This is a genomic window from Chromohalobacter sarecensis, from assembly GCF_023061135.1.
GTDB lineage: Bacteria > Pseudomonadota > Gammaproteobacteria > Pseudomonadales > Halomonadaceae > Chromohalobacter > Chromohalobacter sarecensis.
Genome location: NZ_JAKGAN010000006.1, coordinates 114155 through 226858, shown reverse-complemented (window position 1 = coordinate 226858; position 112704 = coordinate 114155). Strand labels below are relative to the sequence as shown.

Below are 112704 nucleotides of genomic sequence, written 5' to 3'. Positions count from 1 at the left end.
GTTGTCTTCCTGGATCAGGTTGTGGTCGACGTACTGGGCGGAGACCTCCGTCTTGACCCGGTCGAGTGCCATGGCTTCCAGTTCCAGCATCACCATGGTGCCGGTGGCATCCTGGGTGAGGGTCTGGTCGATTTTCAGGCCGATAGCTGCCCCCGGCGTCATGTCGCCGCTGATGAGGTGCGAGGCGATCAGTTTCTGGGTAACGTTACGGGGTGTGTGATTCATGCTTGGCTTCCGTGTTGGCGAAGTTTGCTTCCCTCAGTGTAGGACAGACATCGTCTGCTTCACGGACTGCGCATGCTATCTTTGCCAGTGACGAGAAGATCATCGCAAGACAAGGTCCACTCCAAAAGATTGGGATGAGCCTCGAAATAGGCGGTACGTGGGTTCAGGCGGCAAGTTGCCAAGCCTGAGCCGCATCGTCCATCATTAGCCATTGCTCGATGTCGTACCATAATGTGTCCAGTAGCAGCTCGAGACTCTCTTCCGAGCAACACATAATGTCTCTCCCGGTAACGTGGCAGGGTGAGTGAAGGCCAACTTTCAGTATGGCGCTCGTAGGTCAAATCGCCGAGATTTTTGGTGACGCTTTGTCACTGCGCGTACCGGCGGGCATCATCGCGTCATCCTGGGATTGACGCCCGGGGTGCCAGGAGTAGAAGGGATTCAGGCATGACCGACAAGATCAACGTGGGATTGGTAGGTTACGGTTTCGCCAGCAAGACGTTTCATGCGCCACTGTTGATGGCGGATGACGGCATGACCTTGCGGGCGATTTCCAGCAGCGATGCCGCCAAGGTGACGGCCGACTGGCCGCAGGCCGAGGTCGAAGCCAGTGCGGCCGCGCTCTTCGCGCGCGACGATATCGATCTAGTAGTGATCCCCACCCCCAACGATACGCATTACGATCTGGCGAGTGCCGCCCTGGCTGCCGGCAAGCATGTAGTGATCGACAAGCCCTTCACCGTCACCCTCGACGAGGCTGAGTCGCTGGCCGACAAAGCCTCGCGGGCAGGCAAGCTGCTCTCCGTCTTCCACAATCGGCGCTGGGATGCGGATTTTCTGACCGTACGGGACCTGCTTGATAGTGGCGATCTGGGACGTATCGCGCATTTCGAATCGCACTTCGACCGTTACCGTCCCGAGGTCAAGACGCGCTGGCGTGAGTCCGACACTCCGGGTGGCGGTATCTGGTACGACCTGGGGCCGCACCTCATCGACCAGGCATTGGTGCTGTTCGGCATGCCCGAGGCGATATTCCTCGATCAGGCTTCTCAGCGCGATGGTGCGCAGGTCGACGATTACTTCCATGCCGTGCTCCGCTATGGTCAGCAACGCGTCATCCTGCATGCTGGCAGCCTGATGGCGGCTCCCGCGCCACGTTTCTCCGTGCATGGCACGCAGGGTAGTTACGTCAAGCATGGGCTCGACCCACAAGAGGACATGCTCAAGCGCGGCGAGCATTTACCCACGCCGGAGTGGGGCGAGGATCATCAGCATGGGCTGCATACCGTTGCCGATGTGCACGACGCCAGTGCGCGTCCTGAGCTGCGCGAAGTGCCCACACGGGCGGGCAATTACCCGGCCTATTATGCGGGCATTCGCGAGGCGATACGCGGCCAGGGGACGAACCCCGTGCCCGTTGAGGAAGCCTTGGCAGTGATGCGAGTGCTCGAGGCGGGACGCCGCAGTGCGCAAAACGGAGGCTTCGAGCAGCTTGCGGCGCATTGAGGCTTCACTGAAGGTTCTCGAAAGTCGCTAGATAGCCGGTTTCTCCTTGCATCATGCCAATACCTTGTCTAGGGTTTGTATAGGTCAAGCGATGGCCTCTTGCCACGCGACCCATGCACTTCACCTGAATGTGAAGGCGTAGAGGATTAAGGAGGATTCGTATGAAACAGCAACTTACCGCACTGACCTTCGCCGCGCTTCTGGCACTGCCCACGGCAGGTGCTTTGGCGCAAGACGATTCGGCGCAGGATGTCAGCAGTGAGACAGGTTCGGCCAATACCGAAGAAGGTTCGATGAAGGCCGAAGGTGGCACCGCCAGTGGTGAAACCGCAGGACATGTCGACGGAGAAGACAGCATCCCCGGTGGTGATCAGGAAGGCCTGAGCACTGAAACCGGCTCGGCCAACACCGAGCAGGGTGATACCGCAGCTCAAGGTGGTACTGCCGCTGCCCCCTCAGCCGATGATGGTCCGGTACCGGAAAGCATGGATGATCCGGAAGACAATCATGGCGTCGATTCCGCGCAGGATGTCGATCCCGAAGAATGACCATTTGAAAGGCTCACGGAGCGAGTCGCTGCCACGCTAGGAAGCGATACGACGAGGCCCCGCCATTGCGGGGCCTCGTCGCGTTGGGGCGCGGCTCACCACCATGGTTCGCTGGTTTGCTCGTTGCGTAGACGGTCGCGTGCGATAAACAGGGCGGCGATGGCGCGTCCTTCGTGGAAGTCCTCCCGCGCCAACAGGGAGGCGATGTCCTCAAGAGGATGACGCTCGACGATCAAGGGCTCGGGTTCATCGCCGGGTAAGCGTTTCTCATACAGGTCGGTGGCGAGCATGACGTGAATGCGGTGGCTCATGTAGTTCGGCGCTAGGGAGAGTTCCACCAGTGGCTCGATGCGTTGCGCACCCATGCCGCATTCTTCCATCAATTCGCGATTGGCGGCACTGACGATGTCCTCGCCGGGGTCGACGAGCCCCTTGGGCAAGGTCAGGGCATAATCATCGAAACCCGCAGCATATTCATGAATCAGTAGTACATGTTCCGGGTCCGGCATGGCGACGATCATCACGGCACCGCCGCCATGGCCATTGCCGCTGCCCGTCAATCGCTCGAAGGTACGTTCGGCGCCGTTGGCGAAGCGCAACTCGAGTTCTTCGATGGCAAAGAGGCGGCTGCGGGCGACTTCACGGCGGTTCAAGAGGCGTGGCTTGGCATGCCCCACACCGGTATCGTTGGGCGGCTTGCCGCCAGTGTGGTGGGAAGAAAAGGCCATGGTGTCTCCGTGCGGGTGGCTGTCATGCAGCGTACAATAAGAGAACCCTTGGTTCGATATCCACTCTGGCGGGAGCCCCTCATGGTTGACTGGAACGCCATCGACACTGTGTTGCTCGACATGGATGGCACACTGCTGGACTTGCACTTCGACAGCCACTTCTGGCTGGAACACTTGCCGCAGCGCTACGTGGAATTGCACAAGCTGGATGCCCATCACGCCGATACGCTGCGTTCGCGTATCATCGGCGAGCAGGGCACGCTCAACTGGTACAGCCTGGCTTATTGGAGTCGTGAGTTGGGTGTCGACGTGGTCGCGCTCAAGCGTGAGGTGCAGCACTTGATCGGCTTGCGTGGCGATGCGCTGGATTTCCTCAAATGGCTCAAGAAAGCGCATCCGCGTGTCGTGCTGGCGACCAACGCCGACCGTGAAAGCCTGGCGCTCAAGCTGCCGTTGACCGGGCTTGAAGAGTATCTCGATGTCATCGTCTCGTCGGCGGACGTGGGCATCGCCAAGGAGGCGCCGGAGTTCTGGTTCGCGTTGCAGGATATCGAACCCTTCGAGCCCGCGCGTACCTTGTTCATCGATGACAATCCTTCAGTGCTGGAAAGCGCGCGTGAATACGGCATTCGCTATCTGCTGGGTATCAAGCAGCCCGATAGCCAACGCCCCGAACGCGAGCTGGAAGACTTCATTGCCCTCGAGCGTTTTGGCACGCTCTTGCCGCAGGATATGCCGGGTGTATCGCGCCGCTGATCACACCTCAATGCGCCTTGAAAAGTCGCCTACCGGCGCCCACTTTATTTGTCGCGTTCGTGGGATGTTCCCGCGTATGGAGCAGGCGATCCAGGAAAAAACATGAGCGACACGATCCGCATCGACAAGTGGCTATGGGCGGCGCGCTTCTTCAAGACGCGTGGTCTGGCCAAGAAAGCCATTGAAGGCGGTAAGGTCCACTACAATGGTGGGCGTGTGAAAACCAGCAAGGTGGTCGAGCTAGGCGCCTTGATCAAGGTGCCGCAAGGCTGGGACACGCTCGAAGTCGAAGTGACGGGGCTCTCCGGTCAGCGCCGCGGCGCCGCCGAGGCCCGCGCGCTCTACCGCGAAACGTCGGCCAGCCAGGCGCGGCGTGAGCGCGAAGCCCAGAATCGGCGCCTGGCCAACCAAAGCATGCAAGGGCCACATGGCCGCCCCGACAAGAAGCAACGCCGTGCGATTCAGGACTTCCAGCGCCATGGCTTCGACGATTGAAGCCGGTATGGCCTCTACTTTCGGCTTTCCAACCTGACGACGAATCATCATGACCGACCAGATCCAACGTTTCCTTTTCGACGATACCAATGTGCGCGGCGAAATCGTCGGCCTGCAACAGGCCTACGCCGAGGTGCTCGACAAGCATGCCTATCCCCAGGCCGTGAGCCGCCAGCTCGGCGAACTGCTGAGTGCCGTGGCCCTGCTCACCGAGACGGTCAAGCTCGATGGCACCGTAAGCCTCGAGGTACGTGGCCAGGGCCCCGTACGTTTGCTGATGGCGGAGTCCAACCCCGGAGGCGACTTGCGAGCCATCGCACGTCTCGATGATGAAGCGGCGCTTCCCGAGGAAAACGCCTCGCTCACGGCCCTGGTCGGTGAGGCGCAGATCGTGATCACGCTCGACCCACGCGAGGGACAGCGCTACCAGGGCATCGTCGCCGTGGAGGCCGATAGTCTGGCCGCCTGTCTGGAGGATTATTTCGCACGCTCCGAACAGTTGGCCACGCGCCTGTGGCTGGCGGCCGATGGAAACCGTACGGCGGGGATGCTTCTGCAGCAGTTGCCCGATGATAGCGCTCATCGCGACCCCGATGCCTGGGAGCGCACCGTGTATCTCGCCACCACGCTCAGCGATGCGGAATTGCTCGATCTCGAGCAACGCGAGCTGCTCCATCGCCTCTTTCACGAGGAACACGTCCGCGTCTTCGATCCCAAGACGCTACGCTTCGGCTGCACCTGTACGCGTGAGCGCATCGCCAATGCCCTGAATGGCTTGGGTGTCGAAGAATTGCGCAACATCGTGCGTGAACAAGGCGAAGTGGAAACGCAATGCCATTTCTGTCATAGCCATTATCGCTTCAGTGCCGCCGACATCGAAGCCCTGATCGAGTCGCCGGGCGCAGGCGCCTCGACCCTGCATTGATCTGACGCGCGTCATACCCAAGGGCGCGCAGTGTCATTACCGTGCTGGTGACGTTTTCCGCACAGAGCCTTTTTGCCATAATGATCGCTCCCAGTCTTGCCTTGGCCTCACAAGAGACAATCCATTGTCCGGGTGGCCCTGGCGAGTAAGCATCGGTTAACGAGAGAGAAATGCCCTTCGGGCCCAGGACACTATAATGACCATGACCCAAGCCGCCTCCCCGGCAACCCACGAGGCACGTCCCGTGCAGACCCATACCAATCTGAGCAGCGCCGCGTTGATCGAGCATGCCATCGCGCGCGGCGAAGGCCATCTTGCCGACAATGGTGCCTTTGTGGCGAACACTGGACGGCGGACCGGCCGCTCACCCCAGGATCGGTTCATCGTCAAGGAGCCTTCCACGGCGGACTTGATCGACTGGGGTAGCGTCAATCAGCCATTCGACGCCGAGCGTTTCGATGCCTTGTGGGAGCGCGTCGAGGACTATCTGGCCGAGGGCGACAACTTCGTTTCCGAGTTGCATGTCGGTGCCGATCCCGAGTATTACCTGCCGATTCGCGTGACCACCGAAACCGCCTGGCACAACCTCTTCGGGCGGACCCTGTTCGTGCGTCCTGAAGGTTACAACCCCAAGGGCAAGAGCGAGTGGACGATCCTCAACGCGCCGCATTTCGAGTGCGTGCCCGAGCGTGACGGCACGAATTCGGACGGTACGGTGATTCTCAACTTCGCCCGGCGCCGCGTGCTGATCGCTGGCATGCGCTACGCCGGCGAGATGAAGAAGGCCATGTTCTCGGTGCAAAACTTCCTGTTGCCCGAGAAAGACGTACTGCCCATGCACTGCAGCGCCAACGTGGGTGAGGACGGCGAGACCACGCTGTTCTTCGGTCTCTCGGGTACCGGCAAGACCACGCTCTCCGCCGACCCCGACCGCTACCTGATCGGCGACGACGAGCATGGCTGGGGTGAGGGCACCGTTTTCAATCTGGAAGGCGGCTGCTATGCCAAGTGCATCGACCTCTCGGAGAAGAATGAGCCGCTCATCTGGAAAGCCATTCGTTTCGGCACGGTGCTCGAGAACGTGGTCCTCGACGAGTACCGCCATCCCGATTATAGCGATGACGGCTTGACCCAGAACTCCCGCGCCGCCTATCCGCTCGAGCACATCGACAAGCGCGTGCCCGAGAACTTGGCTGGCGAGCCCAATGCGATCATCTTCCTGACCTGCGACATGAGCGGGGTGCTGCCGCCGGTCTCGCTGTTGTCCAAGGAAGCCGCTGCTTATCACTTTCTATCCGGCTACACCGCCAAGGTCGGTTCCACCGAAATGGGGGCGTCCGAGGGGCTGGAAGCGACGTTCTCGACCTGCTTCGGCGCGCCGTTCTTCCCGCGTCCGGCGCGCGAGTATGCCGACCTGTTGATCAAGCGTGTCGAGGCCTTCGAGTCGCGCGTGTATCTGGTCAACACTGGCTGGACCGGTGGTGCCTACGGCGAGGGCGGTTCGCGCTTTTCCATCCCCACCACACGCGCCATCATCGCGGCAATCCAGAACGGTGATCTCAAAGACGTCGAGACGCGTCACATCGAGGGCTTGAATCTGGACGTGCCGGAGGCCGTTCCGGGCGTCGACACGATGCTGCTCGACCCGCGACAGGCGTGGCCGGACAGCGCCGACTACGAGCGCCACATGAAGGCGTTGGCGGATAAATTCATCGCCAACTTCGCCAAGTTCGATGGCGTCGACGAGGACATCGTCGCCGCCGGTCCGTCGCGCGACTGACGGCGCGAACCATCCAGTGGAATTCGCCTCTAACGGGGAGAGTCGGCCATCGGCTCTTCCCGTTATGCCTTGCAAGGAGGGTACGTCATGCATCGCCGTCGTTTTTTAGGCTGGTTGGGCGCCGCAGGTCTGCTGGGTGTAGCGCCGAGTGTCGCCCTGGCACGCCCCAAGTTGTCGCTGGAGCGGGGCGCGGACGTCGAGGTGCTCACGCTCGATGACGCCGAGTGGCGCGAGCGTCTCAGCGAGGAGCGCTATCGTATCCTGCGTGAGGCCGATACCGAGCCGGCGGGCAGCAGTCCACTCGATCAGGAAACGCGCGCCGGTGAATACCGCTGTGCCGGTTGTGACTTGCCGCTGTTCTCCTCGCGTACCAAGTATGACTCCGGTACCGGCTGGCCGAGCTTCTACGACCACATCGAAGGCCACCTGCTGACCGAACTGGATTTCGTGCTGTTGATTCCGCGTACCGAGTATCACTGCGCGCGCTGCGGCGGGCATCAGGGCCACGTCTTCGAGGACGGCCCCGAGCCGACCGGCCTGCGCTGGTGCAACAATGGCTTGGCGCTGCGCTTCGTGCCTGACGAGGCCTCCTGAAAAGGGCCTCCGTCTGCGTTGCGTCGGCGGTTGTGATACCTTATCGCGAACTTTTTGTCGCTGGCTCGCCAGCCGCTGGAACGTCAAGGACATCATGGACGCCAATCTCAAGATCGTTGCTCGGCTCGCCGACGAGCTCGCCGTTCGCTCTCAACAGGTTAGTGCCGCTGTGGCCCTGCTCGACGGCGGCGCCACCGTGCCCTTCATCTCTCGTTACCGTAAGGAAGCCACCGGCGGCCTGGATGACATCCAGCTACGCACGCTGGAAGAGCGCCTGCGCTATTTGCGCGAGCTGGAGGAACGCCGTGGCGCGGTGCTGGCCAGCATCGACGAACAGGGCAAGCTGAGCGATGCTCTGGCCGCGCAGATCGAGGCCGCCGATACCAAGCAGCGCCTCGAAGATTTGTATCTCCCCTATAAGAAGAAGCGCCGCACCAAGGCGCAGATCGCCCGGGAAGCGGGACTCGAACCGCTGGCCGAGGCGCTGTTGGCCGATCCCGATCTCGACCCCGAGCGCGAGGCGGCACAATATATTCGCGCCGCCGAAGGCGACACGCCCGCCATCGAGGACGCCAAGGCTGCTTTGGATGGCGCCAAGCAGATCCTTATGGAACAGTTGAGCGAAGACCCGGACCTGGTTGGGCAACTCCGCGAACGGCTGTGGAGCGAAGGGCAGCTTGTCTCGCGCGTGATGAACGGCAAGGAGCAGGAGGGCGCTAAGTTCTCCGATTACTTCGAGCACGACGAGCCGTTCGCCAAGGCGCCTTCGCACCGTGCGCTGGCCATGTTCCGGGGGCGCAACGAGGGCGTGCTGTCGTTGGCGATTCGCCTGCCCGGCGAGGAAGACGCCGAGATTCATCCCGCCGAGGTTGCCATCGCCAAGCACGCCGGCGTGGCGCTCACCGCCACGCGGCCGGCCTCGCGCTGGCTCAAGGAGGTGGTGCGCTGGACCTGGCGGGTCAAGCTCTACACCCACCTCGAGACCGAGTTGATGAGCCGCCTGCGCGAACGCGCCGAGCGCGAAGCCATCGAGGTGTTCGCCGCGAATCTCAAGGATCTGTTGCTGGCGGCGCCCGCTGGGGCGAAGGCTACGCTGGCCATCGACCCGGGGCTGCGCACCGGTTGCAAGGTCGTGGTCGTCGATGCCACTGGCAAGTATCTGGAAGATACGGTCATCTATCCGCATGCGCCGCAGAAGCGCTGGGATCAGTCCCTAGCCACGCTGGCGGGACTAGTCGACAAGCATGACGTGGCGTTGGTCGCGGTAGGCAATGGCACCGCCAGCCGCGAGACTGACAAGCTTGCCGGCGAACTGGTCAAGCAGGCATCGCGGCCGCTTGCCAAGGTCATGGTCAGCGAAGCCGGGGCCTCGGTGTATTCGGCCTCCGAGCTCGCCTCGCGCGAATTTCCGCAGCTCGATGTCACCGTGCGCGGGGCGATCTCCATCGCTCGGCGTCTGCAGGACCCGCTCGCCGAGCTTGTCAAGATCGAGCCCAAGTCCATCGGCGTCGGCCAGTATCAGCACGACGTTTCACAGGTCCAGCTCTCGCGCAGTCTGGAGGCGGTCATCGAGGACTGCGTCAACGCCGTGGGTGTCGAGCTCAACACTGCATCCGGTGCATTGCTGTCGCGTGTTTCCGGTCTTAATCCGACGCTGGCCGAGAATATCGTCGCCCAACGCGACGCCAAGGGACGCTTTGCGTCGCGTCGTGAGTTGCTGGATGTCAGCCGGCTGGGGCCCAAGACCTTCGAGCAGTGCGCGGGCTTCTTGCGCATCGCGGACGGCGACAACCCGCTCGACGCCAGCGCCGTGCACCCCGAGGCTTATGCAGTGGTCAACCGCATTGCCCAGCGCCATGCGCGTGACCTTACCGGGGTGGTCGGCGATAGTGGCTTCCTCAAGTCGCTCAATCCGGCCGATTACGTCGATGATACCTTCGGCGTGCCTACCATCAGCGATATTATCAAGGAACTCGACAAGCCCGGGCGCGACCCTCGCCCTGAGTTCAAGGCCGCCGAGTTCCGCGAAGGTGTGGAAACCCTCAAGGATCTCGAGCCAGGCATGGTGCTGGAAGGCAGCGTGACCAACGTCACGCACTTCGGGGCATTCGTGGATATCGGCGTTCATCAGGATGGCTTGGTGCATATCTCCGCGCTTGCCGAGAAGTTCGTCGACGACCCGCGCCAGGTGGTCAAGGCCGGCGATATCGTCAAGGTCAAGGTCATGCAGGTGGATCTCGAGCGCTCCCGGATCGGCTTGTCCATGCGTATGGGCGATACGCCGGAGGATGCTTCGCAGGGCGGAGATCCGCGTCGCTCGCGCGGCCAACGTGGCGGGGGCGACAAGCGTGAGTCGAATCAGCCGAGCGCAGGGCTCGGCGCGCTCGGCGAGGCGTTGGCGAAGGCGCGTCGACAGTCGTGAAACGTCACGAGAGTGCAGTTTGCCTTGAAAGGTGGCCGGCTGCCTCCATAATGGTTTTTTAATGCGGCGCGCTCAGGGGGCCGACGGTTCGCCGGGGCGTTCCTGGTGATGTTTCCGTTAGCCGCACACATGCGATCGGCCGGCGATGCCGGCAAGACACTATCCACCGGTGACACCAGGGGAAAAGCCGTGCTTTTCCCAGACGTGAGGGAATTTATCTTGTCCGAACCACTCGCCACCGCCATTGCGCGCATGCACGGGCTGGCCCGTCAGGGGCGATTCGGCCGCTTGCGCCGCGGCATCGAGAAGGAAGGCTTGCGCGTCGATGGCGCCGGGCGTATCGCCCAGACGCCCCATCCCCATGCCCTGGGCTCCAAGCTCGCGCATCCCTATATCACTACCGATTACTCGGAAGCATTGCTCGAGTACATCACACCCGTCTACTGTCGCCCCGACGATGCCATGGCGTTTCTCGGTGATTTGCTGCGCTACAGCTATCGGCAGCTCGGCGATGAGTTGATCTGGCCGGCAAGCATGCCGAGCCGCCTGGATGGCAATGACAGCGTGACCATCGCCGATTACGGCACTTCCAATGTCGGCACCATGAAGCACGTCTACCGCAAGGGACTCGACGTGCGTTATGGGCGCATCATGCAGTCCATCGCCGGTGTCCACTACAACGTGTCGCTGCCCGAGAACCTGTGGCCGATGCTGCGTGAGCTCGAAGGTCGCGATGGCGAGGGCCTGGATGGCTATCGCTCGAGCCGCTATTTTGACCTGATCCGCAACTTCCGGCGTCACAGTTGGCTGCTGCTGTACCTGTTCGGTGCGTCGCCGGCAGTGGATCGCAGCTTCCTGACCGGCCCGGCGCCGGATCATCTCGAAGCGGTGGGCGAGCACACGCTGGCGGGGCGTTACGCCACCAGCCTGCGGATGTCCGATCTGGGCTACCAGAACAAGGTGCAGGAGCAGCTCAAGATCTGCTTCAACTCGTTGTCCAACTACGTGGGCACGCTACGCCATGCGATCAGTACGCCGTGGCCGGACTACCAGCGCTTCGGCGTCAATGTCGATGGCGACTGGCGTCAGCTCAACGCCAATATCCTGCAGATCGAGAACGAGTACTACAGCGATATTCGTCCCAAGCGGGTGGCGCGCCACGACGAGACGCCGTCCCAGGCGCTCGAGGCACGCGGTGTCGAATACATCGAGGTGCGCTGTCTGGATCTCGATCCGTTCACGCCGCTGGGCATCGATGAAACCCAGATGCGCTTCCTGGATACCTTCCTGATGTGGTGTCTGCTCTCCGAGAGCCCGTGGATTCCCGACGAGGAGTGCGACCGTCTCGACGACAACCGCCGCCTGGTAGTTGAGCGCGGCCGTGATCCTGAGCTCAAGCTGAGTGTCGGTGGTCGCCAGCGCTATTTGCGCGACTGGAGCCACGATATCTTCGCCGAGCTCGAGGGTGTCGCCGAGCTGCTCGATACCAATGAGCAGGCCACGCCGCATCGCGACGCCCTTGCGGCGCTCGCACCGCGCCTCGACGACCCCGAATTGACACCGTCCGGCCAGCTTTATTCTCAGTTGGTCAACGAAGGTGTCGAATACCTCGACCAGATGCGTGCCCTGGCCGAGCAGCAGGCCGCCGAACTGCGCGAGGCGCCCATGGATCGCGCGCGGCAGGCGTTGTTCGAGCAACTCGTCGAAACCTCGCATCAGCAGCAAGGCGATATCGAGCGCGCCGACCACGAGGATTTCGCGACCTTCCTGGCGCATTATTTCGAGCGCGCGGGTAAACCTCTCAGCGTCGCGTGAGTCGAAGCGTTGTCCAAGGCCCGTGCCGCGCCTGCTGCACGGGCCTTTTTATGAGCGAAGCAAGGAAAGCCAGCATGAGGCTGGTCGAGATTGTCTGAGGAGACGTGACGATGATTACCCGATTGGCCGCGATGAGTGTGCGCCGAGGCTGCTTGCTGGGCCTGGCGATGTGCGTGCTGATGATGGGCGTGGCTCTGGTATTGCAATATGTCTATGGGTTGACGCCTTGCCCGCTGTGCATCGGTCAACGCATTGCGGTATTGCTTACTGCGCTCGTCTTCGCCGTGGGGGCGGTGCATAATCCTGCAGGACGCATCGGGCGCGGCGTCTATGCCGGCTTGGGCGCCCTGGCTGCAGCGCTGGGCGTGGCGGTCGCCGCGCGTCACGTATGGTTGCAGTCGCTGCCACCGGAAAGCGTGCCGAGTTGCGGTCCGGGGCTGGACTACATGATGGAAGTGATGCCATTGTGGGGCGTAATCTCGCGAGTGCTAGCCGGCTCGGGAGAGTGCGCCGAGATACACGGCCTGCTGCTGGGCATGTCGATACCGCAATGGACGCTGGTAGGATTCGCCGTGCTGCTGTTGATTCCGCTGGGCATGCTGGCCGGTATCGTGATTCGCCGCCGTTGAGGGGGCAGGAAGGCGGCAGGAGCTGCCTTCTTCAATGTCAGGGAGTGTGGCTCACGCGGCCATGACGGGAGAGACTCACCATGCTGGAAGATACCAAGACGGCACTCGAGCGATGGGGCGGGGTGCACACGCTCATCGACCGCTGGCTGCAACAGCGCTACGACATGCTAGTGACGCTAATGGAGCTGCGCGAGGCCTGCGACGCGGAACTGGAAACAGTCTCCAAGGCGCGCATCGATGCCTTCAGTGAAGCCCTGATGGACTACATCAGCGGCGGCCATTTCGAGGTTTATCCACAGCTGCGTGACGAGGCGGTGGCGTTCGACGACCGAGATGCCTTGGCCCTGGCCGACCGGCTGCTGGAACGCCTGGAGATGTCCACGCAGATGGTGCTGGAGTTCGACAACGACTACTCGACCCCGACGCGCTGTCAGCATTACGTGACGCGTCTGCCGGCTTGGCTCGAGCGCCTGAGCAAGGCCCTGACCGAGCGCTTCGCGCTCGAGGATCAATTGATTGCACGCCTGCATGCTGCGCATTCGCCTGGGGCCGGCGTCGGCGACTCTCCCGCACCGCGCGCCCTGTCGTAAGCCGCGACGTTCCGGTTGATGCCGTTTGGCATCAGCCGTCGGGTAGTCAATCGTCCGGAAGGAAGTATGTGGTGCTGCCGTCGGCACCCAGTTGCGCGATACTGGCGGGGCGGCCCTGTGCATCCAGGGTAACCAGCCCGATGCCGGCTTGATTCCACAGTCGCTCGCCGTGGCTGGCGCCTTGCGGGTAGCGTGGCCGAATATGCATGGGGCGACGCTTGGTGAACCAGTTAAGCGGCGACGCGGGTGCATACAGCCAGCGGTTGAGCCGGTCGAAGACATCCAGAAGACGCACCGGAAACTCGTTCTTGAGCCCGCTGCTGGTAATCTGCCACAGGCGTGGGCCGTGCTGGCGTTGGCGAATCTCGATATCGTAGACAAAGGAATAGTGCACGTCGCCGGAGAGGATCACGTAATTGCCGGGGGTGCGGGTATGACGAAAGATATTGAGCATGACGCTGGCTGCGCCGCGATGGGCCATCCAGTTTTCCGCATCCACCAGTAGCGGTTTGCCCGCCAGCGTGAACAAGCGCTGTATCCCTTCGATCAACTTCACCCCGAACATCGGTGCCGGCGAGACGACGATCACCGAACGTTGTCCGAGCAGTGTCTGCTGGAGTTCGCTCAAGGCTTCCCAGTCCATCAGCCCCGAAGGATGGTGGCGGTGCTGCTCGCTGCGCCAACGTTGTGTGCGGGTATCGAGTACCACCAGGCGTGGCGTGGAGGGGAGCTGATAATGCCAGTGGTCGAAATCATACAGCTGCTCGATAAAGGCGTCCTGGGTTTGGCAATCGAGGCGCCCCTCGGCGTCGCGTTGTTCTAACAACGCCGTCAGCGTGGGCCATAGCGAGCGGAAGGCGTCGGGATCGTTGCCCCACCCCTGGCATAGTAGATACCCCAGCAAGGCATTGCCGATGATGCGTCGCGAAAACGGGTGGCCGTAGGCGGTTTCTTCCCAGGCGGCTGACAGGTTCCAATCGTCGGTAATGTCGTGATCGTCGAAGATCATCAGGGTGGGTAGATGCGCCATTACGCGAGCGACCTGGGGCAGGCCTTCGCGAAAGGCCGCGATGATCGAGGCCTCGGCGTCGAAGGTCTCGGCCAGCGCATCGTCGAGCGCGGGGCGAGCGATCTCGATCAGCGACCAGGGCGTTGGTGACCACGTGAGCAAGTATATGGCCATGACCTCGGCCAGCGTGATCAAGTGATTGTGCGCGCTGCTGGTGGTGAAAACCGGTTTGCGGACACCGCCGAAGAAGCGCTCACGCAGCTTGTCGTTGGCCTCGAACGCGGGCAGCAAGTGTTCCCTGCGATAATACGTATCGGGGTGCGTATACAGACTGTCGGCATCGTCGACCACAGCGCCTTGCACACATTCACCGAATAGCCCCAGCCGCTGAATGAGCGCGTGGATGGCGACCAGCATCGGTCCGGCGACATCATCGGCGTAGATCTGATCGCCCGTCATCAATAGCGCTGCCGGCATGCGAGAAGGGGTGTCGCGCGATGCATCGACATACGCGTCGGCGCGTACCAGGCCGTCGCCGGCGGGATGATGCGGTTTGCGACATGAGCCGTGGAGCAGTGAATCGAAACGTGCGCGCAACACGAAGCTGGGACGGTCGGCATCGTCATATAGCAGGTGAGGCGCGCAGTCGGCGATACCTTGTGTGGCATCGGCGGTTGACTCGGCGACGCGAAGATCGTAGCCGATAGTGCGATCACAGGGCAGTGGCGTGGCGAGCGGCACATCGATGAGATGCAACCATGCGCGTTCGCCCACCGGCACGCGCTTGCACAGCGAGCTATCCAGCGCAAAACGCTGGCTCGGCGACTCGGCGTCATCGACATGCAAGGTTAATGTCAGGTCGAGCGGACGCGACCCGACCAGCCAGATCACCAGGCGCTCGGGCAATGCGCGGCGCAGTATCGGGCCGGCTAGGATGTCGGGTAAAGAGGCGGAAGACTGCTTCATGGACGCCAGCATAACGGGCGGTTGGCATGCCGTCATCTGGCGACTGAGACCGTCGTGCCACGCCGCAGCTTGAGGTCGCGCTCGATGATATCCACTCCCGGGTGGTAGTCGCCGCGTGCCGCCTGCATGGCGCGGTGCAGCGCCAGTTCGGCGATGCGGTCATGGTGCTGGGGCAGTGAGTTGACCGCCAAAGGCAGAAAGTCCAGCAGGCGGTCGTCGCCGAACGTGGCCAGACGCAGCTCTTCGGGAAGTCCTCCTTGTTCGAGTAGCACATCGAAGACGCCATCGAGCAGTACATAAGACGCGGTCACCAGGGCATCGGGAATGCCGTGTTCGTCGATCAGGCGCCGCATGAGCGCGGCGCCGGTAGCGCGGTCGTAGCGCGCACCGCTGAGTAATATCGGGTCGTCGAGGGACGCCTCGCGAACGGTCTTTAGAAAGCCCGCGCGGCGTTCCACGCTGATCGATAGTTCCGGTACCGCATCCAACCAAGCGATGCTCGCTACATCGGCGTCGAGCACCGAACGTGTCAGGGCGCCCGCGGCCTGGGTATTGTTGCTGACGACACAGACCACGCGCTCCGGGTCGAGGGTGCGGTCGAGTGCGATGATCGGCAGTCCGCCCGCCATCAGGTCGGGATAGAACGGGTCGTCCATGGACAAACTGCTGGCGACGATCAGGGCATCGCAACGCTGGGCCCGCAACGCACGTGCCAGCTCGCGTTCGGTGTCCGGGTCGTCGTCCGAGCCGGCAATCAGCAACTGATAGCCCAGACGGCGTGCGCCGTTCTCCAGGCGCTTGGCCAGGCGGGCGTAACTGGTGTTCTCCAGGTCCGGCACGATGAATCCCAACGTGCGGCTCGCACCTCGGCGCAGCGCCGCCGCCTGTGCATCGATACGATAATCGTGCTTGGCGACCACGGCCATGACGTGTGCCACCGTCTCGGGGCGGATGCGCCGCTCGGCGGCCTGGCCGTTGATCACATAACTGGCGGTGGTGCGCGAGACACCGGCCAGCCGAGCGATTTCTGCGAGAGTCATGGGTGAATTCCTTGAGCGAGCCGACGATGCAAAAGCGCCTATTCTAGAGGCTGACACGTGGTCTTGCTTGTCCGCCCCTGCGAAGGTCTAGTCCTGTTTAGCTTGATAAATCCTGGTGAACGTTTCAGCATTGATTCCAAGATAGCTGACACGATTCAGCCCGTCACCTGAACTATCATGTCAAAAGCTGAATGGCCAGCATTCAACGAGCGGTGATGCCGCGCGCGCCAGCGACGCGACGATATCAAGACGGGCGTGATCGTTGTCCTTACCCGACGAGCGGATGGCTCCGTTCCGGCGGCATTATGGAGAGTTCCATGCTGACACTGACAAGCGAAGACGTTCTGCTCGACCGGCGCGCCGATGACTGGCACGATGCCCTGAACCAGGCCGGCGATGCTCTGGTCGAGGCTGGCCGCGTGGCGCCCGGTTACCGTGACGGGCTGCACGCGCGCGAGGCGCAGTCTTCCACCTACCTGGGCAATGGCATTGCCATTCCTCACGGCACCCCGGAGAGTCGCGAACACGTCAAGACCACCGGCGTGCGGGTGCTGCAATTTCCCCATGGCGTCGAATGGCATGACGGCCAACGCGTCACCCTGCTGGTGACCATCGCCGCGCAGAGCGACGAGCATCTCGATATTCTGCGCCAGTTGACGCATGTGCTCGATCGCGAGGGCGTGGCCGAGCGTCTGGCGGCTGCCGACAGCCGTGAAGAAGTCATCGCGCTTTTATCCAAGGCGCCGGTCGAGGCGCGCCTGGATGCCGATACGCTGTGCCTGGGGTTCCCGGCGCGGGATCGCTTCGAGTTGGCGCTGGCCGCCGCGGCGCGGTTACGTCAGGTGGGAAGCGTGGACAGCAGCTTCGTGGCTGAGATCAACACCCTCGAGCCGGTGGCGCTGGGTCAGGGCCTGTGGCTGGTGAGCAGCGCCCAGGGTGTCATCACACCGACGCTGGGCGTGGCCACGCCGGAACAGGCCTTCTCGGGGCCCAAAGGGGCGGTCAATGCCGTCTTCTGTCTGGCGGCGCAAGGCGATGCGCATCGCGGTCTGCTCGAACGCTTGGGTAGCCTGCTGGATGCTGGCGATGGCGAAAGCCTCGCCGATGCCGACGCCGCAACACTGCTGGCGCGGCTTTCTGGTGAGTCCGCCGAGGCGGATACTGCGCGTGCTACGGTGCTCAACGCGCATGGCCTGCATGCACGGCCGGCGAAGCAGCTGGTACAGGTTGCCCGACACCAGGCCATGCCGGTCAAGGTGCGTCTGCTCGAGGGCAGTGCCGAGGCGGTCTCGGCGGCGAGTCTGACCAAGGTCATCGGGTTGGGGGCGCGGCGTGGCCAGACACTGGTGTTCTCCGCCGAAGGTGAGGGCGCCAGCGAGGCGCTGGAAGCCCTCGTGGCGGCCGTCAGGGATGGGCTTGGCGAGCACGTGACACCCCTTCAGGAGACGTCGTTCGAGGCGCCCGCTGCCGAGGATGACAGCCTCCCCGTACCCTTGGAAGACGATGTCGCGCATCCCGCCGTGCCGGCGTCGCCGGGACTGGCCATCGCCCCGGCCTTCGTGATGCGCACACCGCGATTCGAGTATCCCGAGCGGGCCGACGGGCTTGACGAAACCCGGCGCGGCGACAGCGCCGCGCAACTGGCACGTCTCGATGCCGCGATCCAAGAAGCGGCCGAGCAGCTTCGCACTCTGGTGCGGACCGCCCAGGGCGGCGAGGTCGCCGAAATCCTCTCGATGCACGAGGAAATGCTTGACGACCCTGAACTGCGCGAAGCGGCGCATGAGTCGTTGAATACCGGCATGAGCGCTGAGGCGTCGTGGTGGTCGGCCATCGATACCGCCGCGCGCGCCCAGGAAAACCTCGCCGACCGTCTGCTTGCCGAGCGTGCCGCCGACCTGCGTGACGTCGGCCGGCGTGTGTTGGGCATCCTGTGCGGGGTGCGTCTACCTACGCCGCCGGAAACGCCTTACATTCTGATCACCGACGACGTCGGCCCCTCCGATGTGGCGCGCCTGGATACCGCCAAGGTGCGTGGTCTGGTCACCGCGCGCGGCGGGGCGACCTCGCACAGCGCTATTCTTGCCCGGGCGCTGGGCATTCCGGCGGTGGTCGGCGGCGGTGAGCGCGTGCTGACGCTTGCCAACGACATTGAGGTGATCGTCGATGGCGAGCGTGGCCGCGTTATTCCGGCGCCTTCCGACGAGCGTCGCTCGCGGACCGAGCTACGCCTGAAAGAGCACGAAATGCGCGAGCGTGAGGCCTATGCTGCGCGGCATGAAGAAGCGCGCACGCAGGATGGGCACCGCGTCGAGGTCGCTGCCAACCTGGGCAATACGGCGCATGCGGCGGATGCCGTCGAACGCGGCGCCGAGGGCGTGGGCCTGTTGCGTACTGAGTTCATCTTCATGGCGCACCCTGAGGCACCGGATTTGGATACCCAAATCGCCGAATATCGCCAGGCCATCGACGCCCTCGACGGCCGCCCGCTGGTGGCGCGCACGCTGGACGTCGGCGGCGACAAGCCGTTGCCTTACTGGCCGCTGCCCCAGGAGGACAACCCGTTTCTCGGCCTGCGCGGCATTCGTCTGGCGCTGACGCGCCCCGAGGTGCTCGAGACACAACTGCGGGCCTTGCTGACGGCGGCAGGCGACCGGCCGTTGCGGATCATGTTCCCGATGGTCAAGGACATCGCCGAGTTCCGCGCCGCCCGTGAGATCTTCGACCGCGTGCAGGCCGAGGTGCAGGCCGGCGACGTGCAACTGGGGGTGATGATCGAGATTCCCTCGTGCGCGCTGCTGGCGCCGAGTCTGGCCGCCGAGGTCGATTTCTTCTCCATCGGTACCAATGATCTGACCCAGTACACCCTGGCCATCGACCGCGGTCACGCCGAGCTCTCGGCCCAGGCCGACGGGCTGCATCCCGCGGTACTGGCGCTGATCCGCATGACCGTCGAGGCTGCGCACGCCCAGGGCAAATGGGTGGGCGTGTGCGGCGAACTGGCCAGCGATGCCCAGGCGGTGCCCGTACTGGTGGGGCTGGGTGTCGATGAGCTTTCGGTCTCGGCGCGACAGGTGCCGATGGTCAAGGCACGATTGCGCGAACTGACCCTCGAGACCGCGCGTCATCACGCCGAGTTGGCCCTGAGCCAGTCGACCAGCGATGCCGTGCGCGAAGCGCTGGAGGCTCTCTGATGGCGCGTGTCATGACCTTGACTCTCAATCCTGCGCTGGATCTGGCGATTCGTCTTCCGGCGTTGACGCTGGGGGCGGTCAATCGCACCGAGGCCACGCATCTCGAGGCGGCGGGCAAGGGTGTCAACGTTGCCCGGGTTCTATCAGCGCTGGGCCATGAGGTGGCGGTTTCGGGCTTTCTGGGCGCGGACAACGACGGCGCCTTCGGGCGGGCTTTCGCCGACTGGGGGTTGGAAGACGCCTTTCTGCGCTTGCCTGGGGACACCCGTATCAACGCCAAGCTCTCCGAAGCCGAGGGCCGTGTCACCGATATCAATGGTCCCGGTCTTGAGGTCGCGCGCGATGATCTGGCGGCGCTGTATACCGCGCTCGAGGCGCGGCTGACGGATGCCGCGAGATGCCCCGAAGCGGTAGTGATCGCCGGTAGTCTGCCGCCCGGCGTGTCGCCCGATGATCTGGCGGCCTTGATCGGTTGGTTGCGCGGGTATGACGTGCCGGTCTGGGTGGATACCAGCGGCGCGGCGTTGAGCGCTGCGATTGCCGTCACGCCCAGTGCCGTCAAACCCAACGAGACGGAATTGGCCGAGTGGGCGGGCGAGCCGCTGGAGGACGCCGCGTCGCGTCTGGCCGCCGCGACACGCTTGCACGCCTCAGGCATCGAGCATGCCCTGGTGTCGCTGGGCGGCGAGGGCATGCTGTGGGTCGGCCCCGAGGGTGCCTGGCAAGCGACACCGCCGCGCGTCGAGGTCGCGAGTACGGTGTGCGCCGGCGATACGTTGCTGGCGGCGATGCTCCACGGTCGGCTCGCGGAGCTCACCGCCGAGGCGACCTTGCGCCTGGCGACGGCGCTATCCGCCGAGGCGGTGCGTCATGTCGGGGTGGGCGATGTGCATGCCTCGGATCTAGACCAACTCCAACAAAACACGTGCGTACGTCGGCTCGACGATAACGCGAGGGAGGACTCATGAAAGCGATCCTGATCACGGCCTGCCCGAGTGGCGTGGCGACGACGTTTCTGGCAGCGCGACGCCTTGAGCAGGCCGCCCGGCGTCGCGGTTGGCAGGTCACGGTGGAAATGCACGGCGAGCTCGAGCCGCCGCAGCCGGTGTCCGAGGCGGATGTGCACGATGCCGAGCTGGTCATCGTCGCCGCCGACCATGTGCCGGAGGCGTCGCGTTTCACAAACAAGCGCTTGTTCCAGGCACCCATCGCCGAGGCGCTACCCGACCCGGATGCCTTCCTGTCACGCGCCGAGCGCGAGGCCGAATCCTTCGTCGGCGCTGATACAGAGACGCCGCAGGCGGCGCCCACGGACGATGCCCAGGCCGGGGATGGCCAGGCGCAGCGTATCGTTGCGGTGACGGCGTGTCCGACCGGGGTCGCGCACACCTTCATGGCGGCCGAGGCGCTGGAGGAGGCCGGACGCGGCCTGGGACATCATATCCGCGTCGAAACCCAAGGCTCGGTCGGGGCGCAGAATCAGCTCAGCGAGGCGGATATTGCTGCGGCCGATGTGGTGCTGCTGGCCTGCGACATCGAAGTCGACGACGAGCGATTCTCAGGCAAGTGCATCTATCGGACGTCGACCGGCAATGCGCTCAAGAAGGCTCGCCCGACGATTGAAGCAGCCCTCGCCGAAGCTGCCGTGGAGCAGGACGGGGTTGCCGCGTCTGGCGAGAAAAGCACCGGCAAGGGCAAGAGCGTCAAGGAAAAGGGCGTCTACAAGCATCTGCTTACCGGTGTCTCGTTCATGCTGCCGATGGTGGTTGCCGGCGGCTTGTGCATCGCGCTGTCATTCGTTTTCGGTATCGAAGCCTTCAAAGAGGAAGGCACCCTGGCGGCGGCCCTGATGCAGATCGGTGGCGATACCGCCTTTGCCTTGATGGTGCCGGTCCTCGCCGGGTATATCGCCTACTCCATTGCCGACCGGCCGGGGATCGCGCCCGGCATGATCGGCGGGATGCTGGCCAGCAGCATCGGCGCAGGCTTCATCGGCGGCATTCTGGCTGGCTTCCTGGCCGGTTATGCCGCCCAGGCGATCACTCGGTATCTCAAGCTGCCGTCGAGTGTGGAATCGCTCAAGCCGATCCTGATCATTCCCCTGTTGGCGAGTCTGTTCACCGGGCTGGTGATGATTTACATCATCGGTACGCCGGTGGCGGGTTTGCTCAACGCCTTGACCTCGTTTCTCGACAGCATGGGCTCGACCAATGCCGTGCTGCTGGGCCTGCTGCTCGGCGGGATGATGTGCGTCGACATGGGCGGGCCAGTCAACAAGGCGGCGTATACCTTTGGTGTGGGGCTGCTGTCCAGCGAGACCTATGCGCCGATGGCGGCCATCATGGCGGCGGGGATGGTACCGCCGCTGGCGATGGGAATCGCCAGCATGCTGGCCAAGCGCAAGTTCGATCAGACAGAACGTGAGGGCGGCAAGGCGGCTTTCGTGCTGGGGCTTTGCTTCATTACCGAAGGCGCGATTCCTTTCGCCGCCAAGGACCCGCTGCGCGTGTTGCCGGTGTGCATCGTCGGCGGCGCCGTGACCGGGGCTTTATCAATGTATTTCGGTATTCAATTGATGGCGCCGCACGGCGGACTCTTCGTGCTATTGATACCGCACGCGGTCAATCTGGCGCTGTTGTATCTCTTGTCCATCGCGGTGGGTGCGGTGATCGCCGGGGTGGCGTATGCCGTCATCAAGCCGGGCGCCTCCGCTGTGCCGGTCGAAGAAAAAGTAGCATCGTGAGACGCCGTTCTTATGTCGCGCCCTCCAACGAGAGCGCCAATGCAAGGAGCGCCCTGCGGGGCGCTCCTTTTTGCATGGGAGGGGTTTTGCCTAAAGCATATCGGCGGTCGTTCGGGACAGGCGGAATCGAAGCGCTGGGTTTCAACTCGACACGGCATACCCGAGATCGTCGAGAAAACGTTGCCACCAGCGCGTCAGGTCATTGCAGCGGACGCTGGCCAGCATGCTGGCATGGCGTTGGCAGCGCTCCTCGTGTGGCATCTGCAGTGCTTGATCGAGCGCTTCGGCGATGGCATGCGGATCGTAGGGATTGATCAACAAGGCGCCCTCGAGCTCATGTGCGGCGCCGGCGAGTTCGCTGAGTACCAGCGCGCCGGGGTCGCGGCTGTCCTGGGCTGCGACGAATTCCTTGCAGACCAGGTTCATGCCATCGCGCAGTGGTGTGACAAGGCCTACCTGGGCGGCGCGAAAGAGCCCCATGAGCGCGGTGCGCGGATAGGTCTTGTTGATGTAGTGCACCGGTACCCAATCGAGATCGGAATGTAAGCCGTTGATATGGCCGGCCTGGGATTCGAGCTGCTGGCGCAGGTCGTCGTATTCAGTGATGGCGCTTCGAGAGGGGCTTGCGACTTGCGTATAGAGGACGTGGCGCCGGTACTGGGGGTAGTCGTTGAGCAGGTGCTCGAAGGCGAGCATGCGTTCGCCGAGCCCCTTGGAATAGTCGAGCCGGTCGGCGCCGGCGATCAGCGCACAGCCGCCCAACGAGGCGCGTAGCTGGCGGACGGCTTGCTTGGTTTCGCTATGCTGTGCCTCGCGTTGTAGCGTGTCGACGTCGATGCCCACGGGGTAGATGCCGAGTTTCAGGCGTCGGTCGCCGTGACGCAGCACATTGTCGCTGCGCTTGGCCCCGAGGATGCGGATCGCGGCATGGCAGAAGGTTTCAAGGTCTTGGGGCGTCTGGAATCCCAGCAAGTCGTAAGCGAAGAAGCTTGCCAACAAGTCGCGATGTCCGGGAATACAGCGCAACAGCTCGGCGCTGGGAAAGGGGATGTGCAGGAAAAACCCCATCGGGGCGTGGCTCCCCTGGCGGCGCAGGGCTTCACCGAGGGGGATCAGGTGGTAGTCGTGTACCCAGATGAGTTCGTCGCCGGTGAGCAGCGTGCTGAGTTTTTCGGCGAAATGCTGATTGGTCGCGTAGTAGGCCTGGGCATGGCGGCGTTGGAATTTCATAGCGCCTAGATTGAAATGGAAGATCGGCCACAGCACTTCGTTGGAAAAACCCAGGTAATAGTCATCGTGTTGCTCTGCATTCAGCGGCAAGGTGGCGTAGGTAATGCCGTTGCGACGTGTCTGGGTCGGCTGTGGTGAGGTGTCATGGCAAATCTCGCCATTCCAGCCGAACCACATGCCCCCATGGCGGGCGAGGGCGCTATTGAGGGCCATCGCCAGCCCGCCTGCCTGAGAGCGTCCGGCCTCGGGGATCGACACCCGGTTGGAGACCACGACAAGGTCTTTCATAGCGCTTCCTCCCAGTTCTTGCTGAGGTGTAGCGCCGAGTTGATCAGCCCCACCATGCTGTAGGTTTGCGGGAAGTTGCCCCATAGCTGGTGAGTGTCGGGGTCGAGATCCTCGGAGAGGAGCCCGACCTTGTTGCGACATGCCAGCAATCCCTCGAACAGCCGCCTGGCTTCGCTGTGATCGCCGATCGCCCAGAGTGCGTCGATATACCAGAAAGTACAGATGTTGAAGGCGTTTTCGGGCGCCCCGAAATCGTCGTCGGCGACGTAGCGAAAGAGGTGATCGCCACGTCGCAGATGCCCGCCGATGGCCTTGACGGTGGCGACAAAGCGCGGGTCATCGGCGGGTAGAAAGCCAAGCTCGTTGATGAGTAACAGGCTGGCATCCAGGCCCTCGCCGCCGAAGCTCTCGGCGAAGAAGTCTTGGGGCTCGTTCCAGGACTCGGTGCAGATGGTGCGGTGCATGGTGTCGGCGGTGTCGCGCCAGTGCCGTGCGGCGCTGTCCAGCTCGAGTTGCGCGGCGATCTTGGCCAGCCGGTCACAGGCCGCCCAGCACATGATGGCCGAGTAGGTATGCACGCGCTCGCGGCCGCGATATTCCCAGATGCTGGCATCGGGCTGGTCGTAACATTCGGCGGCCAGGTGGCCCAGGGGCTCGAGGCGCCGGAATAGCGTCTCATTACCGACCTCTTCGAGACGCTGATCGAAGAAGACCTGGTTGGCGGCCAGGATGACGGCGCCGTAGACATCATGCTGATTCTGCAGGTAGGCGGCGTTGCCTACACGTACTGGCCCCATGCCGTGATACCCGGCAAGCGTCTCAAGGCTGTGCTCGTCCAGCACCGTCTCGCCACCGATGCCGTACAGCGGTTGTAGCTGGTGACGATGGGTGCCGACGACGAGGTCGATGATGTAGTGCAGGAAATTTTCCATCGTCCCGGTTGCACCGAGCCGGTTGAGCGCATGCACCACGAAATACGCATCGCGCAGCCAGCAATAGCGGTAATCCCAGTTGCGCTGGGTGTTCGCGGCCTCGGGGATCGAGGTGGTCATGGCGGCGACCACGGCTCCGGTATCGTCGAAGGTGCTGAGCTTCAGCGTGATGGCGGCGCGAATTACGGCGTCTTGCCATTCGAAGGGCACGGCCAGCCGGCTGACCCAGTCGTGCCAATAGCGGCGGGTTTCTTCCCAGTAGTGGCTGTAGAGCCTTGCGGGAGTGGTCGTCAGGCTCTCGTCGGGGCCGATGATGAAATGCAGCGGGCGATCCAGGGCATGGGCGGATTCCTGCAGCAGATGGGTGATCGAGGCATCGGTGGTCAGACGCACGACGTCATCTTGGCAAAGATAGCGGATGTGGTGGCTACCATGGGTCGTGTCGGGCGACGTGCCATCGTAGCCCTGTACCGGACGCAGGCGCGTGCGGATGACCGGGGTGCCGGCGATGCGCTCCACGCGTCGACACAGCCCGGTGGGATGAAATTCCCGCCCGAACTGCAAGAAGCGAGGACAGAAGTCGGTGATGCGGACCTTGCCGCCCTCGGCATCCTCGATCTCCGTGCACAGGATGGCGGTGTTGCGGACATAGTACTGATGGCTGGCGACACGGTTTTCGACATCGATGGCGAAATAACCGCGATCCTGCGTATCTACCAGGCGGGAAAAAACCGGGGCGCTATCCAGGCGCGGAAAACAGAACCAGACGATGCGGGACTGGTCGTCGATCAGCGCGCTGACCTGACAGTTGCCGACCAGCCCCAGTTCGAGTGTCGGATCCTGCGTTAAGTTGACATGCTCCTTGTCTGACGTTCCAACCATGACAAAACCTCCTCGACGCTATCCAAGCGATACGTGGCTTGACTCTGCGCGGCTTCACCGACGCGCACGGAGAAGCCGCCGTGTGCATTGACGACGGGAAATGCGTCCTCGTCCGTGCGGTCGTCGCCAATGAACAGCGGGGTGCGCTGCCGGAAGGGCGGCGTGTCGAGCAGTCGCTGCACGGCGCGTCCCTTGTGGCAGGCATGATGACGAAGCTCCAGCAGGCACTTGCCCTCGATGAGTTGGTAGGCGTCGCGATGGCCCTGCCAAAGGCGTGTCATCGTGTCTCGGCAGGCCCGTTCGTGCTGCGGCGCCTGACGGTAGTGGAGAGCGAAGGCGTACGTTTTGTCCTCGAAGACGGTGCCGGGATGTTGTTGTGAGAATTCGGCAAGGGCGATGCCCAGGTGCGCCGTGGCCTCGGACTCGAGCCGCTCGGCGTGTCGGGTGCCGTCGCTGTCGCGCCACTGCGCGCCATGACACCCCATGAGCGTTAGCGTCAGGGGCGCCGTCAAGCACTCCAGGTCGGCCAGACGGCGGCCGCTGATGACGGCGAGGGCTCCCTCAAGCCGGGTCTGCAAGGTATTCAGCAAGTGGCGCTGGCGGGGCGGTAGTGTGACGGCATCGGGATGCGATGCGATAGGCACTAACGTGCCGTCGAAATCGAGAAACAAGGCGATATTGGAAAAAGCAAGTGCCGACGGGAGTGGCGTCTGCATGCTGATATTGGTCTCAGTATCCACAATCGATATCTTTAAGCGTTGGTCATACAAGGGAAAATAGCAAGTGCCCCGGATGTTTGGCTGCCAATGGATAGCCTGAACGGGCACGGCTTTGCGGTTCTTGCACCGTTCGGCTAATGGCTCATCGCGCCCGGCACCACTATGATCATGGCATGTATTCCAATTAACACATACGTTTGAATGATAAGCGTCTGAATGATGAAGGTGAGCCATGTCCTATGCCGCGCCGTTACGCGATCTTCGCTTCGTCCTCGAAGAACTGCTCGAGCATCGCTCGCTGCGTCTGCCCGAGTATCAAGAGCTCTCCGGGGAACTGATCACCGCGATCCTCGACGAGGCCGCGCGCCTGGCGGGCGATGTGTGGGCGCCGCTCAACCGCCGTGGCGATGAACAAGGCTGCCGCCTGGTAGAAGGTGAAGTGCACACGCCGACGGGCTTCGCCGAGGCCTATCGTGCCTTCGTCGAGGGCGGGTGGAACGGCATCGGCAGCGATCCCGCCCATGGCGGGCAGGGTCTACCGGAGGTCGTCGCCAGCGCAGTGCAGGAAATGTGGCAAGCCGCCAACATGGCGCTGGCGTTGTGCCCGCTATTGACGGCGGGGGCCGTCGAATCACTGGCCCAGCACGGCAGCGAGTCACTCAAGGCGCGCTATCTGGAAAAGCTGGTCAGTGGCGAGTGGACGGGCACCATGAACCTCACCGAGCCGCAGGCCGGCTCGGATCTGGCGGTGGTACGCACGCGGGCAGTGTCGGAAGGCGAGCACTATCGCCTCAGCGGTCAGAAAATCTTCATCACATGGGGTGAGCACGATTGCGCCGACAACATCATCCACCTGGTCCTCGCCCGCCTGCCGGATGCCGCCGAGGGCAATCGCGGTATATCGCTGTTTCTGGTGCCCAAGTTCCTGGTCGACGAACAGGGTGATTTGGGTGAGCGCAACGACGTGAGCTGCGTATCGCTGGAGCATAAGCTGGGCATTCATGGCTCGCCGACCTGCGTACTCAGCTTCGGCGAGCGCGAGGGCGCCATCGGCTATCTGGTCGGCGAGCCCGGCCGTGGGCTTCAACACATGTTCACGATGATGAACGCGGCGCGCCACAAGGTGGGCATTCAAGGCATTGGTGTGGCCGAGCGGGCTTATCAGCAAGCGCGTGGGTATGCCGCAGAGCGCGTTCAAGGCCGCACGCCCGAAGCGCGCGGCGGCCATCCCGCAGTAATTGGCGAGCACTACGATGTGCGCCGCATGCTGCTGTCGATGCGTGCGCGCCTGGAAGCCCTGCGGGCCCTGGCCTTGCTCTCGGCCAGCGAGATGGACCGCGCCCGGCATGCGCCTACGACGGACGAACGGCAACGCGCCCAACGGCGGGTCGATCTCTACACGCCGGTGGTCAAAGCCTTTTCTACCGACCAAGCGGTGGACATCGCGTCGCTGGGCATTCAGGTACACGGCGGCATGGGATACATCGAAGAGACCGGCGCCGCGCAGCATCTACGCGATGCGCGTATCGCGCCGATCTACGAAGGCACCAACGGCATTCAGGCGCTCGACCTCGCTGGTCGCAAGATCTACCGCGACGGCGGTGCCGCCTTGGGTGACGTGCTCGACGAGGTTGCCGCTTGCGCCGATGCGCTTACCGCTGATGCTGATCTCGCTGACTTGGGGGTGTCACTGCATCAGGGCGTAGCGGATCTACGCCGAGCGGTGACAGTCGTGCTGGCGAGGGGTGGCGATGTCGAGCGCGGCCCCGACGCGCTCCAGGCTCTGGCGACGCCGTTGCTGGCGTTGACCGGTCATGTGCTGTGTGCCTGGCAGATGGGGCGTTCGGCACTGATTGCACAGACGGCACTGGCAGCTGGTGCTGACGATGCCTTCTATCGGGCCAAACTGGCCAGCGCGGATTTCGTCTTGCGCCAGTGGCTACCCATGGGGAGAGCGCAGTTGGCCGCCATCGAGGCCGATCTGGGCGTGTTCGACGAAGTCTATTAAGGCAGCGTCTTCAGCGGGCTGGATCGATGCTGCCGCCCAGCGAGGTGTTGCGACGGAACCAGCCGGCGATGCTGGCGCGCGGGGCCTGGGTCGGCAGCACCTCGTGGGGGACGCGGTCGGCGAGAAAGCACACGAAGGTGCCGAGTTCAGGGCGTATGCGTGCGATTTCGCGTTCAGGGTCGTCGGGGTCGAACAACGCCATCTCGCCGCCGTGCGCCGCCGTCCACGCGGGGTTGAGATACAGCACGGTCGAGACAATGCGGTTGCTGCGGCCGCGAAAGCTGTCGAAGTGCTTCTTGTAGAAGGCGCCCGGTGGGTACGAGGCGAAGTGAGCCTCGAATTCGAACAGCCCCAGATAGAGCTCGCGATTGATGGTCTGCTGCAAAAACGCCATCACCGTCAGGTATTGGCGTTGGGCCCGGCTTTCGCGATCCAGCCAATGAATGGCATCGCCCCGGACATCGCGCTCGATACGGTGTGCCTGTCCCCGGCCGATGCCGGCTTCGTCGAGATGCGAGCATGCCTTCAGCGTCTGCAGTTCCGCCTGCAATGTATGGCATAGTGCGGTATCGATGAAGCGTTCGCCGACGAACCAGCCCTGCGTGACCAGCGCATCCACCAGCGTGGGCAAGGCGGCCATGTCGAGATAGTCGGCGGGATCATGTCGCGGCATGTGAAAAAGTCCTGTGCAGGTTTCAAGGCCGTGGCGGGGGCGGCGCAGGCAGATGACGCAATGGACTGCCGAGAGGCGCGCGGTCGAGGCTGATGGGGCGTGCGAAACCTACCGCCAGCAGCTCGACCAGCATCATCGCCGATAGGCCCCATATTATCTGATTGGCGTAGGCGTAGCTGGGCACATAATAAGTGTGCTCGCCGTGACGGATGACATCGGTATGACTGCGGCGATCCTCGAGGAACCACGTCAGCGGCACCTCGAAAATGGTATCCAGTTCATTATGATCCGGTACCAATGAGAGGCCGGGGGGAATCAACCCGACGAACGGTGTCACGCAGATGCCGTGGCGTGAGGTGACGTCGCTTAGCCGGCCGAGGCATACGACGTGCGCGGGTGGCAGCGCGATCTCCTCGTGCGCTTCGCGCAAGGCCGTGGCCCACAGGTCGGCATCCTCCGGCTCGACCTTGCCGCCGGGAAACGCGACTTGCCCGCCATGCTGGGCGAGATGACCGGCACGGCGCGTCAGCACGATCGTGGGCTCGCGGCGCTCGACGATCGCCAGCAGCACCGCGGCTCTGGGCATGTCGGCGTTCAGTTGGCGCGGCTGATGCGCTTGCAGGCGTTCGCACAGTGTCTCTAACATGTTGCTTTTCACCTAATGGGGCGCCGTATCGCTCGCCCGAGGACGATCATGAACTTCTGTAGCCAGTGTGGCCAAACCGTGCGTTTCGCGATTCCCGAGGGCGATGATCGCGGGCGCTTTCTCTGCGATGCCTGTGGCACCATCCATTACCAGAATCCGCGCATCGTGGCGGGTACCTTACCGGTGGCAGGGGAGCGCGTCTTGTTGTGTCGCCGCGCGATCGCGCCTCGCATGGGCTACTGGACGCTGCCTGCCGGCTACATGGAAAACGGCGAGACCACCTCCGAGGCCGCCATGCGCGAGACCCGCGAGGAAGCCTGCGCGGAAGTCGACCTCGAGGGTCTTTATACGCTCATCAACCTGCCACACATCAATCAGGTCTACATGATCTTCCGTGGCGCGCTGCGCGGCGACTACGCGTCCGGCCCCGAGAGCCTCGAGGTGGCGTTGTTCGAGGAGGCCGAGATTCCCTGGCACGAATTGGCCTTCCCCACCATCGAGCGTACCTTGCGCCACTACTTCGACGATCGCCGGGGCGGTGACTACCCGCTTCATGTCAGCGACATCAACGCCGAAGACCGCGAACGTTACCTGGGCAGCGCGTAACGCGTCTAAACGTCTGCCAGGCGCCACGCCTCATACGCCGGTTCCTCGTAGGGATGGGCTAGCTTGAGCGCCGCCACGGCGGCTTCCAGGTGATCGTCCTCACAGACCAGCTCGACCTTAAACTCCTCGACATGACTGAGCGCGCCGACCTTGCCGATATGCGGGTCGGCGCCGTCGAGTGGGCGGAACTGGCCTTGGCCGGGCGTCTGGAAGCAGCAGGCCTCGTAGTCGCCGATGCGCCCGGCGCCGGTGGCGAATACGGCTTCCTTGACGCATTCGGCGTCGTCCATGGGAACGAAAAACGCGAGTTTGTACATGCGGGGCTCCTTGACATCGTCGTCAGCGGGGCGCGTCGCGCGGCGATTGGCTCGCCGCGTGGACTGCGCGGGTGCCTTGATGATGGCATAATGCCGGGCAGCTGTCGGTCCAGGACGGAACCAACGATGTTGAAGTGGGTATGCATAGCGCTAGTGGTACTGATCGGTCTACTGCAGTATCACCTGTGGTTCGGTGAAGGGGGAGTGCGTGAACTCAACCATATTCGTCACCGTGCCGATGTGCTCGAAGAAAAAAACGACCGGCTGCAGGCGCGCAATGACCGCCTGGCGGCGGAAGTGATCGATCTCAAGAAAGGGCTCGATGCCATCGAGGAACGGGCACGCAGCGACCTGGGCATGATACGCCGCGATGAGCAGTTTTTCTGGGTGCCCGGCGTGACTGCCGAGCGCTCCATCATCGAGCAAAGTGCCACTACGCTGCAGGGCGACCCTGAAAAGGCGGCGGCGATGCCCGAGGAGGTGGCGCCGTGAGTCGCTTGTGGTTGATCGTGCCAGCAGCGGGGCAAGGCCGTCGCATGGGGGCCACCTTGCCCAAGCAGTATCTCGACATCGCCGGCCGGCCGGTACTGGCACATACCTTGGCGCGGTTGCACGCCGCTTTTCCGGAGGCAGCGCTGCGCCTGTGCCTGGATGCCGACGATGCGCGCTTCTCGACTGAGTGGGTCCCCTTCGCCGACTGGCAGCGAGTCCCTGGCGGCGCTGAACGTGCCGATTCGGTGGCCAACGCGCTGGAATCGCTCGAGGGTATTGCAGCGGACGACGACCTGGTATTGGTGCACGATGTCGCGCGGCCTTGCGTCGCGCTCGATGACTTGCGTCGCCTACGCGCCGTGCTCGAGACCTCGCCCGATGGCGGGCTGCTGGCGGCACCGGTGGCGGACACCATGAAGCGCGCCGATGCCCAAGGTCACGTCGTGCATACCGTGTCGCGCGAGGGGTTATGGCACGCCATGACCCCGCAGGGCGCCTCCTATCGCGTGCTGTGCCGGGCCTTCGCCCATGCCCGCGAGACACGCGTGGCGCTCACCGATGAGGCCTCGGCCCTCGAGGCACTGGGCCTGGCGCCGCGTTTGGTGCCCGGCCGCCGGGATAACCTCAAGATCACGCATCCCGAGGATCTTTCCCTCGCCACGCGGCTTCTCAGCGACACCGCGTGCGATACCTCGCTTTCCGACGAGACATATTCATGACGTTACGTATTGGTCACGGTTTTGACGTGCACCGCTTCGGTGATGGCGATCACCTGATGATCGGCGGCGTGCGCGTCGCGCATACCCACGGTTTCATCGCCCATTCGGATGGCGACGTCCTGCTGCACGCGCTGTGCGATGCTTTACTCGGGGCCTGCGGCCTGGGCGATATCGGCCATCATTTTCCCGATACCGACGCGGCCTGGGCGGGTGCCGACAGTCGCGAATTACTGCGCCGGGTACATGACCAAGTCGCCGCCAAGGGCTATCGCATCGTCAACCTGGATACCACCGTGATCGCTCAAGCGCCGCGCCTGGCCGATCACATCGCGCTGATGCGCACGCGTATCGCCGAAACGCTCGGGGTGGCGGAAGACGCGGTCAACGTCAAGGCAACCACTAGCGAGCGGCTTGGCTTCACCGGGCGCAAGGAAGGCATCGCCGCCGAGGCCGTGGTGCTGCTGACACGCGCGGACGCGACATGAGCGATATGTCGCTCTGGCCACCCGATTGGCCGCGTGTTCACGGCGGGCCGCTGGCGTCGGGCGAGTTCCGCATGACGCCCGAGGACTTCATTGTCGAGGAGGTGTTCGATTTCGCGCCGGAAGGGCAGGGCGAGCACCTTTGGTTGTGGATCGAGAAGCGCGATCTGACCACGCCGGAAGCCGCCAAGCATGTGGCGCGAGTGTGTGGCGTGCGCCCGCGCGACGTGGGCTATAGCGGCCTCAAGGACCGCGTCGCGATCACTCGCCAATGGCTCTCGGTGCATCTGCCTGGGCGTGATGCCCCTGACGCCTTCGCTGTCCAGCTCAGCGACGTGGGAATCGTGGTCCTTGACGCACAACGTCATCCCCGCAAGCTCAAGCGCGGCGTACACCGTACCAATCGTTTCACGCTCCGTCTGAGCGGAGAGGTTGCCTCGCATCCCGATCTGGCGTGTCGTTGGCGTACCCTGTGTACGGTCGGCGTGCCCAATTACTTCGGCCCGCAACGCTTCGGCCGCGAAGGGCGCAACCTGGTGCTTGCCCAGAAGGCTTTCACGCGTGGTTGGCGCAAGCGTGACGATCCGCATGGCATGCAGCTTTCTGCGGCACGCAGCTTCCTGTTCAATGAGGTGCTGGCCGCGCGACTGCGCGCGCAGACTTGGCGGACGCCGTGTCCTGGCGATGTGCTGACGCTGGCGGGAACGGCCAGTCGCTTCGTGGCCGACGAGATCGACGCCGCCTTGCACGAACGCGCCGCACGCGGCGACGTCACGCCCACCGGTCCTATGTGGGGACGCGGACGTCTGGAGAGTGTCGCGGAGGTGGCTGAGGAAGAAACGCGGCTCGCGGCGCGGCATGAGGCTCTGTCGCTGGGACTCGAAGCGGCCGGCGTACGCATGGATCGACGCGCGCTATGCGTGCCGCTTGACGCACCGTCACTGGAGCATGATGCCCCCGACCGGGTGACGCTCGGCTTCGGCTTGCCGCGCGGGGCCTTCGCCACCTCGGTATTGCGCGAGTTGATGCATCATCCGTTGCTGTGAAGGAATATCGGCTATCAGGAAAACAAGAGGACAGATATGCGCAAGTTACTGTTATCCAACGACGATGGCGTCCATGCACCGGGGCTGCGTGCGCTTCACGATGCACTTTCGGCACATGGGCGCCTGCGGGTGGTGGCACCGGACCGCGACAAGAGCGGCGCCAGCAACTCGTTGACGCTGACGCGTCCCCTGGCGTTGACGGCCCTCGACAACGGCTTCTATTGCGTCGACGGCACGCCGGCCGATTGTGTGTATCTGGGCGTCAACGGAGTCTGGGACGAGAAGCCTGACCTGGTGATTTCGGGTATCAATCATGGCAGCAATCTGGGCGATGACGTGCTGTATTCGGGCACCGTGGCCGCCGCCATGGAAGGACGCAATCTAGGCATGGCGGCCATTGCCGTATCGCTTTGCGGTGCGCGCTATTTCGAGACCGCCGGTCGCGTCGCGGCGACCCTGGTGGGAGCGGCGGAGTCATTGTCCTTGCCGCCCCGCAGCCTGCTCAACGTCAATGTGCCGGATGTGCCCTGGGAAGACATTCAGGGCGTACGCGTGACGCGGATGGGGTATCGCGGCCCTGCGGCCCAGCCGATGAAGGTGAAAGATCCGCGTGGCCGCGAGCGTTATTGGATTGCCGCCGTCGGCGATAACGCCGATGATGGGGCGGACACCGATTTCGCGGCCATCGAAGCGGGATACGTGTCGATCACGCCCCTTCAGACCGATCTCACACGCCATGCGGCGTTGGACGACGTACGGAACTGGCTGGATGCATTGTCGAATTCCTGAAACACCACATGATACACACCGACTCGGTGGCATCGGCATGACCTCACAGCGTACTCGCAATCGCTTGATACGGCGGCTGCAGGCAGGCGGCATCCGTGATACACGGGTGCTCGACGCCATGGCGCGCGAACCACGTCACGTCTTCCTCGACGAGGCGCTGGCGCACCGCGCCTATGAAGATACCGCTTTGCCGCTGGGGCATGGCCAGACGCTCTCGCAGCCGTGGATCGTGGCACGTATGACCGAGCTGGTGCTGGCCGCGCAGCCGCGACGCGTGCTGGAAGTAGGGACCGGCTCGGGCTACCAGACGTTGATTCTGGCGCGCCTGGTCGAGTCGGTGTGGAGCATCGAGCGCATCGGTACTTTGCATCGTCGTGCCGCCTCGCGTCTGGCCATGCTGGGCGTCAATAACGTACGCCTGCGCCATGAAGACGGCGGACATGGATGGCCGCAGGCTGCCCCCTTCGATGTCATCCTCTTCACCGCTTGTGCCAGTGTGCTCCCCCAGGAACTGTTGTCCCAACTGGACGACGGAGGGGAGTTGATCGCGCCGCTGGAGGATGAGGCCGGTCGCCAATGGCTGACACGTGTGCGGCGTCGCGGCGCCACCTTCGAGCGCACGCGGCTCGAGCGGGTCAGATTCGTACCGCTATTGGAAGGGGTCATACAATGAAGCGTTACCTGACGCTTTTCTTCAAGGGCGCCGGGATGGGCGCCGCAGACGCGGTACCCGGGGTGTCCGGCGGCACCATTGCGTTCATCACCGGCATCTACGAGGAGTTGATCCACTCGATCAAGCAATTCGGCCCCCGCGCCTTCGGGGCGTGGCGCCGCGGCGGCCTGACGGGGCTTGCCGGGCATCTCAACCTGGCGTTTCTGTTGCCCTTGATGCTGGGTATCGTGGCGAGCCTGGTGAGTGTCGCGCATCTCGTCACCTGGCTGCTCGATCATCATCAACTGCTGCTCAATGCATTTTTCTTCGGCCTGGTGCTGGCCTCGGCCATCGTCGTGGGCCGACAGGTCGGCCATTGGCAGTGGCAGCACATTTTTCCCTTGATTCTGGGCGTCTGCGTGGCCCTGTGGCTGCCCAACCTATTGCCGGCGCCCAGCGAAGCCAGCCAGTGGGTATTGTTGGTGGGGGGCGCCATCGCCATCAGCGCGATGCTTCTGCCGGGCGTTTCGGGGAGCTTCCTGCTGCTGGTGATGGGGCTCTACGGGACGGTCATGGAGGGTATCAAAAGCGCCGACCTGGCCTTGATCGCGACCTTCGGCGCGGGCTGTGCCATCGGCTTGATGGTGTTCTCGCGGGTTCTTTCGTGGCTTTTCCATCACTACCGACTGGGCACGCTCTTGACCCTGGTCGGTTTCATCCTCGGCTCCTTACCGCAACTCTGGCCCTGGCGCGAGCTGGTCAGCTACCGCTTGGCCAGTGGCGACAAGATCGTGCCGCTCGATTATCGCTATCTCATGCCTTCGGACTACAGCGTGATCACCGGTGAGCCGGCCCAATTGTTGACGGCGGTCGCCTTGATGATCGCTGGCCTGGTGCTGGTTATGGTCATCGGTGAACGCAGTCCTTCCCCGTTTAAAGAGGACCGACCCCATGTCTGACTCTCGTCGACTACTGCCCGCGCTGGGACTCGCAGCGCTGGGCCTGGTGGGGTGCGCAAGCTCCGGCGGCGCACCCCAGGTGCAGGATCTCTCGGTCAGTCGTAACAGCGACCCGCCGAGTTCTTATACCGTCAAATCGGGCGACACTCTGTATGGCATTGCCTGGCAGAACAACCTCGATTTCCGTGATTTAGCGCAACTCAATGATATTACGCCGCCCTATCGTCTCGATCCGGGGCAAACGCTACGCCTGAGCCCCGATGGCGAGGCCCTTGCGGCATCAAATGAAGCATCCGACGAGACAGGAGGCGCGGTGGCAACCCCGCTCGGCGGTGGTGCCGGTACGAACGGTAGCGCGCAGGACGATGACTGGCTGGCACCGACGGATGGTGCGTCGTCGCAAGGTCGCGACCTGGCAGTCGCCACCATCGGCTCGCAGGCCGTAGGGGCTGCTTCCAAGGCCAGCGGAAGCGGTGCGCCGGGGCCGGTCTACGACGCGGATGAGGCGGCTGACGAGTCCGCGCGCGATAACCAAGACGCGAGCGATGCCTCGGATGCGTCAGCCGCCAACGATGAGCGACAAGAGGCGCAAGAAGATAGTGCGCCTAGTACGGACGAGCAGGCGACGGGCGACGAGCAGTCCGAGTCCACCCAAGAGGCCGGTACGAGCGTCGCCGGTGAAAGCGACGCGACGCCCGACCGCTCTCAACGCGAGTACCAGCCGGTCGAAAATGTGGCTTGGCAGTGGCCCACCGAGGGCGATGTCGTCAATGGTTTCGACGACAATTCCACCGTGACGGCCGGCATTGATATCGCCGGTGAAAAGGGGCAACCTGTCAAAGCGGCGGGTCCGGGTATCGTGGTGTATGCCGGCAGTGGCGTCCGCGGATATGGCAACCTCATCATTCTCAAGCATAACGACCATTTCCTGAGTGCTTACGCGCATAACGATACGCTGCGTGTTGAGGAAAACGATGTCGTCGAAGGAGGAGAGGTCATCGCCACCATGGGCAACACCGATGCCGATCGCGTCAAGCTGCATTTCGAGGTGCGCCAGGACGGCCAGCCTCAAGACCCAATGGAGTATCTGCCATCGCGTTGAGCGTGGTAGAACTCGGACCCTGAACATGCGCACAACAATAAACGGGTAGTCCGCCATGGCCGGTGGCTCGCACGCCCCGGCCGTGGTTATCAAATCGGCAGCAGTAAAGTGGGGTATCGGATATGAGCATGCTGGAGCGGGATATTCAGGGTGTGGACCTCGACAACGTCGACAATGAAATAGAAGTCGATGCCGGAGAGGTCGCTAGCGACAAGGATGACGATGCGTTCGAGAAGGCATTGAATCGTGACGAAAAAAGTTACCATCAAAGCCTCGACGCAACACAGATTTACCTCAATGAAATCGGCTTTTCGCCGCTTTTGACCCCCGAAGAAGAGGTGCACTACGGGCGCCTGGCCCAGAAGGGCGATCCCGCCGGGCGTCAGCGCATGATCGAGTCCAATCTGCGTCTGGTGGTCAAGATCGCCAGACGCTATCTCAACCGGGGGTTGTCACTGCTCGATCTGATCGAGGAAGGCAACCTGGGCCTGATCCGTGCCGTAGAAAAGTTCGACCCCGAACGGGGCTTTCGTTTCTCGACCTATGCGACCTGGTGGATTCGTCAGACCATCGAACGGGCGCTGATGAATCAAACGCGCACGATTCGCCTGCCCATCCATGTGGTCAAAGAACTCAATATTTACTTGCGCGCCGCACGCGAGCTGACACAGCGACTCGATCATGAAGCCACGGCCGAGGAAATAGCCGATTTTCTGGACAAGCCGGTGGGCACCGTCAAGAAGATGCTCGGGCTCAACGAGCGCGTGTCGTCGGTCGATTATCCGATGGGCGGCGAAAGTGATAAGCCCTTGATCGACACGCTAGCCGATGAAAACGAAGCCGGTCCCGAGTCGTTACTGGTTGGCAACGACGTCAAGCAGCACGTCGACGACTGGCTGGCGGAGTTGACCGACAAACAGATGGAAGTCGTCGTGCGTCGTTTCGGCTTGCGCGGACATGAAGCCGCGACCCTCGAGGATGTCGGCGCGGAAATCGGTCTAACCCGTGAGCGGGTACGTCAGATTCAGGTCGAGGCGTTGAAAAAATTGCGCCGAGTACTGGAGAAGCAAGGATTGTCGCTGGACTCGATTTTCGAATGACGCGCCAGGCATGACGGGCCGCATGGCTTGTCATGCTGCCGACTTGTCACGGCAATGACGCGCTTTCCACGCTATCCTTGGACTTTCTTGGTACTTGCTTATTCGCCTGATACATTGATCTGAGGCAATACATGCGGCATTGTATGTAACCCCGATGCCAATGTTGGCGGTGACGCTGCCGGTCGTTGAGTCCGTGTCTAGCCCGCTCAAGCAAGTCAGTTCAAAGCACGTTCGTCAAAAGACCGTGCGTCAAAAGAACGTACGTCAAAAGTAAGGAACCCAAGCCGATGTCCTCTCGAGAGCCGTCATCGCCGAAATTTCGGCTGCGTCTATTGCCGGTGTTGATCGCCGCTGCTGTCACCTCTCAGGCGCACGCCGCCGATTTGTGGACCATTACTCAGGACGCGCTGCAGAACAACGCTACTCTGGGCGCCTCGCAGTCGACCTTCCAGAGTGTCGATGCCGGACGTGATGTGGCGCGTGGCAGCTTGTTGCCGCAGATTGACGCGACCGCGCAGGTCGCGCACAACAACACGCTTGAGAGTCAGGAGGGTGGTACTCAGAGTGGTGTGGGGAACTCCGAGGATAGCTACAACTCGACCAGTGCCGGGCTTGAATTGACCCAGGCGCTGTATGACGCCACGAGCTGGGCCGAGCTTGAAATCGCCAAGCGCGAGACCGGTCAGCAAGCGCTCTTGCTGCAAGCTGACCGTCAGCAGTTGCTCTACGATGTCGCCTCGGCGTATTTCGAGATCCTGCGTGCCAATGACGTGCTCGAGGCGAGTATTTCCCAAGAGAAAGCGATCAAGCGTCAGCTTGACCAGGCGCAGGAGCAGTTCGATGTCGGGCTGGTGGCGACCACCGATGTCAACGAGGCGCAGGCGTCTTACGACCTTGCCCGCTCCCAGCGTATTTCCGCCGAAAACGATCTGCAGGTCAGTTTCGAGGCGCTGGAACGCCTGACCGGCAAGCGTTACGACAGTATCGATGCCTTGTCGGACGATATTCCCATCGAGTCTCCCGAGCCGGCGGGGCGCGATAACTGGATTCAGATGGCGATCGCCAACAACCCCAGCGTGCAGGCAGCGCAAGCTGCGGTCGATGTTTCACGTGCGGAAGTCGATCAGGCGGAGGCTGGGCATAAACCGACGCTCTCGGCCTTCGCCAACTATAATTATTCGGATAGTGACCAGGATTATCTGGACGGTCACAACGCGGATACGCAAGTCGGGCTGCAGGCCTCGCTGCCTATCTACAGTGGCGGCACGACCAGCGCGCAGGTGCGTCAGCAGACTTACTCGCTGGAGGCGACACAGTACGATTTCGAGGCCCAGCGTCGCGACACCACGCAGCAGGTACGCTCACTGTTCACGCAGGTCATGAACGATGTCGAAAGCGTCGAGGCCCAGCGGCAGGCGATTGTCTCCAACCGTAGCGCGCTGGAAGCCACGCGCTCCGGCTACGAGGTGGGCACCCGCAATATCGTCGACGTACTCGATGCCGAGCAGAGCCTGTATCAGGCCGTTTCCGATTATGCCGATGCGCGTTACACCTATGTGACCGACATGGTGGAACTTCGCCAACAGGCCGGGGTGCTCGATCAGGACGTGATACGCGATCTCAACCAATGGCTGCGGGAGACTCAGACCGTGACGCTACGCCTGCCCGAAGATGGCGGCATGAGCCAGATGGATGACATCGGCGAGCGACCCACGATGGAGCAGTCGTCCAGGCCCTGAGGTAAGGTTTGATAAGCCCTGTTCGTCACGCCGCACCTTCGGGTGCGGCGTTTTACGTCGTGCCGCGCACCATGCTGTGTGGGCGAGGTAGAATAGGCGCCCATTATTGTCTTGTCAGGAGGAATGTTCGCCATGTCCCGGCCGTTGGTCGCCGATATCAACCTGGGCGCCTTGCGCCACAATTACCGTCTTGCCTGCGATCAAGCGCCGCATAGCCGCGCCGTGGCGGTCATCAAGGCGGATGCCTACGGCCATGGGGCGATACAATGCGCCAACGCTCTGGCCGATATGGCGCCTGCTTTCGCCGTCGCGAGTCTCGAGGAAGCGGTCGCACTGCGCGACGCGGGAATCGCGCAGCCGATCATGCTGCTGGAGGGATTCTTCACCGCCGAGGAATTACCGCTCATCGACGCACATCGGTTATGGATCGCCGTGCACAGCGATTGGCAGCTCGACGCCTTGCTGGCGTATCGGCCTCGGGCGCCGATTCCAACCTGGCTCAAGCTGGATTCCGGCATGCATCGTCTGGGATTTGCGCCGGAGGCGTTCGAGGCGCGTTGGCAACGTCTGAAAGCGGCGCCGGCCCAGGTGACCGATCTGCACTTGATGACGCACTTCGCCACCGCCGATGCGCTCGAGCCGGCGTACTTCCATCGCCAGCTGGTGTGTATCGAAGCGCTGCGTGTACGGCTCGGGGCACCGGTGTGCCTCGCCAATTCGCCGGCCACGCTGGCCTGGCCACAGGCCCATGGCGACTGGAACCGTCCGGGTGTCATGCTATATGGCAGCGACCCACTGGAAGGCGCGAACGATGCCAGTCGCGCTCTCAAGCCGGTGATGACCTTGCGCTCCGAGATCATCGCAGTGCGTGAGCTGGCGACGGGGGAGGCGGTCGGCTACGGCGGACGCTGGCAGGCGCCGCGCCCGTCGCGCATCGGCGTGGTCGCCTGTGGTTACGGCGATGGCTACGATCGCCATGCACGCGATGGTACGCCGGTGCTCGTCGAGGGACGTCGCGCGCCATTGGCCGGAAAGGTCTCCATGGATATGCTGACGGTCGATATTACCGAGGTGCCCGAAGCGAATATCGGTAGCCAGGTGGTGCTATGGGGCGAAGGGTTGCCCATAGACGAAGTGGCGCGTCACTGCGATACCATCAGTTATACGCTGATGACCGGTGTATTACCCCGCGTGCCGCGTCGCTATCGTTAGTTTTGAGGGCATGTACCTGAAGGCAAGGCCTTGTGGGAGGGACTTTAGTCCCGATGAAGTTGAGCCAGCGTCCATCGCGAATGAATTCGCTCCCACAATATCAGACTAGGTGGCGCTGAAGTTTCTTGTACCGTTGGTTAAACTTGACACTTTTCGCTATATGACGGAACCGCTTATCCATGGCCAAGCACGCATTTCCTGAGAGTTTCGCTCATCCCCGCTATTGGTCCACCTGGCTGGCCATTGGGGCCATGCGTCTCGGTGCTTGGTTACCCTGGCGTCTCAAGATGGCGGTAGGGCGGGTCATTGGGCTATGCGCCTGGCGTTTCGCGCGTCGGCGACGCCACATCACCGAGACCAATATCCGACTGTGCTTTCCCGAGAGGGACGAGCGGCAGCAGGCACGACTGGTCCGCGAGACCTTCATCGCCAATGGCATCGGTCTGATCGAGACGGCCACCGCCTGGTGTCGGAATCCTGAGCATCTGCGCCACCGGGTCGTCTTCAAGGGCCAGGAGCACAGAGCCAAGCTGGAGGCCGAGGGTAAAGGGGCGTTGATCCTCGGAGTGCACTTCTCGACCCTCGATCTCGGGGCCGCGCTGCATGCGCTTTACTTTCGCGCCGATGCCGTCCAGCGTCCCCATGACAACCCCCTCTTCGCTCGTGTCATGGACCGGGCTCGGGCCCCTTACTTCGACGCGATTCTAGATCGCTACGATCTCCGCGGCGTGGTGCGTCGTATCAAGGAAGGCCATGCCGTGTGGTACTCGCCGGATCAGGACTTCGGGCGTGATGCCAGCGTCTTTGCGCCCTTTTTCGGCGTCGAGGCAGCTACTGTCAGGCTCACTGCGAAGATCGCCCGCATGACCGGGGCGCCGGTGATTCCGTTGATCTTTCATCGTAATCCCGGGGACGAGACGTATACGGTGGAATACCTGCCGCCCCTGGAGGACTTTCCCAGCGGTGACGAGGTGGCCGATGCCACCCGCATTAATGCTGTCATCGAAGACGCCATTCGCCGCCATCCAGAGCAGTATCTATGGCTGCATAGGCGTTTCAAGACACGTCCGAAGGGCGAGCCCGGCTTTTATTGACGCTAAGCGTCTATAAAAGCCGGGAAGAACGCCCGCTTCGCGCCTGGAAGAGGGGAGTCATAAAAAGACCCCACGAACCTGGCGGTTGTGGGGTCTTCTTCCAGCTTCAAACTTCAGCCCGCGCAGCGGGCGTTCTTACGTCTCCGGCGGAGCCGGTCAGGCGTCGATACGCTTGTACTTCATACGCTTGGGTGTGTCGTTGCCCACGCGCTGGCGATAGTCTTCCTCGTACTCGCTGTAGTTGCCCTCGAAGAACTTAACGCTGGAATCCCCTTCATAGGCGAGGATATGGGTCGCGATACGGTCGAGGAACCAGCGGTCGTGCGAGATGACCAGCGCGCAGCCGGGGAAGGCGAGCAGCGCTTCTTCCAGGGCACGTAGCGTCTCGATGTCGAGATCGTTGGAGGGCTCGTCGAGCAGCAGGACGTTGGCGCCTTGCTTGAGAGTCTGAGCCAGTTGCAAGCGCCCACGCTCGCCCCCGGAGAGCTCCGATAGACGTTTTTGCTGATCGTTGCCCTTGAAGTTGAAACGCCCCACGTAGGCGCGCGACGACATCTCGTAGCCATTGATGCTGATCATGTCCTGGCCGTCGGATACCGCTTCCCAGACGGTCTGCTTGTCGTCGAGGTGATCGCGCAACTGCTCCACGTAGGCGATGTCCACGGTCTCACCGGTGACGACCTCGCCGCTGTCGGGCTGTTCCATGCCGGTGATCAGTTTGAACAACGTGGACTTGCCGGCGCCGTTGCCGCCGACGATGCCCACGATGGCACCCTTGGGTAGCTGGAACGAGAGGTTCTCGAACAGCAACTTGTCGTCGAAGCGCTTGGCCACGTCGTGGAACTCGATGACCTTGTCGCCGAGGCGCGGACCGGGCGGAATGTAGATCTCGTTGGTCTCGTTGCGCTTCTGGAAATCGCCGGATTGCATTTCCTCGAAGCGGTTCAGGCGCGCCTTGCTCTTGGTCTGACGCCCCTTGGCGTTGCTGCGCACCCACTCGAGCTCCTGCTTGATCGCCTTGTTCTTGGAAGCCTCCTGCTTGGCTTCCTGCTCGAGGCGTTTCTCCTTCGATTCCAGCCACTGCGAGTAGTTGCCCTCGAAGGGAATACCTTGCCCGCGATCCAGCTCGAGAATCCAGCCGGCGACGTTGTCGAGGAAATAGCGGTCGTGGGTGATCGCCACCACGGTGCCGCTGTAGTCATGCAGGTAGCGTTCCAGCCAGGCCACCGATTCGGCGTCGAGGTGGTTGGTCGGCTCGTCGAGCAACAGCATGTCGGGGCTCGAGAGTAGCAAGCGGCACAATGCCACGCGACGGCGCTCGCCCCCGGAGAGGTTGCCGACCTTGGCGTCCCAGGGCGGTAGACGCAGGGCCTCGGCGGCGACTTCCAGCTTGCGCTCGATATTGTGCGCGTCGGCAGCCTCGATGAGGTCCTCGAGACGTGCCTGCTCGGCGGCCAAGGCGTCGAAGTCGGCGTCCGGCTCGGCGTAAGCAACATAGACCGCTTCGAGCTGTGCCTGTGCCTCGGTGATCTCGCTCAAGGCTTCTTCGACCGTCTCGCGGACGTCCTTGGCGTCGTCGAGCTCGGGCTCCTGCGGCAGATAGCCGATGTTGATGCCCGGCATGGGACGTGCTTCGCCGTTATATTCCTTGTCCACACCGGCCATGATCCGTAGCAGAGTGGACTTGCCCGCGCCGTTGAGGCCGAGCACGCCGATCTTTGCGCCAGGGAAGAAGGAAAGCGAAATATCCTTGAGGATTTCATGCTTGGGGGGGACGATCTTGCCCACCCGATTCATGGTATAGACGTATTGCGCCATGGAATTCCGGTTTGGTTGGGAAATGGATCACAAGTCACGATGATAGAGGGGGTGTAGCGTAAAGGCTAGCGCGATACGCGCCTACATCACGCAAGCCCCGTTGCTTGAAATGCCTCCTCAGGCCTGCCCGCGCTCGGCGCGTAGACGCTCGAGCTCCTGCATCGCTTCGACATGCGCGGTGACATCCTTCTGCACGCCGACGAAGTAGGTCAGCTGATCTTCATCGTCGTAGACAGGCGTGATCGAGAGTTCGTTCCAGAACATCGAGCCGTCCTTGCGATAGTTGCGCAAGACCACCTGACAGGGCTGTCCGGCGCGGATCGCCTGGCGAATGGTATCCAGTTGAGGCTGGTCGTGGTCGCCGTTCTGCAGGAAACGGCAGTCGCGATAGAGGATCTCGTCGGTACTGTAGCCGGTGAGCCGTTCGAAGCCTTGATTGGCATAGATCAGGATGGTTTCGTCACCTTCCTGTTCGGCCACCACGATGCCATCGTCTGACGCATTGACAATACGTTCAAGTAGCGCCGGGCTGATCATCGGAGGTCGTTTCATCGTCTCTGCGTTCCTTGGGACTGTCATGCACTCATCATGGCCATGCCGGGGGTGGATTTCAACGCGACGTATTACATCTCGACCTCTGGCAGACGCTGGCTGGGGGGTACGATTGTCCGACTTGTCCGGACGGCACGGTCGTCGCATCATGACCGCCCTATACACCGACGGAGGCGCGCTCGCCATGTCCCGCATTCGCATCCATTATTGCACGCAATGTCACTGGTTGTTACGCGCCGGGTGGTATGCCCAGGAACTGCTGCAGACCTTCGGCGAAGACCTCGAGCAAGTGGCGCTAGCACCCAGCCACGGCGGCCATTTCGAGGTCGTCTACGATGACGACGATGTGATCTGGGAGCGCAAGCGCGACGGCGGCTTCCCGGATATCAAATGGCTCAAGCAGCAGTTGCGCGACCGGCTCGATCCCGAGCGAGATCTGGGGCATACGGATCGATAAGCCTGAAAAATGCAGGGTTTATCGCGAATAAATTCGCTCCCACAACACCCAGGCCGGGTGGCAAAGGGGCCTTTGTGGGAGGGACTTCAGTTCCGATGGAGTTGTGTCAGCTTTCATCGCGAATAAATTCGCTCCCACAACACCCAGGCCGGGTGGCAAAGGGGCTTTTGTGGGAGGGACTTCAGTTCCGATGGAGTTGTGTCAGCTTTCATCGCGAATAAATTCGCTCCCACAACACTAGGCCGGGTGGCAAAGGGGCCTTTGTGGGAGGGACTTCAGTCCCGATGGAGTTGCGGTGAAGTCGTCTCGGCTTCACCACCAATGCTTGCGCTTGAGCAGCCACATCACACCCAGTCCCATCACCAGCGTAATGGTGATGAAGACGGCAAAACCGTAGGGGCTGTCGGCGCCGGGGATGCCGCCCACGTTGATGCCCAATAGTCCAGTCAAGAAGCTCAAAGGCAGGAAAACGGTCGTGATGATGGCCAGCATGTACATGCGCTGGTTGAGCTGCTCGTTGTGCTCGCTCCAGATCTGCTCCTGGAGGATCAACGCGCGTTCCTGCATGGCACTGAAATCCTCGACGTAGCGCGAGAGCTGATTGGCGTTCTCGCGCAATGCAACCTGGGTCGTCTCATCGAGCCACTGAGGGCTCTGGGCAAGCTGTGAAAGGCAGTCACGCTGCGGCCCCATGAAGCGCCGCAGGGTGATGAAGGGGCGGCGTAGCCGGGTGAGATCATCGGCGTCGACAGCGCCCTTGGCGAGTTGCAATTCCTCGAGCTCGCCGAGGGCGTTATCGAGTTGGTGTGAATAGTCGCCGACCTGGTCCACCAGCGCCTCGACCAGCCAGGCGAGGAGGTCGGGCACCGACAACGCGCCTTCGTCGGCATCCAGGCGTTCACGCACATCGCTGGCGGCCTTCAGCGGCCTGCGACGCAGCGTAATCATGCGCTTGGGTGTCATCCACACCCGCAGCGAGATCATGTCGTCCATGGCAGCGCCGGGGTTGTGATTGACGCCGCGCAGCGTGGTGACGACGCCGCGCCCGAACTTGGCCACGCGCGGACGCGTGTCTTCCTCAAGCAACGCCTCGACCACTGTCTCGTCTAGCTCCGCCAAGTCGTTGAGATAGGTCGCGATATCGTCGTGGCGAAAGTCGAGATGCATCCACATGGGCGCCTCATCACCGCCCCAGGCGGCCTGCAGGTCGCGTACGCTCAATAATTCACCGCCGCCTTGGCCGTTCAATCGGTAGGCGGCCACCAGTGCGGTGTCCATGTCACTCATCAGAATTTCCTTGTCGACGATCAGCTCTGCGCGGTAAGCATAAGCATAAGTGAAATAGTCATCGCTGATATGCGTAAAATCAACCGAGGAATGGGCGTTACAACAAACGTGATGATTACGGTTTATCGGCATCGTCGGATAACAGGGCTTTCAGCTTGGGCCACACATTGTCGAGAATGATCGGCTGTGCCTCGGCGGTGGGATGAATGCCGTCGTCCTGCATCATGGCGTCTTGCAGGGCGATGCCGTCGAGAATGAAGGGCACTAAGGGAATGTCGTATTCTTCACTGAGCTGTCGGAAGACGCCGCGAAAGGCATCGGTGTAAGAAGCGCCGTAATTGGGTGGTATTTCGATACCCAGCAGCAGTACGCGTGCGTCGGCGGTCTGGCTTTTTTCGATCATGTCACGCAAATTGAGCTTCATCTGCTGTGGTGACAGCCCGCGCAGGCCGTCGTTGCCGCCTAGTTCGAGCAGCACGATGTCCGGGGCGTGACGCTCGAGAAGCTCCGGCAGACGTGCCGCGCCGCTCGAGGTGGTGTCGCCGCTAATGCTGGCGTTGATTACCCGGTGTTGACTGCCGAGGCGTTGCCGAAGCAAGTTGACCCAGCCGGCGTCGCGCTCGATACCGTGTGCCGCGCTCAGGCTATCGCCGACCACCAGCAGGGTATTGGCGCGCGCATGCACGGCATTTACCGCAGCGAAGCACAACACGGCGACCATCAGGATACGCATGCCCCCGCGTATCCAGGAAAAGGAACTCTCACGCATGTCCGACGACTCCTTGAATAAAGCGAAAACTTCCATTTTACGCGCAAGTCACGTTACACAGCGCGTGCGCAGCGGTGAGCGTGTACTGACGATTCTCGACGACTTGGCGTTGGACGTCCATGGCGGCGAGAGCGTGGCCATTCTGGGGAGTTCCGGATCGGGCAAGTCGACCCTGCTGGGCTTACTGGCAGGACTGGATACGCCCAGTGAAGGCGATATCCAGTTATTCGGTGAATCGCTGAGCACCCTGGACGAGGACGGCCGGGCGCGGCTACGTGCTGGGCAAGTGGGGTTCGTGTTTCAGAACTTCCAGCTCCTGCCTACGCTGACGGCGCTGGAAAATGTCCTGCTGCCCCAGGAGCTTTCGCCTTCGGGCGATGATGAGCAGCGAGCGCGCACCTGGTTGACGAGAGTCGGGCTCGGCGAACGGCTCGGCCATCTACCCAAGCAACTCTCCGGCGGTGAGCAGCAACGCGTGGCGGTGGCGCGTGCCTTCGTCAGCCATCCAAAGCTGGTCTTCGCTGATGAGCCCACCGGTAACCTCGATCGCACCACGGGGGCGCATATCATCGACTTGCTGTTCGAGCTCAATCGGGAAATGGGCACGACCCTGATATTGGTCACACACGATCATGCCCTGGCGCGCCGCTGCGGGCGTTGCCTGCGCCTTGAAGAAGGACGCCTGCAGGCCATGAGCCATGAAGAGGTGGCCTTGTGAAGGCTCTCTCGCTATCGCTCAAGGGGTTGTGGCGCGATCTTCGTGCCGCCGATGTGCGGGCGCTGTTCGTGGCGCTGGCGCTGGCGGTGGCGGCCTCGACGATGATCGGTTTCTTTCTGGATCGTCTCGACCGGGGGCTGACCCGGCAGGCCGGACAGTTGATGGGCGGCGACCTGGTACTCGAACAAAGCGACCCTTTCTCCGAGGAGCTTCGCCAGACGCTGCGCGATGCCGGGCTGGCGCTCTCGCAACAGGTCGACCTGATCTCGATGGTCAGTCGCGACGATGCCTTTCAACCGGCCAGCCTCAAGGTCGTTGACGCCGCTTACCCGCTGTATGGGCAAGTGCGCGTCGAGCGTGGCGAGGGCCTCGAAACGCTGGCTCACGGTCCCGCACCCGGCAGCGTGTGGGTGGCGCCGCGGCTGGCGCGGCTGATGGAGCTCGACATCGGTGACACGCTCGCGATAGGCGACAGCACGCTCACCGTGAGCGGCCTGATCGAGCGCGAGCCGGATCAGGGCGCGGGATTCTCGGCCTTCAATCCGCGCGTGATGATGCACCGCGACGATTTGGCGGCGACTGACCTGGTGCAGCCCGGCTCGCGGCTCGAATACGAGCTGTTGGCCAAGGGGCCGCCCGAGGCCGTGGCGCGCGTGCAGTCGCGCCTGGAGAGGCTGCGCGACAACGGCGTCGAGGTGCGCGACGTGCGCGAAGATCGGCCCCGGCTGGGCGGTGCGCTGGATCGCGCCCAGCGTTACCTGAGCTTGTCGGGATTGGCGGCGGTGTTGTTGGCGGGGGTTGCGGTGGCCATGGCCACGCGTCGCTATGTCGATCGCCATTTGGATACGGCGGCGCTGCTGCGCTGTTTCGGCGCCTCGCAGCGACAACTGGTGACATTGTTTGCCCTGCAGCTCGCCTGGCTGGCATTGGCGGCGGCGGTGGTGGGCGCGCTATTGGGCCTGCTGGGACAGGCGGGCTTGCTGGTGATTCTGACGAATTTTCTACCGCTCGAACTGCCGCCGCCCGGGCCGTTGCCGTTATTGATGGGGATACTCACGGCACTGGCAGTGCTCATCGGCTTCGCAGGCCCCACTTTGTTGCGTCTCAAGCGGGTGAGCGCGCTCAAGGTACTGCGACGCGAGCTCGATCCCGTGCCCATGGCCGGCTGGGCCGTGGTGGTCATCGCCAGTGGGGTGTTCGGCGCCTTGCTGTGGTTGTATTCGGGCGATTTCACGCTCTCGCTGGGGCTTTTGATTGGCGGCGAACTGGCGCTGGCGGCCCTGTGGTTATTGGGTCTCGGATTGCTCACAGGCCTGCTGCGCCTGGTGCGAGGCGTCGCCGGCGAGCGCCGCCACGGCGCACGGCATGCCTGGCGTCTTGGTGCGCGTCAACTGGCACGTCGCCGACATGCCAGCCTGGGGCAGTTGCTGGCCTTCTCGGTCACGTTCGCGGCCATGGCGATCATTGCTCTGGTGCGCGGTGATCTGGTGACCGCCTGGGAATCGCAGTTGCCCGAGGACACGCCCAACTATTTTGCCATCAATATCCAGCCGGCCGAGCGTGAAGGTTTCCGCGAGATCGTCGAGGGTGCCAGCGATACGCGTAGTGCCCTGTATCCCATCGTGCGTGGGCGGCTGGTCGCCATCGATGGTGACGCCGCCGAGGACTCAGTGCCGGCCGATCAACGTGACGCCAACGTGCTGCGCCGCGAGCTCAATCTGACGTGGCGCGAGACACTGCCTGAGGGCAATCGCATCGTGGCCGGCGAATGGTTCGATGCGGATGCGTCTGTCGAAGACGACCGCCCGGTACCCATCTCCATGGAACAGGATCTGGCCGAGCGCCTGGGCGTGACATTGGGCGAGGTGCTGCGGTTCGATATCGGTGGTGAAGCGGTCGAGGGACGCGTCACCAGCCTGCGCAGCCTCGACTGGGAAAGCTTTCGCCCCAACTTCTTCGTGATCTTTCCTCCGGGGACGCTCGAGCGCTTCAGCCACAGCTATATCACGGCGTTCCACCTGGAGGACGAGCGCCAGACGACCATCGGCGAGCTGGTCTCGCGCTATCCTGGCGTCTCGCTACTCAATGTCGACGCGATTCTCGAGCAAGTGCGCGAATTGCTGGTTCAAGTGACGCGTGCCATCGAACTGGTGCTGGTATTCGTGTTGCTGGCGGGAATCAGCGTGCTCTACGCCGCGCTCACCGCGAGCCGCCCGATGCGCGCGCACGAAAGCGCCCTGCTGCGTGTGTTCGGCGCCGGCGACCGCATGATCGCACGGATCCAGGGAGCCGAATTCGCATTGTTGGGCATTGCCAGTGGTCTGCTGGGCGCATTGCTGGCGGAAGCGGCGGCGCTGGGTGTCTACTTGATGTGGTTCGACCTGCCGCCGCGCCTGCATTGGCCACTATGGATCGTGATGCCCATAGGCGGTGGACTGCTCATCGGAGGCATCGGCCATCTATTGACGCGTCAGGTACGTCGTCAGGCACCCATGGAAAGCCTGCGGCTGTTGGGGGAAACCTGAAGTTTCGAGCCGAGAGCTAATATTATTTTGAGTATTAGTTGAAGCGAATTTATTCGCGATGAAGTTGGCTGGCTAAAACCATCGGGACTGAAGTCCCTCCCACAAAAGCTCCTTGCCACCCAGTCTGGTGTTGTGGGAGCGAATTTATTCGCGATGGAAGGTGGCCGAAGCCTATCTTCAGAGCCAATTCTCGACGCACAGCCCATCGACACGGCTGAATTCGCCGACGTTGGCCGTGACCATGATGCGTTGTTCTGCCAGTGCCTGGGCGGCGATCAGCACGTCGTTGGGGCCGATGGGTGTCCCGGCGCGCTCCAATTGCCAGCGAATCTGCGCATAGTGGCGGTCGGCAGGCGGCTCGAAGGGAAGCACATTCAGTGCTTCGAGCAGTATCTCAACTTGTCGCGTCAGACGCTCGGAGTCGCGCTTACGGGCGCCAAAGCGCAGTTCGGCGGCGACAATCGAGCTGGTGGCGATGGCACTTTCTCCCTCTTCGGCGATTCGTTGTGCCACGCGACCCTGCGGATCACGCACGAGTGCCGAGACGATATTGGTATCCAGTAGATAGCCGGCCGTGCTCATAGCTCGATGTCGTCGAGTGGCGGCAGTCCTGCGTCGCTATCGCTTAGCGACTCATCGAGAGTGTCGAGACGCTTCAAGGTTTCCAGCAGACCCGGCTTCCTGATCGGTTCGATGATCAGCGTGTCGCCCTCGCGGCGGATGACAGCCTCATCGCCGCTCAGCTCGAACTCGCGCGGGATACGTAATGCTTGATTGCGACCATTGCGGAAGAGGCGTACATGGCGTTCGGTATTCATGGGCTTTCTTCCTATGACGGGTAGCCTATGCCAAAGCCTATGCCTAAAAAGGGCTAGCGTCCAGATTGGATGGGCAAGGGCTGACCCTATCTGTCAGAGATAGACTTTTGTAACTGACTGGAAGCTGGCTGGCTAAAACCATCGGGACTGAAGTCCCTCCTACAAGAGCGGTGAGTCAGCCTGCCTACCGGGATTGACATTTCTCCCACAAAGGCTTGATGCCACCCATCGGGACTGAAATCCCTCTCACCAGGGCTGCAAGTCGGCTTGCCAACCGAACCGAATTCTCCTAACTAGCTTTCTTCTGGTACCAGGCCGGGGAATTACATTAGTGGGAGCGAATTTATTCGCGATAGGGTATATTAGTCTTATCCGTAAGATTGCATCAATAAGCACCGAGCTATTATGTCCAATAGCAACAAGCCAGGCTATAAAGCCCTGCGGATAGGTCGACGTTCCTTGAAGGGCCACGCTTATCACATCACGACCTGCACCCATCAGCGCCAGCACTTATTTACCGACTGGCTGCTGGCCAGGCGGGTTATCGGCTCGATGAAGACCTTGCACGATGATCAGTACGTAGTCTCGCTATGCTTCGTGGTCATGCCAGATCATATCCACTGGCTTTTTACATTGGGCGAGGAACAGTCCTTATCTCAAGTCGTGAAGCGTTTCAAAGGGCGCTCGGCGCAGTCCATCAACCGGCATTTGGTGCGGCAGGGCGCGGTCTGGGAAGAGGGTTACCATGATCACTTGATACGCGAGGAAGAGGATTGGCAGATGGTTGCCCGCTATATTGTTGCCAACCCGCTTCGGGCAGGGCTGGTAGAGGATATAGGCCGATATCCGCACTGGGATGCTATATGGCTGTAACATATTCCATCGGGAACAAGTTCCCTCCCACAAAGGACGCGAGCCGGACCTGTGGCTCAGAGACAGACTCTTGTAGCTGACTAGGAGCTGGGGTTGGTGGGAGCGAATTTATTCGCGATAGTGAGGAGGGTGTTAGACGCAAGAAGCCCCGCCGACGACCGCTCGTGCGGCGGGAAAGGCCAAAGGCGCAGGGCATTGTCGGTAGACGGGCATCCGTGCCCGAGGCATTCCTTCGGCTCGTCGACCCTCGCCGACGAGCCAGGAAAGCGTAGCGCCGTGTTAACCGAACAAGAAGATGAGTTCCCTCATTGCTGGGCGGTTTTTTGATCGTTGTCATGCGGAGTACGGATCTCTGGCGCGTGCTTGAGTACTTCTAAAACGACCATGAGAAATCCTGTAGCGACCCATGCCCCCCTTTCATATGAAAGGCGCTGTGGGCTGCGCTATCATGGCGCCCTGGTAGCCCGACGAACTACCCGTCGACCTCATGCGGCTTGCCGCCGCTTAGACCTTCCGTGATTCGAGGATTCTCGCCGATGTTCACCCGTGACATGCAGATTGCCGGTTTCGATGATGCCCTGTGGGACGCCATGCAGCAGGAGGTGGGCCGTCAGGAAGCGCACATCGAGCTGATCGCTTCCGAGAACTATGCCAGCCCGCGCGTCATGCAGGCGCAGGGTACGCAACTGACCAACAAGTACGCGGAAGGCTATCCCGGCAAGCGCTATTATGGCGGCTGTGAGCACGTCGACGTCGTCGAGCAGTTGGCCATCGACTACGCCAAGGAATTGTTCGACGCGACCTACGCTAACGTTCAGCCGCATTCCGGCTCTCAGGCCAATGGCGCGGTGTTCCAGGCGTTGGTCAAGCCCGGCGACACCGTGTTGGGCATGAGTCTTGATGCCGGCGGCCACCTGACTCACGGTGCCAAGCCGAACTTCTCCGGCAAGCACTACAACGCCGTACAGTACGGCCTCGACGACAACGGCCTGATCGACTACGACCAGGTTGCTAGTCTGGCGCGCGAGCACCAGCCGAAGATGATCATTGCCGGTTTCTCCGCATACTCGCAGATCATCGACTGGGCCAAGTTCCGCGAAATCGCCGACGCGGTGGGCGCTTACTTGCTGGTCGACATGGCCCACATCGCCGGATTGGTGGCGGCAGGCGTCTACCCCAGCCCCTTGCCCCATGCGCACGTGGTCACCACCACCACGCACAAGACCCTGCGCGGCCCGCGCGGTGGTTTGATTCTCTCCGCCGAAAACGACGCCGACATCGAGAAGAAGTTTCAGTCCGCTGTCTTTCCCGGCGGGCAGGGCGGTCCATTGATGCATGTCATCGCCGCCAAGGCGATCTGCTTCAAGGAAGCCATGGACCCGGACTTCAAAGTCTATCAGCAGCAGGTGGTCACCAATGCCAAAGCCATGGCCGGCGTGTTCATCGAGCGCGGCTATGACGTCGTCTCCGGCGGCACCGAGGATCATCTCTTCCTGCTCTCGCTGGTCAAGCAGGGCCTGACCGGCAAGGACGCCGACGCCGCGCTGGGTCGCGCGCATATTACCGTCAACAAGAACGCCGTGCCCGGCGACCCGCAGAGCCCGTTCGTGACGTCCGGCCTGCGCATCGGCACGCCGGCAGTGACCACCCGTGGCTTCGGTGAGAGTGAATGTGCCGACCTCGCCGGCTGGATCTGCGATATTCTCGATGCCATGCAGCAGGGCGACGCCAGCCAGGCCGAAGCCGACGTCAAGGCCAAGGTCGAAGCCGTCTGTGCACGGTTGCCGGTGTATCGTTAAACCCTGATGGCCTCCTGACGGAGGGCAAGGTCAAGCCCTAATGAGATCCCCCGCTTTTCGTGTTACTGCGAAGCGGGGGATTTTCTTTTCTCGCTGCAGGTAAGCGGCTACTCTCTGGCTGTAATAGATAGCAGTGCTTATCATCGACAGCTCTCTACCTGTCGGTGTTGCGTGTCTCCCGTCTCCCGTCTCCATTAGCACTAAGGTCTAAAGGCAATACGGCCGAAAATGCTGGAGTCTATGTCGGACATAGAGGTAAATTTGTCCAACAAGGCAGGCGGAGCCGTTTATGCGCCCCTCTTCACTTTCCGGTACCACGGCACGCCCCGATATCGCCGAGTCGTTGGCCGAGGCTATTTTCAGTGGTCGTTATGCCCCCGGTGACTTGATCCCCCGCGAGCTGGATCTTTGCGAGACGTATGGCGTCAGCCGCAGCACGGTACGTAGCGTCTTGCAGAATCTGGTCTCGGCGGGACTCTTGGTGCGTATTTCCGGCCAGGGCACCCGGGTACGCGAGCTGACCCAATGGCACATGCTCGACCCGCGAGTGACCGAGTGGATGGCGCGCTACGCCGAACCCAATCCGCGCTTCCAACGTGAAATCTATGCGTTCCGTGTGGCGGTCGAGCCGTTCGTGGCGTATCTGGCGGCAACCGCTGCCACAGCGACCGATTTGCTGGCGATCGAGCAGGCCTATGAAGGCATGGCGCGTAGCCTCGAGACACCCAACCACTGCTGGGAAGGGCGCTCCCACGACGATTACGATGTGGCTTTTCACGAGGCGATTTTCGCCGCGACCCACAACGTGGTGTGGACACAGCTCAGCCATGTGCTGCGCCCCACGATTACGGTACTCGTCCAGCGCTCCAACCAGAGCGCCGATGAGCTCGCCGATAGCATGGAACGCCACCGCAAGGTAATGGAGGCGATTCGTCTGCGTCAGCCGGAGCGGGCGCAAGCCTCGGCCTTGGCGGTCCTCGAGCGCACCGGACAGGACCTGGGGATCGCCGAAACCCCGGCGGATATGCCTGCATTGTTCCCGCTTGATGGCGCCACTCCCGACTGACGCTGAGCGTGCCATCACTTTTTCATCGACAAGGAGACCACTCGTGAAGATTACCCAGCTCAAGACCTGGCAAGTACCGCCGCGCTGGCTGTTCCTCAAGATCGAGACCGACGAGGGATGCTATGGCTGGGGCGAGCCGGTCGTGGAAGGGCGCGCGGCCACCGTCGAGGCGGCGGTGCATGAACTCGCCGACTATCTGGTTGGCCAGGATCCGCACCGTATTGAATATCTGTGGGACACGATGTATCGCGCCGGTTTCTATCGCGGCGGGCCGATCCTGATGAGTGCCATCGCGGGGATCGATCAGGCGTTGTGGGATCTCAAGGGCCGCGCTCTCGGCGTACCCGTCTATCAACTGCTGGGTGGCAAGGTGCGCGACAAGATGCGGATGTACGCCTGGACCGGTGGCGATCGTCCCAGCGACGTGGGAGCGGGCGCCAAGGCCTTGGTCGACAAGGGTTTCACGGCGTTCAAGATGAATGGCACGCCGGAAATGCAGATCGTCGATTCGCACCGCAAGATCGACGAGGCGGTAGCACGCGTCGCCGAGGCGCGCGAGGTGGTCGGCCCGGACGTAGGTATCGCTATCGACTTTCACGGTCGCGTGCATCGTCCCATGGCCAAGGTGCTGATGCGCGAGCTGGAGCCTTATCACCCGATGTTCGTCGAGGAGCCGGTGCTGCCCGAGCATCTGCCCAGTCTCAAGCACATTGCGGGCGGGCTCGGCTATCCCATCGCCACCGGCGAACGCTTGCATACCCGCTATCAGTTCCGCGATCTGCTCGCCGAGGGCATGGTCGACGTGATCCAGCCCGATCTCTCGCACTGTGGTGGCATCAGCGAGGGCATGAAGATCGCTTCGCTGGCATCCTGCTACGATGTCGCGCTGGCACCGCATTGCCCGCTGGGGCCGTTGACGCTGGCCGCCTCGCTGCACGTGGATGCGGTGAACCACAACGCATTCATCCAAGAGCAGAGCATGGGCATCCACTACAATCGTGATAACGATGTACTGGATTACCTGGTCGACAAGTCCGCGCTGGCCATTACCGATGGCTTCTGCGCGATTCCCGAAGGGCCTGGCTTGGGCGTCGAGATCGACGAAAAATTCGTCGAGGAGCGCGCCAAGGTGGGGCATCGCTGGCGTAACCCGGTGTGGACGCACGAGGATGGCTCGATAGCGGAGTGGTGATTGAATCGCGAATGAATTCGCTCCCACAACACCAGGTCGGTAGAGGGATTTTTGTGGGAGGGAACTTGTTCCCGATGCTGATCCATTGCGAATGAATTCGCTCCCATAACACCAGGTCGGTGGAGGGGCTTTTGTGGGAGGGAACTTGTTCCCGATGGGGTCCGCTCTTCATGATGCGGTAAAGGAGGTTCTATGAACGAGACTCAGCAGGCCGCACTCGACGCGGCACTCAAGGAATTGCCGCTGGTGGCGATTCTGCGCGGTATTCGTCCCGAGGAGATCGATAAGGTCTTCGACGCGCTGGTCGAGGCGGGGTTTCGTCTGATCGAGATTCCCCTCAACTCTCCCTTGCCGTGGAAGAGCATCGAGCGTGTCGCGTCACGTTGCCCCGAGCATGTGCTGGTGGGTGCCGGTACGGTGCTGGATGCCGCTGATACGGCTGAGCTGGCGGGTCTCGAGGCGCCGTTGATGGTCACCCCGAATAGCGACCCCGAGGTGATTCGCGCCGGTGTCGAGCAGGGCCTGGCGCCGCTGGTCGGCTGCATGACGCCGAGTGAGGCGTTAAGTGCGGCGCGTGCCGGGGCGACGGCGCTCAAGCTGTTCCCGGCTGGACGCCTGGGCACCGGCTACTTCAAGGATATCAGCGCGATTCTACCGCCCGAGCTGCCGGTGTTCGCGGTGGGTGGCATCGACAAGAGCAACATGTCCGAATGGCACGGGGTGGGCATTCGTGGCTTCGGCTTTGGCAGCAACCTTTATCGCCCCGGGCGCAGTGCCGCCGAGGTGGGCGAGGTCGCGGGCGAACTTGTCGCCGAGTGGAAGCGACTCGAGGAGCTCTACACCATGAGCGAGTTGTTCGAGCATGAGGGCGATCAATGAGCGCCGAGCAGCGGCTGATCGTCATCGACTGGGGCACCAGCAATTTCCGGGCGTTTCTCGTCGATCGGCAAAGTAGCACCTGTCTCGAGACGCGGCGTAGCGAGGCGGGGCTCAAGGCGCTGCAAACCGCCGAGTTCCCGCATTACTGCCAGGCCCAGGTCGGGGACTGGCGGGAAGGCGGGCAGGTTCCGGTCTATTTGGCGGGGATGGTCGGCTCCAAGCGCGGCTGGAGTGAGGCGCCGCAGCTCGATCTGCCCGTCTCGGGGCGCGATCTCGCCGCGCATGTCGTGGCCGCGCCAGGGCTGGAAAACGCCTGGATCGTGCCGGGCGTGAAGCACGTCGACGAGGCGCACTGTGACGTCATGCGCGGCGAGGAAGTCCAGGCCTTCGGCGCCTTGGCCCTGGCAGGAAACCCCGACGCCGACTGTTGCCTCCCCGGCACCCACAGCAAGTGGGCGCGCCTGCGTGACAACCGCTTGACCGCCTTCACCACGTTGATGACCGGCGAGCTGTATCACGCGGTACGCTTTCACACCTTGCCAGGAGAGCCCGCCCGCGATGAGGCGCCGTTCGATGAAGACGGATTTCGCCAGGGACTGGCGCGGGCTCAGGGCGAGGACGGCGTGCTGCATGCCCTGTTCGAGGCACGCAGCCGGCATCTCTACCGCGGCTTGGCTGCCGAGCAGTTGGGCAGCTTCATCTCCGGGGTGTTGATCGGTGAGGAAGTGCGTGCCATGCGCGTTGCGCGCCCCGATCTCGAACGCCTGCTGTTGATTGGCGCCGAGGCTTTACGGCGCCCTTATACGCTGGCGCTGGAAACGGTCGGCCTCGAGGTAACGCCGCTGGATAGCGATGCGGCGACGCTCGCCGGGTTGGCAGTGATCGCCGAGCATCATCACACCCGATAACGCATTCAGCCCGCCAGGTGCTGTGATGGCATGCCCCGTTATGGTGCGCAAGATGCACCGTGACGGGGTATTTTTGTGTCTGTGTGGAAACCATGCACCGTAGCGGCACGTACTCGATCCCCCGCAGTCGGGTTTCTGCGAGCTGCTTGTCAGGGTATGGCATGATCCGTGCTACCTTCATCTGAAGAGCACCTTGCATGACCGCTGACGGCGGTCATGCGGCGCATTCCGTGACATGTGAGGCGGTGCCAAGGAGAGAAGGCTCATGACGCAGTCTGTTTCGCATACGCCGTGGCTGGTGTTCACCGATCTGGATGGCACGCTACTCGATCACGACAGCTATACGTGGCAGCCCGCTGCCGCCTGGTTGGCGCGGCTTGCCGAGGCCGGTGTCGCGGTCATCCCCACTACCAGCAAGACCCGTGAGGAACTGCTGGCCCTGCGCGATGAGCTGGGCCTAGCAGCGACGCCGTTCATCGCCGAGAACGGGGCGGTGATCGGCCTGCCCGCGCGTTGGCAACATGCGCGACTGGACCGCGACCCCGCCGCGCTGGATGGTTTGATCGTCAAGACGCCGTCGCTGGATATCGGCTTCATTCGGCGACGACTCGAGGTGCTGCGTGAACGGTTGGGCGTGCGCTTTCGCGGCATGGGCGAGTTGTCCCTCGACACGCTGTGCGAGTTGACTTCGCTGACCCCCGACAAGGCGCGTCAGGCGCAGGCGCGCGAGGGGAGTGAGCCCTTGCTGTGGGATGATGACGAGGCGGCCCTGGCACGCTTTCGTCACGCTCTGGAAAGCGATGGCTTGCGCCTCACCCGGGGCGGGCGTTTCTGGCATGTGATGGGCGCGGTCGACAAGGGCCAGGCGGTGCGCTGGTTGATCGAGCGTTATACGGCGCTGCGCGGTGTCAGGCCCGCTAGCGTGGGGCTGGGCGACGGTCCCAACGATGTCAGCCTGCTCGAGGCGGTCGATCATCCGATTCTGGTACATGGCAAGCACGAGGCAGTGGTGCACATCGCCGCAGGCATGACGCTCTATCGTACCCGACAGCCTGGCCCCGACGGCTGGGCCGAGGGCATCGCCGATTGGTGGCAGACCTGCATGGATGCGACGCCCGGAGACAAGACTTCCCAGGAGGGCACGTCACGATGAGCGATTTTTACCAGAACGGTATCGTTACCACTTTCCATAACCTGACCCAACGCCCGGTGGAAGCATTGGAAGCCGACCTGGTGCGGTTTTCCAAACGCCGGCCGATGGGCTTGATCCTGCCGTCGCTGTTCTCCGAACTCGAGGGACCGGCGCTATCGAACATCGTCGACGAACTGGCCCAGGTACCGTATCTCTCGGAGGTCGTGATCGGGCTGGATCGTGCCGACCGTGACCAGTTCCTGCGTGCCCGCGAATTCTTCTCGCGCCTGCCGCAGCATCACCGCATCCTGTGGAACGACGGGCCACGTCTGTCGACGCTGGATGCCGAGTTGAGTGCCCTCGACCTGGCACCGCAGGAGCCTGGCAAGGGGCGCAATGTGTGGTACTGCAGCGGATATGTGCTGGCCTCCGCGCGCACGGAGGCGGTAGCGCTGCACGATTGCGACATCCTCACCTATGACCGTGGCATGCTGGCGCGGCTGCTGTATCCGGTCGCTAACCCGCAGTTCAATTACGAATTCTGCAAGGGCTATTACTCGCGGGTGGCCGATAACAAGCTCAATGGCCGCGTGGCCCGCCTGATGGTGACGCCCCTGATTCGTGCGCTGAAGATGGTCTTCGGACCGCTGCCGTATCTGGAGTATCTGGACAGTTATCGCTACCCGCTCTCGGGGGAATTTTCGATGCGCTCCGATGTGCTCGACGGCATCCGCATTCCCAGCGACTGGGGCCTGGAGATCGGCGTGCTCTCGGAGGTGCACCGTAACCACTCGACCAAGCGGCTATGCCAGGTGGATATCGCCGATGCTTACGATCACAAGCATCAGCCCGTTTCCCAGGACGATCCCAGTGGCGGGCTCAATCGCATGAGCCTGGATATTGCCAAGGCTATGTTCCGCAAGCTGGCGACGCTGGGTGTGCCCATCCACTCTGAGACCTTTCGCACCATCAAGGCGACTTATTATCGTACCGCGCTGGATTTGATCGAAGCCTACGACAACGACGCGCGCATGAACGGCCTGTCGCTCGACCGCCACAGCGAGGAGCAGGCCGTGGAGCTTTTTACCGCGAACATACTCGAGGCAGGGGCGTCGTTTCTCGAGTCGCCTCGCGACAAGCCGTTCATCCCCAGTTGGAACCGGGTGGGGGCGGCGATCCACGACCTCAAGGAACGCATGTACGAGGCCGTGGAACTCGACAACCAGGGCCAGGTGTAAGCCTTCCAGGCACCTGGCTGTGTGTCACAACTCAGACGACGGGGTTGTTGGCCAGCACCTTGCGCAAAAAGCGTTGGGTGCGTTCGTCCCGAGGATTGGTGAAAAGCTCGTCGGGCGGGCCTTGCTCGATGATCCGACCTTCATCCATGAACACCACGCGGTCGGCGACCTCGCGGGCGAATTGCATCTCGTGGCTGACCACGATCATGGTCTGGCGCTCGAGAGCGAGCTGTTTCATCAGTGACAGCACCTCGTCGACCCATTCGGGATCGAGCGCCGAGGTGGGTTCGTCGAAGAGGATGACGTCGGCCTTGGCGGCCATCGCTCGGCCGATTCCCACGCGTTGCTGCTGGCCGCCGGAGAGCGATGCCGGGTATGCATTCGCCTTGTCCGCGAGACCGATGCGTTCGAGAATCTCGCGCCCTCGGACATGTGCCTCTGCCTTGGAGAGACCATCGACGACGATCATGCCTTCGCAGATATTGTCCAGTGCGCTCTTGTTGGCGAACAAGGCGTAGTTCTGGAACACGAATGCCGTGCGTCGACGCAGGGCCAGTATCTCCCGGCGGCTGGCGCGGGTCACATCGAGACTGAGGTCGCCCACTGTGAGCCGTCCGGCGTCGGGCGTTTCGAGATAATTGATGCAGCGCAGAAGGGTCGACTTGCCGGTGCCCGAAGGGCCGATGACGACGATGATCTCGCCCTGCTCCAGCGTCAGGTCGATATCCTCGAAGACGCTATGCGTGCCGAAGCGCTTGGTGATGCCGTGGAGTGCGATCATCGTTGATAGGCTCGGTTGAGTCGCTTTTCCAGCCGCCGTTGCAGCCACGACAGAATTTCCACCACGATCCAATAGATGATCGCCGCCAACAAGAACGCCTCGAAGTAGAGAAAGCTGCTGGCGGCTTCCTTCTGCGTAGCGCCCATGAGTTCGGTCACACCCAGGGTGAAGGCCAGTGAGGTAGACTTGATCATGTCGATGAAATAGTTCATCAGCGTCGGCGTAGCCACGCGTGTGGCCTGTGGAAGAATGATGCGACGCATCAGTTGCCCTTGGGTCATGCCGATGGACAGTGCCGCTTCTGTCTGGCTACGGTCGACCCCGACGATGGCGGCGCGGATCGACTCCGCCATGTAGGCGGAGAAGTGCAGGGTCAGCCCCAGGATGGTGGCCGTAATGCCGTTGATCGCGACCAGAAAGGTCAAGATTTGCGGCAAACCGTAATAGAACAGGAACAGCTGCACCAGCAGCGGTGTGCCGCGAAAAAAGGAGATGAACAGCATGGCCAGCGCATTGAGCCCCGGCGTTCGCTGCACTCTCACGACGGCCAGCAGGGAGGCCAACACCAATGCCGCGAGCATGCCGGCGCCGGCCATTTCCAATGTCAGCGGTAGATAGCCGAGTAAGATCGGCAACAACCCCAGCATGTAGTCGAGATCGAGAACGTGCATGATCGAGTCGCCTAAAAGCAGACGGCCGGGGCAAGCCCCGGCCGTTCAAATGAAGCGTGGTATCACGGCGTGGTGACATCGGTGCCGAACCACTTTTCGGAGATTTGCTTGAGCGTGCCGTTTTCGCGAAGCGCTTGCAGGGCTTCGTTGACGCGGTCGCGCAAGGCATGCCCGGCCTCATCATCGCGGAAGGGCAGGGCGTTCTCGATGCGCGAGAATGGCTGGCCGGCGAGCTCGAGCGGCAGGGGCTTGTCCTTGATGACCTGGGTGGCGCTGATGCGGTCCATGACGAAGGCATCGGCACGCCCCAAGGCGACGTCTTGCTCGATGTTCGATTCGTAGGTCTTGATGTCGATGTCATCGGCATAGGGCAGCTCACGCAACAGCTCTTCGTAGTTGGAGCCGAGGTTGACCGCGACGGTCTTGCCCTTGAGATTCTCGACACCCTGGATGGCGTCGTTGCCCTTGCGTATCACCACCTGGGCACCGTCGTAGACGTACGGCTCGGTGAAGACGTACTTGTCCTGACGTTCGGGGGTGATGGTGATCTGGTTGGCGATGGTGTCGATCCGCTTGGCGTCGAGCATGCCGGCGAGTCCCGAGAAGCTGGCGGTAACGAACTCGACATCGTCGCCGGTTTGCTCGCCCACGGCATTCATGACGTCGACTTCGAAGCCCTTGAGTTCGTCCTGCTCGACGAAGGTGAAGGGATAGTAACCGCCGGACATCCCCACGCGCAGGGTATCGGCATGTGCGGTGAGGGCGGTCGCACTCAAGGCGAGTCCCGCCAGGGCATACTGCATGAAGTGGCGCAACGACATGATTGGCTCCTGCATAAGCGCGAAAACGATCGTTTGGGGATTGTCATAATGACGCGACCCCAGTGTATAGCGCTAGTGTAGCCTAACTAGTGCAATTGAGAATAATGAATCAATTTTATATTCCTTTTAGTTTTTCTGCATCCCCGCCAGCGCTGCCATAGCCACTGCTATTCATTAAGTAGACGCCTTATGACGCGCCATCATGATGTGCTTCTTTATATGGACAAATAGTCTAACGTTAGAACTAAAAATATATTAGACTGTGATGACCGTTCACATATTCATGGAGGCGACAGCAGACCAGATGAAAACCTTTGCCTTATCACGCGGCCAAGGCGCTGGCCAGCCGGATGTCGCTGGCTTCTTCGACCCTCGCACGTTCAGCATTCAGTACGTCGTCAGCGATCCCGCCACACGCCGTTGCGCGATCATCGATCCGGTGCTCGACTTTGATGAGAAATCCGGCGTTACCGCGACCCATCAGGCCGATGAGCTTTTGGCCTACATCGAGCGCGAAGGACTCGGCGTCGATTGGGTTCTGGATACCCATCCGCACGCGGATCACTTTTCCGCAGCACGCTATCTGCATGAACAGACCGGCGCACCCACCGCCATCGGTCGACCGGTGACTCAGGTGCAGGCGCTGTGGAAGGAAATCTACAACTGGCCGGACCTGAAGGACGACGGTAGCCAGTGGGATCATCTGTTCGGCGAAGGAGATACCTTCACGCTGGGCGAGGTCGATTGCCGGGTGATGCATTCGCCGGGCCATACGCTGGCCTCGATCACCTACGTGATCGGCGATGCCGCCTTCGTTCACGACACCCTGTTTCAGCCCGACTTCGGTACCGCCCGCGCCGACTTTCCCGGCGGGAGCGCACATCAGCTATGGCACTCGATCCAGGCGATCCTGGCCCTGCCTGACGAGGCGCGCCTGTTCACCGGTCACGACTACATGCCCGACGGCCGCGAACCGCAGTGGGAAAGCACCGTGCGCGAGCAGCGTGAGCACAACAAGCATCGGCTCGGCGAGAGCAGTGAAGCCGAGTACGTCGAGCTGCGCAACCGCCGCGACAGCGAGCTGCCCATGCCGAAGCTGATCCTGCACGCGTTGCAGGTCAATATTCTTGGTGGGCGTCTGCCGGAGCCGGAAGCCAACGGCAAGCGCTATTTAAAATTCCCACTCGACGCCCTGGAGGGGGCCGCGTGGGAGTGACGATGCCTCATGCCAGGGCATTGAACGAAGGAGCCTCCATGCACGTATTGCTCATCGAAGACGACGAACTGGTCGCCACCGGTATCCGTGCGGGACTGGAAAGCCATGGCTGGGCGGTGGATCGCGTGGCGACAATGGCGGCGGCGCGTCATGCGCTGCATACCTTGAGCAGCGATATCGTGGTACTCGACCGCGGCCTTCAGGACGGCGATGGCCTGTCGTTGGTCGGCGAATGGCGCAGTCGGCGAGCATGGTCGCGGGCCTGATGGCGCGATTGCCTGAGGGTACCTGGGCGGCCGACGAGACACACCTTCAGGTCGCGCAACGCGTGAAGGGCGATGCGGCTCGCGAGGCCGTGTCACATGCTGAGCAGGGCGCCGCGCGCTTGGCCACCACACTCGATCAATTGCTGGCCCTGGCACGTATCGAGGGAGCCAGGGCGCGGCACGAGACAGAAGACGGCGCGTCGGTGGCCGATATCGTCCGCAGTGCCGTGCGCGATACGCAAGCGTCTGCGCGCATCGACGTTCCGGCCACACTCCCGGATGCGTACGTGGGGGTGCCGCTGGAACTGGCTACGGATGATCAGGGGCGTGGCGAACCCATGACTGCCCGCATTTTTTCCTCGTCTGGCATCCCTTGTGCGACCTCCAGCTTGCCGTCCTGACGGTAGATGATCGCCGGTGTTCCACGCAGCCCCAACGAGCGCATGAGAGTATTGTTGTCCTGGACCTGCTGCTCGATGTCCGCCGGTTGCGCGGAAGGCGCGACCTCATCGCCGCGATTGTGTGCCGTGAAAGCCTCGGCGGGATTGTCGGCGCCCAGCAGGGTGGCCGCCTTGGCGGGACTATCGGACTTGAGAACGCCGATCATGATGTGATGCAGCTTGACGTCACCGGCCTCCACCCAGGGGCGCGCGGCTTCCCAGAAGCGTTTGCAGTATGGGCAGTTGGGGTCGGTGAAGACATACACCGTGCGTTGGGCTTGGGCATCGCCGTCGAGAATCCAGTGACTGTCCTCGAGGCGCTGCCATAAAGCATCGTCTTGCGGGCCCTTGACCAACTCATCGAGCGGCTCGCTGGAGAGATTGTTGCCCTCGGCATCGACGAGGTTGCCGACGATGGCGTGCTGGCCGTTCTGGGTCACATAGATCGCCACCGGCTGGCCTTGTGCGCTGGCAGCATAACCGGTGAGGCCATCGGGGGCCTCGAAGCGTTCATGTATCGTCAACCCTTGGTCGACGAGCGCTTCGACCGGCGCGGGAAGGTCGTCAGGCTGGGCCCAAACGGGAAAAGTGATCAGAGAGAGGGCGGTGACGAGCCCCAGGCGTGGACCGCAAGATGTCAGGGACATGCGCATTCTCCTACTGTGGTGAAGCCAGGCGTGACAAGGCGTGTGTCAGGGTGGCCTGCGAGAGTTCGCCGAAATGCGTGTCGGCCAGGTGGCCGTCGGCGTCATAGAACAAGGTGGTGGGCATTGCCTGGGCGCCGACGTACTCTCCGAGCGCCAGCGCCTCGTCGCGTAGTACGTTATCGAGCTTGAGGGACTCGTTGTCCAGATAGTGACGGACGGCCTGGCGGGACTCGCCCTGATTGACGAACATGAAGGTGACATCGTTGCGACGCTGTTGTGTGTCGGCGAGCAGCGGCATTTCGCGCCGGCAAGGTGGGCACCAGCTCGCCCAGAGATTGACTACCAAGGGTTGGGCGTCGTGCAGCGCAGGGAGGTCGGTGGTGGCGCCGTCGAGCGTGGCCAGCGGCGTCTCGGGCAAGGCGGCGCGGTTGCCATCATCGGACTGAACCAGGGCGTAGGCCGCCACTCCCCAGGTGAGGACGCCGGCCAGCAGTGCGGCACACAAGGCGTGGCGTTGGCGTGGCGCACGCCACAAACGCCAGCCGCTGTAGGCCAGTGCGGTGATGCCTGCGCCGAGCGGGTCGAAACCACGATCGCGGATGTCGAGCATCGCCCAGATAGAATCGTAAGCGTCCCAATAGCGCACGATGAACACTAGACGCGCGCCAACCAGGGCGACGAAAACCAGTGTAAAAAGGGTGTCGCTGACGCCGATGCGTCGTCGACGCCCGACCAGGGCACCGATGACGATGGCGACGACCAATGCGAAGACAAGCAGCAATTGGCCTAAGCTGACCGCCAGGGGGCCAAGGGCCAGACTGCGGTCGAGAGCCGTCATGCGTCGTCTCCTGCGCGGGTCGTGCCTTTCACCCGCTCAAGGCGTTCGAGAAAATCTTCCGCGCTCAATTCACCCACGATGCGGTTGTCTCGACGTTCGCGGCCATCGGCGCCGTAAAGCATCAGCGTCGGAGGACCGACCACGCTGAGGGCCTGCATGATGGCCTGGTCGTCGGCGTCGTTATCGGTCACGTCGATGCGCAGAAGTTGCACGTCTTGCAGTGCCGCTTGCACGCGTGCATCGCCGAACACTTCTTCCTCTATGACCTCGCAACTGATGCACCAGTCGGCGGTGAATTCCACCAGTGTGCGACGTTGCTGTGCCGCTGCTTCTTCGAGACGCGCGTTCAACGCGTCACGATCCTCAACGCTCTCGAAGCTGAGTGCCGAGGAGGTCTCGGTGATTTGAGAGTCGCCGCCGCCGGTGAAACCCGCCAATGGCCGCAGCGGATCATGTTGACCCCCCGCCGCGCCGACGAGCATGAGAATTCCCCACACGCCGAAGAGCATGGCCAGACTACGCCCCAATACCCGCAACGCGTCGTGCAGTGCGTGTGCCGTCGTCCAACTGGCTTGAGCCAAACCGATGAGCAGGGCGCCCCAGGCGGCCATCTCCATTGCGGGGGGCAGAATGCGCGCCGCGAACCACACCGCCATGCCTAGCAAGACGAAACCGAATATCGCTCGGACCCGATTCATCCACGGCCCCGGGCGGGGTAGAACGTGCGGGCCCAGCAGGCCGACCGCCAGCAAGGGCGCTCCCATGCCGAGTCCCAGGGCCCACAGTGCCAGGCCGCCGTGCCAGGCATTGCCGCTTTCGGCGATGTACAGCAATGCACCGGCCAGAGGCGCCGTCATGCATGGCCCGACCAGTAACGCCGAGAGCACGCCCATGATCGCGGCACCCTTGATTCGCCCGCCGCGTTGGCGTTCCAGGCGTGCATCGAGCCGTGTACGCAGGCCTTGGGGTAGCGTCAGACCGAACACGCCGAACATCGCCAGGGCCAGCAGCACGAAGAGCACGGCGAAGCTGGCAATGAAGGCGGGAGCCTGGAAGAGCATCTGCAGGTTGGCGCCGGCCAGAGCCGCCGCGACGCCCAGCACCGCATAGGTGGTGGCCATGGGCAGGATGTAGGCAAGCGAGAGCATGGCGCCGTCACGCATTCGCGGGCGGCCATCGCGCGTGGCGCCGACGATGAGACTGGAAAGGATCGGCACCATGGGCAGCACGCAGGGCGTGAAGGTCAGCAGCAAGCCCATGCCGAAGAAGGCCAGCAGAACCCAGCCCAAACGGGCATCGGCGAGCTGGGCCGCGAGGCGCTGATCGTCTGCTTGAGAGGTCTCGTCCGAAGAAGTGTCGTCTGAAGAAGAGGTGTCGCTTTTGCTTGCAGTATTATCGGTAGCGGCTCCGATTTGTGAAGACGTGTCGCTCGCGCTGTTCGTATTGTTTGCGGTATCCGTCGCCTCGACGGGGGCGAGTGTTTCGGCATCGAAGGTCCGGTGTTGTGGGGGATAACACAGTCCGGCTTCGGCGCAGCCTTGCCAGGTCAGCGTCACCTGCTCGGCATCGCCTAGCGCGGCGCGCAATGCCACCTGGTGATGGTAGACCTCCGAGCGACCGAAATAGTCGTCCTCGATGATCTCGCCCTTGGGCAGGTCGACCTCCACCGGGCCTTCGTCCGTCTCGACGCTGAAGCGATGCCGATAAAGATAGTATTCGGGAGCGATGTCCCACTCGGCGGTAAGCGTGTCGTCATCGCGAGATACCGACAGCGAGAAGGCTTGCTCGGCGGAGAGAAAATCGTCCTGGCTGGCAAACGGCGACTCGGCGAGGGCCGGCGTAGCGAAGACGAGCATGAGCGTGGCCACACAGGCCGTGAGCCTGAGGCTGAAGGAGCGAAAATGGCATACTGGCCGGCGCGAGTCGTGAGTCATGACAGTCCATACGGGTGACGAGATGGCGCCTAGCATAACGGCACGGGATTAGCTGAGCATTAATAGCAATGCAGGTCGGTATATCATGACGCTTGCCAAGCGAGCGGCAACGCGCTGAAGTGGTGTGATTACAATCTGTGGAGGGGGCGACATGACGACAGGCTGGGACAATTGGATATCACGGCAGCCGCCGAGTGCCACACCAGCGCCCATCGACGACGCGCCGCTCGCCGGGCAAGAAGAAGCCCAATGGTTGCCGCTGGCGCATGGCACCTACCGGGCGCTGTTCCAGTGGACGACGCCTAGTGCTCAGGGCGCCATGGCCAATGCCGGTCTGCTGCGCGCCGTGCGTGCGGTAAACCTGTTCGCGGCGGCCGACGTGCCCGTCGAGCGTCGTCATATGATCGTCCTCGTCTCCGGGGCGGCGACGCCGTGCCTTCTCGAGGATACCGCCTATGCGCGCCATTACGGACTGCCGGCCGACTCGAACAATCCCAACCGTGTGTTGATCGAGGCGCTCCAGCGCGAAGGCGTTGGCGTCATGGTGTGTCTACAGGCCTGGCACGGACAGGGATTCGCCCGCGACGCTCTGCTGGCCGATATCGAGCTGGCCCAGTCCAGCATGACGGTGGGCATTGCGCTGCAGAACGCCGGCTTCGCGCTGGTGGCAGTCTGACACTACCCGTATTGCCATTCGCTCATTTCAAGACTCCCGTGAGGTGTTTGATGGCACCGAAGGTGGCGATGCCTACACCGGTCATGGCCAACGAGCCGAGGACGTGCACGGCGATGCCCGACAATGCCATGAGATAACGCCCGGCCTGCAGGTTGGTGAACATCTCGGCGGAAAAGGTTGAGAAGGTCGTCAATGCCCCTAGAAAGCCGGTCACCACGAACAGGCGCCACTCCGGCGAGAGGTGCGGCAGTTGGGCGAAGACGGCAATGGCGATGCCGATCAGCCAGGCGCCCAGCCAGTTGGCGGCCAGGGTGCCGGGGGGGATCGCCGGGAACAGGGCGTTGAGCCATATCCCAAGCAGCCAGCGCAGGTTAGCGCCGAGCGCAGCACCGGCGCCGATCGCCACGATGGATAACCACATGCGTTCAATTCCTCGCAATTGAGAATTGTCATCGAGGTGCGCGTGCCGGGCGGCTTGCAAAAAAAGGGGAACCGCGATACCTGCGCACGACGCACCTCGGGTGCGTTGGCAGGCATCATTAGCGCTGGCGGGGATGCGTCGGCGGTGTAGTGCCGGACCAGGCGGTTTGTCGCGATAGACGCTTTTTTCGAGCGCCGATAGCGACAGGAGGAATGCCATCTCCATGTTTACTGTAACCAGCGCCGGACCTATCGGCAAGCCTCAGGATGTCGGGGCGCCAGGCCGTTGCACCAGCCACAGGCTGCGATACGGACGTAGCTCACGCGGGGCCTGCGCATCCCAAGGAGCATCGGCGAGCAGGTCGTACCAACCGTCTTCGTCAAGATCGGGCAAGGACAGTGGCTGGCGTTTGTCGGTGACGTTGTAGACCGCGAGGAGGCGGCGCCCATCGGCCAGCGGACCTCGCTGTACGGCGAAGAGTGTTGGCGGGGTGTCGAGAATGCGCTGTTCTACCTCGGGGTGAAAGCAGGGCTCCTGGGCGCGCAGCTTGAGGCGCCGCCGCAAGGCCATGAACACCTCGCGCGTGGGCGTGTTGCGACTATCGAGGAGTTCGTCCAGGGCTTCCTTCTGCCAACGCCGACGGTTGATGGTGCGCAATTGTCCGCTGCGCTCTACGCCTTCGTGGTCGTTGAGTGTGGCGGTCAGGCAGTGGAAATAGATGCCCGGTACGCCCTGCAACGCGAGCATCAAATGCTGGCTGCACAGAAAACGCTCCACCTGCCAGGGGTCGGCGCCGCGACGTGTGCCGCGTAGCGCATCGAAGTAGGTGATGTTGACCTCGTAAGGCGTGTCCTTGCCATCGGCGTTGGCCTTCATGCTCACATATCCGCCGAAGCGGTGCATGAGCTCGAGCATGGCCTCGATCTCGTGGGGCGGTAACAGCCCTTCCAGCGCGCGCACGCCGATCCCGTCGTGGCTAGCAGTGAAGTTGAAATAGGTGCAGCCGGACGGCAGCGCGGGGAGGCTGCGTGCCCAGGCTTCCAGCGCCGTGGCATCACCGCTGGTGAGCGTATGCACCAGCAGTGGCGGCAGCGTGAACTGATAGATCATGTGCGCTTCGTCGGGCTGTGCGGGCACGTCCGACGTGGTGGCATCGTCGAGGCGTTCGAGGCCGAAGTAGCTCATGTTCTCGCGGTGCGGCACGTTGGTTTCGGTGATCAGCAGCGTGCCGGGGGCGAGATAGTCGAGCACGGCGCGCAGCAGCCGTACCACGGCGTGAGTCTCCGGCAGGTGAATGCACGAGGTGCCGATTTCCTTCCACAGATAGGCGATGGCATCGAGACGGATGATGCGCGCGCCTTGCTCTACGTAGTAGAGCATGATGCCGATGAACTCGATGAGTACATCGGGATTGGCGAAGTTGAGGTCGATCTGGTCTTCGGAAAATGTCGCCCACAGATAGCGTGTCCCGCGGCGCGTGGAGACTGGCACCAATAGCGGCGAGCTGCGGGGCCGGGTGACCTGCGACAGGTCGGTGTTCGGGTCCATTTCGATGAAGTAGTCGCGTCCCGGCTGGGTGCCGGCCAGGTAGTCGACGAACCACAGTGACTCCCGCGAGACATGATTGATGACCAGGTCGACCATCAAATCCCCGTGGCGTGTCAGGCGACGGATGTCTTCCCAGTCGCCGAGTGCCGGATTGACCTCGCGATAATGGATCACCGAGAAGCCATCGTCGCTGCTCCAGGGGAAGAAGGGCAGCACGTGAACGCCGCTGAAGGTATCCGCGAGGCGTGTCTCGAGAAACTCGTCGAGCACTTGCAGCGGTGGCCGCTCGCCGTCGAGCAGTAGATCGCCGTAAGTGATCAGTACCTGGTCGCGCTCGCTCCATAATGGACGCGAGCGTTCGGGGATGGCACCACGTTGGTGCGATATCAGGCGCAGCAGGCGGCGTAGCACTTCATCGGCACGTGGCCCGTAGATCTCGTTCAGGCGCGCCTTGGCGCGTGCGGTGAAATCGGCTTCATCAAGCTCGGTCTGCGGGGTTGGGGAGATGGGGTGGGGCATCGAGGGTCCTCGTGAGAATCGGTGGCTCGCACGTCGACATTGTCGTTGCTGTTGCAGGAGTCGTGCCATACGCGACACGCCGGCGGATGGCCGGCGTGTACGGACGCGGCAAGGTCACTTCTTCACGATGCGGTAAAGTCCCAGCAGGATGATGGCGCCGAGCACAGCGATGACGAAACTGCCGAGGTTGAAGCCATCCACCGAGCCGAATCCCAGCGCGGTGCCGACCCATCCTCCGACGATGGCCCCGAGGATCCCGATGATCATGGTGATGATCATGCCACCGGGGTCGCGCCCCGGCATGATCAGTTTGGCGACGATGCCGGCCAGTAGGCCGAAGACGATCCATGCGATGATGCCCATTGGCTTATCTCCTAGGCGATTCCTTGAAAGCATGCTCTTGGCGTGCGCGAGAGCGCGAAAACGCAAGCAGCCCCATGAGCTTGGCTGGCCTGGCGGCAGTGCGCAAGCGAGTTTCCGCGCGGCGCGGGGAAGGCTACAATGTTGGACAATCTCGATGATCACGACTCATTCTCGATACTCAACCGCGGACGCGCCACGATGCACTGCCCCTTTTGTGGAAAGTACGACACCAAGGTGACCGATTCGCGCCTCGTGGCCGAGGGGGACCAGGTGCGTCGGCGCCGCCAGTGCAATGACTGCGGCGAGCGCTTTACCACCTACGAGACGGCGGAACTGGTCATGCCCCGCGTGATCAAGGGCGATGGCTCGCGAGAAACCTTCGATGAACGCAAGTTGCGCGCCGGCATGCTGCGGGCATTGGAGAAACGCCCGGTCAGCGCCGAATCCATCGAAGCGGCGGTCGAGCGTATCCGCCAGCGCCTGCGCGCCCGTGGTGAGCGTGAATTGGAGGCGCGTGAGATCGGCGAGGAGGTCATGCGCTCGCTGAAACGCCTCGATCAGGTCGCTTACATCCGTTTCGCTTCCGTTTATCGACGCTTCCAAGACCTCGACGAGTTTCGCGCCGAAATCGATCGTCTGGCGCAAGAGCCCAGCTTTGTGCCCGACGATAACGATCAACGCTGATCACGTACCGACTCGAATCGCTCACGGAGTGACCATGACACAGGACACCGCAGCGTCGGTGCTATCTCACGAAGCGTGCATGGCAAGCGCGCTCAAGCTCGCCCGGCGAGGGTGGTATACCACCCATCCCAACCCACGCGTCGGCTGCGTGGTGGTATGTGAGGGGCGCATCGTCGGGGAGGGCTATCATGCACGTGCCGGTGAGCCTCATGCCGAGGTACACGCCTTGCGTGCCGCTGGCGAGGCGGCGCGGGGCGCTACGGTTTATGTCACGCTGGAGCCTTGTTCGCACCACGGTCGCACGCCGCCGTGTGCCCAGGCGCTTATCGACGCCGGCGTGGGCCGTGTCGTGGTCGCCATGGTGGATCCCAACCCGCAGGTGGCCGGGCGCGGCGTGGCCATGCTGCGTGAGGCGGGCATCGAGGTCGAGGTGGGCTGCCTGGAGGCCGATGCCGAGGCGCTCAATGTCGGTTTCGTCAAGCGCATGCGCGAGGGGTTGCCATTCGTGCGCCTGAAGATGGCGATGAGCCTGGACGGTCGTACCGCCATGGCTAGCGGCGAGTCGCAATGGATTACCGGCGAGCGGGCGCGTACCGAGGTGCAACGCTTGCGGGCGCGCTCGAGCGCGGTGATGACCGGGGTCGATTCGGTGATTTTCGACAACTCGCGCCTCACGGTGCGTGCCGCGCAGCTCGAGCTGGATGATGCTGAAGCGATCGCCGAGCGCCAGCCCCTTCGTGTCGTGGTCGATTCGCGGCTGCGCTTGCCGGTGGCGGCGGCGTGCTTGCGCGAGCCGGGGCGCACCCTGGTGGCGACCGTCTCGCGGGATGAGACGCGCCGCGCGCCGCTGGAACAAGCCGGGGCGGAGGTGCTCGTGCTGCCCGAAGCGGCCGAAGGGCGCGTCGATCTACGTGCCCTGCTGGCGCATCTGGCCGCGCGCGAGCAATGCAACGAAGTGCTGCTCGAAACCGGCGCGACGCTGGCCGGGGCCATGCTCGATATCAACGCCATCGATGAGATGCATCTGTTCGTGGCGCCGACGTTACTGGGGGGTGAGGCGCGGCCGCTATTTGCGTTGCCGGGGCTCGAGCGCATGGCCCAGCAGCGTCCGTTGCAAATCGACGACATCCGCGCCGTGGGGCGCGATTGGCGGATTGTTGCGCGACCGCACGCGCGCGAGCGTGCGGCGTCTGACGACGTCTGAATCGTCATTCGCCTGGGTGTTGCTACTGGCGCGCAAGCGCGCTTGCAGGTACTCTGGGCGCCGACCTGACTGGGTGTCGAAGAGCGACGACGCCCGCGTCGTGACACCACGACACATCTTATGACGGCGCCGATGACAAGACCGCACCGGCGTACGAGACGAGCATCGGAGACACCATGGCGCTTTCATCCAAACAGGGCTTGGCCTCCATCGAAGCCATTGTCGAAGACATTCGTCAAGGCAAGATGGTTATACTCATGGACGATGAGGATCGCGAGAACGAAGGCGATATCATCATGGCCGCCGAGTGCGTCGAGGCCGAGCACATCAACTTCATGGCCCGTCATGCGCGGGGCTTGATTTGCCTGCCGATGACCCGTGAGCGCTGCGAGCGTCTCGAGTTGCCGTTGATGGTGCGCGACAACGGCTCCGGCTTCGGCACCAAGTTCACCGTCTCTATCGAGGCAGCACGTGGTGTCTCCACGGGCATTTCCGCCTCCGATCGCGCGCGCACCGTGCGCGCTGCGGCGGCACGCGATGCCGTCGCAGCGGATATCGTTCAGCCTGGGCATATCTTTCCGCTGATGGCTGAGCCGGGTGGCGTGCTGCGCCGTGCCGGGCATACCGAAGCCGCCTGCGATCTGTCGGCCATGGCCGGTTTCGAGCCGAGCGGCGTGATCTGCGAGGTGATGAACGACGATGGCAGCATGGCGCGCCGCGACGAGCTGGAGCGCTTTGCTGTCGAGCACGGTATCAAGGTCGGCACGATCGCTGATTTGATCCACTACCGGATCCACCACGAGCGTACCGTCGAGGAAGTCGAACGCACGGTCGTCGACACGGCATTCGGTGAGTTGACGCTGCACGTCTTCCACGACCGGATTCAGAACGCTCATCATCTGGCGCTGGTGAAAGGCGCGCCGCACAGCGAGACGCCGACCACCGTGCGCGTGCATATCGCTGATACGCTGCGCGATCTGCTGATGCTGAGCAAGCCGGAGAGCCACAGTTGGACGGCGTCCAGCGCCTTGGCGCAGATCGCCGAAGCCGAGTCCGGGGTCTTCGTGCTGCTCGACGATGGTCGGCCGCGTCTCGATCTCAAGGATCAGCTCGATGTGTTGCTGGCGCGTAAACCGGCGCCGCGCTCGAGTGCCTCCGACGGTGCCGGCAATTACCTGACTATCGGCACCGGATCGCAGATTCTGCGCCAATTGGGCGTCGGACAAATGCGCCTTTTGAGCTCGCCGTGGAAGTTTTCCGCGTTGTCCGGCTTCGACCTCGAAGTCGTCGAACGCGTGGGTGGCGATACCCCCGAGAGCGACCAGCCGGTAGAATAAGTCTTTCATTCATTCGTATGCCGGGCCCATGGGCGCCGGCGGCCGCGCGTGCCGGTGAAGAAAATCGCTTCTCGGCGGTAGGTAGTACCACGCGCCGTGATGAAGTAAGTGATCGCTTCACTGGCATGCACTGACATAGCTGATATATCGTGCGCGAAGTATCGCGCATTCAGACCCGGGATTTGACAATGCAACCGATCTCTCAAGTCGAGGGTGGCTACACCGATGTCGATGGCCGTTATGTCATCGTCGTGGGCCGCTTCAATCATCATGTGGTCGATAGCTTGGTAGAAGGGGCGGTGGACAGCCTCGTTCGCCATGGCGTGGACGAAGAAAACGTCGATATCATTCATGTTCCTGGCGCCTGGGAACTGCCATTGGCCGTCAAGCGGGCCGTGCAGGTACTCAAGCCTCACGCCGTCATCGCCCTAGGGGCAGTGATTCGCGGGGGAACGCCGCATTTCGACTACGTGGCGGGCAATTGCAACAGTGCCATGAGCAGTCTGCAGTTGGAGCTTGAGACCCCCATCGCCAACGGCGTATTGACGGTCGATTCCATCGATCAGGCGATCGAACGTGCCGGCACCAAGGCGGGTAACAAGGGCGCCGAGGCGGCGATGGCAGCGATGGAAATGGTCTCGCTGTTCAAACGCATGGGAGGCGAGGCATGAGTCAATCGCCCCGTGATGCGACCCCGGCCCAGCAAGCGCGCCGCGCGGCGCGTGAACTGGCGGTGCAGGGACTCTACCAATGGCAGATGACCGGCAAGTCGATCACGGCGGTGGAGTCGGAGTTTCGCGCGCAAATCGCTGATGAAGATCTCGAGGATCACGAAAATTGGCACAAGGTCATGGGCATTGCCGATCTAGCGCTGTTTCATGAGCTGTTGCACAACGTGGCCGGCGACCGCGAAGCCATCGATAAAACCATCGCGCCGTTGCTCGACCGTCGCCTCGAGGATCTTGACCGCATCGAGCTAGCGATTCTTCGCCTAGGCGCCTATGAGCTCAAATATCGCCTCGAAGTGCCGTATCGCGTGGTGATCAACGAAGGCATCGAACTGGCCAAGGGCTTCGGTGCTACCGATGGCCACAAGTACGTCAACGGTATTCTCGACAAGCTGGCGAGTCGCTTGCGGAGTACCGAGGTCGCTGCGCGCCGGCGTTGACATGTTGGCTGAATTCGACATTATCGCGCGTTATTTCTCGACGCCCGATCAGTCCTCGTCAGGCGCCGGCATTACGCTGGGGCCGGGTGACGACTGTGCGCTGCTAAGCCCTGCCGCGGGGACTGAGATTGCCATGAGCGTGGATACCTCGGTGGCCGAGGTACATTTTCCTGGTGATGCGCCGCCCGAGGCAATCGGGCATCGGGCACTGGCGGTGGCGCTTTCCGATCTAGCCGCGATGGGAGCGCGACCGCGCGGCTGTCTGATGGCTTTGACGCTGTCGCATGCCGAGCCCGCGTGGCTGGAGCGCTTCGCTCACGGGTTTCGCGAACTTGGCCGCCGTATGTCGACGCCGTTGATCGGCGGTGACGTCACGCGTGGTGCTTTGTCCATCGCCGTCACGGTGGTCGGCGATGTGCCTGCTGGTCAGGCGCTGCGGCGCAGCGGCGCGATGCCGGGAGAGCGCTTGGCGGTGACCGGGGCGCTGGGTGGCGGCCACGGCGGCCTACGCATCTGGCAGGCCGGTGGCAGTGATCTCGAGGATCCGCTGCTGGCGGCTTACTTGACGCCAACGCCTCAGCTTGATGCAGGTCTTGCCCTGCGGGGGTTGGCCTCGGCGGCACTGGATGTTTCCGATGGCCTGCTGGCCGATCTCGGCCACCTTTGTCATGCCTCGGGTGTGGGCGCCAACCTCGACCCGGCGCGGATTCCCCTGGCGCCGACGCTGGAAATGACGTTAGGCAGCGAAGGCGCCTTGCATGCCGCGCTCAGCGGTGGGGACGATTATCAGCTTCTGGTCAGCGTGCCCGATACGGCCTGGGAAGCTGCTCAGCGGCGCTGTACCGATTGTGATGTCACCCTGACCGAGATCGGACGCGTCGTCGCCGAGCCCGGTATCAGCGGGATTCCCGAGACAATGAAGGGCGCAGGATGGCAGCATTTCACGGGAGGCGGGCCATGAATCGCTCACCGCGCAGTGTCTGGCGTAACCCGGCTCATTTCCTGGCGTTTGGCCTGGGGAGTGGGGCGATCCCTTTCGCGCCGGGTACCTTCGGTACATTGGCCGCCATTCCGTTCTATTGGCTGTTGTCGGCGCTGCCTCTCGATTGGTACCTGGGACTGATGGGCGTGGCCTCGATCCTGGGCATCTGGTTATGCGAAAAGACCTCGCGCGATCTGGGCGTTCACGATCATTCCGGGATTGTCTGGGACGAGTTCGTGGGATATTGGCTGACCATGGCGGCAGTTCCCTTTTCGTGGGAAGCGGCGTTATGGGGCTTCGTGGTGTTTCGCATGTTCGACATCATCAAGCCGTGGCCGATTCGTTGGGTGGACCGCCACGTGGCCGGGGGCTTCGGGATCATGTTCGATGACGTGCTTGCCGGCGTGTACGCCTGGAGCACTATGCATTTATGGTTCTGGCTGCATTAGGCATTGTTCGAAAAGTGACTGTGCTCACGCTTGCTATTACGTATGTGGTGTCATGAAAAAGCGCCTCGATCCATCGGATCGAGGCGCTTTGCGTAGAATGTTGCGTATTTTATGCCACCGGCGCTGTGGCGGGCTGCGCATCGGCGAGCTTGAGCGTAGTGTGCGTGCGGTGACGCACGTCGCGCAGTAGCTGGCCGTTGTCGGCCAAGGTGTCGGCGCGCGCGGGCACGAGCTCGTGCAGACGCTGTTGCCAGGCATCGCTGGCAAACTTCTCGGGGAAGCACTGTTCGACGAGATTGATCATGATCGAGGCGGCGGTGGAGGCGCCTGGCGAGGCACCAAGCAGTGCCGCGAGCGAACCATCGCTGGCCGCCACGACCTCGGTGCCGAATTGCAGAACGCCGCCTTTTTCGGGGTCTTTCTTGATGACCTGGACACGCTGGCCGGCGACTTCGAGGCGCCAGTCCTCAGTTTTGGCCGTGGGATAGAAGGCGCGCAGCTCGTCGACGCGCTGCTCATGAGAGAGCCGAACCTGGTCGATCAAGTATTTGACCAAGCTGAAGTTATCACGCGCCACCGAGAGCATGGGGCTCAGGTTGGAGGAGCGCACGGATCTCGCCAGGTCCATGATCGAACCGGTTTTCAGGAACTTGGTGGTGAAGCCGGCGAAGGGTCCGAACAACAGCGAGGGTGTGCCGTCGACGTTGCGCGTATCCAGATGGGGCACCGACATCGGCGGCGCGCCAATGGGGGCCTTGCTGTAGACCTTGGCATGATGCTGGGAGACGACCTCAGGCTTGTCGCAACGCAACCATTGGCCGCTGACCGGGAAACCCGCGTAGCCCTTGCCTTCGGGGATGCCGCTTTTCTGCAGCAGATGCAGTGAGGCACCACCGGCGCCCAGAAACACGAAGCGTGCACGCAGGGTACGCTTGGTGTTGTCGTTGCCTGCGACTTTTAGGGTCCAACTGCCATCGTCGTTACGGTCCAGGTCCTCGACCGTCTGGCCCGTGCTGATGCGTACCTGCTCGTCGGGCGCTTCCTCGAGCCGGGTGAGGAGTTGGCGGGTCAGAGCGCCGAAGTCGACATCGGTGCCGCCGGCGACGCGCGTTGCGGCCAACGGTTCGTCGCCCTCGCGCCCGTCCAGCAATAACGGCGCCCATTGGTCGATGACGCTGCGTTCCTCGGTGTATTCCATGCCTTCGAAACATGGGTGCTCGCGCATGGCATGGTAGCGATCACGCAGGAAGCGGACGTCGTCTGCGCCGCGTACGAAGCTCATGTGTGGTACCGGATGGACGAAGCGCGCCGGGTCGCCAAGATTGCCCTTTTCGACCAAGTAGCTCCATAGCTGCTTGGATTCCTCGAACAGGGTGTTGGTGTGGATGGCCTTGTCGAGGACGATCGAGCCATCCTCGGCGCGGGGGGTGTAGTTGAGTTCGCACAAGCCAGCGTGACCGGTGCCGGCGTTGTTCCAGGCAAACGAGCTTTCGCTGGCAGTGGTGTCGAGGCGTTCGATGATCTCGATGCGCGCCTCCGGCTCCAACTCGTGAAGCAGTGTCGCGAGCGTGGCGCTCATCACGCCTGCACCCACGAGTACGATGTCTACTGACTCATCCATATGCGTGCCAACCATTCACATAGCCCTTGAAAAGGTGCGTCGGTCAGCCGGCGAACGACGTCTCGAACTGCGACCGGCGCGATGGAATTATGAGCGCATTATAACGCTTTTGACGCGGAAATACTGCCTTCCCAAGCCTGACATTATGACTAATGACAAAGCCATAAGGGATCCCTTTGGCGTGCTATAAATGCGCGACTTGGTCGGTGCGCTCTCAATCACGCAGGCTGATGATGCGCCAGCCGCGTTGCTCGGCGGCCTCGCGCAGGGCATCGTCGGGGTCGACGGCGACGGGATGGTCGACGCGCTCGAGGAGCGGCAAATCGTTGTGCGAGTCGCTGTAGAACCAGGCGCCGTCGAGGGTGACATTTTCCTCGGCGAGCCAGGTTTCCAGGCGCGTTACCTTGCCTTCACGGAAACTCGGGGTGCCCACCACGCGCCCTGTGTACTGGCCGGCCTCGACCTCGGGTTCGACGGCGATCAAATCATCCACGCCCAGGCGCTCGGCGATGGGGCCGGTGATGAAACGGTTGGTAGCGGTGATGATCAGTAGTCGGTTGCCTTTGGCGCGATGGCGTGCCAGCAGCTCTTCTCCGCGCGTCAGGATGTGCGGCTCGATCTTGCTGGCCATGAACTGTTGATGCCAGGCGGCCAGCTGCTCCGGCGTGTTCTCAGCCAATGGCTGTAGTGCCAGGGCCAAGTACGCCATGATGTCGAGATCGCCGCTCTGGTAATCTTGGTAGAAGCGCTCGTTGGCGTCGCGATAGGTCGTCGCGTCGACGGCGCCTTGCTCGATGAGGAACTCGCCCCAGGCATGGTCGCTGTCGAGGTCCAGTAGGGTATTGTCGAGATCGAAGATCGCCAGGCTCAAGGAGGACTCCTTGCATCGTGCTGGGTGAACAGGAAGCTTGCGGCATAAAGGGAAGAGGATTATCGCAGAGTTACCGAATGTTGCCCACCACAAGGCGTATTGATGCGCTTTCTGGCTTTGTGGAAGAATGGCCTCAACGAAGATTCATTAAGGTGATGTCCGTGATCGACGCTGACGGCTTCAGGCCCAACGTTGGCATCATCATTGCCAACCGCAGTGGACAGCTGCTCTGGGCGCGTCGTGTGGGACAGAATGCGTGGCAATTTCCGCAAGGAGGAATCAAGGCGCATGAGACACCGGAACAGGCATTGTATCGGGAGCTCGAGGAAGAGATCGGCTTGACGCCGGAGGATGTCGAGATCTTGGCCTGTACGCGCGGATGGCTGCGCTACCGTCTCCCACGACGCATGGTGAGAACGCATTCGAGGCCGATATGTATCGGCCAGAAACAGAAGTGGTTTCTGCTCAAGATCCGGTGTCGGGATAGCCGGGTTTGCGTGGATTCCACGCCCAAACCGGAATTCGATGGCTGGCGCTGGGTCAGTTATTGGTATCCATTGGGGCAGGTCGTGCCCTTCAAGCGCGAAGTCTACCGCCGCGCCCTGCGCGAATTGGCGCCACGCGTTCATCGCTTGGCGAACGAAGAGGGGCCCTGCGAAGCGCCGCGCTAGATATCGCCACCGGGGGCCGACATCGCAGGGTGCGCCGAAAGGCCCTGCGTTCGCCTTGAGATCAACCGTCGCACGCGTGTCGTGACGACAACAAGAAGAAATGCCAATGCTCGATGTTCTCCGACGCATCATTCAGGAAGTCAACGGCGCGCGCAGTCTAGAGGCCGCGTTGGCGACCATGGTGCGCCGAATCCGCAAGGCCATGCACACCGATGTATGTTCCATCTATTTGTTCGACGCTGAGCGCGACAGTCTGGTGCTCATGGATACGCTGGGCTTGCGTAGCGAAGCGGTAGGGCAGGTGAGCATGGGGCTCGGCGAGGGGTTGGTCGGGTTGGTGGGGCAACGCGAAGAGCCGCTCAATCTCGAGGACGCGCCGTCGCACCCGTATTTTCGCTATTTCGCCGAGACGGGCGAAGAGCGTTTCTCGAGCTTCCTCGGCGTGCCGATCATTCATCAGCGTCGCATGCTGGGGGTGCTGGTCGTCCAGCAGCAGGCCATGCGGCGTTTCGATGAAGGCGATGAGGCGTTCCTCATCACCATGGCCGCGCAACTGGCCGGTGTGCTGGCCCATGCCATGGCGACGGGGACGTTGACCCGGCCGACCCAGGCCGATGGCCAGGCGATGTTTTCGGGGGTCGCGGCATCGCCCGGCATGGCGTCGGGAGAGCTGGTGGTGCTGATGCCACCCGCAGATCTCAACAGCGTGCCCGACCTGATTCCCACCGATATCGAGGCCGAAATCACCCGCCTGCACGAAGCCATCGCCAATGTTCGCAAGGAAATCGGCGTTGCGGCGGCACGCTTGGTCAAGCGTATCTCGGCGCAGGAAGTGGCGCTGTTCGACGCCTACCAGCAGATGCTGGGCGACGCGGCACTGGGCCAAGAGGTCGAGAAGCGCATCCGCGAAGGCCAGTGGGCGCCCGGTGCCCTGGCCGATGTGGTCAAGCGCCATGTGCAGTATCTAGAGCGTGTCGACGACAATTATTTGCGAGAGCGTGCCGCCGACATCCGCGATCTGGGGCGCCGCGTGCTCGCCCATCTCCAGGAAGACAGCCCGCGCACGCCGGACACGTTTCCCGAACAGACCATCCTGATCGGCGATGAGTTGAGTGCCGCCTCGCTGGGCGAGGTGCCGCGCAACAAACTGGTGGGATTGGTCTCGATTCGCGGCTCGAGCACCTCGCATGTCGCCATTCTGGCGCGCGCGATGGGCATTCCTACCGTGTTGGGAATGGTCGATTTACCCTTGCCGCGGCTCAACGGCGCCCGGGCGATTCTCGACGGCCATCGTGGTCGGCTGTTCGTGCGCCCCGATGCCGAGCGTGAGCACCATTACGAGACCTTGATCGCCGAGGAGAAGGCGCTCAGCGAGGTGCTAGAGCATGAGCAGGATCGCCCCAGCGAAACCTCGGACGGCTACCACATGCCCTTGATGGTCAATACCGGCCTGGCGGTGGAGGCTGTGGCGTCTCTCAAGTCGCGAGTCAGCGGTGTGGGTCTTTATCGCACCGAAGTGCCGTTCATGATGAACGAGCGCTTCCCCAGCGAGCAGGAGCAGACGCGGCTCTACCACGATCAGCTCGAGAGTTTCGCGCCGTTACCGGTGGTGATGCGCACCTTGGACATCGGCGGCGACAAGGACCTGCCGTACTTTCCCATCGACGAAGCCAACCCCTTTTTGGGATGGCGCGGCATCCGCGTGACGCTCGATCATCCGGAAGTGCTGATGGTCCAGTTGCGCGCCATGCTGCGCGCCTCGGTGGGGCTCGACAACCTTTGCATCCTGTTACCGATGATCTCGAGCATCGAAGAAGTCGATACCGCGCTCAGGCTCATCGACCGGGCCCAGCGGGAGCTGGCCGAGGAAGGTGTCAAGCTGGCGCGCCCTCGGGTTGGGGTGATGATCGAGGTGCCGGCGACGCTTTATCAGCTCGATGCACTGGCCGCTCGCGTTGATTTCTTCTCGGTGGGCAGTAACGATCTTACTCAATACTTGCTGGCAGTGGATCGCAATAATCCGCGCGTGGCGAGCCTTTACGATGCCTGCCATCCTGCCGTGCTGGGCGCCTTGTCGCATCTTGCCATCGAGTCGCGGCGCTTGCAGGTGCCGGCCTCGGTATGCGGTGAGCTGGCCGGCGACCCCGCTGGTGCCTTGCTGCTGATGGGCATGGGCTTCGAGGCGCTCTCCATGAATGCGCCTAGTTTGTCCCGGGTGCGTGCGGCGATCCGGCGAGTTTCGCTCGAGGACGCGCAGGCGCTGCTCGACGAAACCCTGGCGTTACCCACCACTGCGGCGGTGCGGGCGCACCTGCGCCAGCGCATGGTGGAATGGAAGCTGGCACATTTGCTGCCCCCCGACGATTGAGCCTCGACGGGTGCCATGCTCGATGAGCGGCGCAGGTCAGGCCTGCGTGACGTCGGCCAGGGTGAGCGAATGTCGGCGATTGCCTTGCACGATACCGTTCGGGCCGAAGCGCGATTCTTGCAGTTCGATATGACTGGACCGCCATTCCACGAGCGTCGTGGCGCGGGTGCCGTAACGTTGCCCGCGAATGAAGATCGGTGCCAGGAAGCGCTCCATTTCCATGCCCACGCCGGTATCCGGTAGGTTCGGTGTCGGCGCCGTCTGGGTATCCTGCATCAACTCGAGCGCAGGCGTTTGCCAGGGTGTTTGCGTGAGTGTCCCTTCGAAACCCTCCCGGGCGCGAATTACTTTCGGCCAAGGTGTATTCAAAGTGGCGTTGGAAAGGCCATGTACGCCGGGTGCCACTCGGGTGAGCATCGTCCCCGTTGGGCCGTGATGAACATGCATCAGCGTGACGCCGTCGCAATAGAGCAGATTGAACCAGGCATAGGCGCGTGCCTCGCTCGACGCGAGGGCCTCGAGCCAGTCGAGCGGTGCTTCATGCGTCAGTGCCTGATAAGGCAGGGCGCCTCGGCTGGGGGGTGAAGTCGGCGCTGCAGTGTGCGCGTCGCGAACATTGGTCACTGCCGCAAAGCGCCCGCTTTGCGAGGCCGCCAACCAGGTGCCTCCGGCGCGCAGGTCACGACCGCCGACGAGGCTCGGGGTATCCGGCCACGGGGCCAGCGCTTGTGTCGGGCGGTCGTGAACCTCATCGCGGTTGGCGGCCAGGCGCAAGGGCGTGTCGCTACCTGGGCGCCAGTCGAAGACGATCAAGCACATGGCATATTTCTCTCGCAAAGGGTTTTCGTGGACGTCGCTATCGTGAAGATGATAGCGCCAGCGTAACGCGCCATGCCGAGCCCCGCACGTGCCATGACAGCCGGTAAGCGAGCGCGTACACTCGCTGCATCGTCACGAGCAGGGTAGGGCATGCACAAAGCCGCGACTCCTTCGAGCCCCCATCGTTCGCGCTGGAAAGCGTTGCTGTGGCCATTGTTGCTGGCCGAGATAGGCTTCACGTTGGTATGTCTGGGCGCCGGGGCATTGATCTGGCAGGCGAGCGACCGTCGCGAATCGGAAAACGCGCTGGCGCGCTTGCAGGCTTCGCACAGTGTCTATGCGCGCCAGTTGGATGCTCGCTTGACCGCCCAGCAGCAGCATCTCGTGATGCTCGCACGTGGCTCGCGGCGCATTCTGCAGTCGATGGCCGAGAATGACTCGCCTTCTCCGAACGTCGCTCCGGTACTGCCGGCCGTGCTGTCGCACGATGATGCCCAGCAGCTGCTGACGAGGCTGGTCGATGACTATGACGGCATGGATGCTCTGGTCACCCGCTTGTTCATCTTGCCGGTGGGTATGCGTGATTTCAGCGCCCCCGAGCCGCAGGACGATATCGATAGCAGCCTTCCCCCTTATCAGCGAGAACGCGTCTCCGCCGACGCGGAGAACGTGACCTGGTGGACCGGGACGCAAGCGCCGCCGGGACGCTTGGTGGCCACCCGCGATGTGGTGTGGAACGAGCATTACCTTGCGCGGGTGGGGATGGAAATTTCCCTGCCACGGCTGAAGCGGTTGATTGGTGATGAAACCGGCAACACCGGGGAGCACTGGTTGGTCGATGGGGCCGGGAATGCCTTGATGCGCGATGATGCTTCCCACGTGTTGCCTGACGCCGCAGGGCGTTATGGTATGCAATGGCTGGAGGAAGGGCGCCGAGCGTTGATCTGGGACACGCTCCCTGGAACCGGTTGGCGGCTGGTGAGTCGCCTGAGCCTGCCCGATGACAGTGCCTGGCAGAAGGCGCTGCCATGGCTGAGTATCGGCTTGATTCTGGGCAATGTGCTGATCTTCGCGGGCTTCGTGACCGTACTCTACTGGCGATTGCAGCGCGAGGAGGATGCCTGGCGGGCCGCGCTGGGCAGACTCGTCGGTTGGCTGCCCCGTACGCAAGAGGATGCGCCGGACATTACCGATGTCTCGCCAGCGACCTTGAATGCGCTACTGACGCGACTCGAACCGCAATGGCTTACTCGCGCTTCGAGCGATGCATGGGATATGCCCGCCTGGCTCAATACCCTGCAGCTACCGGCCTTGCTGACCGAGGGCGATGCCATCGTCACCCTGAATTCCGCCTTGGCGCGATTGCTCGGCGAGCGCCCCGAGGCGTTGCGCGACATTCAATTGACTGAATGGTTGAAGCCGCGGCTCGTCGATGAACAACGGCGCCGGGTGCGGGTCACCGATGCGGCAGGGGGAACGCGCGAGTATCGCCTCGAATGCCTGGCCGTACGTGGTGAACACTCCGTCTGGGCGTTGATCGATCAGACCGAGGCCGGCGAAACCTTGTACCGCTTGCGCCTGGCCCGTGATCAGGCACGCGAGGATGCGCGCCTCAAGACGGGCTATCTATCGCATCTACGCCAAGAGCTCGAGTCCTCCGTTAATACACTGGCCTCGCTTCCCGAGGTCGATACGCATCGCCAGCCTTCGCGATGCGAGGCGCTGCGTCGACGGCTGGAAGATGCCATGCTGTTGCTCGATACCCTGACGGAGGAAAAGCCGGCGTCCGATACGCGCCAAAGCGATGCGACCCCCCGGTTACTGATCGTCGATGACGGCCCCGTCAATACGCTGCTGGCATGCAGTGTGCTCGAGCGCCAGGGGTGTCATGTCGAGACCGCGACGAACGGCGAGGAGGCGCTGGCACTGGCCGAGCGACAAGCGTTCGATCTGGTGTTCATGGACATTTACATGCCGACCCTCGACGGTCTGGAAACCAGCCGTCGCTGGCGTCGGTTGGAGCGTCGTCTGGCGAGGCGGCATGCCAGCGTGCTGGTGGCGTTGACCGCCAATGTCACGCAAGCCAGTCGAGACGCCTTTCTGCAGGCGGGCATGGACGATTGCCTGGCCAAGCCTTACCGCCCCGGCGATCTGGTCGCGATGGTACGCCGTTGGGTGGGCAAAGATGCGACACCCGAGACATAGACGATGACGTGCGTCGTTGCCGCCCGGCAGCGGCTGTCGTAAGGTGTCGGGCTCGCCGCCGACCAGAACGTATGCAAGGAGAACGCACGCATGCTGAGTTATCCCGAGATCGACCCCATCGCCATCGCCTTGGGACCCTTCAAGGTGCATTGGTACGGGCTGATGTATGTGATTGGTTTCGTGGGAGCCTGGTGGCTAGGGCGCAAGCGCGCTGCGCGCATCGGTCTCAAGGCGGATGATATCGGCGACTTGCTGTTCTATGGTGCGCTGGGCGTCGTGCTCGGCGGGCGCATAGGGTATGCGATCTTCTACGGTTTCGAGCGCCTGATGGATAATCCGTTATGGATCTTCCAGGTCTGGGATGGCGGCATGAGCTTTCATGGTGGCCTGGTCGGTGTCCTGATTGCCGCTGGCCTTTTCGCACGCAAGCATCGATTGGCGTTTTTTCAGCTCACCGATTTCGTGGCGCCGATGGTGCCGATCGGCCTGGGAGCCGGACGCATCGGCAACTTCATCAATCATGAGTTACCCGGGCGCGTGACCGACGTGCCCTGGGCGCTGGTGTATCCCGGCCTCGGCCCTGAGGGACGTCATCCCTCGCCGCTTTATGAGTTCGCGCTGGAAGGCGTGGTGATGTTCGTCGTGCTGTGGTGGGTCTCTAGTCGGCCGCGTCGGCGTGGTATGATATCCGGCCTGTTCCTGCTGCTTTACGCGGTGTTCCGCTTCGCGGTCGAGTTCGTGCGTCAGCCCGATCCGCAACTCGGCTTCATCGCCTTCGGCTGGTTGACCATGGGCCAATTGTTGACCGTCCCCATGGTCTTGGCCGGTATTGCCTTGATCGCCTGGTCGCGTCGGCAACCGGTCGACGATGCGCGTGAAGCGTCACCGGCGGCGTGAGCGGCCAGGCGTCCAATTCCGGCGCGACATCGTCGTCGCGCCTTCATCGTTCAACGTTCGGATGACATGCAGCCTTATCTCGATTTGATGCGCCATGTGCTCGACAATGGCGTGGAAAAAAGTGACCGCACCGGCACCGGGACGCTCAGCGTCTTCGGTCATCAGATGCGTTTCGATCTGGCCGACGGCTTCCCGCTGGTGACCACCAAGAAGCTCCACTTGCGCTCGATCATCCATGAGCTGCTGTGGTTCCTGCGCGGTGACACCAATATTGCCTACCTCAAGGAAAACCGGGTTCGCATCTGGGACGAGTGGGCCGACGAAAACGGCGACCTGGGGCCGGTTTACGGCTATCAGTGGCGCAGTTGGCCGCGCCCGGACGGCGGGCATGTCGATCAGATCGCCAATGTCGTCGAGCAGATCAAGCGCAACCCCGATTCGCGCCGGTTGATCGTCTCGGCCTGGAACCCGGCGCTGGTCGATGACATGGCGTTGCCGCCGTGCCATGCCCTGTTTCAGTTCTATGTCGCGGATGGCCGGCTGTCGTGTCAGCTGTATCAGCGCAGTGCCGATATCTTCCTCGGCGTGCCGTTCAACATCGCAAGCTATGCGCTACTCACGCACATGATCGCGCAGGCCTGCGACCTGGCGCCGGGTGAGTTCATTCATACCCTGGGCGATGCGCACCTCTATCTCAATCATCTCGATCAGGCGCGCCTCCAGTTGAGCCGCGCGCCGCATGCGCGTCCACGGCTGGTGCTCAATCCCGAGATTACGGATGTGTTCGATTTCACCTTCGAGGATATCGCCATCGAAGGCTATGATCCGCACCCGCATATCAAGGCGGAGGTCGCCGTATGAACGAGCCCACCAACGCCTGTGTCGATACGGTGGTGCCCATCGCCCTGGTGGCGGCGATGTCGCGAGAGCGTGTCATCGGTGTCGATAACAAAATGCCGTGGCACCTGCCGGAAGATCTCAAGTTCTTCAAGCGCGTGACCATGAACAAACCGTTGGTCATGGGGCGCAAGACGTTCGAGTCCATCGGTAAGCCGTTACCGGGACGCCTGAATATCGTTGTCACGCGTGATCGTGGCTATTTCCATGACGGAATCAGCGTCTGCCATGATCTGGCCAGTGCTCTCGAGATGGCCGATGGCCAGGCCATTATCGAGGGTGTCGAGGATATCTGCGTGATCGGCGGTGGCGAGATATTCGCCGCGGCCCTGCCTTGCGCCACGCGGCTCTATCTGACCGAGGTCGATGTCGCGGTGGACGGCGATGCTTGGTTTCCTGCCTTCGATACCACGCATTGGCAGGAAACCCAGCGTGTGCCGGGCCAGGGCGGTGATGGCAAGCCCGACTATGCGTTCGTGCATTACGAGCGGCGATGAGGTTGCCAGCGCGGCGAAGCTGGCACAGACTTACCCGGTAGCCCGCATGGGCCGGGCCTGTCTGTCGCGACGCAGCGTAGACGATTCGAGGCCCAGCGTTCGTTCAAGGCAATCAGGGAGTGCTCGCCTTGCTGACCGACCACGCAGACGCCCTGTTCAGGGCATTGGAACATCAAGCCGAAGCCTGCCGGGCCGACCTTGAGGCGGCCCGTGGAAAGGTCACGGCGCTTGAGTCGGAAAACCGTGCCCTGCGTGAGCGCCTCTTGGCGCTTGCCGAGCTGGAGCCCGACGATACCCAGACGCCCGCCACTCAGGCGGAACTGCCTGACGCCGGGGCGAAAGCCAGAGGGCTTGGGCCCATCGCGTTTCGTGGCCCGCGTCGGCCGACGGGAGAAGCCACCGAAGATCACGCGCCTTCCGCCCTTGCCTCTCCATCAGACGATCACAGCCAGCCCACTGGCGAGGCGGAGAGCGAGATTCCGCAGGCCAGTCTGGCACTGGGCGCGGAACATGAGCCGCCTTCTCCCCAGTCGTTGCTGGCGCAGTGGTACCAGCGCTATCCGGACACCTTCTTCAAGGGTCACACTCAGCCGCTCAAGACGGGCATTCATCTCGACTTGGTGGCGCGCGAGCCCTGGCCGGAGAAGCTCGTGCGTCGCGCCCTGGCGTGCTATGTGCACTTGCCGCGCTATCTTAAGGCAGTGCGTGCCGACGTGATGCGGGTGGATCTTGACGGCCAGCCGGCCGGTGGCGTGACCGAGGGCGAGGCACGTCACGCCCGCAAGCAGCTCGATGAGCTCACGAAGAAGCAGAAAAAACAGCAGAAGCAGCACAGCGAGCGCAAGGAATCCGAGCAGCTAGAGCGCAAGTTGAGCCAGTTGCTCGCCAAGCATGGCCGATGAAAATCGGATGAAAGTATCGAAAAAGAGGGGCGCAAGCCCCTTTTTTATTGCCATGTTTTCAGCGCCGGATGGTGGTTACATCCGCGTTATGCGACTTTTGTAGTAAAACTCGCCTTCATTGCGGATTGCCTCTTGCCAGAGAGAGCCTTGAATCGTAAAGATGAGCGTGTCGCTGACGTCACGCCAATGTCATATTGGCGGCGTAGAGTGGCTTCCAGGCCTTTCGAGGCCGGCTCGCGGGGGAGGTGATCTTGACCGAATCGACAGGAAGCGCGGAAGGAAAACAGTGTTTTTTTCTTGTTGCGTTCTCCAAAAGACCGGTATAAGGTTTCTCTGCGAGCATTGGATAACAACAAGGCTTTACGAACTCGTCGCGGTGTTGCCTTAGCAAGCCGCTGAAAAAACAGACCGGGTCGAAAGCCGACTGCATTTGCAGACACGATCGAACAGTAAGCTAGTTAAGGAATATATCGCGATGAAAAAGACACTTTTAGCGACTGCCGTTGCCGGCGCCATCGGTGCTTCAGCAGGTGCTGCCCAGGCTGCCACCATCTACAACCAAGACGGTACGCAGCTCGACCTGTACGGCAACATTCAGATTGCCTACAAATCACTCGATAATGCTGCCGGTGACTCAGAAGACGAGCTGTTCGACAACGGCTCGACCGTCGGCTTCTCTGGTCAGCACATCATCAATCCGGGCCTGACCGGCTACTTCAAGGCCGAGTTCGAGCATAACGCCGATGAAGAAAAGATCGGTGGTGGTCTAAATTCTGGCGACCAAGCCTACATGGGCCTGAAGGGTAACTTCGGTGATGCCCGTGTTGGTTCCTGGGATCCGCTGATTGATGACTGGGTCCAGGATCCGATCACCAACAACGAATACTTCGATGTCTCCGACTCTACCACTGATTTGGGTGGTCTCTATGGCGGCACCTTGAGCGATACTGTCGATACTGATCGCGAAGGTGACAAGATTCAGTATATGTCTCCGTCCCTTGGTGGCCTGCAGTTTGCCGTGGGTAGCCAGTACAAAGGCGATGCCGAAGACGAGTTCAACGCTAACGGCGCTAACCCTGATATCTCCAGCAATGGCTCGAATGCTTCGTTCTTCGGTGGTCTGAAGTATACCGTTGGCGCGTTCTCAATTGCCGGTGTCTATGACGATCTCGATAACTACGATCTTCGTGATGAAACCACTGGTGATGAATATAGCGCCAAGGCCTATGGTGTGAATGCTCAGTACACCATGGACGCGCTGCGTCTGTCCGCCAAGGTGGAAAACACCGACGTCGACTATGCAGACGATAGCGGTGACATCATGCGCTATGCGCTGGGTGCACGTTACGGCTATGGCTTCGGTGATGTCTACGGTGCCTATCAGCGCGTCGATGCCGACGAAGAAGTGGCCAACGTGGTTGATTCCGGTGGTGACGACAGCTTCAACGAATTTTCGTTGGGCGCTACGTACAACCTATCTCCGGCTATGTACACCTTCGTTGAGTACGCGCAGTACGATCGTACTAACGACGAAGGTGACGGCGTTGCCGTGGGTGCTGTCTACAGCTTCTAAGCTGTCGATGCCTCAGCGATCTTGAAGATCGCGGCCAAAACGAAGCCGGCTCATTGCGAGCCGGCTTTTTAATGAGCATGTATAAAGTTTGATACTTTTTAGTAAGAATATGTATGGAAATGGCAGGATGCTACGTCTCGGTTTCCATGGGTGTTTTCAAGGATGATTGCGCCAGAATGCGGCGGGCATCGTCACGTATTTCCTCACGCCAGGCACAGGGTTCCAGCACCTCCACATTGGCGCCCATGCCTTTCAGCCACCAGAGTGTTTGCTGGTCGTCGGGTAATTCGACGCTCAGTCGCTGCCACTGACTATGCGGCAGCGGCGTCAATTCTTGCTCACTCGCTAACGGTGTTTCGGTCAATAGCCAGGCGACTTGAGGGGCGACATTGGCAATCAGGTGTACATCATCGCGCGATTGTCGATAACCGAAAGCACCATCGGCGATATACGTATCGAGATCGAATCCCGGGGTTTCGCGCCACGGCATATGACTAATGGTCGCTTGATGTATTCGGTGTAATGCGAACTGACGCAGGTCGCTGTATTCCTCCACCGTCGCCACGACATAGGTAACACTGTGACGGGTGACGAGTCCCTGTGGATGAAGAATCAGTATCTTGTACTCCTCACGACTCCGCGAAAGGTAGCGTACCTCGATGGCCTTGTTTTCCAGCAAGGCTTGCGCGACGCATTGCCAGCTAAAGGCATCAACGGCGGCGGGCATCAGAGCTTTGCCGTTGGGAATGGCCCGAACACGCTTCCTCCATTGGTTCAAGCTGTTGCCTTCCAGGTCGTCGAGTAACCGGTGCGCATCGGCGAACTGGTGAGACAACTGCCCCAGCACCACGGGGGGCAGAATGCCCTTGAGATATTCTTCGGCAAGGATGAGCGTGAGGGCGCTGGGTAAATCCAGGGCCGGGAGGTTGCCTTGAAACTGACGGTCGAAATACCAGCGAAAGGGTTTTTGTGTATCATCGCAGATCAAGGGAAAGTGCAGCGCCAATTTGTCGCGAAGATCGCGTTGCAGCGAGCGAGCATCGACCATGAAACCGCGTTCACGAAGCTTCTCCAGCAATACAGGGGTCGCGATGCGGCCCGGACTGCGGGGAATTAGCTGCAACAGGGTCAGGTAACGAAAGAGCGTATCGCGAACGTGGGGCATGGAGTCCTCGGAGAAGAGTTACGTTTTATTACATAGTAGTCATCGGCCTTGAATTGATTTTCTTTAGAATATTCGGGTATTCGGTCCGCCATGTCGTGCTATGACAAATGCTTCAAACGTGTCGCGATGGGGGCAGGCAGATGGTGGGTCCACCGATAGTCATTGGCGAGCATCCGAGTGTGCGAGCGCCATGTCTCGACGAGCCTGCTGTCGGGCGGCGTCGGTGTGAAATCTGTGTCGAGGCTAGCTTGTGATGAAGGGAGTGGTATGACGCACTCTTCATACAGGCGGTCGGTCGTGACTTCCTGTTCAAGCGCCGGGTGAGTGAGTAGCCAGTCATGCACTTCGTGAGCGGGATACGGGACTTTCGAGAAGAACAATACGGCCGAAGTCGGCAGCATATAACCCTGCTGCAATAGCAAACTGTTGATCTCATGGTCCCACGCCAGGTGCCACATATCGGAGGACGATGAGGCAGGAAGTAGATAGCCCAAGGCACAGTGCCAGGTCAGGTGCGCCTGTAGATAACGGCGATGCTCTGCGTCGAGCGGCGCACTGAAACGTGCATCGAAATAGATGCTGCGCCCATCGGTGGTAGCTGTCGCCACGCGATCGTCGATGACAGGGATAAGCGTGAGGCTATCGGCAAGATCGGCATTCAACGGACAGCTATCCCGCCAGTGATCGCGATCCGACATCCACAACGCGAGCTGCTCATCTTTCAATGCTCGTGCTGCTGCGTTCTCGGTATTACCTTTCTTGCGTGCGATATACGACGCCAACTGCGTCACCACTCCTTTGCGCATACCGAACTCCATTGCACGTTGAGGTAGGCAAGGAGTATCGAGGAAGGTAGCGACAATGGGTGTCGCAGTATTCGGTATCGAGGAAATTAGGTTTATCTGGTAAAGGGAGGGCTATTGGGGCCGCTGGGGCGCGACCCCAATGGGCAGTTTAGATTTTCCCCAGGAGCTGCATATCGTTGCGCAAGTCGTCGGGAACGTCCTTGAGAAGTACCAGGTTCAGCTCTTGAGAGCCTTCATGCTGGGCGACGCTCTCTCCCAAGTTGCCGTTGATCTCATCGGGGCTAAGCGTATACATGGCGCCTGTCAGTGGATCCACGATCAACCAGCCAATGAGGCCGCCGAAGAGAATGTTCCCCCCGATGTACCAGCCATTGGGTGAGCTGGAAATAGAGATGGCCCGTGATTCATAGCCGTCTTTACTGAGAGTGACGCTATAGTCCTTGCCTCCGAAGTAGGAGCCATCCGCCTTCTTTAGCGTGACGGTCGTCGGCGTTTCTCCCTGAAAAATTTCCTGATTGGTTTCGTCCGTGATCACTAGGTCTGCCTGAGATGGCGTGCTATTGATCGTGATTTGCTGATCTTTGTCACCGACGATGCTGGCGCAGCCAGACAGTGACACCATACCTGCTGCGCTCATTGCGATCGCAGTCATTTTTAGATTCATGGGATTCCCTTGCGTAAATCGAATTTTAATTAGCCTTAAAAGGCGTCGGGATGTTACGCAATTGTTACAATATTAACAATATTTATAATAAAAATTCGAATGAATAACGCTTTGAAAGGACTGTCACGAGACAAAAACCAAGACGTCTCTAGAAGGTGTCTTGGCGTCGGTGCTTGAGGCGCGATGGTGCCCCCATCAGGATTCGAACCTGAGGCCTTCCCCTTAGGAGGGGGACGCTCTATCCAGCTGAGCTATAGGGGCGCGGCGGGGTCGGTATTATAAGCGTACCGGGGCTCGGGATAAACCCGTGGCATGCTCCGGCGCGCCTTTATTGCGCCTGTAACGCCAGTGGATAGAGAAGTTGGGACGTGCCGGCAAGGTAGTGCGCTTCGAGCTCATCGCTTGGCAGGGGATGGCCGATAAGAAAGCCTTGCGCCATGTCGCAGCCCAGTTGACGCAGTACCTCGAGCTGCTCGGGGGTTTCGACGCCTTCGGCCAGTACGATGCGTTGCATGGCATGCGCCATGTCGATGATACCGCTGACGAAACGACGTTGTTGCGGACGCTCGACGAGGTGGCGAATGACTGCCTGATCGATTTTGACGATATCGATGGGAAGCTGGCTAGCGTATGTCAGCGATGAGACGCCGGAGCCGAAGTCGTCGAGGGCAATCTGGGCGCCGAGTTGTCGTGCGTGCTGGAGCTGGTTGTAGGCCAGGTCGAGATCATGGAATTGGGCGGTCTCTACGACCTCGACATTGAGGAACGGCGAGGCGAGGGCATGGCGTTTGCGTGCCTGTGCCATGTCTTCGGCGAGCTGGCCGGATTCGACCTGGTCGCGGGTGACGTTGATGCTCACGGTGACTTCCATGTCGCATGCTTGAAAGCGTTGAGCGGTGCGCGCGGCCTGATGGACGAGCCAGGTACTGTAGGCACGTTCCAGCGAGGAGTGATTGACGATATCGATGAAATGGTGCGGTGCGAGCAGGCCCTGCTCGGGATGATACCAGCGCACCAGCGCTTCGAAGCTGACGATGCGCTCGTCTGCCAGCGACAGGATGGGCTGATAGAACAGCGCCAATTCCTCTTGCTCCAGGGCGCTCTGCAAGCGCGTATAGAGATCGGCACCATCGCTTGGGTGGCGCTGGCTCATCGCGACGCGGTTCTTACCTTGCCCCTTGGCTTCGTACATGGCGCTGTCGGCGGCGGCGATCAACGCGTTCGCGGCGAATTGGCTGTCCTGGGTATAGGCGACCCCCACGGAAGCCGAGAGCGTGATGCTGTGCTCGTTGCGCAGGTGGATGGGGCTGATCAAGTCGTCGAGGATCTTGAAGGCGACCTTCTCGGCTTTTTCTGCGCTGCGCATGCCCGCCAGGGCAATGACGAATTCGTCGCCGCCTAGCCGTGCGACCAGATCGGTGCTGCGTGTTTGTTGCTTGAGCCGCTGGGCGATGATCACCAAGGCTTCATCGCCTGCCGCGTGGCCGTATGTATCGTTGATCGGCTTGAAGTCGTCGAGATCGATGAATAGTACGGCGATCCCGATGCCGGTGTAGGAAAGCCCGGAGAGCAGATTTTCCAGCGCACCGCCAAAATGATCGCGATTGAACAGGCTGGTGAGTGGATCATAGGTAGCGCGCCGCTCCAGGCGTGCCTGTTTCAGATGCTTCTGGGTGATATCGCGGAATACGGCGATGTAATGCGTGATGGCGCCCTGAGCATCGTAGATCGCCGAGATGGTGACGCTCTCGATGAGCTGACTACCGTCCTTGCGAACGTTCCAGATATCGCCCGTCCAGTATCCGTGCTGGTGTACGGTAGTGAACAGGCTGGTATAGAACTGTGCATTGTGCTTGCCCGAGGACAGTAAGTGGGGCGTGCGCCCTAAGGCTTCTTCGGCACTGTATCCGGTCAACTGCGTGAAGGCGGGATTGACATCGATGATGCATTTGTCGGCATCGGTCACGAGGATGCCGTCATGGGTGCTGTCGAAAACCGTCTCTGCCAGTGCCATGCGCTCTGTCGCAAGCTTGCGTGCGGTAACATCGGTCAAATAGCCATGCCACAGTGTGCCTCCGTTGGTGAGGCGTGTGGGCATGGCGGCGCATTCCAGCCAGCGCAGCCCCCGAGTGGGGTGATGATAACGAAAGACCCTTTGCCATAGCCTGAGTGACGTGGCGGAGCATGTAAGTGCATTGCGCAGCTGCAGTCGATCCTCTGGAGCGATCCGGGCTAATAATGTTTCGGCGTCTTTTTGCAAGGCGTCGCGGTCGATGCCGCAATAGTCGGCTAGTCGGTTGCTGATATAGAGGAATTTGCCCTCGCCGTTAGGCCATTGCCGATACTGAAACAGCACGCCGGGTGCCTGGGCACTGAGCTGTTCCAGGAGACGGCTTTGAATCTGCCAACGGGTGCGCGATCGAGGCTTTTCATTGATGTCACGCTGCATGCTGACCAGGTAGCAATGCCCTTCCTGGCTGTATAGCGGCGCCAGCATTAGTTCGCTGTCGAAACCTGTGCCGTCCTTGCGACGGTTTTCGAGGGTCAGCGTTAGCGGTGTGCGTTCATCGATGGCACGCTGCAGACGGTGGTTGGCCTCCGGGTCTGCATCACCTGTCTGCAGCAGTCGGCAGGCGCGCCCCAACACTTCCTCGCGGGTATAGCCGGTAAGCTGCTCAAAGCCCTTGTTGACGAATATCAAGGGGCAGCCAGGCTGGTCGCCATCGGCAATCGTGAGTGCAATGCCTGTTACTTCCAGTAACTCGGTTAGCGACGGAGGCAAGGTATGTGGAGCCAAGGTCTCGTGTCCTCTACGACATCCACGCGAAGGCGTGGGAATGGCGCTATTTCGCCGGCCACAGGCCGGAGCTCGATCAAGTGGCGTCATGCGTGTTGGGTCGAAGCCGTGCGCTGCGGATGAAAGCCCCGTCTGGTCCGGGCTGGAGGCATACGTCCAGTAACGCTAGACTACTCCTTTTTTACATTCCAGTGCCAGGCTTCGAATGGAAAAGTGTCTTCATTCGCCGACATTTTAGGTGCGCTGGATGGGTAGGGGATGCCATTGGTCACCAACGACCGGATTTTCGACGGCTTGGCCGACAAATTTGAACGTGGCCTCTACGGGACACCGCGCGGTGCGATTCGTCTGGCAGTGTTGGAGCATGTGTTACCTCGTGAACTCCCTGACGATGGCCGGCCCGCACTGGACGTGGGGGCCGGCCTGGGCCAAATGAGCATATGGCTGGCACGGCGCGGTCATGCGGTGACCATGGTCGAGCCCTCGCGGGACATGCGCGAACGTGCCATCACGGGGATGGGTGATCTAGCCGTCACACCCGTCGATGCCACCTGGCAAACACTGCCCGAACAGGCACCGGGCCCTTGGGGGCTGATCGTCTGTCACGCGGTACTGGAATGGCTCGCCGAGCCGCATGCCGCCTTCAAACAGCTCGCCACTTTGCTGGCGCCGGGCGGGTATCTGTCGCTGATGGTCTTCAACCGCGATGCATTGCGGTTCTCCAACGTGATCAAAGGCAATCTGGACAAGGCGCTCGATGATCGCCTCGAGGGGCTCGGGAAACGCCAACGCCTGACGCCTATCTCGCCGCTCACCGATGCCCAGATACGCGCGTGGAGTGCGGTGGAAGGCCTGTCGATCGAGGCGGTAACGGGGGTGCGTATCTTCCATGATTACCTTCGGGAGCGTTCTCCTGACGCGGAGCAGTTGGAAAAGATAATCGAACTCGAGCGCCGTTATTGCCAGCAGGAGCCGCACTGGTGCCTGGGGCGTTATCTGCACTACACCCTGTACAAACCGGAGACCGCGTCATGAACGCCGAGACACCCCCTTGCCAGTTGCTTGCCCGTCAGTCTCACGATTATCGCGATTGGCTGTGGGTCGCGCCACCTCGCGATGCCTGGCTGGAAACCACCGGCGGTAGCGTGTGGAGTGCGGATGCGGCGATTTGCCAGGCTTGGCGAGCGCGTGGGAACCGGGTTTACGACGGCCTTGCGCCGGTGCTGGAAGCGCCGGTCGCGGGCGCCGTACTGTTCTGGCCCAAGACGCATGCGCTAGGCGAGTGGTGGCTGCTGGCGCTGTGCGCGGTGTTGCCCGAAGGCACGCCGCTGCAGGTCGTCGGCGAGCATCAAGGGGGCGTCAAGCGGGTGCTCAAATCGCTGGCCGCTCTGGGGCTCGGATGCCGCAAGGTGGATAACGCGCGGCGGTGCACGTTGTATGCCACGCGCACCGCGCCACTGTCGTTGTCGCCGGAGGCAGCCTGGACCTCGTTCGAGGCCGAGGGCGTCAGCGTGGCGAGTCACCCCGGCGTATTTGGCCACGGCAAGCTCGATGATGGCACGCGCTTGTTGCTCGAGACACTGCCACGCGCCCTCGGCGACCCGAAGGGGCGTCACCTGCTCGATATGGGATGTGGTGACGGCATTCTCGCTGCCTGGCTCGGCGTACGAGGCGCAAGCGTCTCGGCGGTGGATCTCAACGCCTTCGCGGTGGCCGCGACGCGCCGCACGCTCGAGGCCAATCAGGTGACGGGGGACGCGTGGCAGAGCGATGTCTACAGCGCAGTGACGGGAACATTCGACGCCATCGTCAGTAACCCGCCTTTTCATCAGGAGCGTGCCATCGATTACGACCCGGCGGCGCGCTTGATACGCGAGGCACCTGAAAAATTGGCACGGGGCGGCAGCCTGATTCTGGTGGCCAACGCCTTTCTGCCGTATCCCCGCTTGCTGGAAGAGGCCTTCGGTGACTTCAAGATCCTCGCCGATGATCGGCGGTTTCGGGTTTATCGCGCCAGCAAGCGTTAGGCACTTTTGAGATGAGCCTTAGGCGTCGGGATCGGCGTAGGCGATATCCGTGATCACATAGGTGGTGTCGCCGGCCGGGGCGTTGACGGTGACGTCTTCGTCGAGAGCCTTGCCCAGCAAGGCCCGGGCGAGTGGGGCGTCGACGCTGACCCAATGCTTGTCGGTGTCGGTTTCATCGTGGCCCACGATGCGGATCGCCAGTTCCTCGCCATGTTCATCCTCGAGCGTGACATAGGCGCCGAAGTATACCCGCGAGGTGTCGGCGGGCAGGCGGTCGACGACCTGCACCTCATCCAGGCGTTTGCCGAGATAGCGGATGCGCGCGATGACACGGTTGAGCTCTTTCTTGTTATAGGTGTAGTCGGCATTCTCGCTACGGTCCCCTTGGGCGGCGGCTTCGCCGACCTTGACGGAAAGCGCAGGACGTTTGACGCGGGACAGATGCTCATGGATGCCCTTGAGCCGGGCATAGCCCTGTGCCGTGATCAGCGGACTCTTCTTTTCCTGGCGCGGGTCCTTGGCGGGATCGCGCCAGCGGGTCATATTGCGGCCTTTCATGCCTACCTCCAGAGCGTGGAATGCTTACCCTACGCAAGCCTTGCCGGTACGCCAACCCCGCTGCGTGGCGCGCGGCGTCGGCACTGCAACTCGAACTACGACGAATCGACTTAGCGATTAATTCAAACGTTCGTTACATTTTAGGGCGAGTGAACATACCTACTATCACAAGAGTGCAGTACGCCAGGAGGTCGCCATGCAGGGTCGTCATTTCGTGGGAGCATTCCGTCGACGCCGTCTCATATCGGCTCGTCTTCATGTTGTCTTGTGCGCTGCCTTGATCGGCGCGCTCAGTAGTGCTCTGGCCTGGGCCGATGCCTCGCCGGAGGGTGTGTATCCGCTGATGTCGCGTTGGGGAAACGTGGAATACGGCATGCAGGGTGCGGCTCAGGAAAAGGCGCTGACAAGCCTGGCGAAGGAAGCCGAGACGCTCGCCGAGGCGCATCCCGACAACGCGCATGTGTTGACGGCCGAAGGCGTGATTCTTGCCTCGTACGCCAAGGCCAAGGGCGGCCTCGGGGCGCTCGATCTGGCGAAGCGCGCACGTCAGGCGCTGGAGCGTGCCATCGAGCTCGACCCACGTGGCGATGACGGCGCCGCCTATGTGACGTTAGGGGCGCTGTACGATCGTGCGCCGGGCTGGCCGGTGTCGTTCGGCGATGACGACAAGGCCGGTGAACTGTTGAGGCGCGCGCTGGAAATTCGCGGCGATGGCATCGACACTCATTACTTCTATGCCACGTATCTTCGTGACGAGGGGCGCCGCGCAGAGGCACGGCGCCACGCGCAGCAGGCCGTTGACGGCCAGGCCCGCGAGGGACGCGCCTCGGACGAGGCGTTGCGAGAGAAAGCGCGGCGGCTAGTGGACGAATTGTCATAGAAGAGCGCCGGCGCGGTTGGCATCGCCATGCCGCGTCGGGATAATGAGGCGCATTGTGCCCGTGTATCGGGACGATGCGCCGTGTAGCGTGTCGCCTCGTTCATGGCTTTACTGTCAGGAGGCGTCATGACTGAACAGGCTCATCCCTACGCGCCGCGTTATGCGCACGAGTCGGTCGAGGAGCGCTTCGATGAAACGCTGCAATCGGGATTTTTCAGTCTCGAGCGGCGTCATTATCGGCATCGCCGTTTCGACGGCCAGTGGAGTGAGCGGGTCATCCGCGAAGTCCATGTGCGCCACGATGCGGTCGGCGTGCTGCTTTACGACCCGCAGCGTGATTGCGTGGTGCATGTCGAACAGATACGCGCCGGTGCGTTGGACGATCCGCTAAGCCCTTGGAAGCTGGAACCCGTGGCGGGGTTGGTCGACGCGGGCGAGACTACCGCCGAGGTCGCCCGCCGTGAAGCCATGGAAGAAGCAGGCTGCGAGATCGGTGAATTGATCGAGCTGTATACGTATTATCCAAGCCCCGGCGCGTGTACCGAACGGGTCACCCTGTTCTGCGGGCTGGTGGATAGCGACGGCGTGGGCGGCGTGCACGGTCTCGAGAGCGAGAACGAAGATATTCAGGTCCACGTACTGAGCTTTGCCCAGACTTGGGCGCTTCTCGAGCAGGGCATCATCGATAACGCGATGTCCCTGATTGCATTGAATTGGCTGGTGCGTGAGCGCGCCTCGCTACGGGCAAGGAGGTAGAGGATGGCGAAAGCGGCATATGTCAACGACCTCAAGTCCCTGCAAGGCGAATGCACGGCCAACTACCTGCGCCTGAGCCGACTGCTCGGTGACATGGGCGCCGGAGAAACACGCGAGGTCGCGCTGGCCGGCGAGCATCGCCGTTTTGGTTCGTTATGGCTGGAAGTGCTCGAATGCGCGCCTTACACCACCATTTGCCGAGTCTCACAGAGTGGCGTGCTGGATGGCATCATCGAGTCGCCTCGCATGCTCGTGCACCTGTATCACGATGCGCGCATGGCGGAAGTCACCGATTTTCAGCGCCAACGGCATTTCCATGGCCGCTATCGCTATCCTAATGCGCGCATGCATCAGCCCGACGAAAAACTTCAGCTTAATCGTTTCCTGGGGGAATGGCTGGAACATGGGTTGGCACACGGGCTGACCGTGGACGTGCCGGAGCTGCCTTGATGCGCTTGATCCAGATCAGCGATTGTCATCTCTGCGCCAATCCCGAGGCGCGCTCGCGCATCGGATACCCGCTACGCCAGTTGCGTTCGGTCGTTGCCCAGGCACGGCGGTTACGTCCGGACATCGTGCTGGTCAGCGGCGATATCGGGCATGACGAATCCCCAGCCGCGTACCGCCATGCCTTCGAGGTCTTCGCCGAATTCGAGTGCCCATGGTTCTGGATGACCGGCAATCACGACCATCCCGAATTCATGGAAGAGCTGCATCCTTTCCATGACGAACTCGACCTCGGCGAGTGGCGGCTATTGTTGCTGGACTCTCGCGTGCCCGGCCAGGCGGGCGGAGAGCTGGGCCAAGCCGCCTTGCAGGACCTTGCCATGCGGCTCGAGGAAGACGATCGTCCCACGTTGCTGGCCATGCACCACCCGCCGCTGGAAATCGGCTCGGCGTGGATGGATGCGCTGGGTCTGGCGGATCGCGAGGCGCTATGGCAGACGCTGGCCGCCTACGGCCAGGTGCGGGCGGTGCTGTGTGGGCATATTCACCAGGCCTTTGCGGCACGCCATGGCGACATTGCCGTTTACGGCTGTCCCGCCACCGCCGATCAGTTTCTTCCCCGGCGAGACGATTTCACGCTCGACGAAGCGTCTCGTCCCGGTTTTCGGATCGTCGATCTGGAAGGGCAGCGGTTGTCGACCTGGGTTGAGCGTGTCGACCCTTGAGCCCGGAGACGTCACGTTCGAGCTCTTTTATTCTTAATCGTGCTTAAAAAATAGTTCTTAATTCTTTGACGTTATCATGTGTCTCTGGGTACCGTGAGCACCATGATGCGTAGAGCGGCGGGTTTCTAGCTCTCCCCACCGCCATTGAATCTGAATTTCCGGATACTCTATGACCGAAATCACCCCCGAACGCCAGACTCACTTGAAGCAGCTCGAGGCGGAGTCGATCCATATCATCCGCGAGGTGGCCGCCGAATTCGCCAACCCGGTGATGCTGTATTCCATCGGCAAGGATTCGTCGGTGATGCTGCACCTGGCGCGCAAGGCGTTTTATCCCGGCACGCCGCCGTTCCCGTTGATGCATGTCAACACCACCTGGAAGTTCCGCGAGATGATCGAGTTCCGCGATCGCATGGCGGACGAGGTGGGCATGGAGTTGATCGAGCACATCAATCAGGAAGGTGTCGAGGCCGGTATCAACCCGTTCGATCACGGCAGTGCCAAGCATACCGACATCATGAAGACCCAGGCGCTCAAGCAGGCGCTGGACAAGCACGGTTTCGATGCCGCCTTCGGCGGCGCGCGGCGCGATGAAGAAGCCTCGCGCGCCAAGGAGCGTGTCTACTCTTTCCGCGACAAGCACCACCGCTGGGATCCCAAGAACCAGCGTCCGGAGCTGTGGAGCATCTACAACGGCAAGATCGACAAGGGCGAGTCGATTCGCGTATTCCCGCTCTCCAACTGGACCGAGCTGGATATCTGGCAGTACATCTACCTCGAATCGATCCCCATCGTCCCGTTGTATTACGCCGCCCCGCGTCCGGTGGTCGAGCGCGACGGCGTCGACATCATGGTCGACGACGAGCGCATGCCGCTGGAAGAAGGCGAAGTCCCCGAAGAGAAATGGGTGCGTTTCCGTACGCTGGGCTGTTACCCGCTTACCGGCGCGGTGGAATCCCACGCCGACACGCTGCCCGAGATCATCCAGGAAATGCTGCTGACCAAGACCAGCGAACGCTCCGGCCGCGCTATTGACAAAGACCAGGCGGGAAGCATGGAACGCAAGAAGCGGGAAGGCTATTTCTAGCCCTGAGCTACGAGCTACGAGCTACGAGCTACGAGCTATGAAAAGCGTTAACCCAGACTTCCCCATTGCGGTGTGTACGACCTGCTCGCAGCCCGATGCTCGCGGCTCGCAGTTTGTCTCACCCCAACGATAACGAGAGACACGATCATGTCCCACCAGTCATCGCTGATCGCCGACGATATCGAGTCCTACCTGCACGAGCATGAAAACAAGGATCTCTTGCGTTTCATCACCTGCGGGAGCGTCGATGACGGCAAGTCGACCCTGATCGGGCGGCTGCTGCACGATTCCAAGATGATCTATGAGGACCAGCTCGCCGCGATTACCCAGGCTTCCAAGACCAGCGGGACGACCGGCGATAAGGTCGATCTGGCGCTGCTGGTGGATGGTTTGCAGTCCGAGCGCGAGCAGGGCATCACCATCGATGTCGCCTATCGGTATTTCTCCACCGATAAGCGCAAGTTCATCATCGCCGATACGCCGGGCCATGAGCAGTACACTCGCAATATGGCCACCGGGGCCTCCACGGCCAGCCTCGCGGTGATCCTCATCGACGCGCGTCACGGGGTGCAGACCCAGACCCGGCGGCACAGCTTCATCGCCGACCTGCTGGGCATCCAGCACCTGGTGATCGCCGTTAACAAGATGGACCTGGTCGACTATTCCCAGGCGCGCTTCGACGAGATCGTCGCTGAGTACCGCGACTTCGCCGCCAAGCTCAATGCGCCTAACCTGCACTTCGTGCCGCTCTCCGCGCTGGAAGGCGACAACGTCGTCAATCGCAGCGAGAACATGCCTTGGTACCGTGTCGATGGCCAACCCGGGACACCGTTGCTCGAGCTGCTCGAGACCATCGAGGTCGCCCACGATCAGAACCTGACGGATCTGCGCCTGCCGGTGCAGTACGTCAATCGCCCGCACCTCGACTTCCGCGGTTACTGCGGCACGCTCGAGGCCGGCATCCTGCGCCCCGGCCAGGCGGTCAAGGTGCTGCCCTCGGGCAAGCGTTCTACGGTCGCGCGTATCGTCACCTTCGACGGCGATCTCGAGGTGGCTTATCCGGGGCAGGCGATTACCGTCACGCTCGACGACGAGATCGACATCTCGCGGGGCGACTGGCTGGTGGCCGCCGACGCCGAGGTGCCGCTGGCCGATGCCTTCGAGGCGGACATCGTGTGGATGCACGACACCGCCCTGGAGCCCGGCAAGCTCTACGACCTCAAGCTCGCTACCCGGGATCTCGCCGGCAAGGTGAGCCAGATCGACTATCAGGTCGACGTCAACACGCTCGAGCATCACGCCGCCGACACACTGGGCCTTAATGCCATCGGCCGCTGCCGCATCGAAGTAGCCGGCACGCTGCCGGTGGACGATTACCGCGTGAGCCCCGGCACCGGCAGCTTCATCGTCATCGACCGGCTGACCAACGTCACCGTGGGCGCGGGGATGGTGCGTGGCACAGCCGAGGGTGCCGGCACGGGCACCGGCGAGGTGGATTGGCAGGCCTTCGAGGTCGAGCTCAATGCCTTGGTTCGAAAATATTTCCCGCATTGGGAGGCGAAAGACGTTCGCTCGCTGCTGGGGCACTGAGAGACTGATCTCGGCGCATTGGATGCCCTTTCTCGCCTGCGAGGAAGGGCATTTTGCATGGTTCCCTCAAGGAGCGGTATGTGTTGTGGGGCATGGTCTACTTGTATGCGACACCGAGGTCGCACTCGACCATGAGGCGGCTTATCATGAGCCACTCGCATTCATTGAGGACACGGTGAGGTATGCATAACGTCGATTGGCAGCTTGAGAAAATCGTGACGCAGTTGAGGGCTACTCGCGAGACCTGGCGCGAGCGTAATGGACGCTCGCGCGAGCGTGGCTGTCGCGAACTGCCGTCGCGGAGTGCCATTCGTGTGATTACCGACGACTTGATCGGGGCGTTGTTTCCAATGCGTCTCGGGCCTAGCGATCTGCGCCGCGAGAGTGAGGATTTCTACGTCGGCCACACGCTGGATGCCACCCTCAATGCGCTATGCCACGAAGTGTGCCTGGAACTGAAGTACATCGCCCGGCAGTTGGGTCGCGATGCCGGGGATACCCAGGCGCGCGCGGTGGAGATCGTGCAGGGCTTCGCGGCCGATCTGCCCAAGCTTCGCCGCCAGCTCGATGCCGATGTGATGGCGGCTTACCATGGCGATCCGGCGGCGCGTAGCGTCGATGAAGTGCTGCTGTGCTATCCGGGGGTGCATGCGGTCATTCACCACCGTATCGCCAGCTATTTCTACCAGGAGGATCTTTCGTTGCTGGCGCGAATGATCGCGGAAATCGCGCATTCGGACACGGGCATCGACATCCATCCCGGGGCCACCATCGGTGAGGGCTTCTTCATCGACCATGGTACTGGCGTCGTCATCGGTGAAACCGCGATCATCGGTAACAATGTGCGCCTCTATCAGGCGGTGACACTGGGTGCCAAGCGCTTCCCGGCGGATGAGCGCGGCCATCTGGAAAAAGGCCTGCCGCGCCACCCCATCGTCGCGGATGATGTGGTTATCTATGCCGGTGCGACCATCCTGGGGCGCATCACCATCGGCAAGGGCTCGATCATCGGCGGTAACGTGTGGCTCACGCGTAGTGTGGAGCCGGGCAGCAATGTGACCCAGGCCAATCTGCAAAGCGGCCCATGTCCCTGATGAACCGTCTGGCATGGTCCGGAGGATGCAGATGAGCGCGCGGCGTCGGCCGCGCGTTTTTTTCATGATGTGTGGGCTGCTCAGGTGAACTCGTCAGCGTTGATCAGGCCCGGTATAGTGTGCGCGCTTACCAAGTCGAGATGACCTATGCATAACGATTCCGTGACCGTTTCGCGCTGGCAGCACTGGCGTGAAATTAACCGTCAACTATGGCGCATGGGGCTGATCGGGGTAGTGACCCTGACCTTGATGCGTATCTTACTGTGGCAACTGAACGCGCCGTCTTCGCTCGATTTCTCGGGCGAGGGGCTGTTGCAAGCCTTCTGGATGGGGTTACGTTTCGACGCCAAGATCATGGCGGTTCTCCTGGGGCCATGGCTGGTGGTGGCGACGGCACTGCTCCCCTTGCCGCGCGTCTTTTTGGCTAGCTGGCGTCGCCTGTGGTTGGTCTGGGCTATCGCGATCATGGTGCTGGTCAACCTTTTGTCGCTCATCAATCATTTCTTTTTTACCTTTTATCAGGGCCCGATCAATTCGCTGATCTTCGGGTTGTTCGAGGACGATACCCAGGCGGTACTGCAGACGGTCTGGAGTGACTACCCGTTAATTCCCCTGGTGATCGTGTTGGTCGGCATGACGGGGATGCAGGTCGCGCTGATGCGGCGTGGTCACCGGCGTACGCGGCGCCGGCTGGGATGGCGTTGGGCCACCCTGTTGGTGGTTGTCTCCTGGGTGGCGTTGATTGGGTTAGGGCGCGGCACCTTGGGAACCTTTCCCTTGCGCCAGATGCACATGGCAGTGTCGTCGAATGCCTTCGTCAACGACCTGGTGCCCAGTGGGCCGCAGGCGCTTTATCTAGCCTGGAAGGAGCGTCAGGTCAATCAGATTGGCGACGATCCGCAGTCGGGCTTGGCGCGTTATGGGTTCGACTCTCCCATGGCGGCGGCAGAAGTGCTTGGCTGGTCGCAGGCCGATACGCCACAAGCGGTTCTCGACCACATGACTGAGACGACTCCCGAGCGATCCGCTGCAACGGATAAACCGCCGCATGTCGTGTTTAGCTTGATGGAAAGCTGGGGGCGTCATCCGCTGGATTTCGACGATGCCGAAGATAACGATCTGCTGGGTCACTTGCGTCCCTGGATGCAGGAAAAGGCGGATTATTTCCCCCACGCGCTATCGGCCGAGAACGGCACGCATCCCACTCTGGAAGGGCTGCTGTTGGATACGCCGATCAGCCCGTTGACGCAGAGTCGTTATGGCTATCGGCAGTATTCGACGTCGACGGTACTGCCCTATGAGCGCGCCGGCTATCGCACCGTGTTCCTGACCTCGGGCTCGGCGCAGTGGCGCAATCTCGACGATGCACTCAAGCGTCAAGGCTTTGATGAGGTGCTGGGCGAGAGCGCAATCCGCGAGCGCTTCCCTGAGGCCAAGGGCAGCACTTGGGGACTCTTCGATGAGTGGATGTTCCGCTATGGCGAGGAGCTTCTGAAAGAGGCCGAGGCCAACGACGAGAAGTTGATGCTGGTGATGCTATCGATCACCAATCATCCGCCGTACAAGATTCCTGAAGACTACGATCCCGCGCCCCTGGATGTTTCGCGGCTGGGCGACGATCTGGCTGTCTCGCCCGAGTTCGGCACCTCGATTCTCGAGACCTATCAATATGCCAATGACAGCATGGGGCGTTTCCTCGACCGTCTCGACGCCGATGGGTTGATGGACCACACGCTGTTCGCGGCGACCGGCGATCACAATACGCGCTCCCTCATGCAGTATCCCGACGCGCATGATTTGTTCGATCAATTCGGCGTGCCGATCCTGATGTGGGTGCCGCCGGACTATCGCAAGGGCGACACGGCGCAGAAGGACGATTGGATCAGTCATCGGGATATCTTCCCGACGCTCTGGGCGCATTCGCTTTCCGACGCGCAGGTGCCGTGGATGGGACGCGATCTGTATACGTCGCAAGCATCGCCGATGGCGCTGACATTCAATCACCAGGATGGCGGACAGGGCGTCATGGTCAGCGAGGCGGGTGCGGTGACGAGCCTTACCGATCCTACCTATTATCATTGGTCAGACGATGAGCTGGCGTCCACGACGTCGCCGTCACGGGATCTGGAGGATCAGGCGCAGCGTGCCCGAGCGCGTATGGCGCTGGAAGATTGGCGCATTCGGCGCGAGGCCTTGCAGGCCGACATGCCATAGGGCGATCGCAGTTGGGTCAGGTGGGCTTCGCACGGTTTTCCTGGCGATCGATATCGACCAGCGGGTGGCGATGCAGGTGGGTCAGCGCTTCGCCGTCGCCCTTGAAAAGGTGCGCGCAGGTTGGAGCGAAGGAAAAGCGCACTTGATCGTGTACGCGGTGGGCGACATCCCCGTCGGCGACCAGGATCCATTCGCTGCTGCCATGCTCGAGATACAGCGAGGTGGCGCCGCCGAGCCGCTCGATGACCACGATCTTGCCGGTCAGCGGGCCCTCGTCATCGAGCTTCAAGTGTTCGGGGCGGATGCCCAGCGTCAGCGTGTCGCTGGCACTGACGCCGTCGCCCATGACCGGTACCCGGCAGTCACCGCCGGGCAGTGCCACACTGACGCCTTCGCGACTGGCCTCGCGGACCTCGACGTCGAGGAAATTCATCTTCGGTGAGCCGATGAAGCCGGCCACGAAGCGGTTGCAAGGGTGGTGGTAGAGCGCCATCGGCGAGCCGATCTGTTCGACCAAGCCGTCCTGCAGCACGACGATCTTGTCGGCCATGGTCATGGCCTCGATCTGATCGTGAGTGACATAGATCATCGTCGCGTCGAGTTCTCCGTGCAGCCGCGCCAGCTCGATGCGCATCTGCACGCGCAGCGCCGTATCGAGATTCGACAACGGTTCGTCGAACAGGAAGATGCTGGGATTGCGTACGATCGCCCGGCCGATGGCCACGCGCTGGCGCTGGCCACCGGAGAGTGCGCGGGGCTTGCGGTCGAGCAAGGGTTCGAGCTGCAGAATGCGTGCGGCGGCGAGCACCTTCTCGCGACGCTCGGCCTTTTTCACCTTGGCCAGGCGCAGACTGAAGCCCATGTTGTCTTCGACACTCATGTGCGGGTACAGCGCGTAGCTCTGGAAGACCATCGCCAGGCCACGCTCGGCCGGCCCTACCTCGTTGATGCGCTTGCCATCTACCTTGATATCGCCGGCAGTGGCACTCTCCAGTCCGGCGATCATCCTCAGCAGGGTCGACTTGCCGCAGCCCGAAGGGCCGACGAAGACCACGAATTCGCGATCCTTGACCTCGAGATCGACGCCCTTGATGACCTGGGTGCCGCCGAAGTCCTTGATGATGTTGTTGAGTTGCAGCGTTGCCATGGCGGTTTCCTGGGGTTGATGGGCGGGCGGTGCTCGACTGGCGACTACCAGAGGGTGTAGCCGCCATCCACCACGACGATGGAACCGGTCATGAAGCTCGACGCCTCGCTGGCCATGTAGACGATAGTGGGGCCGAGTTCTTCGGGAGTGGCGGCGCGCTGCATGGGCGCGTCGTCGATCCAGCGCGGCTTGAATCGAGGGTCGTCGACCGGCGCCATGCTGGTTTTGACGTAGCCAGGGGCCAGTGCGTTGACACGAATACCGTAGGGGGCCCATTCGGCGGCCAGTGACTTGGTCAGCTGGTGCACGGCGGCCTTCGAGGCGTTGTAGGCGGGTTGCATCTGCGGGCGGTTGACGATCATCGCCGAAATCGAGCCGATATTGATGATCACGCCGCCGCGCGACTGCATCCGCCGACCGGCGGCCTGGGCGCAGTACCATAGCCCGTGGACGTTGATATCGAAGATCTCCCGCCAGCGCTCCGGGGTGACATCCAGCGCCGGCGCATGCTGGCAGGCGCCAGCGTTGTTGAGGAAGATATCGACCGGGCCGAGAGTGGCTTCGACCTCGTCGAGCAGGGCATCCGCCGCTCCGGGCTGGGTAATGTCGACCTCCACCGCCATGGCGCGATGTCCGGCCGCCTGCAGGGCCTCGACCACTTTCAGACTCTGCTCGTGTCGGCGGGCGGCGATGGCGACGCTTGCGCCGGCCTGCGCCAGTGCATGGGCGAACGCCTCGCCGAGCCCGCCGTTGCCGCCGGTGACGACGGCGACCTTGCCGCTGAGATCGAACTGCGACATCACGTTCATGGGTGTCTCCCGGTCTGTTGTAGGACTGTTGTTTAAGGGCCGCTTATTTCACGGCGCCCAGAGTCAGCCCCTGGACCAGCCAGCGCTTGACCAGCAGCCCGGCAATCGCCATCGGGCAGACCACGATGGTGCCGATCGCCAGCAGTTTGCCCCAGTCGATGCCGGTCTGGGTCAGTAGCTGCGCCGCGGCGATGGGTATCGTCTGAGTACTGGGCCCGGAGAACGTCTGGGCGAAGGCGTAATCGTTCCAGGCGAAGATGAAGCACAGGATGGCAGTGGTCACCAGCCCGGGGGTCATCAGCGGCAGCACCACGTAGCGGAACGCCTGGAATTTGGTGGCGCCGTCGATCATCGCCGCTTCTTCCAGGTCGGGAGGTAGGTCGTCGAAGAATGCGGTCATCAGCCAGATGGCGAACGGCAGGTTGAAGCTCAGGTAGGCGACGATCAGGCCGGCGTGGGTGTCGAGCAGGTAGAGGTAACGAAACAGCAGGTACAGCGGCACGATGACCGCGGCGATCGGCGCCATGCGGGTGCTGATGATCCAGAAGGCTAGGTGCTGCTTGCCCCTGATTCTGATCCGCGACAGCCCGAAGCCGGCCATGCAGCCGAGCACCACGGCGATCAGCGTCGAGACCCCGGCGATGAACAGGCTATTGAGCAGGTAGGGCCAAAGACTGTTGCCGCTACTGAACAGCGAGGCGTAGTGCTCCAGGGTGGGCGTGAAGAAGACCCGTGGCGTGTTGGCAGTAATGACGCTGTTCGGCTTGAACGAGGACAGCACCATCCAGATGATCGGTATCAGCGTCCATACCAGCAGCAGCGTCAGCAGGGTGACCTTGAACGTAAGGGGAATCCAGCGCTTGGAGGTGGTCATGAGACCTTCTCCTGGCGTTTGAGTAGCTTAGTGAATGCCGTGGCGACCATGATCGAGAACACCAACATGGTGATGCCCACGGCGGCGGCATAGCCCAGGTCGAAGAACCGGAAGGCGATGTCATAGAGCCTGATGGGGATGATCTTGGTGGAGTCCGCGGGCCCGCCGTTGGTGGTGATGAAGATGATCGCGAAGAAGCGAATCGCGTCCATGGCGCGGATCAGCAGCGCCACCAGCAGGATGTTGGAGATCGACGGCAGGATGATGTAGATCAGTTTCTGGGCGTACTTGGCGCCGTCCATCTCGGCCGCCTCGAGTACGTCCTCGGGCACCGAGGTGAGCCCCGCCAGGACGATCAGTGCGACCAGTGGCGTCCATTCCCAGACATCCATGAGGATGACCGCGACCATCGCCGAGCCGACGCTGCCTAGGATGTTTCCGTCGAACAGGCCTGTTTCATTGAGCATCCAGGCATACAGGCCGTGGCTGGGGTCGAGCATGAAGCGCCCAAGCAGCCCGACGATCACCGGGGCGATGAACATCGGGATCAACAGCAGCGAGATGATGATGTTGCTGCCCCGCGTCAGGCTGTAGACCAGCAGCGCCATCATCGTGCCGATGACCATCTCCAGGCCCACCGTGGCCAGGAAGTAGACCAGGCTGATTAGCCAACTGGAGCGGATGTCCGGGTCCGTGAACACCCGCTGCCAGTTGTCGAGGCCCGAGAACTCGAAGGCCAGTCCACCCATCAGGCTGACGTCGTTGAAGCTCATCCAGATGATCGAGAAGAACGGTACCAGCGTTATCAGGGCGAGCAGGAAAAGTGCCGGCGACATCATCGCCAGCTCGAATCCCTGCCGCCTCGTCGAGGGTTTACCGGTCAATAGTGCCATGTGTCATGCTCCCACGATGCGATCGATGCGCTGCTTGGCACTCTGCATGGTTTCCTCGGGGGACATCTGGCCCGCCAGCATCTTCGAGAGCTCGGTGAAGATCACCGTATCGACCTCGTTCCACTGGGCGATCTTGGGACGCAGGCCGATGTGGTCGTCCTGCCAGGCAACCAGCATGGTGTCCGCCGTGAGCATGTTGGGCATGTCGGTAGGTGGGGTGCTGGCGGCTTTGACCTCCGGCATATCGTAAACCGATTGGCGAGTGGGCGTGCCACCGCCGACCTTGCTCTTCAGCCCCATTAGCTGGGTCTGCGGCGAAGTTGCCCAGACCAGGAACAACCAGGCTGCCTTCTGCTTCTCAGCAGAGGCGTTGGCGTTGATGCCGATTCCGGTGCCGCCCCACAGGTTGGCGCTGCGCGCCGGGCCCTTGGGCAGCGGTGCGTAGCCGACCTTACCTTGCAGATCGGAGCTTTCCAGCGCGCCGGCGAACTCGTGCCACTCGGGCATCATCGCGAACTCGCCGTTCTGGAAGGCGTTGGCAACCCCGGTCCAGTCCCAGCTGGTGCTGCCGGGGTGGGCGATCTTGAGCAGCTTCTGGTAGAAGCGCGCCGCTTCCAGCGCGGCCTCGCTGGTCAACTGGCAGGCGCCGGGCGAGTCGGTGCCAAGCAGGCCGACCTGCTGGCCGTTGGCGAAATAGCTACCGCCGTAGGCGAACAGCACGTTGGAGAAGTCGCACATCAGCGAGTCGTACTGCTGGGCCTGGTGGCCGGTGCCGTACTTGACCTCGCTGGCGTTGCCGTTACTGAACCACTCGGCGATCTGGTAGTACTGCTCCCAGGTCGTGCTGTCCGATGGCATCGGATCGAAGCCGAGATCCTGCTGCATCTGGTCGTGGTATTTTTGGAACAGGTCGCGACGGTAGATCCAGATCATCGTCGGGCAGTCGTAGGGCAGGGTATACAGGCTTTCCTTGTCTTCGAAACGGCCGGCGGCGGCCAACTGCGAGGGGATGAAATCCTCGATGCCCTTGGGCACGACCGGTTGTTGGTCGTCGTTGATGAAAGTGTTGAGATCCGCCAGGCCGCGATGGTAAGGCGCGAGCACCTGGTAGGGGTCGGCATAGATCACGTCGAATGAGCTGCGTCCGGCGCCGAAGTCCAGCGCGACCTTCTGTACCAGGGCACCCAGCTGCATTTCGGTGATGTTGACGGTGATGCCGGTGAGTTCCTGGAATGATGCCAGGTTGGCGGCGATCGCCGTCGTCGGCGGAGTGTTCTCGGAGATGAACTGGATGGTAGTGCCGCTGGCCTGTTTCCAGGCCTCGTCGCTGGCCATGCCTTGGGCCAGGGCCGTGCGCAGCGATCCCGCGCCGATCAACGACAGGCCGGCGAGTCCGCCTATTCCTTTCAGTATGTCGCGACGCTTGAACTGGGTCATTGTTGTTCACCTCTTGGTAGGTTCAGGTCCAGTGTGCTTTCTGGCTGGCGAATTCAGGCGTCAAGCGTGATCTGCAGCTTGACGTCATGGGGTCGTGCGCTCGCGGCGCGCTCGAACGCAGCGATGCTCTGGTCGAAATCGAAGGTCTCGCTGATCAGTGGCTTGAGGTCCACCTTGCCCGCAGCGATCAGATCGATCGCCCGGTCGTAGACATTGGCGTAGCGGAACACCGTCTCGATGCGTAACTCCTTGGCCTGTGCCGAGACGATGTCGAAGGTGACCGGCTCGACGGGCATGCCGACCAGCACGATCGCGCCAGCGGGCCGGGCGCAGCTCAGGATGTCGTCGTAGACCTTGGGACTGCCGCTGGCTTCGAACACCACGTCGGCGCCCCAATCCTGGCCGCAGCGCTTGTCGACGGCTTCCCGCAGCGACTCATGCGAGACATTAATGGGGGTGATGCCGGCGTAGCGCCCGGCGATTGCCAGTTTCTCCTCGACCAGGTCGGAGACCAGTACCTCGCTGGCGCCCCCCGCCAGCGCCGCCAGGGCGACCATCAAGCCGATCGGCCCGGCGCCGGTGACGACGCAGACGTCCCCCGGCTGCATGCGCGCCTTGACTACCGCCTGCATGCCGATCGCGAACGGCTCGATCATCGCACCTTCGGCAAAAGATACTGATTCGGGGAGCGCGAATGTGAACGCCGCCGGGTGGATGACTTCGGGCGTCAGGCAGCCATGCACCGGCGGCGTGGCCCAAAACCGC

At 62.1% G+C, this 112704-nt stretch carries 107 protein-coding genes, 1 tRNA gene and 1 riboswitch (2 of these 109 only partly in view); of the genes, 68 read left to right on the top strand and 40 right to left on the bottom strand.

Annotation, left to right across the window (positions count from 1 at the left end; translation table 11 throughout):
* Window positions 1–225, bottom strand: partial view of an aconitate hydratase gene (locus tag L1071_RS11590; RefSeq protein ID WP_246975017.1) — the beginning only. It extends 1719 nt beyond the left edge of the window; only the first 225 of its 1944 coding nucleotides appear in the window; its start codon is at window positions 223–225; its stop codon lies off the left edge, out of view.
* A gap of 447 nt (window positions 226–672) precedes the next feature.
* On the opposite strand from L1071_RS11590, the gene L1071_RS11585 reads away from it, so the two are divergent.
* Both L1071_RS11585 and L1071_RS11580 read left to right on the top strand, forming a co-directional pair.
* Window positions 673–1731, top strand: coding sequence for an oxidoreductase (locus L1071_RS11585; protein WP_246975014.1), 1059 nt, complete (start codon window positions 673–675; stop codon window positions 1729–1731).
* A 161-nt stretch (window positions 1732–1892) separates the two neighbouring features.
* Window positions 1893–2279 (top strand): hypothetical protein, encoded by a 387-nt coding sequence (locus L1071_RS11580; RefSeq protein WP_246975011.1) that lies wholly within the window; start codon window positions 1893–1895, stop codon window positions 2277–2279.
* A gap of 95 nt (window positions 2280–2374) precedes the next feature.
* On the opposite strand, the gene nudE is transcribed toward L1071_RS11580, so the two are convergent.
* On the bottom strand, window positions 2375–3007 hold the full coding sequence (nudE, locus tag L1071_RS11575) for an ADP compounds hydrolase NudE (RefSeq protein WP_246975008.1): 633 nt from the start codon (window positions 3005–3007) through the stop codon (window positions 2375–2377).
* 81 nt (window positions 3008–3088) lie between these two features.
* Here nudE and yrfG point away from each other — a divergent pair, with 81 nt between their 5' ends.
* From yrfG to rsd, 9 genes are all read left to right on the top strand, one after another.
* The gene (yrfG, locus tag L1071_RS11570; RefSeq protein ID WP_246975005.1) at window positions 3089–3763 is read left to right on the top strand and encodes a GMP/IMP nucleotidase; all 675 of its coding nucleotides are present in this window, start codon (window positions 3089–3091) and stop codon (window positions 3761–3763) included.
* A gap of 102 nt (window positions 3764–3865) precedes the next feature.
* The gene (locus L1071_RS11565) at window positions 3866–4258 is read left to right on the top strand and encodes an RNA-binding S4 domain-containing protein (RefSeq protein WP_246975002.1); all 393 of its coding nucleotides are present in this window, start codon (window positions 3866–3868) and stop codon (window positions 4256–4258) included.
* Between the two features lie 49 nt (window positions 4259–4307).
* Window positions 4308–5183, top strand: a complete 876-nt coding sequence (gene hslO, locus L1071_RS11560) for an Hsp33 family molecular chaperone HslO (protein ID WP_246975000.1) — start codon at window positions 4308–4310, stop codon at window positions 5181–5183.
* A 196-nt stretch (window positions 5184–5379) separates the two neighbouring features.
* On the top strand, window positions 5380–6963 hold the full coding sequence (locus L1071_RS11555; protein WP_246974997.1) for a phosphoenolpyruvate carboxykinase: 1584 nt from the start codon (window positions 5380–5382) through the stop codon (window positions 6961–6963).
* Between the two features lie 87 nt (window positions 6964–7050).
* Complete coding sequence (msrB, locus tag L1071_RS11550; RefSeq protein ID WP_246974994.1) at window positions 7051–7557, top strand: peptide-methionine (R)-S-oxide reductase MsrB; 507 nt, start codon at window positions 7051–7053, stop codon at window positions 7555–7557.
* 94 nt (window positions 7558–7651) lie between these two features.
* A complete protein-coding gene (locus L1071_RS11545; protein WP_246974991.1) occupies window positions 7652–9979 on the top strand; it encodes a Tex family protein in 2328 nt (775 codons plus the stop codon).
* A gap of 219 nt (window positions 9980–10198) precedes the next feature.
* Window positions 10199–11794, top strand: a complete 1596-nt coding sequence (gene gshA, locus L1071_RS11540) for a glutamate--cysteine ligase (RefSeq protein ID WP_378109646.1) — start codon at window positions 10199–10201, stop codon at window positions 11792–11794.
* A gap of 110 nt (window positions 11795–11904) precedes the next feature.
* Window positions 11905–12423 (top strand): disulfide bond formation protein B, encoded by a 519-nt coding sequence (locus L1071_RS11535; RefSeq protein WP_246974988.1) that lies wholly within the window; start codon window positions 11905–11907, stop codon window positions 12421–12423.
* Window positions 12424–12503: 80 nt separating this feature from the next.
* Window positions 12504–13013 (top strand): sigma D regulator, encoded by a 510-nt coding sequence (gene rsd, locus L1071_RS11530; protein ID WP_246974984.1) that lies wholly within the window; start codon window positions 12504–12506, stop codon window positions 13011–13013.
* Window positions 13014–13059: 46 nt separating this feature from the next.
* Here rsd and L1071_RS11525 read toward each other — a convergent pair whose 3' ends face one another.
* A complete protein-coding gene (locus L1071_RS11525; protein ID WP_246974980.1) occupies window positions 13060–14988 on the bottom strand; it encodes a metallophosphoesterase family protein in 1929 nt (642 codons plus the stop codon).
* A 32-nt stretch (window positions 14989–15020) separates the two neighbouring features.
* The gene (gene cra, locus L1071_RS11520; protein ID WP_246974976.1) at window positions 15021–16028 is read right to left on the bottom strand and encodes a catabolite repressor/activator; all 1008 of its coding nucleotides are present in this window, start codon (window positions 16026–16028) and stop codon (window positions 15021–15023) included.
* 317 nt (window positions 16029–16345) lie between these two features.
* Between cra and ptsP (L1071_RS11515) the strand changes: the two genes are divergently transcribed.
* From ptsP (L1071_RS11515) to fruA, 3 genes are read left to right on the top strand one after another with little or no spacing between them, the layout of a single operon-like run.
* Window positions 16346–19222: a phosphoenolpyruvate--protein phosphotransferase gene (gene ptsP / locus L1071_RS11515; protein WP_246974973.1), complete on the top strand. Its 2877-nt coding sequence runs from the start codon at window positions 16346–16348 to the stop codon at window positions 19220–19222.
* Complete coding sequence (gene pfkB / locus L1071_RS11510; protein WP_246974970.1) at window positions 19222–20190, top strand: 1-phosphofructokinase; 969 nt, start codon at window positions 19222–19224, stop codon at window positions 20188–20190. Before ptsP (L1071_RS11515) ends, pfkB begins: the two co-directional genes overlap by 1 nt.
* A complete protein-coding gene (fruA, locus tag L1071_RS11505) occupies window positions 20187–21965 on the top strand; it encodes a PTS fructose transporter subunit IIBC (protein ID WP_246974967.1) in 1779 nt (592 codons plus the stop codon). The genes pfkB and fruA overlap by 4 nt, the downstream gene beginning before the upstream one ends.
* A gap of 141 nt (window positions 21966–22106) precedes the next feature.
* Here the strand turns inward: fruA and L1071_RS11500 are convergent, their stop codons facing one another.
* The 3 genes from L1071_RS11500 to otsB are packed head-to-tail and all read right to left on the bottom strand — an operon-like array spanning window position 22107 to window position 26037.
* On the bottom strand, window positions 22107–23483 hold the full coding sequence (locus L1071_RS11500) for an alpha,alpha-trehalose-phosphate synthase (UDP-forming) (RefSeq protein WP_246974964.1): 1377 nt from the start codon (window positions 23481–23483) through the stop codon (window positions 22107–22109).
* The gene (locus L1071_RS11495) at window positions 23480–25297 is read right to left on the bottom strand and encodes a glycoside hydrolase family 15 protein (RefSeq protein ID WP_246974962.1); all 1818 of its coding nucleotides are present in this window, start codon (window positions 25295–25297) and stop codon (window positions 23480–23482) included. Before L1071_RS11495 ends, L1071_RS11500 begins: the two co-directional genes overlap by 4 nt.
* Window positions 25261–26037 (bottom strand): trehalose-phosphatase, encoded by a 777-nt coding sequence (gene otsB, locus L1071_RS11490; RefSeq protein WP_246974959.1) that lies wholly within the window; start codon window positions 26035–26037, stop codon window positions 25261–25263. Before otsB ends, L1071_RS11495 begins: the two co-directional genes overlap by 37 nt.
* Window positions 26038–26248: 211 nt before the next feature.
* Here otsB and L1071_RS11485 point away from each other — a divergent pair, with 211 nt between their 5' ends.
* On the top strand, window positions 26249–28024 hold the full coding sequence (locus tag L1071_RS11485) for an acyl-CoA dehydrogenase (protein ID WP_246974956.1): 1776 nt from the start codon (window positions 26249–26251) through the stop codon (window positions 28022–28024).
* Between the two features lie 10 nt (window positions 28025–28034).
* Here L1071_RS11485 and L1071_RS11480 read toward each other — a convergent pair whose 3' ends face one another.
* Both L1071_RS11480 and L1071_RS11475 read right to left on the bottom strand, forming a co-directional pair.
* Window positions 28035–28697 carry a 2OG-Fe(II) oxygenase gene (locus tag L1071_RS11480; RefSeq protein ID WP_246974953.1) on the bottom strand — a complete coding sequence of 221 codons (663 nt, stop codon included), beginning with the start codon at window positions 28695–28697 and terminating at the stop codon, window positions 28035–28037.
* 22 nt (window positions 28698–28719) lie between these two features.
* Window positions 28720–29343: a CoA pyrophosphatase gene (locus L1071_RS11475; protein ID WP_246974950.1), complete on the bottom strand. Its 624-nt coding sequence runs from the start codon at window positions 29341–29343 to the stop codon at window positions 28720–28722.
* Between the two features lie 48 nt (window positions 29344–29391).
* Between L1071_RS11475 and L1071_RS11470 the strand changes: the two genes are divergently transcribed.
* On the top strand, window positions 29392–29949 hold the full coding sequence (locus L1071_RS11470) for an NUDIX hydrolase (RefSeq protein WP_246974947.1): 558 nt from the start codon (window positions 29392–29394) through the stop codon (window positions 29947–29949).
* 5 nt (window positions 29950–29954) lie between these two features.
* Here the strand turns inward: L1071_RS11470 and L1071_RS11465 are convergent, their stop codons facing one another.
* The gene (locus L1071_RS11465; protein WP_246974944.1) at window positions 29955–30266 is read right to left on the bottom strand and encodes a YqfO family protein; all 312 of its coding nucleotides are present in this window, start codon (window positions 30264–30266) and stop codon (window positions 29955–29957) included.
* Window positions 30267–30392: 126 nt separating this feature from the next.
* Between L1071_RS11465 and ftsB the strand changes: the two genes are divergently transcribed.
* The 12 genes from ftsB to lpxL all read left to right on the top strand — a co-directional run bounded on the left by ftsB (window position 30393) and on the right by lpxL (window position 41652).
* The gene (ftsB, locus tag L1071_RS11460; protein ID WP_246974941.1) at window positions 30393–30758 is read left to right on the top strand and encodes a cell division protein FtsB; all 366 of its coding nucleotides are present in this window, start codon (window positions 30393–30395) and stop codon (window positions 30756–30758) included.
* Window positions 30755–31477, top strand: a complete 723-nt coding sequence (gene ispD, locus L1071_RS11455) for a 2-C-methyl-D-erythritol 4-phosphate cytidylyltransferase (protein ID WP_246974938.1) — start codon at window positions 30755–30757, stop codon at window positions 31475–31477. The genes ftsB and ispD overlap by 4 nt, the downstream gene beginning before the upstream one ends.
* Window positions 31474–31962 (top strand): 2-C-methyl-D-erythritol 2,4-cyclodiphosphate synthase, encoded by a 489-nt coding sequence (gene ispF / locus L1071_RS11450; RefSeq protein WP_246974934.1) that lies wholly within the window; start codon window positions 31474–31476, stop codon window positions 31960–31962. The genes ispD and ispF overlap by 4 nt, the downstream gene beginning before the upstream one ends.
* A complete protein-coding gene (gene truD, locus L1071_RS11445) occupies window positions 31959–33005 on the top strand; it encodes a tRNA pseudouridine(13) synthase TruD (RefSeq protein ID WP_246974931.1) in 1047 nt (348 codons plus the stop codon). The genes ispF and truD overlap by 4 nt, the downstream gene beginning before the upstream one ends.
* A 36-nt stretch (window positions 33006–33041) precedes the next feature.
* Complete coding sequence (gene surE, locus L1071_RS11440) at window positions 33042–33794, top strand: 5'/3'-nucleotidase SurE (RefSeq protein ID WP_246974928.1); 753 nt, start codon at window positions 33042–33044, stop codon at window positions 33792–33794.
* Window positions 33775–34467: a protein-L-isoaspartate(D-aspartate) O-methyltransferase gene (locus L1071_RS11435; RefSeq protein ID WP_246974925.1), complete on the top strand. Its 693-nt coding sequence runs from the start codon at window positions 33775–33777 to the stop codon at window positions 34465–34467. The genes surE and L1071_RS11435 overlap by 20 nt, the downstream gene beginning before the upstream one ends.
* Window positions 34464–35405 carry a DUF368 domain-containing protein gene (locus L1071_RS11430; RefSeq protein ID WP_246974922.1) on the top strand — a complete coding sequence of 314 codons (942 nt, stop codon included), beginning with the start codon at window positions 34464–34466 and terminating at the stop codon, window positions 35403–35405. Before L1071_RS11435 ends, L1071_RS11430 begins: the two co-directional genes overlap by 4 nt.
* Entirely contained in the window at window positions 35398–36507 is a 1110-nt protein-coding gene (locus tag L1071_RS11425) for a peptidoglycan DD-metalloendopeptidase family protein (protein ID WP_246974919.1), read from the top strand. The genes L1071_RS11430 and L1071_RS11425 overlap by 8 nt, the downstream gene beginning before the upstream one ends.
* 122 nt (window positions 36508–36629) lie before the next feature.
* Window positions 36630–37607: an RNA polymerase sigma factor RpoS gene (rpoS, locus tag L1071_RS11420; RefSeq protein ID WP_246974916.1), complete on the top strand. Its 978-nt coding sequence runs from the start codon at window positions 36630–36632 to the stop codon at window positions 37605–37607.
* 287 nt (window positions 37608–37894) lie between these two features.
* A complete protein-coding gene (locus L1071_RS11415; protein WP_246974914.1) occupies window positions 37895–39346 on the top strand; it encodes a TolC family outer membrane protein in 1452 nt (483 codons plus the stop codon).
* Between the two features lie 132 nt (window positions 39347–39478).
* Window positions 39479–40558, top strand: coding sequence for an alanine racemase (alr, locus tag L1071_RS11410; RefSeq protein WP_246974911.1), 1080 nt, complete (start codon window positions 39479–39481; stop codon window positions 40556–40558).
* Between the two features lie 179 nt (window positions 40559–40737).
* Complete coding sequence (gene lpxL, locus L1071_RS11405) at window positions 40738–41652, top strand: LpxL/LpxP family Kdo(2)-lipid IV(A) lauroyl/palmitoleoyl acyltransferase (protein WP_246974907.1); 915 nt, start codon at window positions 40738–40740, stop codon at window positions 41650–41652.
* Window positions 41653–41808: 156 nt separating this feature from the next.
* Here lpxL and ettA read toward each other — a convergent pair whose 3' ends face one another.
* A complete protein-coding gene (ettA, locus tag L1071_RS11400; protein ID WP_246974903.1) occupies window positions 41809–43470 on the bottom strand; it encodes an energy-dependent translational throttle protein EttA in 1662 nt (553 codons plus the stop codon).
* 117 nt (window positions 43471–43587) lie between these two features.
* A complete protein-coding gene (locus tag L1071_RS11395; RefSeq protein WP_246974900.1) occupies window positions 43588–44022 on the bottom strand; it encodes a PAS domain-containing protein in 435 nt (144 codons plus the stop codon).
* Between the two features lie 184 nt (window positions 44023–44206).
* On the opposite strand from L1071_RS11395, the gene L1071_RS11390 reads away from it, so the two are divergent.
* Complete coding sequence (locus tag L1071_RS11390) at window positions 44207–44479, top strand: Rdx family protein (RefSeq protein WP_246974897.1); 273 nt, start codon at window positions 44207–44209, stop codon at window positions 44477–44479.
* Window positions 44480–44791: 312 nt separating this feature from the next.
* Here the strand turns inward: L1071_RS11390 and L1071_RS11385 are convergent, their stop codons facing one another.
* Entirely contained in the window at window positions 44792–45766 is a 975-nt protein-coding gene (locus L1071_RS11385; protein WP_246974894.1) for a zinc transporter ZntB, read from the bottom strand.
* A gap of 115 nt (window positions 45767–45881) precedes the next feature.
* On the bottom strand, window positions 45882–46487 hold the full coding sequence (locus L1071_RS11380; protein ID WP_246975096.1) for an arylesterase: 606 nt from the start codon (window positions 46485–46487) through the stop codon (window positions 45882–45884).
* A 46-nt stretch (window positions 46488–46533) separates the two neighbouring features.
* Here L1071_RS11380 and L1071_RS11375 point away from each other — a divergent pair, with 46 nt between their 5' ends.
* Together L1071_RS11375 and L1071_RS11370 are read left to right on the top strand one after the other, a co-directional pair.
* The gene (locus L1071_RS11375) at window positions 46534–47253 is read left to right on the top strand and encodes an ABC transporter ATP-binding protein (RefSeq protein ID WP_246974891.1); all 720 of its coding nucleotides are present in this window, start codon (window positions 46534–46536) and stop codon (window positions 47251–47253) included.
* Window positions 47250–49778: an ABC transporter permease gene (locus L1071_RS11370; protein ID WP_246974888.1), complete on the top strand. Its 2529-nt coding sequence runs from the start codon at window positions 47250–47252 to the stop codon at window positions 49776–49778. Before L1071_RS11375 ends, L1071_RS11370 begins: the two co-directional genes overlap by 4 nt.
* Before the next feature lie 177 nt (window positions 49779–49955).
* Here L1071_RS11370 and L1071_RS11365 read toward each other — a convergent pair whose 3' ends face one another.
* A complete protein-coding gene (locus tag L1071_RS11365) occupies window positions 49956–50360 on the bottom strand; it encodes a type II toxin-antitoxin system VapC family toxin (RefSeq protein ID WP_246974885.1) in 405 nt (134 codons plus the stop codon).
* A complete protein-coding gene (locus L1071_RS11360; RefSeq protein WP_246974882.1) occupies window positions 50357–50596 on the bottom strand; it encodes an antitoxin in 240 nt (79 codons plus the stop codon). Before L1071_RS11360 ends, L1071_RS11365 begins: the two co-directional genes overlap by 4 nt.
* A 405-nt stretch (window positions 50597–51001) precedes the next feature.
* Here L1071_RS11360 and L1071_RS11355 point away from each other — a divergent pair, with 405 nt between their 5' ends.
* The 8 genes from L1071_RS11355 to L1071_RS11320 all read left to right on the top strand — a co-directional run bounded on the left by L1071_RS11355 (window position 51002) and on the right by L1071_RS11320 (window position 59683).
* Window positions 51002–51469, top strand: a complete 468-nt coding sequence (locus L1071_RS11355) for an REP-associated tyrosine transposase (protein ID WP_246974879.1) — start codon at window positions 51002–51004, stop codon at window positions 51467–51469.
* A gap of 536 nt (window positions 51470–52005) precedes the next feature.
* A complete protein-coding gene (glyA, locus tag L1071_RS11350) occupies window positions 52006–53268 on the top strand; it encodes a serine hydroxymethyltransferase (RefSeq protein WP_246974876.1) in 1263 nt (420 codons plus the stop codon).
* A 289-nt stretch (window positions 53269–53557) separates the two neighbouring features.
* On the top strand, window positions 53558–54334 hold the full coding sequence (locus L1071_RS11345) for a FadR/GntR family transcriptional regulator (RefSeq protein ID WP_246974874.1): 777 nt from the start codon (window positions 53558–53560) through the stop codon (window positions 54332–54334).
* Between the two features lie 43 nt (window positions 54335–54377).
* Complete coding sequence (dgoD, locus tag L1071_RS11340; protein ID WP_246974871.1) at window positions 54378–55526, top strand: galactonate dehydratase; 1149 nt, start codon at window positions 54378–54380, stop codon at window positions 55524–55526.
* Between the two features lie 192 nt (window positions 55527–55718).
* Entirely contained in the window at window positions 55719–56405 is a 687-nt protein-coding gene (locus tag L1071_RS11335) for a 2-dehydro-3-deoxy-6-phosphogalactonate aldolase (protein ID WP_246974868.1), read from the top strand.
* Entirely contained in the window at window positions 56402–57313 is a 912-nt protein-coding gene (locus L1071_RS11330) for a 2-dehydro-3-deoxygalactonokinase (protein ID WP_246974865.1), read from the top strand. The genes L1071_RS11335 and L1071_RS11330 overlap by 4 nt, the downstream gene beginning before the upstream one ends.
* A 265-nt stretch (window positions 57314–57578) precedes the next feature.
* Window positions 57579–58466 carry an HAD-IIB family hydrolase gene (locus tag L1071_RS11325; protein WP_246974862.1) on the top strand — a complete coding sequence of 296 codons (888 nt, stop codon included), beginning with the start codon at window positions 57579–57581 and terminating at the stop codon, window positions 58464–58466.
* Window positions 58463–59683 (top strand): glycosyltransferase family protein, encoded by a 1221-nt coding sequence (locus L1071_RS11320; protein ID WP_246974859.1) that lies wholly within the window; start codon window positions 58463–58465, stop codon window positions 59681–59683. Before L1071_RS11325 ends, L1071_RS11320 begins: the two co-directional genes overlap by 4 nt.
* Before the next feature lie 31 nt (window positions 59684–59714).
* On the opposite strand, the gene L1071_RS11315 is transcribed toward L1071_RS11320, so the two are convergent.
* The 3 genes from L1071_RS11315 to L1071_RS11305 form a co-directional block, all read right to left on the bottom strand.
* On the bottom strand, window positions 59715–60464 hold the full coding sequence (locus L1071_RS11315; protein WP_246974856.1) for an amino acid ABC transporter ATP-binding protein: 750 nt from the start codon (window positions 60462–60464) through the stop codon (window positions 59715–59717).
* Window positions 60461–61135 (bottom strand): amino acid ABC transporter permease, encoded by a 675-nt coding sequence (locus L1071_RS11310; RefSeq protein WP_246974854.1) that lies wholly within the window; start codon window positions 61133–61135, stop codon window positions 60461–60463. Before L1071_RS11310 ends, L1071_RS11315 begins: the two co-directional genes overlap by 4 nt.
* Before the next feature lie 62 nt (window positions 61136–61197).
* Complete coding sequence (locus L1071_RS11305) at window positions 61198–61956, bottom strand: amino acid ABC transporter substrate-binding protein (RefSeq protein WP_378109647.1); 759 nt, start codon at window positions 61954–61956, stop codon at window positions 61198–61200.
* Between the two features lie 304 nt (window positions 61957–62260).
* Between L1071_RS11305 and L1071_RS11300 the strand changes: the two genes are divergently transcribed.
* Genes L1071_RS11300 through L1071_RS11290 form a run of 3 tightly spaced genes read left to right on the top strand, consistent with a single transcriptional unit; the run spans window position 62261 to window position 63839 of the window.
* Window positions 62261–63172 carry an MBL fold metallo-hydrolase gene (locus L1071_RS11300; RefSeq protein WP_246974851.1) on the top strand — a complete coding sequence of 304 codons (912 nt, stop codon included), beginning with the start codon at window positions 62261–62263 and terminating at the stop codon, window positions 63170–63172.
* A gap of 38 nt (window positions 63173–63210) precedes the next feature.
* Window positions 63211–63438, top strand: a complete 228-nt coding sequence (locus L1071_RS11295; RefSeq protein WP_246974848.1) for a response regulator — start codon at window positions 63211–63213, stop codon at window positions 63436–63438.
* Window positions 63438–63839, top strand: coding sequence for an ATP-binding protein (locus L1071_RS11290; RefSeq protein ID WP_246974845.1), 402 nt, complete (start codon window positions 63438–63440; stop codon window positions 63837–63839). The genes L1071_RS11295 and L1071_RS11290 overlap by 1 nt, the downstream gene beginning before the upstream one ends.
* On the opposite strand, the gene dsbG is transcribed toward L1071_RS11290, so the two are convergent.
* From dsbG to dsbD, 3 genes are read right to left on the bottom strand one after another with little or no spacing between them, the layout of a single operon-like run.
* Window positions 63758–64525, bottom strand: a complete 768-nt coding sequence (dsbG, locus tag L1071_RS11285; RefSeq protein ID WP_246974842.1) for a thiol:disulfide interchange protein DsbG — start codon at window positions 64523–64525, stop codon at window positions 63758–63760. The genes L1071_RS11290 and dsbG overlap by 82 nt on opposite strands.
* A gap of 10 nt (window positions 64526–64535) precedes the next feature.
* Entirely contained in the window at window positions 64536–65363 is an 828-nt protein-coding gene (locus L1071_RS11280) for a TlpA family protein disulfide reductase (RefSeq protein WP_246974838.1), read from the bottom strand.
* Window positions 65360–67219 (bottom strand): protein-disulfide reductase DsbD, encoded by a 1860-nt coding sequence (gene dsbD, locus L1071_RS11275; RefSeq protein ID WP_246974835.1) that lies wholly within the window; start codon window positions 67217–67219, stop codon window positions 65360–65362. The genes L1071_RS11280 and dsbD overlap by 4 nt, the downstream gene beginning before the upstream one ends.
* Before the next feature lie 229 nt (window positions 67220–67448).
* Between dsbD and L1071_RS11270 the strand changes: the two genes are divergently transcribed.
* Window positions 67449–67973 carry a DsrE family protein gene (locus tag L1071_RS11270; RefSeq protein WP_246974832.1) on the top strand — a complete coding sequence of 175 codons (525 nt, stop codon included), beginning with the start codon at window positions 67449–67451 and terminating at the stop codon, window positions 67971–67973.
* A 22-nt stretch (window positions 67974–67995) separates the two neighbouring features.
* Here the strand turns inward: L1071_RS11270 and crcB are convergent, their stop codons facing one another.
* The 3 genes from crcB to L1071_RS11255 all read right to left on the bottom strand — a co-directional run bounded on the left by crcB (window position 67996) and on the right by L1071_RS11255 (window position 70824).
* The gene (crcB, locus tag L1071_RS11265; protein WP_246974829.1) at window positions 67996–68394 is read right to left on the bottom strand and encodes a fluoride efflux transporter CrcB; all 399 of its coding nucleotides are present in this window, start codon (window positions 68392–68394) and stop codon (window positions 67996–67998) included.
* A 102-nt stretch (window positions 68395–68496) separates the two neighbouring features.
* Window positions 68497–68626, bottom strand: a riboswitch (Fluoride riboswitch).
* A 29-nt stretch (window positions 68627–68655) separates the two neighbouring features.
* Window positions 68656–70461 carry a sugar phosphorylase gene (locus tag L1071_RS11260; protein ID WP_246974827.1) on the bottom strand — a complete coding sequence of 602 codons (1806 nt, stop codon included), beginning with the start codon at window positions 70459–70461 and terminating at the stop codon, window positions 68656–68658.
* A gap of 114 nt (window positions 70462–70575) precedes the next feature.
* Entirely contained in the window at window positions 70576–70824 is a 249-nt protein-coding gene (locus tag L1071_RS11255; protein ID WP_075369582.1) for a GlsB/YeaQ/YmgE family stress response membrane protein, read from the bottom strand.
* Between the two features lie 198 nt (window positions 70825–71022).
* Between L1071_RS11255 and nrdR the strand changes: the two genes are divergently transcribed.
* The 7 genes from nrdR to L1071_RS11220 all read left to right on the top strand — a co-directional run bounded on the left by nrdR (window position 71023) and on the right by L1071_RS11220 (window position 76648).
* Entirely contained in the window at window positions 71023–71508 is a 486-nt protein-coding gene (gene nrdR, locus L1071_RS11250; protein ID WP_040243189.1) for a transcriptional regulator NrdR, read from the top strand.
* 34 nt (window positions 71509–71542) lie between these two features.
* Window positions 71543–72712 carry a bifunctional diaminohydroxyphosphoribosylaminopyrimidine deaminase/5-amino-6-(5-phosphoribosylamino)uracil reductase RibD gene (gene ribD, locus L1071_RS11245; RefSeq protein ID WP_246974824.1) on the top strand — a complete coding sequence of 390 codons (1170 nt, stop codon included), beginning with the start codon at window positions 71543–71545 and terminating at the stop codon, window positions 72710–72712.
* Window positions 72713–72888: 176 nt separating this feature from the next.
* Window positions 72889–74049, top strand: coding sequence for a bifunctional 3,4-dihydroxy-2-butanone-4-phosphate synthase/GTP cyclohydrolase II (ribBA, locus tag L1071_RS11240; RefSeq protein ID WP_246974822.1), 1161 nt, complete (start codon window positions 72889–72891; stop codon window positions 74047–74049).
* Window positions 74050–74237: 188 nt separating this feature from the next.
* On the top strand, window positions 74238–74720 hold the full coding sequence (ribH, locus tag L1071_RS11235) for a 6,7-dimethyl-8-ribityllumazine synthase (protein WP_246899425.1): 483 nt from the start codon (window positions 74238–74240) through the stop codon (window positions 74718–74720).
* Entirely contained in the window at window positions 74717–75217 is a 501-nt protein-coding gene (nusB, locus tag L1071_RS11230) for a transcription antitermination factor NusB (protein WP_246974819.1), read from the top strand. The genes ribH and nusB overlap by 4 nt, the downstream gene beginning before the upstream one ends.
* A 1-nt stretch (window position 75218) precedes the next feature.
* Window positions 75219–76178, top strand: coding sequence for a thiamine-phosphate kinase (gene thiL / locus L1071_RS11225; RefSeq protein WP_246974816.1), 960 nt, complete (start codon window positions 75219–75221; stop codon window positions 76176–76178).
* On the top strand, window positions 76175–76648 hold the full coding sequence (locus tag L1071_RS11220) for a phosphatidylglycerophosphatase A family protein (RefSeq protein WP_246899419.1): 474 nt from the start codon (window positions 76175–76177) through the stop codon (window positions 76646–76648). The genes thiL and L1071_RS11220 overlap by 4 nt, the downstream gene beginning before the upstream one ends.
* Before the next feature lie 109 nt (window positions 76649–76757).
* On the opposite strand, the gene mqo is transcribed toward L1071_RS11220, so the two are convergent.
* Together mqo and L1071_RS11210 are read right to left on the bottom strand one after the other, a co-directional pair.
* Window positions 76758–78269, bottom strand: a complete 1512-nt coding sequence (gene mqo / locus L1071_RS11215; RefSeq protein ID WP_246974812.1) for a malate dehydrogenase (quinone) — start codon at window positions 78267–78269, stop codon at window positions 76758–76760.
* Between the two features lie 214 nt (window positions 78270–78483).
* A complete protein-coding gene (locus tag L1071_RS11210) occupies window positions 78484–79140 on the bottom strand; it encodes a histidinol-phosphatase (protein WP_246974809.1) in 657 nt (218 codons plus the stop codon).
* A 161-nt stretch (window positions 79141–79301) separates the two neighbouring features.
* Here L1071_RS11210 and L1071_RS11205 point away from each other — a divergent pair, with 161 nt between their 5' ends.
* Together L1071_RS11205 and ptsP (L1071_RS11200) are read left to right on the top strand one after the other, a co-directional pair.
* On the top strand, window positions 79302–79811 hold the full coding sequence (locus L1071_RS11205) for an RNA pyrophosphohydrolase (RefSeq protein ID WP_246974807.1): 510 nt from the start codon (window positions 79302–79304) through the stop codon (window positions 79809–79811).
* Between the two features lie 106 nt (window positions 79812–79917).
* A complete protein-coding gene (ptsP, locus tag L1071_RS11200; RefSeq protein WP_246974804.1) occupies window positions 79918–82179 on the top strand; it encodes a phosphoenolpyruvate--protein phosphotransferase in 2262 nt (753 codons plus the stop codon).
* Window positions 82180–82215: 36 nt separating this feature from the next.
* On the opposite strand, the gene L1071_RS11195 is transcribed toward ptsP (L1071_RS11200), so the two are convergent.
* Window positions 82216–82998, bottom strand: a complete 783-nt coding sequence (locus L1071_RS11195) for an NRDE family protein (protein ID WP_246974800.1) — start codon at window positions 82996–82998, stop codon at window positions 82216–82218.
* A 150-nt stretch (window positions 82999–83148) separates the two neighbouring features.
* Here L1071_RS11195 and L1071_RS11190 point away from each other — a divergent pair, with 150 nt between their 5' ends.
* The 6 genes from L1071_RS11190 (at window position 83149) to L1071_RS11165 (ending at window position 89969) form a co-directional block, all read left to right on the top strand.
* Window positions 83149–85203 carry a response regulator gene (locus L1071_RS11190; RefSeq protein WP_246974796.1) on the top strand — a complete coding sequence of 685 codons (2055 nt, stop codon included), beginning with the start codon at window positions 83149–83151 and terminating at the stop codon, window positions 85201–85203.
* 90 nt (window positions 85204–85293) lie between these two features.
* A complete protein-coding gene (gene lgt / locus L1071_RS11185) occupies window positions 85294–86100 on the top strand; it encodes a prolipoprotein diacylglyceryl transferase (protein ID WP_246899405.1) in 807 nt (268 codons plus the stop codon).
* A 66-nt stretch (window positions 86101–86166) separates the two neighbouring features.
* A complete protein-coding gene (locus L1071_RS11180) occupies window positions 86167–86961 on the top strand; it encodes a thymidylate synthase (protein ID WP_246974792.1) in 795 nt (264 codons plus the stop codon).
* Window positions 86958–87494, top strand: coding sequence for a dihydrofolate reductase (locus L1071_RS11175; protein WP_246974789.1), 537 nt, complete (start codon window positions 86958–86960; stop codon window positions 87492–87494). Before L1071_RS11180 ends, L1071_RS11175 begins: the two co-directional genes overlap by 4 nt.
* A 128-nt stretch (window positions 87495–87622) precedes the next feature.
* A complete protein-coding gene (locus L1071_RS11170) occupies window positions 87623–88396 on the top strand; it encodes a ProQ/FINO family protein (RefSeq protein ID WP_246974787.1) in 774 nt (257 codons plus the stop codon).
* 475 nt (window positions 88397–88871) lie between these two features.
* The gene (locus tag L1071_RS11165) at window positions 88872–89969 is read left to right on the top strand and encodes a porin (RefSeq protein ID WP_246974784.1); all 1098 of its coding nucleotides are present in this window, start codon (window positions 88872–88874) and stop codon (window positions 89967–89969) included.
* A 130-nt stretch (window positions 89970–90099) separates the two neighbouring features.
* Here L1071_RS11165 and L1071_RS11160 read toward each other — a convergent pair whose 3' ends face one another.
* The 5 genes from L1071_RS11160 to L1071_RS11140 all read right to left on the bottom strand — a co-directional run bounded on the left by L1071_RS11160 (window position 90100) and on the right by L1071_RS11140 (window position 95401).
* Complete coding sequence (locus tag L1071_RS11160; protein ID WP_246974780.1) at window positions 90100–91134, bottom strand: helix-turn-helix transcriptional regulator; 1035 nt, start codon at window positions 91132–91134, stop codon at window positions 90100–90102.
* Window positions 91135–91232: 98 nt separating this feature from the next.
* The gene (locus L1071_RS11155; RefSeq protein WP_246974777.1) at window positions 91233–91940 is read right to left on the bottom strand and encodes a DUF2201 family putative metallopeptidase; all 708 of its coding nucleotides are present in this window, start codon (window positions 91938–91940) and stop codon (window positions 91233–91235) included.
* Between the two features lie 148 nt (window positions 91941–92088).
* Window positions 92089–92604: a hypothetical protein gene (locus L1071_RS11150; RefSeq protein WP_246974774.1), complete on the bottom strand. Its 516-nt coding sequence runs from the start codon at window positions 92602–92604 to the stop codon at window positions 92089–92091.
* A gap of 184 nt (window positions 92605–92788) precedes the next feature.
* Window positions 92789–92865: transfer RNA gene (locus tag L1071_RS11145), tRNA-Arg, on the bottom strand.
* 67 nt (window positions 92866–92932) lie between these two features.
* Window positions 92933–95401 carry a sensor domain-containing protein gene (locus tag L1071_RS11140; RefSeq protein ID WP_246974771.1) on the bottom strand — a complete coding sequence of 823 codons (2469 nt, stop codon included), beginning with the start codon at window positions 95399–95401 and terminating at the stop codon, window positions 92933–92935.
* 258 nt (window positions 95402–95659) lie between these two features.
* Here L1071_RS11140 and L1071_RS11135 point away from each other — a divergent pair, with 258 nt between their 5' ends.
* Together L1071_RS11135 and L1071_RS11130 are read left to right on the top strand one after the other, a co-directional pair.
* Window positions 95660–96436 (top strand): methyltransferase domain-containing protein, encoded by a 777-nt coding sequence (locus L1071_RS11135; protein ID WP_246974768.1) that lies wholly within the window; start codon window positions 95660–95662, stop codon window positions 96434–96436.
* Window positions 96433–97428 (top strand): methyltransferase, encoded by a 996-nt coding sequence (locus L1071_RS11130; protein ID WP_246974765.1) that lies wholly within the window; start codon window positions 96433–96435, stop codon window positions 97426–97428. The genes L1071_RS11135 and L1071_RS11130 overlap by 4 nt, the downstream gene beginning before the upstream one ends.
* A gap of 18 nt (window positions 97429–97446) precedes the next feature.
* Here the strand turns inward: L1071_RS11130 and greB are convergent, their stop codons facing one another.
* Entirely contained in the window at window positions 97447–97986 is a 540-nt protein-coding gene (greB, locus tag L1071_RS11125) for a transcription elongation factor GreB (protein ID WP_246974762.1), read from the bottom strand.
* 196 nt (window positions 97987–98182) lie between these two features.
* On the opposite strand from greB, the gene L1071_RS11120 reads away from it, so the two are divergent.
* The 8 genes from L1071_RS11120 (at window position 98183) to L1071_RS11085 (ending at window position 106779) form a co-directional block, all read left to right on the top strand.
* The gene (locus L1071_RS11120) at window positions 98183–98866 is read left to right on the top strand and encodes a TRAP transporter TatT component family protein (RefSeq protein WP_246974759.1); all 684 of its coding nucleotides are present in this window, start codon (window positions 98183–98185) and stop codon (window positions 98864–98866) included.
* A gap of 126 nt (window positions 98867–98992) precedes the next feature.
* Entirely contained in the window at window positions 98993–99622 is a 630-nt protein-coding gene (locus L1071_RS11115) for an NUDIX domain-containing protein (RefSeq protein WP_246974756.1), read from the top strand.
* A gap of 3 nt (window positions 99623–99625) precedes the next feature.
* The gene (locus tag L1071_RS11110; RefSeq protein ID WP_246900821.1) at window positions 99626–100072 is read left to right on the top strand and encodes a DUF1249 domain-containing protein; all 447 of its coding nucleotides are present in this window, start codon (window positions 99626–99628) and stop codon (window positions 100070–100072) included.
* Complete coding sequence (locus L1071_RS11105) at window positions 100072–100794, top strand: metallophosphoesterase (protein ID WP_246974753.1); 723 nt, start codon at window positions 100072–100074, stop codon at window positions 100792–100794. The genes L1071_RS11110 and L1071_RS11105 overlap by 1 nt, the downstream gene beginning before the upstream one ends.
* Window positions 100795–100963: 169 nt before the next feature.
* Complete coding sequence (gene cysD, locus L1071_RS11100) at window positions 100964–101881, top strand: sulfate adenylyltransferase subunit CysD (RefSeq protein WP_246974750.1); 918 nt, start codon at window positions 100964–100966, stop codon at window positions 101879–101881.
* 147 nt (window positions 101882–102028) lie between these two features.
* Window positions 102029–103471 carry a sulfate adenylyltransferase subunit CysN gene (gene cysN, locus L1071_RS11095; protein ID WP_246974747.1) on the top strand — a complete coding sequence of 481 codons (1443 nt, stop codon included), beginning with the start codon at window positions 102029–102031 and terminating at the stop codon, window positions 103469–103471.
* 182 nt (window positions 103472–103653) lie between these two features.
* On the top strand, window positions 103654–104565 hold the full coding sequence (gene epsC, locus L1071_RS11090) for a serine O-acetyltransferase EpsC (protein ID WP_246974744.1): 912 nt from the start codon (window positions 103654–103656) through the stop codon (window positions 104563–104565).
* A 147-nt stretch (window positions 104566–104712) separates the two neighbouring features.
* Window positions 104713–106779, top strand: coding sequence for an LTA synthase family protein (locus L1071_RS11085; RefSeq protein ID WP_246974742.1), 2067 nt, complete (start codon window positions 104713–104715; stop codon window positions 106777–106779).
* 16 nt (window positions 106780–106795) lie between these two features.
* Here L1071_RS11085 and L1071_RS11080 read toward each other — a convergent pair whose 3' ends face one another.
* The 6 genes in view from L1071_RS11080 to L1071_RS11055 are tightly spaced (at most 53 nt apart) and all read right to left on the bottom strand, a layout consistent with a single transcriptional unit that may run on beyond the window.
* On the bottom strand, window positions 106796–107926 hold the full coding sequence (locus L1071_RS11080) for an ABC transporter ATP-binding protein (RefSeq protein ID WP_246974739.1): 1131 nt from the start codon (window positions 107924–107926) through the stop codon (window positions 106796–106798).
* 44 nt (window positions 107927–107970) lie between these two features.
* A complete protein-coding gene (locus tag L1071_RS11075) occupies window positions 107971–108735 on the bottom strand; it encodes an SDR family oxidoreductase (protein ID WP_246974735.1) in 765 nt (254 codons plus the stop codon).
* Window positions 108736–108778: 43 nt separating this feature from the next.
* A complete protein-coding gene (locus tag L1071_RS11070; protein WP_246974733.1) occupies window positions 108779–109609 on the bottom strand; it encodes a carbohydrate ABC transporter permease in 831 nt (276 codons plus the stop codon).
* Window positions 109606–110502, bottom strand: a complete 897-nt coding sequence (locus L1071_RS11065) for a carbohydrate ABC transporter permease (protein WP_246974730.1) — start codon at window positions 110500–110502, stop codon at window positions 109606–109608. The genes L1071_RS11070 and L1071_RS11065 overlap by 4 nt, the downstream gene beginning before the upstream one ends.
* Before the next feature lie 3 nt (window positions 110503–110505).
* Window positions 110506–111939, bottom strand: coding sequence for an ABC transporter substrate-binding protein (locus tag L1071_RS11060; protein ID WP_246974727.1), 1434 nt, complete (start codon window positions 111937–111939; stop codon window positions 110506–110508).
* A 53-nt stretch (window positions 111940–111992) separates the two neighbouring features.
* On the bottom strand, window positions 111993–112704 hold the 3' portion of the coding sequence (locus L1071_RS11055) for an NAD(P)-dependent alcohol dehydrogenase (protein ID WP_246974724.1). 335 nt of this gene lie beyond the right edge of the window; 712 of the gene's 1047 nt are visible here — the last part of the coding sequence; the start codon falls outside the window, past its right edge; its stop codon occupies window positions 111993–111995.

What these genes read in the sequence shown, in the direction of transcription:
- L1071_RS11295 (WP_246974848.1), top strand. Translation starts at nt 63,211, where the DNA reads ATGCACGTATTGCTCATCGAAGACGACGAACTGGTCGCCACCGGTATC.
- ribH (WP_246899425.1), top strand. Translation starts at nt 74,238, where the DNA reads ATGCAACCGATCTCTCAAGTCGAGGGTGGCTACACCGATGTCGATGGC.
- L1071_RS11475 (WP_246974950.1), bottom strand. Translation starts at nt 29,343, where the DNA reads ATGTTAGAGACACTGTGCGAACGCCTGCAAGCGCATCAGCCGCGCCAA.
- rpoS (WP_246974916.1), top strand. Translation starts at nt 36,630, where the DNA reads ATGAGCATGCTGGAGCGGGATATTCAGGGTGTGGACCTCGACAACGTC.
- ispF (WP_246974934.1), top strand. Translation starts at nt 31,474, where the DNA reads ATGACGTTACGTATTGGTCACGGTTTTGACGTGCACCGCTTCGGTGAT.
- L1071_RS11110 (WP_246900821.1), top strand. Translation starts at nt 99,626, where the DNA reads ATGGCGAAAGCGGCATATGTCAACGACCTCAAGTCCCTGCAAGGCGAA.
- L1071_RS11300 (WP_246974851.1), top strand. Translation starts at nt 62,261, where the DNA reads ATGAAAACCTTTGCCTTATCACGCGGCCAAGGCGCTGGCCAGCCGGAT.
- L1071_RS11535 (WP_246974988.1), top strand. Translation starts at nt 11,905, where the DNA reads ATGATTACCCGATTGGCCGCGATGAGTGTGCGCCGAGGCTGCTTGCTG.
- ettA (WP_246974903.1), bottom strand. Translation starts at nt 43,470, where the DNA reads ATGGCGCAATACGTCTATACCATGAATCGGGTGGGCAAGATCGTCCCC.
- nusB (WP_246974819.1), top strand. Translation starts at nt 74,717, where the DNA reads ATGAGTCAATCGCCCCGTGATGCGACCCCGGCCCAGCAAGCGCGCCGC.
- L1071_RS11305 (WP_378109647.1), bottom strand. Translation starts at nt 61,956, where the DNA reads ATGTCGTTGCGCCACTTCATGCAGTATGCCCTGGCGGGACTCGCCTTG.
- L1071_RS11195 (WP_246974800.1), bottom strand. Translation starts at nt 82,998, where the DNA reads ATGTGCTTGATCGTCTTCGACTGGCGCCCAGGTAGCGACACGCCCTTG.
- ptsP (WP_246974973.1), top strand. Translation starts at nt 16,346, where the DNA reads ATGCTGACACTGACAAGCGAAGACGTTCTGCTCGACCGGCGCGCCGAT.
- thiL (WP_246974816.1), top strand. Translation starts at nt 75,219, where the DNA reads ATGTTGGCTGAATTCGACATTATCGCGCGTTATTTCTCGACGCCCGAT.
- L1071_RS11180 (WP_246974792.1), top strand. Translation starts at nt 86,167, where the DNA reads ATGCAGCCTTATCTCGATTTGATGCGCCATGTGCTCGACAATGGCGTG.
- hslO (WP_246975000.1), top strand. Translation starts at nt 4,308, where the DNA reads ATGACCGACCAGATCCAACGTTTCCTTTTCGACGATACCAATGTGCGC.
- ftsB (WP_246974941.1), top strand. Translation starts at nt 30,393, where the DNA reads ATGTTGAAGTGGGTATGCATAGCGCTAGTGGTACTGATCGGTCTACTG.
- L1071_RS11365 (WP_246974885.1), bottom strand. Translation starts at nt 50,360, where the DNA reads ATGAGCACGGCCGGCTATCTACTGGATACCAATATCGTCTCGGCACTC.
- L1071_RS11385 (WP_246974894.1), bottom strand. Translation starts at nt 45,766, where the DNA reads ATGAGTGACATGGACACCGCACTGGTGGCCGCCTACCGATTGAACGGC.
- L1071_RS11310 (WP_246974854.1), bottom strand. Translation starts at nt 61,135, where the DNA reads ATGCACGTTCTCGATCTCGACTACATGCTGGGGTTGTTGCCGATCTTA.
- L1071_RS11190 (WP_246974796.1), top strand. Translation starts at nt 83,149, where the DNA reads ATGCACAAAGCCGCGACTCCTTCGAGCCCCCATCGTTCGCGCTGGAAA.
- yrfG (WP_246975005.1), top strand. Translation starts at nt 3,089, where the DNA reads ATGGTTGACTGGAACGCCATCGACACTGTGTTGCTCGACATGGATGGC.
- nrdR (WP_040243189.1), top strand. Translation starts at nt 71,023, where the DNA reads ATGCACTGCCCCTTTTGTGGAAAGTACGACACCAAGGTGACCGATTCG.
- L1071_RS11375 (WP_246974891.1), top strand. Translation starts at nt 46,534, where the DNA reads ATGTCCGACGACTCCTTGAATAAAGCGAAAACTTCCATTTTACGCGCA.
- L1071_RS11525 (WP_246974980.1), bottom strand. Translation starts at nt 14,988, where the DNA reads ATGAAGCAGTCTTCCGCCTCTTTACCCGACATCCTAGCCGGCCCGATA.
- L1071_RS11565 (WP_246975002.1), top strand. Translation starts at nt 3,866, where the DNA reads ATGAGCGACACGATCCGCATCGACAAGTGGCTATGGGCGGCGCGCTTC.
- L1071_RS11120 (WP_246974759.1), top strand. Translation starts at nt 98,183, where the DNA reads ATGCAGGGTCGTCATTTCGTGGGAGCATTCCGTCGACGCCGTCTCATA.
- L1071_RS11465 (WP_246974944.1), bottom strand. Translation starts at nt 30,266, where the DNA reads ATGTACAAACTCGCGTTTTTCGTTCCCATGGACGACGCCGAATGCGTC.
- dsbD (WP_246974835.1), bottom strand. Translation starts at nt 67,219, where the DNA reads ATGCTCGTCTTCGCTACGCCGGCCCTCGCCGAGTCGCCGTTTGCCAGC.
- alr (WP_246974911.1), top strand. Translation starts at nt 39,479, where the DNA reads ATGTCCCGGCCGTTGGTCGCCGATATCAACCTGGGCGCCTTGCGCCAC.
- L1071_RS11075 (WP_246974735.1), bottom strand. Translation starts at nt 108,735, where the DNA reads ATGAACGTGATGTCGCAGTTCGATCTCAGCGGCAAGGTCGCCGTCGTC.
- L1071_RS11150 (WP_246974774.1), bottom strand. Translation starts at nt 92,604, where the DNA reads ATGAATCTAAAAATGACTGCGATCGCAATGAGCGCAGCAGGTATGGTG.
- L1071_RS11495 (WP_246974962.1), bottom strand. Translation starts at nt 25,297, where the DNA reads ATGGTTGGAACGTCAGACAAGGAGCATGTCAACTTAACGCAGGATCCG.
- L1071_RS11470 (WP_246974947.1), top strand. Translation starts at nt 29,392, where the DNA reads ATGAACTTCTGTAGCCAGTGTGGCCAAACCGTGCGTTTCGCGATTCCC.
- L1071_RS11485 (WP_246974956.1), top strand. Translation starts at nt 26,249, where the DNA reads ATGTCCTATGCCGCGCCGTTACGCGATCTTCGCTTCGTCCTCGAAGAA.
- L1071_RS11175 (WP_246974789.1), top strand. Translation starts at nt 86,958, where the DNA reads ATGAACGAGCCCACCAACGCCTGTGTCGATACGGTGGTGCCCATCGCC.
- cysN (WP_246974747.1), top strand. Translation starts at nt 102,029, where the DNA reads ATGTCCCACCAGTCATCGCTGATCGCCGACGATATCGAGTCCTACCTG.
- L1071_RS11545 (WP_246974991.1), top strand. Translation starts at nt 7,652, where the DNA reads ATGGACGCCAATCTCAAGATCGTTGCTCGGCTCGCCGACGAGCTCGCC.
- surE (WP_246974928.1), top strand. Translation starts at nt 33,042, where the DNA reads ATGCGCAAGTTACTGTTATCCAACGACGATGGCGTCCATGCACCGGGG.
- cra (WP_246974976.1), bottom strand. Translation starts at nt 16,028, where the DNA reads ATGACTCTCGCAGAAATCGCTCGGCTGGCCGGTGTCTCGCGCACCACC.
- L1071_RS11060 (WP_246974727.1), bottom strand. Translation starts at nt 111,939, where the DNA reads ATGACCCAGTTCAAGCGTCGCGACATACTGAAAGGAATAGGCGGACTC.
- L1071_RS11320 (WP_246974859.1), top strand. Translation starts at nt 58,463, where the DNA reads ATGAGCGATTTTTACCAGAACGGTATCGTTACCACTTTCCATAACCTG.
- crcB (WP_246974829.1), bottom strand. Translation starts at nt 68,394, where the DNA reads ATGTGGTTATCCATCGTGGCGATCGGCGCCGGTGCTGCGCTCGGCGCT.
- L1071_RS11345 (WP_246974874.1), top strand. Translation starts at nt 53,558, where the DNA reads ATGCGCCCCTCTTCACTTTCCGGTACCACGGCACGCCCCGATATCGCC.
- L1071_RS11290 (WP_246974845.1), top strand. Translation starts at nt 63,438, where the DNA reads ATGGCGCGATTGCCTGAGGGTACCTGGGCGGCCGACGAGACACACCTT.
- lpxL (WP_246974907.1), top strand. Translation starts at nt 40,738, where the DNA reads ATGGCCAAGCACGCATTTCCTGAGAGTTTCGCTCATCCCCGCTATTGG.
- cysD (WP_246974750.1), top strand. Translation starts at nt 100,964, where the DNA reads ATGACCGAAATCACCCCCGAACGCCAGACTCACTTGAAGCAGCTCGAG.
- L1071_RS11435 (WP_246974925.1), top strand. Translation starts at nt 33,775, where the DNA reads ATGCATTGTCGAATTCCTGAAACACCACATGATACACACCGACTCGGT.
- L1071_RS11155 (WP_246974777.1), bottom strand. Translation starts at nt 91,940, where the DNA reads ATGCGCAAAGGAGTGGTGACGCAGTTGGCGTCGTATATCGCACGCAAG.
- L1071_RS11555 (WP_246974997.1), top strand. Translation starts at nt 5,380, where the DNA reads ATGACCATGACCCAAGCCGCCTCCCCGGCAACCCACGAGGCACGTCCC.
- L1071_RS11065 (WP_246974730.1), bottom strand. Translation starts at nt 110,502, where the DNA reads ATGGCACTATTGACCGGTAAACCCTCGACGAGGCGGCAGGGATTCGAG.
- L1071_RS11380 (WP_246975096.1), bottom strand. Translation starts at nt 46,487, where the DNA reads ATGGTCGCCGTGTTGTGCTTCGCTGCGGTAAATGCCGTGCATGCGCGC.
- L1071_RS11130 (WP_246974765.1), top strand. Translation starts at nt 96,433, where the DNA reads ATGAACGCCGAGACACCCCCTTGCCAGTTGCTTGCCCGTCAGTCTCAC.
- mqo (WP_246974812.1), bottom strand. Translation starts at nt 78,269, where the DNA reads ATGGATGAGTCAGTAGACATCGTACTCGTGGGTGCAGGCGTGATGAGC.
- L1071_RS11135 (WP_246974768.1), top strand. Translation starts at nt 95,660, where the DNA reads ATGCCATTGGTCACCAACGACCGGATTTTCGACGGCTTGGCCGACAAA.
- dsbG (WP_246974842.1), bottom strand. Translation starts at nt 64,525, where the DNA reads ATGTCCCTGACATCTTGCGGTCCACGCCTGGGGCTCGTCACCGCCCTC.
- L1071_RS11315 (WP_246974856.1), bottom strand. Translation starts at nt 60,464, where the DNA reads ATGATCGCACTCCACGGCATCACCAAGCGCTTCGGCACGCATAGCGTC.
- lgt (WP_246899405.1), top strand. Translation starts at nt 85,294, where the DNA reads ATGCTGAGTTATCCCGAGATCGACCCCATCGCCATCGCCTTGGGACCC.
- L1071_RS11500 (WP_246974964.1), bottom strand. Translation starts at nt 23,483, where the DNA reads ATGAAAGACCTTGTCGTGGTCTCCAACCGGGTGTCGATCCCCGAGGCC.
- L1071_RS11330 (WP_246974865.1), top strand. Translation starts at nt 56,402, where the DNA reads ATGAGCGCCGAGCAGCGGCTGATCGTCATCGACTGGGGCACCAGCAAT.
- nudE (WP_246975008.1), bottom strand. Translation starts at nt 3,007, where the DNA reads ATGGCCTTTTCTTCCCACCACACTGGCGGCAAGCCGCCCAACGATACC.
- truD (WP_246974931.1), top strand. Translation starts at nt 31,959, where the DNA reads ATGAGCGATATGTCGCTCTGGCCACCCGATTGGCCGCGTGTTCACGGC.
- msrB (WP_246974994.1), top strand. Translation starts at nt 7,051, where the DNA reads ATGCATCGCCGTCGTTTTTTAGGCTGGTTGGGCGCCGCAGGTCTGCTG.
- fruA (WP_246974967.1), top strand. Translation starts at nt 20,187, where the DNA reads ATGAAAGCGATCCTGATCACGGCCTGCCCGAGTGGCGTGGCGACGACG.
- ptsP (WP_246974804.1), top strand. Translation starts at nt 79,918, where the DNA reads ATGCTCGATGTTCTCCGACGCATCATTCAGGAAGTCAACGGCGCGCGC.
- L1071_RS11160 (WP_246974780.1), bottom strand. Translation starts at nt 91,134, where the DNA reads ATGCCCCACGTTCGCGATACGCTCTTTCGTTACCTGACCCTGTTGCAG.
- L1071_RS11395 (WP_246974900.1), bottom strand. Translation starts at nt 44,022, where the DNA reads ATGAAACGACCTCCGATGATCAGCCCGGCGCTACTTGAACGTATTGTC.
- ribBA (WP_246974822.1), top strand. Translation starts at nt 72,889, where the DNA reads ATGGCGCTTTCATCCAAACAGGGCTTGGCCTCCATCGAAGCCATTGTC.
- L1071_RS11425 (WP_246974919.1), top strand. Translation starts at nt 35,398, where the DNA reads ATGTCTGACTCTCGTCGACTACTGCCCGCGCTGGGACTCGCAGCGCTG.
- epsC (WP_246974744.1), top strand. Translation starts at nt 103,654, where the DNA reads ATGCATAACGTCGATTGGCAGCTTGAGAAAATCGTGACGCAGTTGAGG.
- L1071_RS11115 (WP_246974756.1), top strand. Translation starts at nt 98,993, where the DNA reads ATGACTGAACAGGCTCATCCCTACGCGCCGCGTTATGCGCACGAGTCG.
- L1071_RS11070 (WP_246974733.1), bottom strand. Translation starts at nt 109,609, where the DNA reads ATGACCACCTCCAAGCGCTGGATTCCCCTTACGTTCAAGGTCACCCTG.
- L1071_RS11585 (WP_246975014.1), top strand. Translation starts at nt 673, where the DNA reads ATGACCGACAAGATCAACGTGGGATTGGTAGGTTACGGTTTCGCCAGC.
- rsd (WP_246974984.1), top strand. Translation starts at nt 12,504, where the DNA reads ATGCTGGAAGATACCAAGACGGCACTCGAGCGATGGGGCGGGGTGCAC.
- L1071_RS11480 (WP_246974953.1), bottom strand. Translation starts at nt 28,697, where the DNA reads ATGCCGCGACATGATCCCGCCGACTATCTCGACATGGCCGCCTTGCCC.
- L1071_RS11220 (WP_246899419.1), top strand. Translation starts at nt 76,175, where the DNA reads ATGAATCGCTCACCGCGCAGTGTCTGGCGTAACCCGGCTCATTTCCTG.
- L1071_RS11270 (WP_246974832.1), top strand. Translation starts at nt 67,449, where the DNA reads ATGACGACAGGCTGGGACAATTGGATATCACGGCAGCCGCCGAGTGCC.
- glyA (WP_246974876.1), top strand. Translation starts at nt 52,006, where the DNA reads ATGTTCACCCGTGACATGCAGATTGCCGGTTTCGATGATGCCCTGTGG.
- L1071_RS11390 (WP_246974897.1), top strand. Translation starts at nt 44,207, where the DNA reads ATGTCCCGCATTCGCATCCATTATTGCACGCAATGTCACTGGTTGTTA.
- L1071_RS11430 (WP_246974922.1), top strand. Translation starts at nt 34,464, where the DNA reads ATGAAGCGTTACCTGACGCTTTTCTTCAAGGGCGCCGGGATGGGCGCC.
- L1071_RS11085 (WP_246974742.1), top strand. Translation starts at nt 104,713, where the DNA reads ATGCATAACGATTCCGTGACCGTTTCGCGCTGGCAGCACTGGCGTGAA.
- L1071_RS11105 (WP_246974753.1), top strand. Translation starts at nt 100,072, where the DNA reads ATGCGCTTGATCCAGATCAGCGATTGTCATCTCTGCGCCAATCCCGAG.
- L1071_RS11260 (WP_246974827.1), bottom strand. Translation starts at nt 70,461, where the DNA reads ATGCCCCACCCCATCTCCCCAACCCCGCAGACCGAGCTTGATGAAGCC.
- ribD (WP_246974824.1), top strand. Translation starts at nt 71,543, where the DNA reads ATGACACAGGACACCGCAGCGTCGGTGCTATCTCACGAAGCGTGCATG.
- L1071_RS11415 (WP_246974914.1), top strand. Translation starts at nt 37,895, where the DNA reads ATGTCCTCTCGAGAGCCGTCATCGCCGAAATTTCGGCTGCGTCTATTG.
- L1071_RS11325 (WP_246974862.1), top strand. Translation starts at nt 57,579, where the DNA reads ATGACGCAGTCTGTTTCGCATACGCCGTGGCTGGTGTTCACCGATCTG.
- L1071_RS11255 (WP_075369582.1), bottom strand. Translation starts at nt 70,824, where the DNA reads ATGGGCATCATCGCATGGATCGTCTTCGGCCTACTGGCCGGCATCGTC.
- pfkB (WP_246974970.1), top strand. Translation starts at nt 19,222, where the DNA reads ATGGCGCGTGTCATGACCTTGACTCTCAATCCTGCGCTGGATCTGGCG.
- L1071_RS11335 (WP_246974868.1), top strand. Translation starts at nt 55,719, where the DNA reads ATGAACGAGACTCAGCAGGCCGCACTCGACGCGGCACTCAAGGAATTG.
- L1071_RS11280 (WP_246974838.1), bottom strand. Translation starts at nt 65,363, where the DNA reads ATGACGGCTCTCGACCGCAGTCTGGCCCTTGGCCCCCTGGCGGTCAGC.
- greB (WP_246974762.1), bottom strand. Translation starts at nt 97,986, where the DNA reads ATGAAAGGCCGCAATATGACCCGCTGGCGCGATCCCGCCAAGGACCCG.
- L1071_RS11360 (WP_246974882.1), bottom strand. Translation starts at nt 50,596, where the DNA reads ATGAATACCGAACGCCATGTACGCCTCTTCCGCAATGGTCGCAATCAA.
- L1071_RS11080 (WP_246974739.1), bottom strand. Translation starts at nt 107,926, where the DNA reads ATGGCAACGCTGCAACTCAACAACATCATCAAGGACTTCGGCGGCACC.
- L1071_RS11165 (WP_246974784.1), top strand. Translation starts at nt 88,872, where the DNA reads ATGAAAAAGACACTTTTAGCGACTGCCGTTGCCGGCGCCATCGGTGCT.
- L1071_RS11580 (WP_246975011.1), top strand. Translation starts at nt 1,893, where the DNA reads ATGAAACAGCAACTTACCGCACTGACCTTCGCCGCGCTTCTGGCACTG.
- L1071_RS11355 (WP_246974879.1), top strand. Translation starts at nt 51,002, where the DNA reads ATGTCCAATAGCAACAAGCCAGGCTATAAAGCCCTGCGGATAGGTCGA.